The organism is Trinickia camelliae, from assembly GCF_053525655.1.
Map to the genome: position 1 here is coordinate 454,876 of NZ_JBCHAA010000002.1, position 115,343 is coordinate 570,218.

Genomic DNA, 115,343 nt, shown 5'->3' on the forward strand with positions numbered 1-115,343 from the left:
CGCAAATGAATCGATGCAGCCGAGACGCACGACGACGCGCTTGGCGCGTGTCACGTTGCGCACGCTCTCCACCATCTGGTGGGCGCCCTGCATGAGCACGTTGGCATGCTCGAAGAGCCGCTGGCCCGCGGCCGTGGGCCGCGCGGGACGCGTGGTGCGATCGAGCAGCGTCGTATCGAGCAGCGCCTCCAGCACCTTGATACGTTGCGACACGCCCGCCTGCGAAATGCCGAGCCGGCTCGCCGCTTCGGAAATCGAGCCGGTCTCTACGACGGCAACCCAGCTTGCCAGCAGGTCCCAGTCGGGAATCTGATCAGGTGCACTGTCTTTCATGTCGGCAAGGTTGAACAGCCGAAGCTGACACCGCAGCGCGGCGGAAAAGACCGTGCGCGGCCAATGGATCAAATTCTACGGGACGCGAACCCTTTCGTTCAAAGCGTTTCGGCTCGGGAAAGCTGCTTCAGCCGCAGTTCGAGCGCGCGTAACACGTCGAGCCACACGGCTTCGAGGCCGGCGCCGCCCGCGACTGCCTCGTCGACCTTGGCGGCGCAGTCGCTGCGCCACCGGCCGGCCACTTCCATTTCGATGGCGTGCACGCCGGCCGCGGGTTGGCCATAATGCTGCGCCGCAAAACAGTCGGCGATCCTGCCGTTGACGACCCACGACCGTCCGTGTGTCTGAACCGCCTCGGTAAGCGCGGACACCAGCCGGCGATCGCACGATTCGCCGCGATAAGTCCCGACGTTACAGTCCATCGCGCCCGGCTGGAGACGGTAAGGCGACAGCCAGAAGCTCGCATGCGAGACGAGCAGGAGAACATGTTCGTGCCTTGCCCGAAGACGGCTCAATTCGTCGGCGACGCACTGGTGGAACGGCCGCCAGTAGGCTTCGACGCGCAGCTCGACCTCGTCGGCCGAGAGTTCCGCGCCCGGTTCGTAAAGCGCTTCGCCTCGCGACGTATGCGTGCGGCAGAGTCCCAGGCGATTGAGGCTGGGTGTGAGCGAACGGTTGTCCGCCGCGACGTTGAAATCGATCACGCACGGATGGTAGTGCCCGGCAAGCAAGGAGGCGCCGGCCCGCCTCGCCGCCGACTGCAGCAGCGTCCCGGCCGGATCCGCGAGCCGCCCCTCGATCGGCACCCACGCGGGGTGTCGCAGCAGTTCGCTGGGTATCGCTGTGCCTGTGTGCGGCGTCACCACCAGTATCGGCAGATCGCCGCGGACTATCGGTTCATACCCGGAAGTTTGCATGTCGCGAGATCCTCGGTTCTCCTGCGGCGCGCAGCACGCGAGTGAGCACCCTACCCGCATTCAGGAAGGGCAAGACTCCAGCAAGCTAACGCGAAAACCCGTTCGCCGGCAGATGATCAGCTTCGGTTGAATTGATCATAAGCGCCGTTTAACCAGTCCCAGACAGCCATCACCCGTCCCCCTTATTCAGCCGAAAGCGGACCGACGTTCGCGCGATCGAGCAGCACCTTCAGTTGCGCGCGCAGATTCTCCTGCGCAGCCGCGATCGGTTCGCGCGGTTCGCCGAGCGGCAGGCCACGCAGGGCCGAGCCCGCCTTGGCCAGCGCCACGTAGCCGTTGAGAAGCATGAAATTGAGGATCGGCCAGAGTTTGTCCCAGATCGCGAGAGCGCCCGGCAAGTCCTTCCCGGCCGACACCGCTTCGTAGAGTTCGACGCACAGCTCCGGAACGAACGTCGAAGCGCCGATGATCGATCCCGGTGCGCCATGCGCGAGCACCGCAAGCAGCGCGGGATCGGAACCGGCGAGCACGGTCGGCGCCTCTGGGTTGCTCAGCATCCGCATCGTGCGCGTGAAACTGGCGGGACTGTCCTTGATATGCGAGACGAAACCTTCGCGGCGCAGCGTCACCATCTGCTCTTCGGTGATGTCGAGCCCCGTGATGCCTGGCGTGTCGTAATAGATGATCGGCCCGCCGGCAATCCGCACGACCTGTTCGAGAAAGCGCTGCACGTCGGCGAACTTGAGCCGGTCGAAATACGGCGTGACGACGAGCATCTGGTCGACGCCGAGTTCGCTGGCGTGCCGAGTCAGATCGAGCGTGTCGCGCACACTATTGGATCCAACGTGTGCGATCACGTCCGTCTTGCCTTTGCCCTCGCCTTTGCCCGGGCCTTTGCCTACTTCGCAGCCGATCTCGAAGAGACGCTTGCGCTCCGCGACCGTGAGCGCGGGATGCTCGCCCGTCGAGCCGCTCAGGACGATGCCGTGAACGCCGGCTGCGATCTGCGACCGGATCAGCCTGACATAAGCGGCCTCGTCGATCTTGCTTCCGTCCTGACTGAACGGGGTAAGGATGGCACTCAGAATGCCCTTCAATGCCTGCTTCATGCACGACTCCTGGTTTGCTGGTGAAATGGTTACGGCTGGATGTACGGGTCGCGTGACGGCCCGGCGCTTCGCACCTTCGCTTCGCTCGTCAGCTCATCACCCACTCCTTGAATCGCAGCGTGAGATCGTCGTAGTGATCAGCCCACCACGCGTCGTTGCTGAACACGCTCGCCTTGTTGTTCGGGTCGGGCAGCCATTGCCTCGCCTCGGGCGTCATCATCGGCAGCGCGGAGCGGCGCGCGGGTGTATTGAGCAAAATGTCCATCAACGCGGCCTGGCGGTCGGGGCGCAGCGCGAATTGCACGAACTTCATCGCGTTGGCCTTGTTGGGCGCATTCTTCAGAACCACCAGGTATTGCAGGCCGCGCATGTTCTGCTTGAACGAGAAGTGAATCGGTCTGCCCGCGTCCTGAGCCGCCTTCGCGCGCGTCGAATACGTGTAGCTGAAGTCCACCTGACCGGCTTCGACGAGCGCCACCGTTTGAGGCGTCTGCTCGATCCAATTCGTCACTGAGGGCTTGATGCGGTCGAGCGACCGGAATGCACGCTCGATGTCGATGGGATAGACCTTCTCCGGCGGCACGCCATCCGCGAGCAGCGCGATTTCGAGCGTTTCGCTGACGCGGTTGCGCAGGCCGCGATGGCCCGGAAACTTCCGCACGTCCCAGAGATCGGCGAAGGTCTCGGGATGCTTGCCGCCGGGGAATTTGCTGTCGTCCCAGCAGATCCCACCCGTGTAGCTGAAGAACGGCACCGCTTCCTTCGTCATCGGCGCAATCAGGTCCTTCGTATCGAAGAGCGCCGGATCCAGCGGCTCCCAGTAGCCGTTCTTCGCGCCGGTCATCGCCATCGGCCCGACCGCATCGAACACGTCCCACTGAACGTTGCCGGTCGCCACCTGCGCTTTCACCTTCGCCAGATCAGGCGTATCGACGATGGTGACGGGTACGCCGAACTCTTTCTCGAACGGTTTCGCGAGTTCCTTTTCGACGCCCTGATGGTAGGCGCCGCCCCAGCTCACCAGCACGAGATTGCCCGCTGCCCTCGCCTTGCGGGAAGTCAGGATCATGGGCGCGCCCAATGCGCCCGACAACAGCGTCGTACCCGCAGCCTGCAGGAATTTGCGGCGCGGCGCGACGCGCTTCGGAGTGCAAGACATTTCGGTCTCCTTGGTTGAGAGTCAGTGCTGCATCAGAAGCGATGACGCATGCCGACGATCGCGAGGACCTGGTTGGGCGTCGTCGATGCGGTCAAGCCGTTCAGGTTCGCCGCGGCGCTGCCGCCGGTCGAATCGGTTCCGGACGCGTGCTGGTAGATGGCGTCCGCGTAGACGTCCGTTCGCTTCGAAAGCAGGTAGATCGCACCGAGCACGCCCTGGTTGTAGGTCGCATCGTCGACGCCATAGCCTTTCGTGTAGTCGTACGCGGCTCCCAGCATGAATGTGGGCGTCAGCTGATACGTGAAGTTGACTTCCGCGTTATGGAACATCGCCGAGCGGCCGATGTTGGCTGTTGCAACGGGAATCCCGGCCACGGCGCCGAGATTGCGGAACTGCGTGTTGCTGTACGTGAGGCCCAGCTTGGCCGTTCCGAGCGTATAGGAGCCGCCCGCGACGATCATCTGCTGAGTCCCCGCGGATGCGTAGCCCGAGAAGATGCGGTTGGTGACGTTGGACCCCGTCGTGCTGGACAGGGCGTTGTTGCCGTACAGCGAGAAGTTCGGGTCCCGAACGTTCTCGTATGCGACGCCCAGCGCAACCGGTCCTTGCTGGTAGGCCGCGCCCGCCGCGTAGATCTGGTTGCGCGTGTACTGGCCGGCAAAGCCCCCGGGGCTGTACATGCCGCCGAACGAAAAGCCACCATACGTCACGCTCTTGAACTTGATGGTGTTATTGATCCGGTTCGTGCCGTTGAGGTTGTCGAGATCGCCCGGATGCGCGCCGAAATACGGCGACCAGACATTCGCCGCTTCGAACGGCCCGGCATAGTCGGCGATCGTGTCGTATTGGCGGCCGAACGTCAGCGTGCCGAACTTCGTCGACGCGAACCCGACGTAGGCCTGACGTCCGAACTCATCGCCGCCCTGGCCCAGCTTTCCGTTGTTGAGGCTGTAGCCGCTTTCGAGCACGAAAATCGACTGCAGTCCGCCGCCCAGGTCCTCGGCCCCCTTGAGTCCCCAACGGCTTCCGTTGATGTTGCCGCTCGACATTTGCACCTGACTGTGACCGCCCGCGTTGTTGGTGTACACCATCCCGACGTCGATCAAGCCATAGAGCGTCACCGTGCTTTGCGCATGCGCGAACCCCGACGTGCCGGCCAATGCGGCCAGAAGAATGAGCCTGTTTTTCATTTAGACGAACCTGTGCGAGAAATGACGGACCACGCCGCTCGACTTCGAACCGCCGCGGCGTTTCGACGGTATCCAGGTCCAGTCGCCCAGGCCTGACACTGAACGCAGCGTAGGCAACTCAAAATTGCATTCGTCGCAATTCGTTGTGCTTCTAACTTTCTGGATTAGAAAAACTTAAGCATGAGCGCGCAGGACGGCGCATCGCGCACCGGCCTCATGCCGCGCGGGTCTGCGACGAGGTTTAACGTGCCTAATGAAATGCATTAGCGCGGATGATGCTGCGCGGCCATCGCGTTTTGTTTCTCTAATGTCTGGCTCAGCGGGTTATCTCGTCAGCCCATTCCGGCAGCCCATCATTCGCGAGGCGTTCCATCCATGAGTAGCCGTCACCCATACGCAGGCATCCTGACTTCGGTCCCCACTCCGTTGAACCGGGAGGGGCAATTCAACGCACCCGTCCTGCGCAAGCTGATCGAGCGGCTGATCGAAGCCGATGCCGATGCGATCGTGCCCATCGGCGGAACCGGCGAATACGTATCGCTGAGCCTGCGCGAACGTTTGCGCGTCGTCGAGACCACGCTCGAGGCGGCGGACGGCCGGTGTCCTGTCATTCCGGGCATCATCTCGGCCGGCATCAACGACGCCATCGAGAATGCAAGGGCCTACGTGGCCGCCGGCGCGAAGGCAATCATGGTGGTGACGCCTTACTACTACCGCCCGACCCAGCAAGGCGTCATCGACTACTACGCGCATCTGTCCGACGCGGTCGATGCCGACATCATCCTCTACGAGATTCCTTATCGGACCGGTGTCTCGCTGCACTACGAGACGGTCAACCGGCTCGCCGACATGACACGCGTGGTCGGCATCAAAGCGTGCAATCCCGATCTTGCGCAACAGATGCGCGTCGCCGAGCAATCGGCCACGAAGATGGCGATTCTCAGCGGCGAGGAAGACGTGCTGCCGCTGCACGTCGCGATGGGCGCGGTGGGCGGCATCATCTCCAGTTCCAATCTGATTCCGCGTCAATGGAAACGTGTGCTGTCGCTTGCGATGGAGGGCCATCTGAAGGAAGCGGTCGCGCTGCATGCCACGTTTCGGCCGTTGATCGACGCGCTCTTCGCCGAGCCGAATCCCGCCCCGCTGAAGGCCGCGCTCGGACTGACGGGTCTCGATTTCGGCGGCGTGCTGGCGCCGCTGCATCCGGCCTCCGATGCATTGCAGCAGCGACTGGCTCGGGTGGTACCCGCGCTCGTCGCCAGAGAACCGGAATTCAACTGATCTATTCGTCAGACGGGAATCATCATGGCTTCGCTCAAAGAATCGCCGATGGACAGACGCCGTTTCCTGCAAATGACCGGCTCCGCGTTGGTGAGCAGCGCGCTCGCCGCACCGATGGTCATGACGCCGCGCAGGGGGATGGCCGCGGAAAATCTGACGGTCGTCAGCTGGGGCGGGAATTACCGCCAAGGGGTGGAGGAGGCGCTCGCGCGGCCGTTCGAAAAGGAATTCGGCATTCACGTCACGCTGGTCGACACGCCGGACCTCGCCAAGGTCAAAGCGCAGGTGATGACCAACAACGTGCAGTGGGACGTGTTCGATGCGCCCGGCTCGATGGCCACCACTGGCGTAAAGAACGGTTACTGGGAACCGCTCGATCCCGGTCTTTTCAACGCCTCGGATCTGATCGCTCCCGTCGGGAAGCAAATCGTGCCGTTCTACGGATTCACCGGCGGCATCTGCTGGGACGGCAAGAAGTTTCCCGATGGCAAGCATCCGCAAACCTTCGCAGAATACTTCGACTTCAAGCGTTTCCCCGGTCAGCGCACGCTGCGCAACCGTGCATTCGAAACGCTCGAAGTGGCGTTGCTCGCGGACGGCGTGCCGCCAGAGAAGGTCTATCCGCTCGACGTAGATCGCGCGTTCAAGTCGCTCGACCGGATCAAGCCGTATATCGCGAACTGGGTCGAGCAAACGCCCCAGACCGTCACGCTCGTCCAAACCGGTCAGGTCGACTACAGCTACACGTATGCGACGCGCGTGAAAGCGGCACAGGAAGCAAGCCAGCCTATCGACTTCTCGTTCTCGCAGACGTTGATCGGCCTCGAATATCTCGTCGTGCTGAAGAACTCGCCCAACCGGAAGAACGCGATGAAATTCCTGCAGTTCGCGTTGCGTCCGGACCGCCAGGCGGCGTTGATGAACCTGCATGGCAACACGCCTGCCAGCAGGAGCGCACGCACGATGATGAACCCCTCCGTGCAGAAGTGGCTTGCCGATCCGACCAACAAGAAGAATCTCTTCATCAACGATGCATGGTGGGCCGATCACTTCGACGAACTGACGCTTCGCTTCAAGGAATGGGCGCTGACATGAACACCGAAACAATCGTTGAAATGATGCGGTCGATCGTCGGCGCGGCGAGCTTGATGACCGCGCCGGACGACGTGGCGCCGCACCTGATCGATTGGCGCAAGCGCCATTCGGGCACCGCCGCATGCGTCGTGTTTCCGCGCGACACCGAACATGTCGCACGCGTGCTCTCGTTTTGCAACACACACGGCATCAAGGTCTTCCCGCAAGGCGGCAACACCAGCGTCTGCGGAGGATCGGTTCCCGACGCAAGCGGCAACAGCATCCTGATGAACCTCGGCCGGATGAACCGCATCATCGACGTGAATTCACAGAACAACTCGATCACCGTCGAAGCGGGTTGCATCCTCGCCGACATTCAAGCGGCGGCGGACAAGGCCGACCGGCTGTTCCCGCTCTCGCTCGGCGCGGAAGGCTCCTGCCAGATCGGCGGCAACATCAGCACCAACGCCGGCGGCACGAACGTGGTGCGCTTCGGCAATACGCGCGATCTCGTGCTCGGTCTGGAAGTGGTGCTCGCCGACGGACGCGTTTGGAATGGTCTGCGCACGCTGCGAAAGAACAATAGCGGCTACGACCTGAAGAACCTCTTTGTCGGCGCGGAAGGCACGCTGGGTATCGTCACAGCCGCCAGCCTGAAGCTGTATCCGCGCCCGTGCGCGCGCGCGACGGCGATGCTCGGCTTTGACAACGTACAGGCCGCCGTCGCCGAAGGCATCAAGCTGCAAGCCCATTTCACCGGCGAACTCGTGGGCCTCGAGCTGATCTCGCAGAGCGAATTCGATATCTCGTTGCGCCATGCAGCGAGAACGCGCAATCCGTTTAAAGCGACACCGAACTGGATTGTGCTGGTCGAGCTCGCAGCCACGTCCGGGTCGAGCGAACTCTGGACGGAGCGCCTGGCCGACTATCTGCGCGAAGCGTTCGAGGACGGCATCATTCGCGACGCCGTCGTGGCGACCAGCGAACAGCAGCGCGCCGACCTTTGGAAAATCCGTCATAGCGTGACGGAATCCAACGTAAAAGAAGGCATGGGCCTCACGCACGACATCGCGGTGCCGACCTACCGCATTCCGGACTTCATCGAACAAGCAGGCCATGCGCTCGAGCAGCACTACCCCGATGCGACGCCTGTCGTGGTGGGTCACATGGGCGACGGCAACCTGCACTACATCGCGATGTTCAGCCACGCATACTGGGCTCGCGTGGCGGACCGTCAGCGCACGCAGCTGCAATTGAGCCACCTCCTCTACGACATCGCTGCCGGCATGGGCGGCACGTTCAGCGCCGAGCACGGCATTGGCGCCCTGCACGTGCCTGAAATGTCGAAATACAAGGACCCCGTCGAAATCGCGTTGATGCAGTCGATCAAGACGCTGCTGGATCCGCTCGACACGCTGAATCCCCAGCGGGTCGTGCCGCGGCCCTGAGATGCAATCGCCAGAAACCGTAAACTGAATCAGAGAAATCATATGCGACTAGGATTTGTTGGAACCGGCGTCATCACGCAAGCCGTCGTGACCGGACTCGTGCGAGTCGGCGCACCGTTCGAAAGCATTGCGCTTTCGAACCGGAATGCGGCGACTGCCGCTGAGCTGGCTGCGCTCGATTCGCGCATCACCGTCTGCCAGACGAACCAGGCCGTGCTCGATGCGTCGGATGTCGTTTGCCTCGCCGTTCGTCCGCAAGATGCGCACGACGTGCTCGCGAAACTGGCGTTCTCGCCGTCACATCACGTCATCAGCTTTATCGCCGGCATGAAAATGACGGAATTGCGCGAGCGTATCCGCAACGTCGACAGCCTGGTGCGCGCCATTCCGCTTCCCGCAGTGGCGGATGCACTCGGCAGCACGACGCTGTATCCGCAGGATGACATCGCACGCATGCTGTTCAGCCGCGTCGGTGTGGCTGTCGAAGTCGAGAACGAACACCAGTTCGACTGCCTGTCTGCCGCAACGGCGACGATGGCGAGCTTCTATGCAGTACTGGAAAGCCAGGCCGCCTGGCTCGTCGAGCAGGGTCTCGCCTATGACAAGGCGCGCTCGTTCCTCGCAGCTTATTCGCTCGGCCTCGCGCATGGCGCGAAGAACAGCAGCGCAACGTTCGACGAACTCGTCCATCAATCGATGACGCCTGGCGGCATCAACGAGCAAGTGCATCGCGAACTGCTCGCCAAGGCGAACTATGAGCAGTACCGGCATGCGCTGACCCGCGTGCTGGACAGGATCGAAGGCAAAGGCTGATTCTTTGCGCGAGGTACGAGCGGCAGAACGTCGGACAACGCGTATCGGCCTCGCGATTTTAATTTTCTATCACTGCCACGTATCAAACTTTGATACGCTTTGCTCCATTCGATTGCGATCCACATCGCTCACTACCGGATCCAGCGCAGCATGGAACCACTATCGGCGGAACACTATCCAGACTGGGATCTTCTGCTTAGCTGGGTCTGCGTCGTTGAATCGGGTTCCATGTCCGATGCCGCAGACCGGCTCGGCATCTCGCAAGGCGGCGTATCGCAGCGGATCAAAGCGCTCGAAACTCTGCTCGACACCACTCTGCTCGATCGCGCCTCGCGTCCCGCGCGTCCCACGGCGGCAGGCAGGCGGCTTTTCGAACACGCGACCGAACTGCTGCGCAATGTCGATCAGATGGTTGAAAGCGTGCGCAATGTCACGCGTGCCAAACGTACGATTGTTCGACTCGGCGCCATCGATTCGTTCGCGGCCATGATCGCGCCGATTCTCACCAAGGCGTTGGCTGGTTCGGCGCATCAAATCCGCCTGTGGTCCGGCATCACGCCGAGTCTCGATGCGCAGCTGGAAGCGCGCCAACTCGACATCGCTGTGACCATGAACGGCTATTCGCCCGTGCCGGAAATCAAGCGTCTTCGGCTTTTTTCCGAGCCGTATTTCGTTGTACTGCCGAAGGCGTTCGAGGTCGATCGTTTCGGCACGCTCGCGGATCTCGGCAAGCATCTGCAATTCGTGCGATACAGCGCGCGTTCGATCAATGGTCAGCAGGTCGACGCGTATCTGCATTCGCAGGCGGAAAATCTCGAGCGCACCTGCGAATTCGACGCGACCGATCCACTGCTGAGTCTCGTCGCGGCGGGTCTCGGGTTCGCGCTCACTACGCCGCTCTGCCTCTGGCAGTCGCGGCAGTATCTGCCGAGCGTCCGCGTCGTGCCGCTCAGCGCGTTTTCCCACTTCGGTCGGCCATTGACGGAACTGCATCGGTCGTTTTACTTGGCTTTCCGCGAGAACGAACTAGGGAGCCTGCCTTCGAATCTGTTCGACCTGTTCCGTCACACCTTCGAGAGGCAGTTGGCGCACGATATCGGCGCAGCGCTTTCGCTGAATCCCCGTTCGATCTTCTTCCACGGCGATGGCGACACGGCTCTCTGAATAGGGCGAAGTGATGTTGACGAGAGGCTTCGAACGCGCTTAGCCGGATGCGGTGCGCCCCACGCCGACACGCCGCGTCGCGGCGCCCGGCGTGGTCGTCAAGCCGTCACTGGCCGCGGAAGACGCTGTTCTGGATCATCTGGAGCTGGCCCGACTTTTCGGAATGGATCAGATCCTGATAGACCTGTTGGCGCGTCACGCGCTGCGGCGCGCCTCCGCCGACGCCCGGTTCCACGCCGCCCACGTCCTGAGAAGCCGACTCGGTCGTACGGAACTGGGCCGCCTGAATCTGTGCCTGCTCCGGCGTCATTTCCTGTGCCCATGCGCCCGTCCCGATGAGCGCGATCGTTGCGACCGCGGCAAGTCTAAGTATGTTCATGGCAATACCTCCGCAAAAAAATGAAGAGCGCACCGGCCTTCACCGCAGCGCTTCCTCGCTCGAGCCCGCCAAAGCGGGCGCCGGCATCGCTGGTTCCGAAGGTAGACCGCCGACTCGTCCAGCGGGCCTCCCGGCTGGGTTCAAGAACTAGACCGTCGGATCATCCGTTTTATTCCTGCCTGCCCGACATCTCGAATGAGCCCGTGGGTTCGGTCGGCCTGGCTGGCAGCAGTTGCCGAGCAGCTGAGTCGCAAAGGTCCAGGCGTCAGGGCGACGTGATCAGAGATAGCCAGTCAGTGCCTCATGTTTTTGTACAGGCCCATTGAAGCTGGCGGAATAAGCGACGTCCGTCCCAGGTATACCTTCGCGTGAGCGGGCCTGGTGACGACTACAGCGTTTCGGACCACTCACATATCGGTTCGAAGCGAAGCCAACACTGGAGGTTCACCATGAAATCGCTCATTCAAGCCATTGCAGTTGCCGCGGTACTCAGCGTCCCGACCGTATCGTTTGCTCAGTCGGATGCCAGCGCCGCCAAGAACAACGCCGCAGTGTCAGCCTACGGTGGTGTGGTCGACAACACGTCGGCCTCGGGTTCACATCATCCGCTTCTAGCACTGGATCATTCGATTCACTCGATGGGACACGCGATTCGTTCGTCGATTCGCCCCGACCCCAATGACGGCACGAAGCCGATTTACTTTGGTAAGCGCTAACCCTTCCCAGTCATTGTCGGCCCGGCCGGCGAGCGCGCGTGCTGCCCAACATTGCATCGTCACAACACCGCATAAGGAGCGGACAACATGAAACTCTTCTGGAGCAAAACTGCGGTGGCGCTTTGCGTGCTGCTGGCAAGCGGTGTGGCGTCGGCAGCTAGCAAGCTGACGCCGGCCGAATGCAACGACTATCCGTTCAAGCCATTGAGCAAACCGGTCACGCATGCTCAACTGATGCAAGAGCTCAGAGAACTGGAATCGGTCGGTTACGATCCGTGGCCCGGCGACGAATACTTCTATCCATCGGACATCCAGTTGGCGCAAGCGCGGCTTCGGTTGAAATACCGTGCCGATTGTCTCGGAGAGAACGTGAAGGTGCCCACGGCACGGATTAATTCGAGTAGTGACTTCTATTAGTGCCGGCATGAGCGTGCTTGGATGTGACTAGATGCTCGCGATAGCAAACATATATCTGCGCTCGGACCCATCTCTCGACCATAGAGCAAGAACGCAAGCCGGGTCGTCACCGCATGGCGGATCGGCAGCATCGGGAGGCTGAGCCCGGCCCAGAGGCGGATCCAGTTCGAGCGACCAGATTCCGAGCGCGTGATTGACCAGATGCAGAGAACGAGGCCCGGCATGCCTCGGGTATTCCCTTACTCGACAGGACGCAGGTGAAGGCTGGGAGATGCGCCGGGCCCACGCACTTTCCACATTGCGGCAGGTGCGATTGGCAACCGGGAATAAAACGGATCCTTCCGCGGTATAGCTCCTGAAACCAACCCTCGGAGCCCCCCGGATTGAACCGCCGGTCTGCTTCCGAATCCCGTCGAGAGGACACCATGTCGTCAGATCATCCTTCCCAGCCGTCACGCCGCAGCGCCTTGAAATGCCTCGCCTTCGGTGGCGCAGGCACTCTGTTTGTTCTGGCCGGAGGCATCCTCACGCCCGTGGAACTGGCCCTTGCCGCCGATAGCAAGAGCCAGTCAGCGGCTTCGGGCCTTCCTCTGTTCCTGCAGATCAGTGACTCGCATATTGGCTTCAACAAGGAAGCCAATCCGGATGTCGCGGGCACGCTCAAACAGACGATTGATTTCGTCAATGCCATGCCGGTCAAGCCGGCCCTGACGATTCACACAGGCGATATCACCCATCTTTCCAAGCCGGAGGAATTCGATCTCGCGGCCCAATTGATGTCGGGGCTGAACATCACCGAGTTGCACACCGTGCCCGGCGAACATGACGTGACAGACGGCCCGCAGGGCGAATACTTCAAACGCTTTGGCCAAGCCTCCGACAACAAAGGCTATTACAGCTTCGACCACCAGGGCGTGCACTTCATCGGGCTCGTCAATGTGATGCATTTCAAGCCGAATGGGCTGGGGGGCCTGGGCGAGGATCAACTCGCCTGGCTGGAAAACGATCTGAAGGGGCGTTCGTCCAGCACGCCGATCGTCGTCTTTGCGCATATGCCGATGTGGACGATTTACGAACCGTGGGGTTGGGGTACCGGCGACGCCGGCCAGGCCATGGACTATCTAAAGCGGTTCGGCTCGGTCACCGTCCTGAATGGACATATCCACCAGATCGTTTCCAAGGTGGAAGGGAATATCACGTTCCATACCGCACGGTCGACCGCGTATCCGCAACCGACAGCCGGCGATGGCCCCGGACCCGGGCCGTTGAAGGTGGCGAGCGATCAGCTTCCGAAGATGCTTGGCGTGACCAGCATCAGGGTCTCGCGCCATCCGCTCGCGGCGACGCTTTCCGACGCGACCCTCGCCTGACTTGGCGCTCAGCTCACTCAACAAGGATCCAAGCCATGCTATCCACTTTCTTTCGTCGCGCGCTTGCCCTCTCCGCCGGGAGCGGGGTGCTCATGGCGGCATTGATCACCGGGTTGCCTGCCGCTCAAGCGCAGGAGCCCAACGAGATCGTGATCAAGAATTTCATGTTTTCGCCGATGGCCCTCACGGTCAAGGCTGGCACGACCGTGACCTGGAAAAACATGGACGGCGAGCCGCATTCGATCGTCAACGATGCGGGCATATTCCACTCCTCCGCGCTCGATGAGAACGATACCTATCAGTTCAAGTTCGACAAGCCGGGGGTGTACAAAGTGTTCTGCGGCATCCATCCGTATATGAAGGCGACTATCACTGTGGAGTAGATCGCTTCAGGCAAGTAACGCCACCACCGATACGGAACAGCCTTCCGGCTTCGAGGAGAGAACTTGGCGCGTAACGCTCAATTTCTGGCGTCACGGGTCAAGTTCCCGCGATGGAATTGCGATGGACTAGATTGCAGGCCTAGCTTCCTCCCATATTGCGGATGAGCCTAGTTCCTCGCCCGCACTGAGGCCGCCGGGGAGGTCCCGCTGCGGCTTGCCCGAAGCCTCCTTGTCCTTCTCCCCTCGTCGTCCTTCAGTTCGTCACCCCGCTTTCCTGGCGTCTTCGCGTCGCTCCGCTGACGTTGATCGTTGCCACCGTAACGCGCACCTGTAGTGAATGTGTGGCCAGGGATGGAGCGAGCTGATGCCGTTGACCTACCCCAGCAACTTGCCGGGTGACGCGATCGCCAACGCATCATGTTTTTCTGCACTCCTGGCAATCTTGGGAATAAGCGACGCCCGCCCCCGGTTTACCGCTGTGTGAGCACGCTGATGGCGTCGAGCCAATCTCCAACAGTAAGGCCTCGACGAAGCAGGTGGTCCGACGGACCCTGGTTGAGTTTTCCGCGCGCGTCACGGTGCAGAACCTGTACCCCCCATCATTTATATTGGAGTCCAAAGTGAATAAGAGAACCATGATATTCACCCTCATTCTCGCCGCCGGAACGAGCATTGCGCTCAACGCTCAGGCTCAAGAAAAGACCCGCGCACAGGTCCGCGCCGATCTCATCAGGCTCGAACAGGCCGGATACAATCCGGCGTCTGAAAACGAACAGAACTATCCTGTCGATATCCAGACTGCGCAGGCGAAGGTAACCGCCCAGGACGCTGAACAGCAAGCCGTCATGCCCCAGCAGCAAGAAGGCGACAGTGGCATGGGTGCCGAAACGAAAGGCACGAGCGATTCCAGCCACAAAAAACAGGAAACGCATCCCTCAAATCCGTCGACCTGCGTCGGACCTATCAGCTTCTGCACTCTTTATTTCGGCGGTTCGTGAACCACACGCCACCGTGCTTCGCTAGAAGTGGTCATATACACGCCCTGTGCCAACGTCTCGTGTGCCGTGTGGCCACCGATGAATGCCCCGCTGCGCAGCAAAGCGGGATTTTCCAACAGCATAGGCTCAGTCTTCGTGTTCGTTTCCCTCACGGCGTCGCCTCCGGAAAAACGACGGCATTGAGAATGCAGTTTTTTTGCTGCACCAGCAGCGCTCGCACGCTCTTTCTGAACTCCGCAAATCGCGCATCGGCCATGAGCGCCGCGCGACGCGTTTCGCGGTCAGCCATGCTCTCGTAGCGCCACAGGAAAATAAGCTGATTGAGCTCGCCCACTTCCGACTGAAAGCACCCCACCATCTTGCCGAGATGCCTTTCCTGCGATTCGCGCCCAAGTGCGCCGTACTGCGCGATGTATTGCGGAACACCACCCGGGACCAGGGTGTACCTGCGTTCTTCCAGTATCACAGCGTCTCCTCCAATTCATGACTTGTCGAGCGCACTTTCGCAGCGAACGCACGCGTGACTTCAGCAAACGACGCTCGATCGGCAAGGGCCGCAACATACCGATCCGGACGAATGACCGCGATCGTCCGCCCTTGTCGCCAAAACCAAGGCTCCAGCGCATTTTCGAGATCTTCGACACAAATCGTCGTCGCAGACCCACTGATCCGCTCGGCATGTGACGCACCGCTGCGCGACCGCTCAATTCGGATGAACACGGCCTGCATGGACGTCCAAAAAGCTCGCCCTTCGGCATCGAGTGCTTCATAGGGGTCGGTACGCCAGCCAACGATTGCGAACCACGGCCCTAAAACGTCGTCCAATTTCCGCTTTTCCCGGAAGCCGACTTCAACGTCCGGTTGAATGAACATGCGGCCGACCGCCGTATCCGGCGCGTCGCCCGCAGCTTCGACGACGAGTCCCCGGTCATAGCGAGGCATCGGCTTGAACTTCATCTGCAACACGTAGTCGCGCACGGCTCCAAGAGAACCGAACGACTTGAAAAACATGTCGCGAATCAATGCTTTGACGTTGCTCGTCGGCATCAGAATCCGGCCGAATGTATCCGCGAGATCGATCATCGCCTTGGCGTGATCGCGTCGCTCGACTTCGTAGCTCGTCAGAATCGACGGATCCATCCGCCCATTGACTACGGCAGCCAGCTTCCACGCAATGTTGCCGGCATCCCTCAGGCCGAGATTCAATCCCTGACCGATCCAAGGCGGGCTGAGGTGTGCCGCGTCGCCGGCGAATAACGTGCGCCCGACGATGAAGCGATCGGCCACTCGGGAGTGATGGGTATAGATTCGTGCGCGCACCACTTCGAGACGATCCGCATTCTCGACGTACGGTGCAATCAAGGATTTGACCGATGATTCTTCGACGAGGCGATCCGCATCTTCGTGCGGAAACACCATGAATTCCCAGCGGCGGTAGCCGAAGGGCAAATGAATGCATACGTTCGGCCGCCGCGGGTCGCAATGCAACGCCGTATAGGGGGCGTCCATCTCGGCGTTGCGCACGTCCACCACGAGCCATTTGATTGGATGAGTATTGCCGATCAATGTCACGCCGGCGAGATCTCGGACCGTACTGCGGCCGCCATCGGCGGCGACGCAATACTGCGCCTCGATTTCGCGCGCCACACCGTCGCGATCCGTCACGGTCAACGTCACGCTCTGCGCCCCCTGCCGAAGGGATGTGACCTCGGATCCGAGACGCATCTCGACGTGGGGATAGTTCGCCAGATGCTCACGCAGCGTTGCCTCGGCGAGCTGCTGCATGAAGATGTTGCGGCGATACCATCCGAACTCGCGCGTCCCAGGGCGAATATCGGCGAAAAGCTCGCCCTTCGCGGTAAACATTCGCAACGACACGTTCTGGATGAGGTCGTCGAGCAGAGCGTCGGCCACACCGGCGGTTTGGAAGACGCGTAACGCCTCGTCATCCATGCCTACCGCGCGAGGGTACGGAAGAATGTCCAAGCTGCGATCGATCAGTATCGTTTCGATGCCGTAGACGCCGAGCAAATTGGCAACCGTACAGCCAACCGGCCCAGCGCCGACGATTACCACGCTGGTGTGTATCTTTTCCATGATGTTCGAGCTCACGCTCCTCGCTCGGCTTTCCATTTTTCAAAGAAGTCATCGAGCGCGAGCAGAAAGCCAGTAGCGTTGTCATCGTGGACGTAGTGCCCCGCGTTCGAAACCTCGCACCACGCTATGTGTCGATTGCGCCGGCTCATCTCCTGCGCGGTCGATCTCGACAAGAAGTCCGAATGTTCACCGCGGATCACGAGCGTCGGGCAGCGGAGGCCGTCCACGACCGGCCACAAATCGACGCCCAACTCGGGCCGCCGCGCGAGCTCGATGCGCGCGCGCCCGATCCCGTTCGCGTCGTACTTCCACATCAAGCCGCCATCCTCACTGGGCTTCAACGTGTGTTCGAGCCGTGAGTTCAAGGCTTCCTCGGAGATGTGAGGCCTCTTGCTCCGCCAAAACCGCCGCGCGGCCTCCCAGTCCACGAAGCGGGACGGCGTGGACTCGAGTTCACGTACGATCCGTTTTGCGCCTACGGTCGAGCTTGACGAACCGGGCCCGATATCTTCCACGACAAGCGCTTTGACTTTCTCGGGGTGTCTCGCCGTATAGACGAGGGCATTCGTGCCCCCGAGCGAGTGCCCTACCAAGACGAACGTTTCAAGATCGAGATGGGCCACCATGGCTTCCAGATCCGCGACGTAAGCCGGCGTGTAGTAGTTGCACGCCGGGTCCCAGTCGCTATCGCCCCGTCCACGCTGATCGAGTGCGATCAGGCGTAAGCCAGTGGAAAAGAACCTGGCCGTCGGCTCCCACGTCATCGCGTAGCTGCGCAAACCATGCAGGAGAATGACGGGCAACGCGTCCTTCGGACCCCACTCGACATAACGCAAAGTCAGTTCGCCACTGCGGAATTCACCCCTGCTCGGCTGCAACTCGCTCATCCTATGCCTCCCCTATCTCAGGCCGTCAGTGCAGCCCATCCTGACCTTGGATCTCCGCAGCCTTGATGCCGCCGAGCCGCGCGTGCAGCCGGCCGCGTGAAGCAAACGCGAACGCGATGACGACTTCGTCCGGGTTGGGCGCGTCGGCGAACGTGACCGAGACGGTGTCATAGTGAGAGCGCACGTAAAGTGCGTCCTTATGGGCCAGCGGAATGTCGATCGCCGTATTGATGCCGCCGCGCTTGCCCGTCGACGGCACCCAGGCCTTCCCGCCGCCTACCGCATCGCGCACCGGATCGGCGAAGACGCTCGTCAGAAACGCGTTGCCGTGTTCGTATTCGCCATCCGCACCTACGACGCACGCTTTACCGTAGCTCTCGACCTTGTCGTCGCCGAGAAGCTGCTGGATGCGCCGCGCGAACTCATGGCCAAGCGCGGGCGAGGCGTTCACGACCTCGCTGAGATCCTCCACGCTGCGACCGGCAAAAGGGTTGAGGATCACCGCGGCGATCACGATTTTCCGCAACGGCTCGCCATCTGCGTGGCGGCCATTCTCGTTGGTGAGAGCGTCTTCTATGTGGGTGTACCACTTGCGAATTTGAAAGCCTTCGAAATTGGGAGTCGTCTTCATTTGCAGGTGCCGGTTAGTCGAACAGAGGTTTGAGATCGATGGGATCGCTAGGCGCGTGATACTCGTTCAGAAGCCGTTTTCCTTCTCCGTCGTCGAAGACGAGGTCGCAAAAGAACTCCAGGCGATTGCCGTCCGGATCGTTGAAGTACAGCCCGTAGCCGATCTTGTGGTCGGTCGTCTTCACGACCTCGACTTTCTTGCGCAACAGCATGCCGTACAGGCGCCGCAGGTACGTCACGTCCGCGCCGATCTCGAGGCCATAGTGCTGAAGGCCTCGCTTGATCGGCGGGCGCGCCTCGTCCGTCCGGATCAGCGCGATATCGTGGTGCTTCGTGCCGAAGGACATGAACACCCAGTTCTCCCCCCGCGCGGTTTCTTCCATGCCGAGCACTTCTTCGTACCACTTGCCGGATGCGATCGGATCGCGAACGTAAAGCGCGATATGCGTGCGTTTGACGTTGGGTTTTTCCATGTACTACCTCAATGATGTTGAGGAGGATTGTCTACGGTTAAAACCGGTGTCCACGTCACGTCGGTAATTTCGCTGAACTCGCGCCACTCCTTGAACCAGGTCTCGCCGCCGTCCTCGGTCCTGAACAGATGGCCGTATTTCGCGCCGGCAAACATGAGAAGCGGATCAGCGTCGTTGACTCCGACGGCCCAGAACGCCGAGTTGGGCGTCTGCGTCAGCGGCACCTCGATCCAAGATTCGCCGAGGTTCGTCGATTTGAGCACTTTGCTCGTGTGACCCGGCGTCGAATCCCCGATGACGAGAAACGCTTCGTTGGTGCCTGGCCGGACACGCACGGTGCGCGCATAGCGCAGCGTCCATTCCTGCTTTGCATTCAAGCCCTTCCACGTCTTCCCATCGTCCTTCGAGATATAGATCGCGTTGACCACGACAACGAGCAGTGTCTGCGGCGGACCCGGAATAAAGATGACGCAATGAATATCGGAATTGCTCACGCCGCCTCGTTGGCCATCGATGCGCTCCCAGGTTTCACCCGCATCCCGGCTACGAAACAGTCCACCCTCTTCGATGCCGAACCACAGATGGCTCGAGTTCGATGGGTCGATCGCGCAAGTCAGTACGCGAGGCTTGCTCACGCCCGCGCAACGCTCGGGGATTTCCGGCGGGAGCTTCGTCCAACTCTCGCCTCCGTCGGTCGAGCGGAAGAAGCCGGCGCGCGAAGGGGCACCCGTACCGCAAAGCATATGTTTCGGGTTGTTCGGATCGAAACAGATTGACCACACCATCTGACCGTTCAGGATCGAATCGATCCGCTTCCAATTCACGCCGCCATCGGTGCTCTTGCAAAGGCCGACATCGGCGCCGGCGAACACCAGGCGTGGGTCGTCCGGATGCACAGCCAGACTCCGAACGACGCCGTCGAATTCGATATCCTGGTCCAAGTCGAGCCGCTTCCAGGACTTCCCGTTATCCGAGCTCCGCAGGATTCCCTGGCCGGCGGTGGCTACAAGAATGGTTTTGTTCACTAGCTGCTCCTCGTTACAGAAAGATGCCTCGCGTGATTCCGCCATCCGCGCCGATCGATTCGCCCGTGATCGCGCCGGATTTCGGCGAGGCCATGAAAGTAGCGATCCATGCCATTTCCTCCGGTTGCAGCACCCGGCGAATGGGCGTGACCTTGATGTAGTTTTGCTCGACTTGCTCCGCCGTCAGCCCCTGCTTTGCGGCTTCCTTCTCGTAGAGCTCATGGATGTGCGGTGTTTCGACCACGCCGGGGTGAATCGTGTTGACCGTGATGTTGAAGGGCCCCAATTGATCGGACAGCACTTTCGTCATGTGGACGATGGCCACGTTGCGCATGCCCGACAGTTGCTTGCTCCCGCGCCCCGTTAGCCCGCCGATGTTGAGAATGCGGCCGTATCGCTGGCGTTTCATGATCGGCGCGACCGCCTTCGCACAGCGGAAATAGCCCACGACCTTGATGTCGATGTCTTTCAACAGGCCATCCGCGTCGGCCTCCTCGAGTTCCGAACGCACGAGTCCGCCCGGATGAGCCGCGCCGTTGATCAAAATGTCGATGCGGCCGAATCGCTTGGCAGCCTCGTCGACACCCGCCTGCACCGAGGCTGTGCTCGACGTGTCGACCGAAACGCAGGCGAGCTCGCCCGCTCCGGACGGCAGTCGCGAACGAATTTCCTCCGCGGCCTCTTCAAGGTGCTGCATCCGCCGTGCGGCAAGCACGACGTTCACGCCCTCGGCGGCCAGCTGCTCGGCGATGGCCTTGCCGATGCCCATGCTGCCCCCTGTGATGAATGCCGTCTGGCCTCTCAATCCCATATCCATTTCAAGCTCCGTTCTCAATCCACGTTGATCCAAACGCTCTTCGTTTCGAGGTAGTTTTCGATGCCTTTGCGGCCGAGCTCGCGTCCCCAGCCCGATTCTTTGAAGCCGCCGAACGGCGATGCCGGATCCGTGACGTTGTAGCAATTCACCCAGACAGTCCCCGCTTTGAGCCGGGCAGCGAGCCGGTGCGCCTCTTTCACGTCGCGCGTCCAGATGCCTGTGGCAAGACCGAACGGCGAATCGTTCGCGCGATTCACGAGATCATCGACATCGTCCCAAGGCATGGCAGTCAGTACGGGGCCGAATATCTCCTCCTTGACGATGCGAGCGCCGTCGCGGGTATCGACGAAGACAGTCGGTTCGAAGAAGTACCCATCGGGTCTGTCGTGCGGGCGGCCGCCGCCGGTAATCGTCGTGCCGCCTTCATTGCGACCGATGCTGACGTAGTCGCTCACACGTTGATGCTGGAGCGACGAGACGAGCGGCCCCATTTGCGTGCCGGCTTCCAGCCCCGGGCCGATCCGAATGGATCGGGCTTTGGAGGCGACATCGGCAACGACGCGATCGAAGTGCTTTTTGTGGATGTACAGCCGCGAGCCGGCCGTGCAGACCTGGCCCTGGTTATAGAAAATGGCAGCGGCAGCCGCTTCGGCCACCTCGGCAGGATCCGCATCCGGCAAAATGATGTTGGGTGATTTGCCGCCCAGTTCGAGCGTGACGCGTTTGAGCGAATCCGCACACTGCCGGGCAATGCTTTTGCCCACCTGAGTCGATCCCGTGAACGCGATCTTGTCGACTCCGGGATGCGCCACGAGTGCTGCGCCGGCCGTGGCGCCGCGCCCCGTCATGACGTTCACGATGCCTGCCGGGAATCCGGCCTCGTCGATCAGTTCAGCTAATCGCAATGCCGTAAGCGGTGTCTGCTCGGCAGGTTTCAAGATGCATGCGCAGCCCGCCGCCAATGCCGGCGCCAGCTTCCACGCGGCCATCGACAGCGGAAAATTCCACGGAACGATCAGCCCGCAAACCCCCACGGGTTCGCCGCGCGTATAGTTCAGGAACGTCCGCCCTCCGGTCGGCGAGACAGGAATCGTTGCTCCCTCGAGCTTGCTCGGCCAGCCGGCAAAGTAGCGAAACAGTTTCGCCGTGCCTGCAACGTCGCCGTTTAGCGCTGCCGAAAGCGGCTTGCCGTTGTCGAGCGATTCGAGCTCAGCCAACTCTTGCGCATTCGACTCGATCAGATCCGCCAAGCGATTGAGCAAACGCCCCCGGTCGATGGGCGTCATTTTTTTCCATGTGACCGCTTCCAACGCCGACCGCGCGGCACGGACCGCGGCATCGACGTCCGCCGGCCCTGCGTCGGCCACGCTCGTAACGACTGTCCCGCTCGCCGGATCGAGCGTCTCGAACGTCCCTCCGTCGGCGGCGTCGTGCCAAGCGCCGTTGATAAAGAGCCGATGCCGGCGCAATGCGAAGCGACGCGCCGCATCGCCGATCAGTTCACTCCAACCACTCACGTCGGTTGACATGTTTTGGAATCCAAAATTTGTTCTGACAGCAGTGCTCAGGCGAGCACCATTTCGATCAGGAAAGGGCCGCTCGTGTGAACGAGAGCGGCCGCAAGCGCTGCCTCGAGCTCACGCGTGGTCGATGCACGCAGGGCGGGCACGCCGTACCCCGACGCGAGTGCCAACCAATCGAATGCAGGGTTGTCGAGTTCCGTAAGCGCACGGGCTTGAGGACCGAACTCGGCGCTGCCTGCCCGGCGCAGCTCCGTCTGCAAAATTCCGTAGCGGCGATTGGACGTAATCAGCATGACGACGGGCAAGCGCTCACGTGCCATCGTCCACAGCGACTGGATCGTGTACTGCGCACTGCCATCGGACTGAAGCGCGAACACGCGACGCTCCGGGCAAGCGATGGCCGCACCGAGCGCGACAGGCAGCCCTTGCCCGATCGCGCCTCCCGTATTGGTGAGAATCGTGTGGCGGGCAGCCGATGCGGACGCGGTCACGAACGGATAGCCGCAGGTCCCCCCCTCCACCGATACGATGGCTTCATCGGGCAGCGCATTCGAAAGCACCTTGCCTACGAGCGCAGCATCGAGCGCGCACTCGGGAATCGCATAGCGCGACATCGGAACGCCGACCTCCGAAGTATCCGAGCCGACGAGTTCTGCGAGTCTTTCCAACGCAGCGTCGCCGCATTCGGCCACATCGGCTAGCGTCATCAAGCGCCGCTCGTCAACCAGCAGGCTCGGCAAACCTTCGTAGCCGAAGTAGGCAACCGGCGCGATCGTCTCCACCAGCACCACCACGTCCCCAGTCCCGAGTTGCTCGATCGCCTTTTCCGGGAAATACGGCAAACGGTCGATGTCGGGGAGGCGACCACCACGCTCCGTCCGCGCAGGAAATGTCTCACTGAAGAAGCGCGCGCCCGTGCTTGCGCCGATCCGACCGGCAGCACGCTGCCCACGTTCGGACAGTGCACCGCCACCCAACAGGAACACCACGCTCTTGCCCGCCTTCAGCTTCTGCGCGACGGCTTCAACGCGCGTTTCCTGGAAGCTGCGCCGGCATTGCACCGACGGCAGTTCGCCGTCTCGGCGCGGGGCGTGATGCTGCTGATAATCGACCGGAAAAACGAGTGTCGAAATGCTGCCGGGCGCCTTCAACGCTGACTGAAACGCATCGAGCGTATCGCTCTCGATGTCTCCCGTGGACCCAATGGTTCTCACCATGCCGCTCACGGGGCGGGCCAGCGAATGGATGTCGGACGTCAACGGCGCGTCGTATTGAACGTGCCAACTGGCGTGATCGCCAACGATATTGACGATCGGGGTGCGTGCACGCCTCGCGTTGTGCAAGTTGGCAATGCCGTTCGCAAAGCCCGGACCCAAATGCAGCAGCGTCAAAGCAGGCTTGCCCGTCATGCGGCCATATCCGTCGGCGGCCCCCGTGCACACGCCTTCGAACAAACCGAGTACAGCCCGAATTCCGGGCACGGCGTCCAAAGCGGCAACGAGCGGCATCTCCGTCGTGCCCGGATTGGCGAAACAGACCTCGGCGCCAGCGGCACGCGCAGCAAGCAGCATGCGCTCGGCCCCCGTTGCAACGGCATCGGCGACGCTTGTTTCCAAAACTGCGGGATTAGCGGTTTCCATCGATTTTTCCTGGGTTCGATACGGTGCGGCGCACCGCGCACCGAGATCAGTGGAAGCGATGCTAATCCCGCATTTCGAGACTGTCAATCGAGATGATCGAGATTTTTCCCCGAATGACTGAATCGAGAATCTCTGATTTCGGGATTCAATGTAAGACACGAAGACGCCAACGGTTTCATGCGGGCGCCTAGCGGCAGTGTGTCGAACGCGGAGCGCCGATCGGCGCTCCGCCATGGCGGGACTTTGCGCAACGGGACCAACGAGGCATCATTCGAGGCGGCGCCGTGAAGGCGGATCGCAGAATGACGGATTCTCGATCCCAGCGGCAAAACGAGCGCTCATGCACCGGCGACGCGCGGCATAGCGCGCCGGCCATTTACCAACCCGCAGATAGAAGCGATAAAAACGCTATGTCGAGTCTCACCCGCATGTTGTCCATCCTTGACCTGTTCTCCTCGACTGCCATGTCGATGACGGCAGAATCCATCGCCGAGCGCATGGGGTTCACGCGTACCACCTGCTATCGATACGTCAAAGAGCTCACCGAAGCGGGGTTGCTCAACAACGCGAACGGGGTCTATTCCCTTGGCGCGCGAATCATCAATCTCGATCACAAGATGCGCGAATCCGACCCGCTCCTGCAGGCCGGCATTCCTGAGCTGAAGAAACTCGTGCGGAGCACGGGGGGCGAGGGTCTCATCTCGACGATGTATGACGAGCAAATCATCAACATCCATCACGAGAGCGGGTCCGAGCGGCTCAACCTGGGATTCAGCCGCGGACAGGTCATGCCGCTGATGCGAGGCGCCTCCTCGAAAGTGATCATCGCAACGATGAGCCGATCGCGGCTCAAACGCCTATTCGATCGGCACTTGCTCGCGCAAGACCCTGCCCTCACCGAAGACTGGCCCACCCTGTGGCGGTATTGCCAGCAAATCACCCAGCAGGGCTATTGGGTCTCGCACGAAGAGCTTCACAAGGGTCACGTGGGGATCTCGGCGCCCATTCCCACAGGCGAAAGCAGCGAAGCCACTTCCAGCATGACCCTCGTCTTCAGGCGCGAGCACTACGCCCTGTTCAACGAGTCCGCCTTGGGCACCGCGCTCGCGGCTACCGCCCGGACCATCGGACGCAAGGCCTACCCGGCAATACCCACCCCGCCTGGAAGGTGAACGGCGGCTACGCGTGTTCGAGGCAGTCGGGGGCGCAGGCAAGGCACCCGATGAAAACACCTACGCACAAGGATGTTGACGATCCTTTATTGTGCGATTACGTTTCTAAAAAATGCGTAATCGTTCGGTGCGCACTTTTCTAAATCCCATATTACGGAATTGGTAGAAAGCCGACACAGCAATATCCTCTGACGAATCACTAGGAAGTGCGCATGGCTCACGCAACGAATGACAACCGAACGCGCCGCCGAATCGGTTGGTGCCGCGGGGCCGACCATGCCTTTGCGTGCTGAAACACGACGCTTTTCGGATGTATTTCTCCATTCGCAAGCCATCGCGAACTGGTCACAGCGTTACGATCAGATCAGTCCAGGTTCTGCGAGCACCACGCTGCGCCAAATCTCGGGCCAACGCTTTCACGTCTTTCATGAGCAGCTCAATCAACGTGTCCTGCAACAGGGCCGCGCGCCGCACAATCATCTGTGCTTCGCCTTGCCCGTCGTTCGCGCAGTCGCCCCGATCGTCCAAGGCCGCGCCGTCAATTTACCGAGCCTTCTGACGCTGCGAAGCGGTGAGGAGTTCGTCGTCCACTTGCCCGGTGATACGGACGTCATCGCGTTTACGATCGACCGCGCATTGACGGTGGAACCCGAGCATGCGGCACTTTCCGAACTGCCGGAGCGAACGCTGACGCAGCCGGTGTTGCCGGTGTCGCCGCTGCGGTACGAAGCGGCCGTCGACAACCTGCAAGACGTGCTGCGCTTGGCATTGGACAGCGAATCGCTCGTGAACCGGGGTGCGTTCAACGAGAAGGTGCTGACCGACAGCGTCATCGGCATCGTGCTCGGTCTAGTGCGAACCGGTGATGAGGGAAGCCCTACGCTGCCTCACATGTCGACCCAAAGCTACATCGTCCGCAAAAGCCAAGAAATAGCGCTCGACAGCAACGACGATCTTTTGACTGTGCTCGACCTGTGCCGTCAATTGAAGATCAGCCGCCGAACGCTGCAGTACAGTTTTCAGAACATCGCGGGCACGACGCCGACCGCTTATCTCCGATCGATCCGCTTGAATGCGGTTCGCCGGTTCCTGATGACGACATCCCCCACCGTCCGTATCGGCGACGTGGCGGCGCAGTTCGGGTTCTGTCACTTCGGGCGCTTTTCGTCCTACTACCACCAACATTTCCACGAACTGCCGTCGCAGACGCTGCGCGCCTAAGGCCGTGCAGCACGTCGACAAAGGTGCTCTAGGGTAAGCCCTAGCGTACATCGTGGAGATAGATTGCCGATAGCGGACAAAGCGAAGAACGCTCGCGCCGTAGAGTAGCCCTGCTCCTGCCGGAACCGGCGAACCGCTCCACGCGGGAGTCAAAGCGCGCCCCCGCACGACGGCAACGCCACACGATTCGTTATCGAATATTGGCGGCTCACATCGAATGCGGGCTACCCGTCAGGCATGCCGCGATCGATCACACGTGAACGACCCGGTCTCAAGGATCATCCATGAACCCAATTTCCAGTCAGCCCAGCGAGGGGCTCAGCAAAAACGCTGTCGGACTGCCTCAGATCGTCTTTTTCGTCGTGGCCGCCGCCGCGCCGCTGACTGCCATGGTAGGTGCAACACCGGCGGCGTTCTCATTGGGGAACGGTGCCGGCGTGCCTGGGGCCTTCGTGCTGGCCGGCGTGATGTACCTGCTCTTCAGCATCGGCTACGCCGCCATGAGCCGCCATATCTCCAATGCAGGAGCGTTCTACGCCTACATCGCCAATGGGCTCGGCGCTCCGCTCGGCGTGGGGGGCGCGTTCGTCGCGATCGTTGCATACAACGCCGTGCAGATCGCCATCTACAGCATGTTCGGCTTCTTTCTCAACGATGGCATCCACCAGCACTACGGGGTCGACATCCCATGGTGGGGATTCGCGCTCGCGTGCATTGCCATCGTCCACTTCTGCGGCGCACGTCACATCGAGTTCAGCGGCCGGCTTCTCGGGATACTGATGATCTGCGAGATTGCAATCGTGATGCTGCTCGACCTCGCGATCGTGGCGAAGGGAGGCGGCGCCGGCGGGTTCACCGCAAGGCCCTTCAGTCCTGCCGCCATATTCAGTCCTGGCTTGGGTATCGCACTCGTGTTCGTCCTCGGTTCCTACATGGGTTTCGAGGCAACGGCCATCTTCTCCGAAGAAGCACGCGATCCCAAAGTCACCATTCCACGCGCCACCTATGTGGCCGTGATGCTCATCATGGCGTTCTATGCGTTCTCCGCATGGGCGATTGTCGAGGCTTGGGGCGAGAATCAAATCGTTGCGCAAGCAACGAAGGATCCGGCAAACCTTTGGTTCGCAATGAGCAACCGGCTCCTCGGCAAGGTCGCCACCGACGCGATGAACATCCTGCTTGTGACGAGCCTTTTTGCAGCGATTCTTTCGTTCCATAACACCATCACGCGTTATTTCTATGCAATGGGCCGGGAAGGCGTGCTGTGGAGCAAGCTCGGCCATACGTGCCCCGTTTATCGCTGCCCCGACGTTGCCGGCAAGCTGCAAACGCTTATCGCGCTCGTGACGGTAGCGGGCTCCGCTTTGCTGCACCTCGATCCTTTCGCGATCGTCTTTTCGTGGATGAGCGCCCTCGCGACGATCGGCATCATTGCCGTGCAGATTCTCGTAGCGGCATCGGTCATCGTATTTTTCGCCCGGGATCACCGCGACGCCGGCATCGTTCATCGGCTGATCGCCCCGGCCATCAGCATGGTTGCGCTCAGCGCCTGCCTCGTGCTCGTCGTTCGCAACCTATCCGTCTTGAGCGGTTCCGATTCAAAGCTCGTCGCACTGTTTCCTTATCTCCTGCTCGCAATCGGCGCCTCGGGGGTCTGGGCTGCATTGCGGTTGAAAAGAAAAGATCCCGGGCTTTACCGCGGTCTGGGACGAGCCGTTCAATAGGCCGGCGCTCTCTCATTGCCGATCGTCGGGTGCGTTGCCGTTCCAAACCCAATCTCCATGGCCTATGTCTCTCGAAACTACGACCATGCTGTTGTACGCCGTCGCGGCGATACGCGTTGAGCCCGCCGGCGAAGCCGGTTGGTTCAACCGCTGCGCCGATGCTCATGCCGCGATCGTTTCAATATCCGAGGATGTGCTCGACATCGTCTTGCGGCTCCCGCAGGTCTGGAACGTCGTTGACAACGCTCGGTTACATGGCCTTCACGACGATTTAGACGTCATGGAAGGCGACGAGCGCTTCGCGAATGGCTTCGATGGCAGCGTGTTTGCGATTGTGGGTTGCGAGGGCCGAAATCGTTTCGCCGCCCTGATGCAGGTGAATGCGGCTGAATCGGCATTTTGCGCGCCGCGCCTCTTCACGCACGGCGCGGCTTTCGAGAGTTGTTTGATTTGACCGAAATCGGCATGTTGCCGGTCGAGCACCACGTTGCTTCGAGTCGGCTCGCCGATCTGCGAAATCGCCCGGTTGACCGTTGACGTCGCCCGCATTGCTTGAGCGTGGCAATGCGGTGCGCGCTTTGCTCGATGTCGAGCAAAGCGCGCAAACTTCTAAGCCGGCTGCTTCCGACTACTCCGGCTTTACGAAGCCATCCTTCGAAAGAAGGATCGCGCTACCGGAACCCGAAACGACGAGTCCGGTCAGCGCCGCCCTGTCAGGCCGCTGCCGCGCCGTGAATCGTTCGTCCGTGCTCGTGCCACTGATGATGAAGCCGTCCAACCCGACGCCCTTTATCCGGTCGCCTGATGCGACGAGATCCGTGATCGACCCCGTCGAGGCGGAATCGATTGCATCCCAGGTGTCGCCGCCGTCGCGGCTGCGATATAGATGGCCGAGCAAGCCGCCGACGAAGAGCGTGCCGTCAGCGCTTGCGGTGCCCGTCCATAAGCTGCCCTTATTGCCCGTCTGCCGGTACTCCCACGTCGCGCCGCCGTCGCGCGAGCGCAGCACCATGCCTTGCTCCGCCGCAATAAACAGCGTGCCGGAAGGACCCGCGAAGATGTGGAAGAGATTGCGATCCGCCTTGCCTCCGCCCGGCGGGGGCGGCAGCTTCGATACCTTCCATACGTGGCCGCCGTCCTCGGTGACAAGCAGCAGGGACCACAGCCCAACCGCCCAACCGTGCCGGGCATCTTTGAAGTAGACGGAAAACAGCGGCTGATCGATCGATGTATCCGATCGCTGGAGCGTCCAGGTTTCGCCGCCATCGCCGGTGGACAGTATCACGCCCCATTGCCCCACCGCCCACCCGTGATCCGCGTCCGTGAAATAGACAGCGGTCAGCGCCGACGATGCCGGCACCTGTTTCGCCTGCCGGTAGCTGCGCCCGCCATCGTCGGAAAGCAGCACAATGCCATGCTCCCCAACAGCAACGATACGCCCGCCGGCACGCGCTGCATCGAGCAGCATTGCGTGTGTCGGATCGGCCCACGCATGCGCAGATTCGATCTTGAGAAGGCTCGGCGCATCGCCGGCCGTTTGACCCGCGGCGATCGTGCAGAAGCAGGCAAACGCCGCACCCGCGAGAAGATTCCTGATCATTAGAAAAACCTCAAATGTCGAGACTGAGCAGTCAGTGGGTAAGCAGGCCGGGCGCGCGCACGGGCTTGCGGCGCGGGAACCAACGCTCCAGCACAACGGCAATCGCAGGCAGCGCCGTCATCGCCATCACGAGATTCACAATGAACATGAAGGCAAGCAGCTTCCCCATGTCAGCCTGGAACTTGAGGGCCGAGAAGCTCCACGTTGCGACACCGATCGCGAGCGTGATGGCAGTAAAGATCGTGGCCACACCCACCTCGAGCATCGCATGCTCAACCGCCTTGACGATCGTCTGGCCGCTCGCCATATGCAATTGCAGCCGGTTGTAGATGTAAAACGCGTAGTCCACACCGATCCCGACCGCAAGCACCATGACGGGCAGTGTCGCGACGGTCAGGCCGATCTGCAGCTCCTTCATGAACCAGTAACCGATGAAGGTCGCCACCGTCAGCGGCGCGCAACAGGCGATCATCGCGCGCACGTCGCGATAGGCAAGGAATACGAGAATCAGGATCGCTGCGTACACGTAAAGCATCATGGGCAACTCGCTCTGCGCGACTTCATCGTTGATCGCGGCAAGGACGCCCGCATTGCCCGCGGCAAGCCGAATCGACAAATCGTGGAGCGGATGGGCCGCACGATACTGCTTCACATCATCGAGAATCCGGTTGAGCGTCGCCGCCTTGTGATCGGTCAGGAACAGGTGAACCGCCGTCATGCTGCAGTCCTTGTTCATATAGCCTTTCACCCGTCCGATCTCGGCCGACAGCCCGCCGTAGTTGCCGGAATCGATCGGTATCACGTTCATCTTCGGGTTGCCCTCGTTATAACCTTCGTTATACGTGCGTAACATCCCGGGGTAGGACTGAACCGAGACCACACCCGGCTCGCTTCGCATCGTGGACGCAAACTCGTCCTCGGCCACACCGACAGCTGGGTTATCGCAAGCGGCTCCCTTCGACTCGAACACGACGGTCAGCCAGTCGAGCCCCACGTCGTAGTTCTTCGCGATCGATACGGCATCCTGATTGAAGCGGGCATCGACGCGCAATTCCGGCGCTCCGGGCTGCAGCGTGCCGATTACGCGGTCTCGGCTTTGCCATACGGCCGCCGCAAAAATCACCGCGGTAATCGCGACAACGACATAGGCGTTTCTGGGCTCAGCCACTCGTGCGAGACCGCGCAGCCAAACCGATCGACGTTCCCGCTTTGAAAGGGCACGGTCGGCATAGGCCTTGGTGAAATGGAAGCATGATGCGGCGACCGGCAGCATCACCAGGTTCGTGACGATCTTGTACGCAACGCCGAGCGAAGCAGTAATCGCGAGTTCACGCACCATTGGAATAGGAATCGAGAGCAGCGTGACGAACGACACGAACGCGGTGATCAGCGCGAGCGTGCCGGGCACCAGCAGCCCGCTGAAGCTCCGGCGCGCGGCTTCCAGCGAGCTGTAACCGTGGGAGAGTTCGCGAACGATATGGTTGACTTGCTGCACGCCATGCGACACGCCGATCGCGAATACGAGGAACGGCACGAGCACGGCCAGCGGATCGAGCCCGAAACCCAGCAGCTTCAGCGTGCCGAACTGCCAAACCAGCGAGGTCAGCGAGCATACGATCGGCAGCACAGTGAAGCGGACGGAATGGCTGTACCAATACACCGCGAGCGCCGTCAGTAAAAGCGCAATGCCGCAGAAGCCCAGCACGGCCGTGGCGCCGTCAGCGATATCGCCGATCTGCTTTGCAAAGCCGATGATCTGAATCTCATAGCCCGCGTCTTCGAACGGCTTGCGAATCTGCTTTTCGAGCAAGCGGTTGAACGCGACATAGTCGAGGACCTTTCCCGAACTGTCGCGTTCGGTGAGCTCGGCAGTGATCATCGCACTGTCTTCGCGATGCGACACGAGCGTGCCGATATAGTCGCCGTCGATCGCGGACTTTCGGATCTGCGCAACGATGGCTGGCGTCAACTGCGTCGGCGTGATGGTGCCGTCGATCACGGGGCTCGCCCGGAAACCGTCTTCGGTGATCTCGTTGACGAAGGCGTTCGGTGTCCACAGCGACTGGACACCTCCGCGGTCGACGTTCGGCAGGAAGATGACCGCTTGCGTCACCTGATAAAGCCGGGTGAGCCCCTGCGGCGTCCAGATGTTGCCGTTCCGAGCCCGCACGACTACCGTGATGCGGTTCGCGCCAAACAAATCGTTCCGATACTGCTTGAACGTCTTGATGTACTCGTGCCCGATCGGCATCTGCTTCTCAAAGCCGGCCTCCATGCGCAACTGCACGGCGAATACCGCCATCACGGCTGTAAAGATACCGATCGCCGCCAGCACGATCGCACGATGGCCGAAGAAGAATTTCTCGAGGCGGAGGACGAAGCGAGTTAGCACGGAATCTATCCTTCAAAAGTTTCGGCGCGCGCTCCCGCGCGCCGTTGCCGCCATCGCAGCATCAGAAGTTGCGTGTAGCGAACAGCCCAACGAAATTGCGGTCGGCGTACGGCTGCCCAACGCCACCGTGGCCGCCGAAGAAGGCCGTGAAGTTGATTCCGGCTTGCCACGTGGCTGGGTTCTGGTTGAACAACACGTATGCGTTTATCGACTTCGCACCTTGCAGATAGTTGGCCGTAAACGTCGGGGTGTAGCCGTACAGCGCATCCGTGAACGTCAACCCCGGCGTGACCTGCCAGCCGGGAATCAGACTGCCGTCATAGGTCCAGTTGAAATCGACTGTCGCGCCCACCGAACTCGATGTACCCGCCGCTGCAGTGATCGGATAGCCCAGGCTCGACCCATTGTTGAGCCACGTGAAGTAACCCGCCGCCGGCGCCTGCTGCACGCTGTGACCGTCGATCGTGCGCGTGACCCCGCTCGAGCTGAGCCCCGGGTAGTAGATCCAGGTCAACTCCGCAGTGAGCACCGCTTGGTCGGCACGAATGAGCTTCAGGAACGGATACTCGCTCTGAGTCAGACTGAGCTGGCCGTTGATGTCGTACTGAAACTTCTTCATGTCCATCCACTGCTGGCAATTGATGCCGGAGACGCCGTTCGTGTTCAGATCGAGCGGTCCATTCGCGCCGAAGCAGCTCGAGAGCGCAACGGCATCGTGCGGACGGTACGAAAGTTCGGTTCCGATTGCCCAATCGCCAAGACCAAAATTGGCGCTGACACCAAAGAGCTGCCGATTTTCAAGGTATGAAAACTGGCTCGTGCCATTGGATAGCCCGGTGAGAACCGGTGACTTGTCCGTGTAGTTTTCGTAGTAAAAACCGAAATTGACGTCGATCGTTTTGGGTTTGTAGTTGAGCCTGATGCCGTATTGTGGCTTGTATTCCGACGGCAAGACCGTGTTCACCAGGAATCCTACGGAATTGAAAGGCGGCCCGGCATACTGCCCGTTGAGCAGCCCTGTGTTGACCGACGACAGCGTCGCGGAATTGCCGCTGTTCGGGCCAGCAATGGTTCCGGCATCCACACCGTTCGCATTCGCGTTGACCGAACTGCCCGTCCCCGGGACGGCGCCTCGCCCGAAGCTGTTTCCAACCGACCAGTAAGTGCCGACGGGAGGATAGCGATTGCCGTTCCACTGGAACTGGTAATAGCCTTCGGTACTGAAACCATGCGACAAGCCGGTGGCAAAGCTCAGCATAGGCGCAGGCAATAGCGCCTGCTTCAGCTGCGTTCCGGGAATGAGAAGCTTCTGGATATCGAGCGAGTTCGTTTGGTTGATGCCGCCAGAAGCGAAATAGCTCTCGCCCCAGTTGACGACTTGATTGCCAAGGCGCACGTGGGCCTGCTGTCCATTGACCGCAAAATCCTTTTCAGCCCATAGATCGAGCAGCTGCACCGGGTATTCCACCTGCGACAGGGTGCTGCTCGTGAGCGGCGTTCGCGCGGTGTTGCCGACCAGAAAGTCGTACATCGCGGTACCCCGGATCATGAATTTGTAGCCTTCGTTCGGCATCGTCAGCAGCAGCTCGCTCGTTGCGCTGACATAGGAACTGAACGGCTGCCCCTTTCGATAGTTCAGGTCGCCATTGTCGCTGGAGCCCCATTGATTGACGTTAGCCGCGCTGCCGCAGCCATAGGCGTTCGGGTCGCCGGTGAGCGAACAGCTAGGGCTCTTTACACGAATGCCCGCGCCCGCCGTCAGGTTCGAGACCCACGAGCCGGACAAATCGCCGAGTCCGGTCGTAAAGTCGTAACCATACGAATTGACCGAGATAGTGCCGAGCCCCATCAGCGCAACGGACACCGATGCGCGAACCGCTTTTGTTTTCACGAAATTTCCCCTAGTCGTCGCGGCCTTTCGATCGCCGTGGATCGTCAGGCCGGCATCGCGTATCAACGCTCGCTGATGGCGCCGAGATTTTCAGGCGTGTAGTAGTCGGACCGGAACATCGGAGAGCTTGACGAATCGAGATACTGAACGTCTTGCCCATCACCCACGATGTTTTGATCGGTCACATAGCGGCTGGTGACCAAGTTGTATTGAGAAAACGGCTCTACGTCGCATGTGCCGCCAAGCTCCCAAATGGGAATTGGATAGCTTTCCTTAGTTTTCCAAAGCTTGCCTTGGGCGTCGTAATCCTCGCCCGCCAGCGCGAGATACGTATCCTCGTCGAGATATAAAACCTTTTTCTGCGAGATGTGCCGCATGTTCGGCTTGAGCGCCGCTTCAACCACATAAACGCGGTGCAGTTCATAGCGCCGTGCCGAGGGGTCGACCTGGTCAGTCTTGAAGACGTCACCGATGCTCTTGTTGAAGTCGTACATCGCGAAGTCGTTGTACGGCACGTAGATGTCCTTCTTTCCTACGATCTTCCAGTCGAAGCGATCGATACTGCCGTTGAAGAGCCAGGGCTCATCCACGGTGTACTGGCTTTCGAAACCGATCTGGGGCGCATCGTAGTTGTAGGACGGCATGCGGCGCACGCGCCGTTGTCCCGGAAAGTAGTAGAAAACGGGGCTGTCGTTGCTCGAAAAATTGTCGGTCTGCACGAGCGCCTGCCCTGCGAGTGCTGCCGGCGTTTCGTAGGCGACATAGATCGAATACAACCCCTCGTCCGCTCCCAGCGAATTCGCACCTTTCTTTCCCCAAGGCGTGTACACCAGTTGGCGGCCAGTCACTGCGATCCATTCGGAACTGCCGGGACGCGGAGAAACCATCGTGTTGACCTTGGCCCAATTGATGCCGACGCCGCGGTAGCGAGACAGATAATTCCAAATCGCTTCCTGCCCCGTCTTCGCCGCCGGGAACGGAAGACCCGGGAGCGTTGCGCTCACCAGATGGTCGCCGCTTGCGTCCAACTTCGCCGTGCCGGCGTTCTTTTTGGTGTTTTCCTGAACCCACTCGGGATAGCCGCAGTCGCGATGCGTGGGATAGACGTCCATCCGGTAGTCCTTGATCTGCTTGAACATCGCGATCTGGCCTGGCGTCAGGTTCGCTGCGTATTTATCGACGTTTGCCGCGGTGATGGAAAACAGCGGCTTTTCAGACTTGTACGGCGAATAGTCGCCTCTGACTTTGCCCGGCGACCACCCTGCGGGCGCCGACTGTGCGCCCGAATACGCAGTGATGCGGCCGTCTGAGCTTCCCGCCTTTTCCGCGCCGCTGACTGTCAGGTTTCCCGACGACTGTGCCCAAGCCATCGAGATCGCCAAGGAACATGCGGCGACAAGACCAGCCTTCAGATGCAACTGCATGAGAGATCTCCCGTAACCAAGAACGTAACGGCGATCGGATGGAAGCGACCGCCTCTTACCTACCGGCATCGGGATCGAGTGCGGCAGGCGCAGCCTTGCCCTGATGCGTTGCGCTCATTATTCCCAGAATAAAAGATTCGTCAACATGCAATATGCGTCATAGGCCGTATGTAAATACATCAATCCCTCATTCCGGCATTTGTGAAAACTCGGCGATGATGAAAGATGCAACCGGGCGATGAGCCGTTCGCGTCGGGCGTTAGAGGAAATGGCGCGCTCTCGGAAGTGCTTCGCGGCGGGGCCAAAGCGGCTCGACGATGCAGCCGGTGGTGTGAGAAAAGTTCGGGTATTCCCTATTCAGATGCTCAAGCAGCGATTGCCAAAAGCGGACAAGCCAGAGCACGTCGTCGACATAAAGTAGACCCGAACATGAGGCTCCACCCTTCGGCAATCGCGATGACCCATCACGTGTATCGAGGTGTGCGAACTGACCTGACACCCCACTTTGAGGATCAAGAAGGCGATGATGGAACTCGAAAACCTAATCGGCGGCCGGCGTTGCAAGCCTGCGTCCGCCAGCTTTTGCGACAAGCTCGCCCCGGCGACCGGCGAGCGCTTGGCCAGGGTGCCTGCGTCAAACAGCGAGGATGTCGATCGCGCAGTGAAAGCCGCGCACGCGGCCTTGCACGACGATTCGTGGGCCAATGCCGGCGGAGCGGCTCGGGCGCGCTGGCTGCATCGCCTTGCCGATCTGGTCGAGCGAGATAGCGACACGTTTCAAAGGTTGCTCGCCGAAGAACAAGGACGGCCGCCGATCGAAATGCGAATGATGGACGTGCCGATGAGCGTCGACGTCCTTCGCTACTTCGCAGGCTGGGCGGACAAGCTAGAGGGCCGCACGATCCCCACCGACGGGTTCATGGGCCGGCGCACGCTGAACTACACGAAGCGCATGCCGGTAGGCGTGGCGGCGCAAATCATTCCTTGGAACGCGCCGCTCATGATCGCCGTATGGAAGCTGGCGCCCGCGCTGGCGGCCGGCTGCACCGTCGTCATCAAACCCTCGGAAGATGCTCCCATTGCGGTGGCTCGGCTCGGCGAGCTTGCCTGCGAAGCGGGCATTCCAGATGGCGTAGTCAACATCGTCCACGGTATCGGCGCGCAGGTAGGTCCTGCGCTAGTCGCGCATCCTCTCGTCAGCAAGGTCAGCTTCACCGGCAGTACTGAAGTGGGGCGTTCGATCGCAAGTGAAGCAGCCAAAACCTTCAAGCGCGTCACCCTCGAGCTTGGCGGCAAAGCGGCACAGATCGTCTTTGCCGATGCCGATATAGAACAACTCATTCCCGCCTTGACGCTTGGGATGTTCGTCAATCAAGGGCAGACGTGCGCCGCGGGATCGAGGGTGCTCGTGCATCGCTCGCTCGCGCAAGCCGTGGAAACGCGGCTCGCCGATGCAGCGCGCAGCATGCGCGTTGGCCCGCCATCGGATCCATCGTCGCAGATGGGGGCGCTCATCAATGAACGTCATCTCGCTCGCGTGCGCGCGCATGTCCAAGGCGCCATCGCGGAAGGCGCGATCAGGCTGGCGGGCGACGAAGCGGTATCTGAGCACGGGTATTTCATGAGGCCGACCGTGCTTGGCGGCGTACATCCCCGCATGCGAATCGCAAGCGAGGAGGTGTTCGGGCCGGTCGGGATGGTCATTCCTTTCGACACCGAAGAGGAGGCGATCGACATCGCCAACGATACGCCGTATGGCTTGTCCGCTTCGCTGTGGACGCAAAACCTCGCCACAGCCCACCGCGTTGCCGACCGTCTCGATGTAGGCGCCGTGGCAATCAATTGCTGGAGCCCTCTCGATGCGCGCCTGCCGTGGGGAGGAATCAAGCACAGCGGCATTGGACGCGATCTGTCCCGGGCCGCGCTCGAATCCTACCTCGAGGAAAAAGTCGTCACCACGGCACTGTGACACGCGACATTCGTCGGCGCCCACACCTAAGCATTGGTTTTTTGCAGTTCCCTATAAGCACTTCTTGAGTGATACATCATGAACTATCAACAGCGTCAAAAGCGTTTCTGGCACCCGATGAGCTCGGCGGCCGCAGGCCACTCGACCCCAACCGTCGTCATTGCCAGAGGGGACGGAAACTACGTGTTCGACGTCGAAGGCAACCGCATGCTCGACGGGGTCGGCGGATTGTGGAACGTCAATGTCGGCCACAACAGGCCGGAAGTGAAAGCCGCGATCTCGCGTCAGATGGATGAGCTTTCTTACTATCAAACGTTCGACGGCGTTGCGCATCCGCGCGTGTATGACCTCGCCGATCGGCTCTGCGCGATGTTCGAGCAAGAGGACATGCAGCGCGTGATGTTTGGCAGCGGTGGGTCCGATGCGTGCGAAACCGCGCTGAAAATGGCTCGCCAATATTGGGTCGCCGCAGGCGAGCCCTCGCGAACGAAATTCCTCTCGCTGCGTAATGGCTACCACGGCGTACATATGGGCGGAACGTCGGTCGGAGGCAATGGTGTCTATCACTACAACCACGGTCCTCTATTGCCGGGTTGCGTTCTGCTCGATACGCCGTGGCTCTATCGCAACCCTTGGGGCTGTGAAGACGCGGAGGAACTCGTCGCGCATTGCATCCAACAGTTGGAAGAAACGATCGCATTTCATGGCGCACAAACCATTGCCGCATTCATCGCAGAGCCGGTGCAGGGTGCGGGCGGCCTGATCGTACCGCCGGCCACTTATTGGCGTCACGTCCGGGAAGTGTGCGATCGAAACGGCATCTTGCTGATCGCCGACGAGGTGGTCACTGGCTTCGGTCGCACCGGCAACATGCTCGGTAGCCGAGGTTGGGGCGTGGCACCAGACATTCTTTGCTTGGCTAAAGGAATCTCCGCGGGCTACGTGCCGCTGGGCGCAACGATGTACAACGGGCGTATCGCGCAAGCCATCGAAACCGGAAGCGGCTTCTCGCATATGGTGATGCATGGCTATACGTACAGCGGACATCCGCTCGCCTGTGCCGCGTCTCTCGCAGTGCTCGATATCGTGGAATCCGAGAAGCTGCCTGCGAATGCCGGCAGCGTCGGCCAGCATTTGCTAGAGCAGTTGCTTCCGCTGAAACGCGAATTCGAGACTGTGGGGGATGTACGCGGCAAAGGCCTCATGCTGGCCCTCGATCTCGTGACGGACAAGGCGAGCCGAACACCCCTCAATCCGATGGAGGGCTTCGCGGCGCGCGTCGCCGATGCCGCACGCAAGCGCGGCGTCTTGGTGCGAGCCATCGCCAATAAGGTTGTCATGTCCCCCCCGCTAACGCTGACGTTGGACGAGGCGGACCTGATTGCGCGCGCTTTGCACGAAGCGCTGCGTGAGTGCTGTTGACAGCGCTTTTTGCGTTAGGTACACACGAGCGTCGGAGCGAGTGTTCGCGTGCTACCTGCGGCGCACTCGCTCGTCTGCTTGCGGATTCTTCATCAGCGGTCCCCAGCCACGCAGTGCTTTTTGCCGGCATGGCGTGAGTTACCGGGATCGAAGGTTTTAAGAGTTCGCTTCGATCGTTGAGGATGGGAGTTGAGATGGAAATCCAAGTTGCAAAATTGGCGGAAGACAAGTATCCGCTTGTCGTTCGGCTTCTCCATTGGGCCAGAGCGTTCCTGATCTTCGGACAACTATGGATGGGATGGACAATGGTCAGACTAAGCGATGACCTTCCGGCCAAGTTCGACTGGTACTACCCGACTCATAAGCAGTTCGGAATTCTGACTCTTTTGCTCGTTCTGGTTCAACTCGCGATCCGTTCTCGGAAGACGCTGCCGCCTCCGCCGGCAGGGCATGCCGACTGGGAAAAGAAATGCGCCAAGGCAGCCCATTACCTACTGTACGCTTTGGCTATCGTGGTGCCGTTGATGGGTTACTCGATGTCGAGCACCTTTACTCAAAGCGACGGCGTACCGTTTTTCGGGGTGCAATTGCCTGAGCTCCTGCCTAAAAACGATAATTGGTTCAAGGTATTCCAGTGGTTGCATAGGACGTTAGCCTATACGTTGCTCGCGCTCGTCGCGTTTCACATCCTCGGTGCGTTGAAGCATCGCTTTTGGGACGCGGATCGCCGCAACGATGTCTTGCGGCGCATCTTGTAGGCCAAGTGCAGCATTTCGATAACGAGTGGGCACCTTGGGTCGGCGATCGATTCGGCCGCCGATCCCTACCGATATCGGATAATCCGCCTGAGACGCTGGCCGTCATTTAAGCGTATATGTCAACGTCCCATATCCCAGCTGATCGAAGCCACCGCTGTTGGGACCGTAGTCGCCACCGCCGCCTTCCGGCGCGACCTTGCGGGCAAAAGCCTCGACATCCGGCGCGGAGAGCCCTTTGAGCACAACGTAGTGGTTGTAGACGAGTGCCCATATCGGACGCCCGTCACCGCGCGAATTCGGCGAGATGACGGGTTGCGTGACGTCGCTGTTCGTGTATTGCGTGTAAGGCACGTCCTTCCCGAGGTTGTATCGGGCGGCGTACTCCGCTCCGCGCAGGAACCGGTTGTCGTCATATCCGTAAAGATCGTCCCCCTGGCTCCAGGCCATCTGGCAGAACGCCCCGAGCAGCGCGATATCGAGCATGGTATGCCCTTGGTCGCGCCCGCTTTCCTGCACCTGACCCAGCCCATCCGGATACAGCTTCCACACTACGTGTTCGATTGAACCGTTGCCGGCGCCATGCCTGAAATAGTCGACCGCTTCGGCATAGATGTCGTGACGGTCGGTCAGGACCCCGATTGCCAGCATGGATGCCATGTTTGCGAGATCCCAGTTGGCCCAATAGTGGTCGATCTTTGCGCCGTTGTGCCGCGCGAGGAAGTCGTGGTTCATGGGATAGAACACGCCTAGCATCATCGACTGGAAGCGCCGGAAATCGTCGGCGCGCCACAGTGGGGACGTGCGCAGGATTTCGCCGGCGTTCGCCAACTGGTAGCCGTAAATGCCGGAAGCCAGGAACTTGTCGGAACTGCCACCGATCATCGTCAACGTGCGCGACCACGCATTCAGGACTTCTATGGCGCGTTGCGCGTAGGTGTCGTCGCCGGTGATCTTCCACCGAAGTGCAAGCGCGTAGGCCGCAGCGGCATCGTTGAAGAGCGTGGCGTAATTCTCCGCGTGGTCGGGGTTGCGTCCGCGATAGATGGCCGGCTGCGGATTCGGCTTCCAGTCGAGCGACGCATGCCGGTTGGCAACCAGGCGTTGCCAGCCGTCGAACCACGGCTGCCGCCGCGCGGCGACGTTCTCGCGCATGCGCGAGAAATCGCTCTCCGTATGCAGCAGGCCGGGGTGAACAAAAGGTGCGCCGGCCATGCGAGCGCCGGGCGCAGGCTTCGGCTGCGCGTCGGCGTATGGCTGATATGAACCGGTCACGTCGGTAGGGTGCTGCGTCGCGGCGATGCACCCGCTAAGCATCACGATGCAAAGAACGGGAATCGTGGCTGCTGCTCGCAAGGAAAGACGAAATGCCATATGGCTCCGATATCAGGTCGACGAAGTACCGTAGAGAATGCCCCGGCCGCTGTTGGGCGCCACGTAGACGGTCCCGAACGTCCTGGGGTCCCCGACCACCAGCGAGTAACCGCCCCATTGATGCTGAGCGTCGTTGATCCGCAACCAGGTCGTGCCCTGGTCGATGGAGCGGAACAGGCCGATCACGCCATTGACCGTGCCCGCCAGATAGATGGCCGGATAGCTCGCGCCGGGCGCCGCCTTGCCGAAACCGACCGAGATCGCCGACGTGACGATGCCCGGCTGGAATGCGTCCCAGGTCCAGCCCGAGTTGCTGCTGCGATAGAGGCCGGACGACGTCGCGAGCCAGATCTGCCCCTGGATGCCGGTTACCGTCGAAGCTTGGCCGTTCGAGGGCAGGCCGCTGGCGGAAATCTGCCACGTCACGCCTTGATCGCCGCTACCGTAGAAGGCACCGTTGGCGGCATTCCATGCATAGAGCAGGTTGGCGTTGAGCCCGTCCGAAAGCACCTGGACACCGACTGGCAGCGGCGTTTGCGTCCACGCCCCCAAGCACGTGTTCCAACTCGCGCCATTGTTGGTGGAGTAGACCGGCGCCACATCGGACGGCGCCCACACGATCGTGCGGCCGTCCGCGGACAAGGCCACGCCACCAGAACCCTTGGACGAGCCGGCCTGATTGGCGAAGGCCGTCCACGTCGCGCCGCCGTCTTGCGAGACGGCGCCGAATGCACCAGTGCTGCCAATGCCGGTCCCGACCATGACCATCGTCGCAGGGACGTTCCTGGCGAAATCGACACCCGTGCCGTTTCCGTTGTGGATATTCGCGGCTGACTGCGTCGGCGCCGTGGTCAAATTGGTGTGGACGAACCCGCCCACGTCGCCGAGGCCGCTGATGAGCGGGGCGCCCGCCGTCGGCGAGGCCAGCGCGAGCACGGCGGTTTCTTCGATGCCGTTGGCGCCGATGCTCCAGTGGGTCGCCAGACCGCGGTCGGCATCGGTCAGGTTGGACGTGGTCCAGATGCCGCCGCCGGTCGTATAGAACGCGTGGTCGATGTTCGACGGATCGATCATGGCCTGGGCCCAATTACCGAACGAGGGCTCCGTTTGGCCTTCCGACATCCAGGGCGCCAGGCTCGCGTCCCGCACAGCGTTCGCGCCGACATCCGTCCACGTCGCGCCGCCATTGGTAGTGCGATACATCGTGTCTTGCGGCCACCAATGGTCCATCGTCATGACGATGGCGACACCGGGGTTCCACGGATCGAGCGCCAAGCCGCTGAAACCAGACGGGTAGTTGTCCAGACTATTCGGTGGCGAGATGTTCGTCCAGGCGCCGGTGTCGATAGCGTACTTCCACACCTGGCCGGCCGTCATGCCGTTGGGGCCTTTGTTATTGCCGTACGTGATGTACAGCTGACGGTCGGGTCCGATCAGGCCGCGCTGCGGCATCATGGGGCTCGTCGGGCCGCCCGCAACCGGGCTCCACGTCACGCCGCCGTCGCCGCTGCGATAAAGGGTCGACGCCGCCGTGCTGGTGGATACGCCGGCAAAGATGATCTGGCTCGGTGAACCATTGCCGCCGGATTTCGGATCGAACGCGATAAACGCCACGCCGGCCCCCGTGCTGTCGCTGGAAAGCGCATTGAAGCCGCCCACCATCGTCCACGTCTGGCCGCTGTTGGTGCTGGTCCACAGGCCGTTGGTGCTGGGCTGGGAGCTGTCGTTGGAGCTCCCGTAGAACAGCGTCGAGCCATGGTTCGGATCCACCTGCAACCGTTCGCCGACCTGACGTCCGTCCTCGTTGCCGCCAACCCGAAAGCTCAACGGAGACGAGGTGAAGGTCGCGCCCTGATCCGACGACACGAGTACGGCCCCATTCTGTGCCCACCAGCTCGTATAGAGGCCGACGACCATGTAAAGCATGTTCGGATTGCTCGGATCGACGGCAATGCTCTCAATCCCCATCCAGTGAGAGTCCGATGGCGGTGTCCAGTCGTTCAGCGGGATCCATGTGCTGGTCGCCGCGTTGTAACGATAGGCGCCGCCGATATCGGTGCGCGCATAGAAGAGCCCTTGTTTCCACGGATGCGCGACGAGGCCCGTGACATAGCCCCCGGCGACGACCCGCACGTTGCCCCAGGCATAGGCGGGCTGGGCAGCCGCGCCGCCGACTTTGGCGGCTGCGGCAATGGCCGTGGCCTTGACGGATGCCGAAGCCGGGCCGCCGCTGTCCGTTCCCCCGCAGGCGGAGAGCAGCGCTGCCGCGCCGAGGCTCGCCAGAAAGTGTCGTCGTGCGTTGCTTTCGATACTGCTGTCCGCCAGTTGATGCGCAGCAGGCTCGCATGCCGGCTTATCGGTTTGATCCATGAATGTTCTCCAACTGTCGTTGTTGATGAATGCAAGCCAGCGGCAAAAGAACGGCACTGCCCGCTTCCGCCGAAACCATCATGTCGTTGGCGATAGTGGGATTGGGGGACTGAGGGGTTATTTGGGGAGTAGCCGTTGCGCTGCAACTGTAGGAGTAGGCAGGCGCTGTTTGTTATATTCCAATGGCTATCATGTATAGGAATACTACGTAAAGTGTTGACAGTAGCCGCCTTGAAATTGTCATGAACTAACCCTCGGATTTAAGATCGGCGCCTTGCCTTCTTCGACGAAATGGCATCGAAGCACTCCCTGTCATTTTTCGTAAGGCAAAGCTGATTGACGTTGTTCGAATTAAGTGGGTTGGATTGTATCGGAAGCAATCTAGATAGTTAACTTCAAAAACCGAGGTGTTTTGTAGGGATATGCTGATTCTTTGGTCAGGCATTCGCATGGGCTCTGTCGCGATATGAATCGAAGGGCGAGCGGAGATGGATAGGGTGCGCGAACAGGCGTCATCTGCCCGTTCGCGATCATGTGCATCAACTCGACAGCCGGCAGCCGTCTAGGGCAGCGCCACACCCCAGGCTGCTGTGACGTTGCCGCCAAGGCGCCATTCGTCGAACGGTCGGCGCGGCGCGATGATGGCCGGTAGACGACTGTCCCTGAACCGCGCGTAGTAGGGTTCCACCCAACACAGTTCATCGTGGAAAGTCCACGGAAAAAGATCCTGCTTGATCGGGGTAATCTTCGTGAAGCTCGCGGGGTTTTCTACCGCGTCGATCACAAGATTGGCTAGACGGCCGATCGCGCCGCCGCTCTCCCGATACAGATCGATGTTGCGCCTTTGCACTAGTTCCGCTGCGAACACCAGCGGAATCAGAGCGAACGTGTGATAGTGCAGCGCGCGGTTGCCGCGCTTCACCTCCCGCGCCAATGCACCGTCGGGTCCGATGTCGCGGATGCCCTCGCGAATGCGCAAGAGCCCCGAGTCGATGAGGCTCGAGTTGCCGGTCACGGTGCCAATCGCAATTAGATCGAGGCCCGCCCAATAGACCAGGTTGTTGTGCAGATGGTTGATCGCTTCCGCGTCGCGCGTCGCGATGGCGATTCGCTCAAGCCATGGATCGATCACCTCGAAGCGCGCCCGGTTTTCTTCGCGGAGCTGTTGGGGCATACGCAGGATCACCATCGCGAAGTCCGTTCCTGCCCATGACCGCTCGTAATAGCCCTGATAGCCGGAAATGTGGCCCATCAATGCGTCGGCCTGCGCCCAGCTGTCCAGCAGGCTCAACGCACACGGCCAGTCGCCTTTGCCGGCCGCCGTGTTGAGCCGTGAAACGAAGTTGCGCATCGGCTTGACTGCGTCGGCGTATCCCGAGGCGTCGTCATAGTAGCCGGGGGGATCGATGGTGTTGACAGGAGCCGGTATTTCGCACGCGCGTGCAGAAGATGCGATGACGATTACCGCGATCGCGGCAAGCATGCGAGCGAGCAGCACTCGAACTGACATCCGGAGCATGCAGACCTCTACGGTGATGGTGGCGGTATTTGAAAACGTCAGTTATATCGCGCTGGGGGCGAATCTTGACCTCGCGATCCATGGCAGTCCGGCGCTCTCATGCCTGCTGCTGCAAGTCGAATATCCGGTTCATCGGCACCCACTTCTGCCCTGCCGGCGTCCAGGGTGTGGGAGCCTGAAAGCTCCACATCAGTTCTTCCCATTGTCGGACCGCAGCATTGCTCTCTGCGGCGCGTGCCATTCTGTCAGCGTCATATCTGCCGTCGTCCGTTTCCATGATCATGAATAACCGCGTTCCTAGGCGATAAATCTCCATAGTCGAGACTCCATGCTCGCGTATATGCCTGACGACATCAGGCCAGACCTCACGGTGAAGTTCTTCGTAACGCGCGATAAGATCCGGATCGTCTCTCAGATCCAGGGCAAAGCAGTAGCGCATAGCTGTTCCGTCTCAAGAAATAAGCAACCCAATCTGACCGTCACATGACCGCGCCCCGCAACCACGGCACGAACTCGCGTTCGCCGATCCCGTTTTCCTCGCTGCAGGTCCGCTCGCCCGACGCTACAGCCAGCATCAGTCGAAACAATCGTTCCCCCGTCTCTTCAACGCTGAGTGAGCCGTCGACGATCTCGCCGCAGTTGAAGTCCATATCAGCCCGCATGCGCTCGAAGAGCCCTGTGGTTGTCGCGAGCTTGATCGTCGGGACCGGCTTCGAACCGAATACCGAACCGCGTCCGGTTGTGAAGCAGATCAAATTCGCCCCTCCCGCGATTTGCCCGGTTGCGGACACCGGGTCGTAGCCTGGCGTATCCATGAACACGAGGCCGCAAACGGACACCGGGTCCGCGTAGTCGTACACGGCCTTGAGTGCGGTGCCCCCTCCTTTCGACACCGCACCCAGCGATTTTTCCAGAATCGTCGTGATGCCTCCGGCCTTGTTTCCAGGCGAGGGATTGTTGTTCATTTCTCCACCTGCATCGCCCGCATAGCGCTCCCACCATCGCAGCTTCTCGAGCAACCGATCCGCCACGCCGCGCGACGCGGCTCGCGCCGTCAGCAGGTGTTCGGCGCCGTAGATTTCCGGCGTCTCGGAGAGGATAGCGGTCCCGCCATTGCGTACGAGCAGGTCAACGGCTGCGCCAAGTGCGGGATTCGCCGTGATTCCGGAGTATCCGTCGGAGCCCCCGCACTGAAGCCCGACCTTCAATCGCGCTGCGGGCACTTCCGTGATGACGGCGGCCACGCTGGATCGTCTGCGCCGCACGATCGAGCGGATGCGCGGACTGGCGGCAGCGGGCAAATCGCCGGTCGAGGCAGACCGGCAATATTAGGGCTTCGGCGTCAGCCCCTGCGCGTATAGGCGTAACGGTGCGCGAGCCAGACCGTTCCGGCGCCGTCGGACAATACGAAGTGCTGGTTCTTGACGTCACGGTCCGGGCCGTCGCGGGTGATGACCGTGTTCATGCGCAGCATCTGCCCCGCCACTTCGGACCCGCCGCCCGTGATCGCGAACGGTTCGTGGACGAGCACGACGCCCGCCGCGTCGCCGCGGTCGAAACTGTAGGCGGGCATGATGCCCACCGGCGCTCGCATCTCTATCGACACGTATTTCCACCGGCCTTCCACACGTTGGAAGCTCAGGTAGTCAATGCGCTTGATGTCGTGGCTAGAAGTGTCTGAAGCCGGACGGATGAACTCCTGCAGGTAGGACCCGATCATGCGGCGTTCGGCGACGAGTCCGGTTGTCGTGACCGGAGTGCCGCCTGGCTTATCCCATACCGTCTCGGTGACGTCCCACAAGCCCGCGTATGCCGCCATGGCGGCATTTTCCGGACCCAGTTCATTCAGGCGCTCGGCGGCGGAGGTCGCGGCCAAGGGCATGAGCCCGAGCTGGCCAGAGCCTCCCGTCTTGGCTGCTTGTGTCTGCGCTGCCGCCAAACCGGGAATGAGGGCCGAGCCGAATGCTGCTCCAAGGAAATGACGACGTTTCAACATATTGACGTTCCCGCGCTTGCCCGTGGAGGATCGGCCTCGGGCGTACCGGCCGCTTGCTAAGCTCAGGCTGGCTGAGCCTCGTGACGGCCCCATGGGCCTATATGCACGATGCGTCGGACCGACAACATTCGAGCGAGCGGGTAACGCCACTGCCGACCAAATCCCGACGTGAATCAATTCAGGCTATACGCAGTCCGTGAGCGGGCAAAATCTCCTGCGTAACAACGAAGCGATGCTCCTTCACTGCGTCGTGGAAGCGTCGGTAGTCGCTTCTTTCAAAGGCCTCGCCCCATCGTGGACGGTCGCCATGGTCATCGTCTGACAGCAAACCTGTCGCTTCGAACTTCCAAGAGCCGAGTCCTTTTGCCACATAGTCCGGTATGCGCTCCTTCAGGCCAGGAATGGCTCCGGTCTGCACTGAATCGCAAATTGCCTGAAGTCGTTCCTGGTCGTTGTCGCTTCTGTTGTTAGCGAGTAAGTTGCGAAGCACCTCTTTCACGTTAGGCGGTATTCCTGGCTGAGACTCGAAACCGTCGGCTCCTGCGATAAATGCCTGAACGACACGGCAAGCCATATCGGCCGCGCAAACGAAGTCTTCCAGGTTGTGCCTTTCGACAGGTGTTCCTCTACCGTCGATGTAACTCCATTTCGCCCATGGCTGGTCTGGATAATGCAGCGCAGCACCGTGACCAACTGGCAGTGCCTTCGTCAGCACGTTGGACTCCAAGTCATCGACCAGGTGCTCAGTCGCATGGACCAGATGTGCCAGCCAGTGCTCCGTCGTGCAGTCCTCGGCCTCAAGTCGAAGAACGCGGTTGAACTCGCAGTCGATTCCCGCGAACCCCTGGTGCGCCCATGTATCCACGTAGGCATGGAGCGTCACGCCCAATCGATGCAGGGCGGTATCGGCGTCCCTTTGCCGAATCGCACGCCGAACGACATCTCGCGCAATCGCGCTATCCGCGCGACAAACGGCTTTCTCCTGCAGGGTTTCACCCTCGCCAGCGGGGAGGAAATGGAATGGCGTCCACACAAGCCGATTTTGGTCGTTTTCAGTGTTGGAATAATCGAACAGCCTGTGCGCAGTCGCGAAGCGCTCAAACGTCTCGCCTCCTGCAAACCGCAATATCCCCGCCGTCGTTGCGTCATCGACGTACTGGCAAGCGTGTGCCACCGTCAGCGCCTTGTCGGCCGGCATGCCGGCCACGCGCGCGACGATATACACAACGCCATAGTGAAAATCGATGTTCATTGACGACTCTCCTCAAACGCAACTCATTGGAGGAACAGCGAGTCGCGAGAATTGCGCGTACACGCCAACCCGGGTTGCCCCCGTCACAATGCGCCGCACGATTCGATTGCCCTGACTAAGACACGAGTCTTGCTCGGCTCTGCTCTTGTGCCGAGCCGCGGGTTTTCTGGGTTGATAGCGTGCCTTGGCGCGCCAGCCGAAGAATCCACGCAGGCGCCTGATTCCATGTGAGTGAAACGACCGAGAACGCCCAGACTTCAAAAAACACGCTCGATTCTCAGCAGGAAGTCGACGGGAACACAACGCCGCACAGACTCTGAATACATGTCCGCGTCACACCACTGCCTCATCCGGCTATCGGCCCCGGCCACGCAGGTCCGGTTCCGTCCCTGGCGTTTGGCGGCATAGAGCGCGCGGTCCGCGACTGCAACCAGGCCGCTTCCGTCGGCGTCATCTCCCGGTCGTGTTGAGAGCTAGGAAAGTGGCGTAGCCGTGTACGGCCGCGGTTCATGCCATGATTCGTGGACTGTGACCTTCACATCGACGCGATGAACGTACGCACCTCAGAACATTCTGCCCGTTTCGTTTCAGGCTCGACCATGCGTCATGTGGTTGTCATGGCGGGCACCGGCGCAATCGGCCTGATGGCGGTATTCGCGGTCGACCTTGCGAACCTTTTCTATATATCGCTTCTTGGCGATGCTTCGGTAGCGGCGGCTGTGGGCTTCGCGGGCACCGTCACCTTCTTTCATGTCGCCATCTCAATCGGCGCGACCATTGGAGTCAGTGCGACCGTCGCTCGCTTACTCGGCGCTGGTCAACATGCCAAAGCTCGACAGGTCGCTTCCGCCAGTCTCATTTGGATGAGTTTGGTGACCATCGTATTGAGCGCAGCAACGCTGGCGCTACTCGACCCAATCCTCAATGCGCTCGGTGCGAGAGGAGAAACGCGCGAGTTGGCGCGCACTTTCCTTTACATCACTGGCCCGACCTATCCGCTGCTTGCAATTGGGATGTGTACGGCGGCGATTATGCGCTCGGTTGGCGATGCACGACGAGCCATGATGGTGACTCTCACCGCGGCGGTCATTACGGCAGTTCTAGACCCAATTCTCATCTTCGGCCTGCACCTTGGATTGACTGGTGCGGCCGTTTCGAACGTCGTCGCACGCATAGCGTTGGCCGTTGTAGGTTTGTACGGAGTGGCTAGAGTCAATCACTTGGTCGGCCGCCCACGTATTGGGCGCTCGTGGCGGGATGTGAAGCCCGTGCTGAAGGTTGCCCTTCCGGCCGTCCTGACCAACCTGGCGACGCCGGTCGCCAGTGCGTACGTCACGCATGCAATGGCGCGTTTTGGTCCAGCGGCGGTCGCCGGACAGGCCACAATTGACCGCATCTCACCGGTCGCCTTCGCCTTGATATACGCGCTGACCGGTGCGGTCGGTCCCATCATCTCGCAGAACCTCGGTGCTGGCCGAGCGGACCGAATTCGGGAAACTGTACGAAACAGCCTCGCGTTCGTCCTGCTAACCGTTGCAGTGGCCTGGCTCGTGCTGGCGTTTGATCAGAACGGACTAATTCGCGCTTTCTCCGCCCACGGTGTTACCGCAACAATCCTCTCGACTTTTTGCTCGTGGCTGGTCGCAAGCTATGTCTTCGTTGGTTGTCTTTTCGTGGCGAACGCGACGTTCAACAATTTAGACCGTCCTCTTCTGTCAACGCTATTCAATTGGGGACGAGCAACGGTCGGGACAGTGCCGTTTGTAGCGGTCGGAATCCGACATGGTCCCATCGGTGTGTTGGTGGGCCAGGCAGCCGGCAGCGCGATTTTCGGAACGATGGCGATGCTGGTCGCCTTTCTTGTCGTCAGGCGCCTGCCGATGGGAGATTGCGCTCGCCTGGCACAGCGGCATGCCAACGAGCCGACGTCGTCGGCAGTCAGCGTCCCAGGCGCGGCGGCTGGCAATACCATCGGGCCTCGTGTGCAATGACGCTCCCTATCGTACCGGCCAGTTTGAGGAGGTTGCTGTGACAGTCTCTCGTCTGCGAGATATTCCCGGCATCGGTGTCGACAAAATGGGCGACGCCGCGGACTCATCGAAGAACCGCAACGTTCTACGGCTCGAGAATCTCGATACCGACCTAAGACCGCCCGCCGAGGCCATCCGTCGAACCCACGAGGCAGTCGACGATGACGACGCGAACAGCTATCTACCGTTCACCGGTCAGGTCGCACTGCGCGAGGCGGTCATCGCGCGCATGAAGCAATCGACCGGCATCGGCTACGACGCGAACAGCGAATGCATCATATCCGCGGGCGGGCTAGCCGGCATTCTCAACGTCCTCTTATCGATACTGGAACCCGGCGACGAGGTGGTGCTGACGGACCCGACCTACGCTGGGCTCATCAACCGCGTCAGTCTGGCCGGCGGCGTTCCGAAGTTCGCGCGCCTTATACCGGGTGCCGACGGTTGGCGGCTAGACCTCGACAGTCTTGCAGCAGCAATTGGACCACGGACGCGCGCGCTACTCGTCATGTCGCCCTCCATGCCGAGCGGGTTTGTTGCGACTGCAACCGAGTGGGCTGCCATCGCTTCGCATTGCAGGCAATCGAATGCCTGGCTCGTCTACGACGCTGCGATGGAGCGCATCCTGTTCGATGGTCGCCCGGTCATTCATCCAGCGTCGTTGCCGGACATGCGGCAGCGCACCATCACGGTTGGGTCCGTCTCCAAGGAGTTCAGAATGATTGGATGGCGCGTGGGCTGGATTGTCGGCCCCGAAGTCATCATGACCGACGTCCGGCTGACCAGTCTGACCAACGTCGTGTGCCAGGTTGGCATCGGCATGCCTGGAGCGACAGCCGCGCTCACTTGCTCGGACGATGGCGTGGCGCAAGCGGTAGCCGAGTGGCAGACGCGCCGTGATTTTCTGCTAGCCGAGCTCCACGACCTTCCTGTCATTCGCCCTGATGGAGGTTGGTCCATGCTAATCGACACGGAACAACTCAAACTGTCGTCTCCCGATGCGTCACGAATGCTGCTCGCGAAAGGTGAAGTGGCCGCTACTCCAATGGTTGGCTGGGGACCGGTTGCTAGCCGATATATTCGCTTCGTATTCGCTAACGAACCGGTCTCCCGGCTCGCGGATATCCGCAATCGTGTGCGAGCGGCATGGGGAATCTGAAAGGCGGGCACGATGTGAAGCGGCAGCATACAGAGCCACAGCCGGACATCACAGAGTGAACCGACCGCAGCTCTGTATGTTGGAGACGCTCCTGGTTCTGCTCATGCGCCAGCACCGCCCGTTGGGTCCGGACGGAGTGGCATCGGCAGGAGCGGCGACGGGCCCCAAACTTCGGCCTTGAAATTGGTCGCAAATGTTCGCAATTCCTGCTCCATCGTGCGCCACGGCCCGTCCGCGAACGCTGCCCAGTCAGTCATAGAGTTCCAGCAAGTGGTCGTTCGAATCTGCGGGCTGCCCAACATATTTCGGTTTGCCCGAAGCTCGAGCACGCCAGGCTGCTGCCGAATCGTTTCCGCAGTCTTCTTCGCCCATTCAGCGTAAGACGCGAGATTCACGCCCGGTTGCAGGTCATACGTATTGGTGACCTCAATCATTGCAGTCCCTTTACCAATGGAGTTAGTGCCCGCAGGTAGTCGCCCCCTGCCTATTCGCGGCATTGCAACGCGCCATTTCTCCGATTGCGGCTTATAGGATACGTCGCCGCTAATTTGCGTCAAGAAATTCGGATGACCGAGTAGCTCTGGCACTCACAGGATAAGCCGCCACGTCAAGCCAACTTTGGCGCCCCGCGTGTCAGACAGCGAGCAGCTCGACTGGAGGATGCACCTTCTTCAAGGTAAATGCGTTCGAGCGCGGGACGCCGCCCCCACGCACGACGTAACTACAAGGCAGGGGTCCGGCACGCGAGCCTCAGTGCAACGAACGCCCATTGCTGTACGTCGTCTCCGCGCCGCGATAAGCCAACGTTTAGTGGATGGCAATCAATACGGATGCCGTTGCCGCTATCGCGTTCACGCCCAGGAGTCGCGTCGCCGTTTGCCGAACAGTTCGGCGATACCATCCCGGCCCAAGCCCTTGAGGGCGGAGGTCAACGGGTTGTGGTCGACGCAGTATGAGCAACCATGCGAAGCGGATGCAGCCAATCGGGGCGGACGCGCCATTTCGTTTTCGGCGGATAAGTGACGGGCATCTTCGAGTCCGTCACTTATCCCCAGATTTTGTTGGCAAGGCTGTGAACAAGCTGCGGGCAGCTGTCGTAAGTGATTGATGCAACAAGCATTATTGTCACTGGCACAAGAGCCGGCAAAGACGCAAGCTCGTCTGCCTTCACAAAGCCCGGTGAAATGCTTGAGCCAATACGATGGCATGGCCCGGGTGGCTCACAGCCCACGCATCTCAGCTGTACGACTGAGTACGTGTTCAACGGGATTTGTCGAACTGTCAGTAGGAAGGAGATTTAGCGGAACAGGACACTTAGGGCCGAAGCGCACCAGTGACGGAAGGCTGTCGCCCGACCATAGTTGACCCGGTATCCGACCGCGACGACTGCTCTGTGACTCAGCAGGCATTTGCAGCGATCGGACGACCTGACGTCGTATGCAGGCTCAATGTCGCCGGTTGCGCACGCTTGCCGGAGTAACTTGGCTGCCTGTTCGAGATTCATGCCGAACAGATGGGCCACCTGACGGAATTCGAACCAGGCTGTGCTCTCGTCGAGCCTTCCATCGATTTTCCTGCTGCTCGACGCGCAAACATACTGTACGGACCTCATCGTGCACACTTCTCCTAGTCATCGCCGGAAAACCGTACCTCCATTCAATAGCAGTAGCTCTTCGCTTGATAGAACAGATGCGCCTCGGAGGGAGAATCGTTTCGTCAGGCGTGTAGCAATGAGACGATGCCTGTCGCGTTGCCTCCATTGAGCGAGCCCTCGCAGAACCGCGCTGTAAGAAGTGGCGCGGCCTCGATACGAACTGATTCCATTGGAGATATGTGGGGAGGCGGTGAACGATTGCGACACGGAAGTGAGTACCAGCCTTGGCTTTGTCAGCTCCGTTTGCGATGGTCAGACGAATCCCGCGCCAGCCCTTCGCCAATTTACTTGACACCTAAAATATCTACGACTAAATTAAATCCAACACCACGCGAGGAGCGAGCATGCGTATCGTCTGCATCGGGGGCGGTCCGGCCGGGCTGTATTTCGGGTTGTTGATGAAGCTGCAGAATCCGGCGCACGACATTTCGGTCATCGAGCGCAACCGCCCCTACGACACGTTCGGCTGGGGCGTCGTGTTTTCCGACCAGACGCTCGGCAACTTGCGCGCCGCCGACGAAAAAAGCGCCGACATGATCCTCGACGCGTTCAACCACTGGGACGACATCGAGATCAACTTCCGCGGCAGCAAGGTCCGCTCCTCCGGCCATGGGTTTTGCGGCATCGGCCGCAAGCGTCTCTTGAACATCCTGCAGGCGCGCTGCGAAGAACTCGGCGTGAAGCTCGTCTTCGAAACCAGCGTGTCGGACGACAACGCCTACGACGCCGATCTGATCATCGCCTGCGACGGCGCCAACAGCGCCATCCGCCAGAAATACGCGGCGACCTATCAGCCCGATATCGACCTGCGCGACTGCCGCTTCGTGTGGCTCGGCACGCACAAGCTGTTCGACGCGTTCACGTTCGCGTTCGAAAAGACCGAATGGGGCTGGTTTCAGGCACACACGTACCGCTTCGACGATCAAACGTCGACCTTCATCGTGGAAGCGCCCGAGCGCGTGTGGCGCGCCGCCGGCCTCGACACCATGAGCAAGGAAGACGGCATCGCGTTCTGCGAACGGCTCTTCGCGAAGTATCTCGACGGACATCCGCTCATCTCGAACGCCGCGCACCTGCGCGGCTCGTCGCAGTGGATTCGCTTTCCGCGCGTCGTCAACCGGCAATGGGTGCATCGCAAGCCACGCAACGGCGGCGGCACCACGCCCGTCGTGTTGATGGGCGACGCCGCGCACACGGCGCATTTCTCGATCGGCTCCGGCACCAAGCTCGCGCTCGAAGACGCGATCGAACTCGCCACCAGCATCGCCGCGCACCCTGGCCATCTCGACGCCGCGCTCGATCATTACACCGACGTGCGCAGCGTCGATGTGCTGCGCATCCAGAACGCCGCGCGCAATTCGACGGAGTGGTTCGAACACGTCGATCGCTATGCATCGTTCGAGCCCGAACAATTCGCGTATTCGCTGCTCACGCGCTCGCAGCGCATCTCGCACGAAAACCTGCGCACGCGCGACGCGCAGTACCTTTCGTCGTTCGAGAATTGGCTCGCGTCACACGCGGCCGGTACCAAGCACGACACCGGCACGCACAGCACCAACGCGCGTTCCATTCCGCCGATGTTCACGCCGTTCACGCTGCGCGGCGTGACGCTGAAAAACCGCGTGGTGGTGTCGCCGATGGCGCAATACTCCGCGGTCGACGGCATCGCGGGCGACTATCACTTGATGCACCTCGGCGCACGCGCCATGGGCGGCGCCGCGCTCGTGATGACGGAAATGACCTGCGTGTCGCCTGAGGCGCGCATCACGCCCGGATGCCCTGGCATGTACGCGCCGGAGCATCTAAAAGCATGGCGCCGTATCGTCGACTTCGTGCATGCGAACTCGGACGCGAAGATCGGCTTGCAACTCGGCCACGCAGGCGCGAAGGCATCGACGCGCGTGAGCTGGGAAGGCATCGATCTGCCGCTGCCCGAAGGCAACTGGCCGCTCGTATCGGCATCGCCGCAGCAATATCTGAAAGACGTCAGCCAATGGTCGCGCGAGGCAAGCCGCGAGGAACTGCGCGACATCACGCAGCAATTCGTGCGCGCGACGGAAATGGCCGAAGAAGCGGGCTTCGACTGGCTTGAATTGCACTGCGCGCACGGCTACTTCCTGTCGAGCTTCCTCTCGCCGCTCACGAATCATCGCACCGACGACTACGGTGGCTCGCTCGCGAATCGCCTGCGCTATCCACTCGAAGTCTTCACGGCGATCCGCAAAGTCTGGCCGCAGCACAAGCCGATTTCGGTGCGTATTTCGGCGCACGATTGGGTCGACGGCGGCAACACGCCCGACGACGCCGTCGAGATCGCGCGCGCATTCAAGGCAGCGGGCGCGGACATGATCGACGTGTCGTCGGGCCAGGTCAGCAAGGAAGAAAAGCCCGTGTTCGGCCGCATGTTCCAAACGCCGTTCTCGGACCGCATCCGCAACGAGGCGGGCATCGCGACGATCGCGGTCGGCGCGATCTCCGAAGCCGATCACGTCAACAGCATCATCGCGGCGGGCCGCGCCGACTTGTGCGCGGTAGCGCGGCCGCATCTCGCGAACCCGGCGTGGACGCTCACCGAAGCGGCCAAGATCGGCTATTTCGATGTGATGTGGCCGAAGCAATACGCGGCGGCGAAATCGCAGCTCGAACGCAATCTCGAACGCGAGCGCGCCATGGCCGAACAGAACGCCCGCGCGACGCCGCTCGAACGCGCGCAGCGTGCGGAGGAAATGGTATGAGCGTGCGAACGCTGACGGACAAACACGCCGTCGTCACAGGCGGCGGCAGCGGCATCGGTGCGGCGACGGCCGAAGCGCTCTTGCGTGCCGGCGCTCGCGTCACGCTGATGGGCCGCGATGCCGCGCGGCTCGACTGGCAACGCACACGCCTTGCGGAGTTTGGCGAGGTCGCGTGCGTGAGCGTCGATGTCACGCAAGCGGAGTCGGTTGCGGATGCATTCGCCACGGCGAGCGAAACGTTCGGCGTCGTCGACGTGCTCGTCAACAACGCCGGACAAGCCAAAGCCGCGCCATTCACGAAGACCGACATCGCGCTATGGCAGCGCATGCTCGACGTCAATCTCACCGGCGTGTTCCTCTGCACGCAAGCTGTGCTTCCGGCAATGATCGAGCAGCGTGCCGGCCGCATCATCAACGTCGCGAGCACGGCGGGACAGATCGGCTACCCATACGTCGCCGCCTACTGCGCGGCGAAGCACGGCGTGATCGGCCTCACGCGCTCGCTCGCACTCGAAGTCGCGGCCAAAGGCGTGACGGTCAACGCAGTCTGCCCCGGCTACACCGAAACCGATTTGCTGCGCGAATCGCTCGATCAAATCATCGCGAAGACGGGACGAAGCGAAGCGGAAGCGCGCGCGTCGCTCGTGCAAAACAACCCGCAACAGCGCTTCGTCACGCCCGGCGAAGTCGCGCACGCGGTGCTGTGGCTTTGTCAGCCCGAATCCGGCTCGATCACCGGCCAGTCGATATCTGTCTCAGGCGGAGAAGTCACGTGACGAATCGCACCAACGCGACTGCTAAAAAGAAAGCGGGCGCGCCGCTCAACGACGCCCCCCGCAAAGGCACGCCGAAGCCGGCCGACAACGTCGTCGATCTCGAGATGAGCACCGGCGCCGACAGTCACATGGGCCTGCGCCTCTGGCTGCGCATGCTGACGACGACCAATCTCGTGCAAGCCGAATTGCGCCGGCGTCTGCGCGCGGAATTCGATACCACGCTGCCGCGCTTCGATCTGATGGCGCAGCTCGAGCGTCATCCCGAGGGCCTGAAGATGAGCGAGATTTCGCGTCGTCTGATGGTGACGGGCGGCAACGTGACCGGCATTACCGATCAATTGGAAAAGGAAGGGCTCGTCGCGCGCGATGCCGATCCGAACGACCGCCGCGCGTTCAGCGTGCGCTTGACGCCCGCGGGCCGCGAGCTGTTCGACCGGATGGCGGTCGCGCACGAGCAATGGGTCGTCGAACTGTTCGGCGGCCTCGGCCTCGACGAGAAATCGAAGATGCATCAGCGCCTCGGCAAGCTGAAGAAGCATCTGGTCGAGAACATCAAGAGCTGATTGGCGCGGCGCGTTTCGTTGCGTGCACAACGAAGCCGCTTGACGCTTGGAGAGAGACACCTATGACAGCATCCACCGCAGACGGCCTCTTTGCAGGCAATCGCACGACGCTCGCTCAGTACGAAGCGCGTCACTTCGGCTGGTCGGTGCGCGACCGCGTCGCCACGATCACGCTCAATCGCCCCGAACGCAAGAACCCGCTCACGTTCGAATCGTATGCGGAGCTGCGCGATCTCTTTCGCCAGCTCGCGTACGCGACTGATATCAAAGCGGTCGTCATTCACGGTGCGGGCGAGAACTTCTGCTCGGGTGGCGACGTGCATGAAATCATCGGCCCGCTGATCGGCTTGCCGATGCCCGAGCTCTTGATATTCACGCGCATGACGGGGGACCTCGTCAAGGCAATGCGCCATTGTCCGCAGCCGATCATCGCGGCCGTCGATGGCGTCTGCGCCGGCGCTGGCGCGATCGTCGCGATGGCCTCCGACATGCGCTACGGCACCGCGCGCAGCAAGCTCGCGTTCCTATTTACGCGTGTCGGCCTCGCGGGCTGCGACATGGGCGCGTGCGCTATCCTGCCGCGCATCATCGGCCAAGGACGCGCATCCGAGCTGCTCTTCACGGGACGCTCGGCAAGCGGCGAAGAAGGCTACGCGTGGGGGTTCTACAACCGCTTGTGCGAACCGTCCGAATTGGTTGCGGACGCAACCAAACTCGCAACGGACATCGCTTCCGGCCCGACGTTCGGACACGGCATCACGAAGAAGATGCTGCATCAGGAATGGAACATGGGCGTCGACGAGGCGATCGAGGCCGAAGCGCAGGCGCAAGCGATCTGCATGGCGACGCACGATTTCGAGCGTGCCTATCGCGCGTTCGCCGCGAAAACGCGGCCCGTGTTCGAAGGAGACTGACTTGGGCACGTACGACCATTCCTCCAACGCGCTCGACTGGCCGTTCTTCGAAGCTCATCATCGCGCGCTCGCCGCGGATCTCGACGCTTGGGCCGTCAAGCATCTGTCGCACGTCCCGCACGATGCGGCATCGGTCGACGACACTTGCCGCCATCTCGTGCGCGAACTCGGCGCGGCCGGGTGGCTGCGCTACGGCGTGGGCGGCACAGCCTACGGCGGCCATGGCGACACGATCGATACGCGCGCCGTCTGCCTGCTGCGCGAGACGCTCGCCAAGCATTCGGGTCTCGCGGACTTCGCGCTCGCCATGCAAGGGCTCGGCTCGGGCGCGATCTCGCTCGCCGGCACCGACGAACAGAAGCAGCGCTATCTCCCGCGCGTCGCAAACGGCACCGCGATTGCGGCGTTCGCGCTCTCCGAACCCGAAGCAGGCTCGGATGTCGCCGCGATGGCGCTCGCCGCGCGCGATGTCGGCGACGCCTACGTGCTCGACGGCGAGAAGACTTGGATCTCGAACGGCGGCATCGCCGATTTCTACGTCGTCTTCGCACGCACCGGCGAAGCGCCCGGCGCACGCGGCATCACCGCGTTCATCGTCGACGCCGATACGCCGGGCCTCTCGATCGCCGAACGCATCGACGTGATCGCGCCGCATCCGCTGGCGCGCCTGAAGTTCGAAGGCGCCCGCGTGCCGAAAAGCCAAATGCTCGGCGCACCCGCCGAAGGCTTCAAGCTCGCCATGCGCACGCTCGATATTTTCCGCACGTCGGTCGCGGCGGCGTCGCTCGGCTTCGCGCGGCGCGCGATGCACGAAGCGCTCGCGCGCGCTTCCTCGCGCCGCGTGTTCGGCCAGGCGCTCGGCGACTTTCAATTGACACAGGCGAAGCTCGCGCAGATGGCGCTCACGATCGACAGCGCCGCGCTCCTCGTCTACCGCGCCGCCTGGCTGCGCGATCAAGGCAAGAGCGTGACGCGCGAAGCCGCGATGGCGAAGTGGCATGCGAGCGAAGGCGCGCAACAAGTCATCGATGCGGCCGTGCAGATCTGGGGTGGCAAGGGCGTGCAAAGCGACGTGACGGTCGAGCAGTTGTATCGCGAGATTCGCGCATTGCGCATTTACGAAGGCGCGACGGAGGTGCAGCAGTTGATCGTCGGACGCGATCTGCTGAAGACGTATCAAGCGTCCTTGCAGGAGTCTTCGCAATGAGCAGCGAAGCCTTCGTATTCGAACGGCCGGTACGCATCCGCTTCGCACACTGCGATCCGGCGGGCATCGTGTTCTTTCCGCAGTATCTGACGCTGACCAATGGCCTCGTCGAAGACTGGTTCACCGACGATCTCGGCATCGACTACGCGCACATGATTCGCGAACGCCGCGTCGGCCTGCCGATCGTCAAGCTCGATTGCGAGTTTTCCAGGCCGAGCCGCATGGGCGAGACGATCACGCTCGCGCTCAGCGTGAAGACCATCGGGCGACGCTCGATCGGCATCGAAATCGCCGGCCGGCTCGGCGACGAAATCCGCTTTCGCGCGACCCAGGTGCTCGTGACGACATCGCTTGAAACCGGCGTATCGATCGACATTCCCGGCGATATCCGCTTGGCGCTCACGCGCTTCGTGGCAGACGCACCGACTCTCTTGGCGGAGGAAAAGTCCTCATGAAAAAAGCGCTCTTACCGCAAGGCTGGATCAAGCCGCGCGGCTATGCCAACGGCGTCGCCGCACGCGGCACGCAGGTGTTCGTCGCGGGCCAGATCGGCTGGGACGAAACCGAGACGTTCCAGTCGGACGAGTTTGGCAGCCAAGCACGACAGGCGCTCGCGAACATCGTCGCCGTGCTGGGCGCGGCGGGCGGCCGCCCCGAGCACATCGTCCGCATGACCTGGTACGTGATCGACAAGCGCGAATACCTCGCGGCGCTCAAAGACGTCGGCCAGGCGTTTCGCGAACTGATCGGCGACTACGACATCGCGATGAGCGCGGTGCAAGTCGCGGCGCTCATCGAAGACCGAGCAAAAGTCGAAATCGAAGCCACTGCGGTGATCCCCGATTAAGTGTGCCGCTAACCCGGAGCCAGTCATGCAACCGTCAGCCCACGTCGATACGTTTGCTCGCGACAGCCTGCCGCCGCAGGACCAATGGCCGGAATTGCTGCTCGAGAACCCCGACGTCGCCTACCCCGCCCGCCTCAACTGCGCGACCGAACTGCTCGATCGCACGATCGAAGCGGGCCACGGCGAACGCGTTGCGATCTGGTCGGATGTAGACGGGAAACCGCATGCCACGACTTACGGTGAGCTGCTTGCACTCGTCAACCGCACCGCACACGTGCTCGTCGACGAGATGGGCCTCCAACCGGGCAACCGTGTGCTGCTGCGCGGCCCGAACACGCTGCAGATGGCGATCGCGTTTCTCGCGAGCCTGAAAGCGGGCCTCGTCGTCGTGCCCACGATGCCGCTTTTGCGCGCGAAGGAACTCAAGCAGATCGTCGACAAAGCGAAGATCAGCGCCGCCCTGTGCGACGCGCGCTTGATCGATGAGTTAGAGAAATGCCGCGAACCCGGCAACGAATTCTTTTGCGCCGATCTCGCGCAGGTCCGGCTATTTCATTGCGATACGCCTGATTCGCTCGATACTTTGGCCGCCGCCAAATCCGATGTTTTCAAAGCCTGCGACACGGCGGCCGACGACGTCTGCCTGATCGCGTTCACAAGCGGCACGACGGGTGCGCCGAAGGGCTGCATGCATTTCCATCGCGACGTGCTCGCGATGTGCGACCTGTTCCCGCGCCACGTGCTGAAGCCAACCGCCGACGACGTGTTCTGCGGCACGCCGCCGCTCGCGTTCACGTTCGGGCTCGGGGGCCTCTTGTGTTTCCCGCTGCGCGTGGGCGCATCGACCGTGCTGATCGAAAAGCTTACTCCGGAGACGCTGCTGCAGACGGTCGAGCGGTTTCGAGCGACGATCATGTTCACCGCGCCGACGTTCTACCGCCAAATGGCCCCGCTTGCCGCCCGTTTCGATATCTCGACGCTCGCGAAAACGGTATCGGCCGGCGAAGCGCTGCCCGATTCGACGCGCCAGCTCTGGCGCGACACGACCGGCATCGAGATGATCGACGGCATCGGCGGGACGGAATTGATCCACATCTTCATCTCGTCGGCAGGAGCGGACGTCCGCCGCGGCGCGATTGGACGCGCCGTGCCCGGTTATGTGATCCAGGCCGTCGATGACGCGATGCAGCCAGTGGCCGCTGGCACGGTCGGCAAGCTCGCGGTGCGCGGGCCGACGGGCTGCCGCTATCTCGCGGACGAGCGTCAGATGAAATTCGTGCGCGACGGCTGGAATCTCCCCGGCGACGCGGTTTATCTCGACGACGACGGCTACGTCTTCTATCAGGCGCGTGCCGACGACATGATCGTATCGGCCGGATACAACATCTCCGGGCCCGAAGTCGAAGGCGTGTTGATGAAGCACGAAGCGGTGGCGGAATGCGGCGTGATTGGCGCGCCGGACGAGGAGCGCGGGCAGATCGTGAAGGCGTTTGTCGTCGTCAAGCCGGGGTATGCGCCGAGCGACGAGCTTGTCGCCGAGTTGCAGGCGTTTGTGAAAAGCACAGTCGCGCCCTACAAGTACCCGCGCGTGATTCGTTTTCTCGATGCGTTGCCGCGAACCGAGACGGGGAAGTTGAAGCGCTTTGCGCTGCGGTCGATGTGAGGAGCGAACTGTCGATTCGTGCGATTTGGGCGCACTGTATCGGCAGAGCCGCCGACTGGGGGACCGCGCAACCTTTGTGCGCATAAAGTGTGCATACTCCCGGCCGCGCCATTCGACACCAGCACTGTGAGCGAGCACTAACTTTCGCGCCGAAGCCCCGCCCGCCTCGCGTTGCCTACATCTGCTTGAACAACCCCACATACGCCCGGCTCACCGGAAGCACGTCCGTGTGATTGCGCAAATGAATGCGCAACCGCCCGAGCAAATCGCGCTCGACTCGATCGATCGCCGAGTACGAAACGATAACGCTGCGGTGCACCTGCGCGAATTTGGCGGTATCGAGCCGCTGCAGCAACTCCTTGAGCGGCGTGCGGATGATGTGCCGGCGCTCGGCCGTGACGACTTCGGTGTATTTGTCGGTCGCCTGGAAATACAGCACGTCTTCGATCGACACCAGATGTGTCGTGTCCTTCAGGCCGACCGTCAGCCATTGGATCGGCGCGTGACCGTTCTCCGGCGACGCGCCTGCGCCCGAAACAGCCTGCGGCGCCGCCCCGCCGCGCTGCAGCTTGGCGATACAGCGCAGCAGACGCTCGTCGTTGAGCGGCTTGAGCAGGTAGTCGGCCGCGGAGGTATCGAACGCCTGCACCGCGTATTCGTCGTAGGCCGTCACGAACACCACGCGCACCGCAGGCAGCAGCCGCGCGATTTCCAAGCCGTCGACACCCGGCATCCGAATGTCGAGAAACGCGTAATCGGGCTGTTTGGCGTTCAATTCGGCGAGCGCTTCCACGCCGTTGCGCGGCATGGCGACGATCTCCAGCTCCGGCCAGTACTTCTCCAGGCGCGAAGCCAATTCGGCGGCCAGATTCGGTTCGTCGTCGGCGATCAGGGCGGTCGGCATGTCAGCGGATCGGAATACGCAAAGTCGCGGTGACGCCCCGCGCGGCGTTGAATGTCTTGATGCCGGCAGCCATGCTCGCGGCGGCGGCCGGAGCGTCGAGCAGCGCACCACCGTGCGGACCATTCAGACCATTCGGACCAGTCGCATCGCCGGCCAGCGAACTGCCGTCAGGACCGTAGACACCGCCCTTCGCGCCGGTATTGTTCACGATCGTCAATCGCCCCGCTTCGCCGTACAAGCTGTTGAGCCGCGCCCGAACGTTCGACAACCCGACCCCGCCGTGCAAATTCTTGCTATGGCCCAGCCCCATCCCCGTATCGATCACGCTCAGCTCGAGCATGTCGCCGTCACGCTTGGCCGTGACGAGGATCTCGCCGCCGTCGATGGCCGGCTCGATGCCGTGCAGCAGTGCATTCTCGACGAGCGGCTGCAGCAGCAACGGCGGCAAGGCGAGCCGGCGCAGCGCGTCGGGCACCGAAATTCTATAGCGCAGCCGGTCGCCGAGCCGCATCGACGCGATATGCAGCAGCGCGTCGACGAGTTCCAGTTCTTCGGCAAGCGCGGAAACGGGCTTGCGCGTGCGTCCGAGGCTCGCGCGCAAGTAGCGGTTCAGGCTGTCGAGCATCGCGGAAGCGCGCGTCGGGTCGCGTTCGATCAGGCTCTGCACGTTCGCGAGCGTGTTGAACAAAAAATGCGGCTCGATCTGCGCCTGCAGCAGCGCGAGGCGCGCGGCCGTCTCCGATTGGCGCAGTTCAGCGGCTTCGCGGCGTTCGGTTTCGAGCGTCGTGCGCATCTGCGCGGACTGGTAGAACAGCGCAAACAGCGAAACGCAGGCGGCGGCCACGAGAAACGAAGGCGCGAAGTTGATCCACGTCGCGAGCTTCGCATGCTCGATGAGGCTCGGAATATGGCCGACCGTCCTAGACGTGATTTCGACACCGATCACGACGGCCAACGGCGCAACGATCAGAACCCGCGGCACGACCCCGATCGGCCGCTTCGTGAACCGGTTCAACAGCCAGCTGATGAAACAGGCCGTCAGTCCGATTGCATTGCTGATCACGAAATACGGCAGCACGGGGTCATGCTGCGACTTCGTCCAGAAGGCGATGCCGATCAGGCTGTTGGCCAGCACGATCCCAACCCAGTACAGAACCTTGCTCCCGTACCCGGATTTGGCGAACAGCGTCGACGCGAGCTTGCTTTGCATGGTGTGAAGAAAGAACTGCCGATGACGCCACTGTAAATGCAGCTTGTCGCCAAGTGGGCGCCGAGCGACGAAACGCACGGCGTGCCGATCAGCGGTGCGACGGGGCGATGGGCGGCGGCCAGCCGGCGCGGCTCCTGCGGGCGGGCACGAACCACGGAGCGTCAAGCGCGCCAGCGAGACCCGCGTTGCCCAACTACAGTACGCCGTTTTGCCGTCATCCGCCCCTCAAAAACCCTCGCGCTCCATCAGCGAACTTGACCAATTATCGGCGTCCGGCGCGCTTCGTCGCAAACCTCAACGGCCCGGCCGCCGCGCGGCTAGAGTCACGCTCAACAAGTTCCGGCGACATCCCGCGCGGACGCTAACCGACTCGAGGTGTTTTCATGCGGCCCATCCCCACGTCCGCCATCGTCGCGCTGGCCATTGTGATTGTCATCGGCATCCAGCGCCTATATCCGCGCACCGTACGCCCTGAGCGCATGATCGTCTTTCCGCTTCTGATCGTGCTGTTCGGCGCCAACAGCCTTTACGCCCTGTTTCCCAACGCCGATCCGGCCTACGCGGCAGCGGCCGTGATGGCGTGCGGCGTGGGCATGCTGCTCGGTTGGGTCCACGCCGCGCGCTGGCAGGTGCAATTCGACGCGGTGAAGCGGCTCGTGCGCGTGCCCGGCGATCCGAGCCTGCTGGCGATTCTGCTGGTGACGTACGGCGCGCATTTCTTCCTGCACTTTGCGGTCGAGTCGCATCAGCCGTGGGCGGCGAGCGGCGTGTTCGAATTCTTGTCGTTTGCCGCGTGGGGGGTGCTTGCGGGCATGCCGCTTGGACGGTCGACGAATGTGCTGTTGCGCTACATACGGATCGAAAACGGGCGCGGCTCGGCGCCGACCCTCGAGTGATACGGCGTGGGCGCGTCCGCCTACAGCAAACTCGGCGTCCCCACCCACATCAACACCGCCTCCGCCTCGCCGTTGTTGTCCCAGCGATGCGGATCGGTCGACACGTAGTGCGCGGCATCCCCCGGACGAAACTCGAACGTCTTGCCATTGAGCGTCAGAGTCGGATCGCCGGAAATCACATACCAGAACTGCTCGCCTGCGATAGTCGCGACTTCGGCGAATTGCCGCCCCGCAGGAATGCGTACGATCAGCGCTTCGATGAGACCATCGTCGACGACACGCGTGAGCCGCGCAAACAGGTTGCCCGTGTCGGCGAAGCCGAAGTAGCGCATCTCGTCGCCGCGCAGGACGAAGCGCGTGTCGCGCGGCGCGTCGAAAAAATACTGCAACGACACGCCGAGCGCGCTTGCAATCCCAAGCAGTGTCGCCACCGACGGACGCGCAAGCCCGCGCTCGACTTGCGACAAAAACGGCTTCGAGATCCCCGCAAGCGCAGCGGTTTCGTCGAGCGTCAGCAGCAGATGTTTTCGCAGCGCGCGGATCTTGCCGCCGATCGCATCGAAGAGCCGCGCGTCGTCACGTTCGTTGCGCTCGTTGCGGTCTTTGCGCTTCGTAGCCGCGTTCGGGCTATCGGCATCGGGAAACGTCATTTCATTCACGAAGGCTCCGTTTCTCGATCACGTAAGGTCTGCTTGCCGCTCGCGCCGTCCTCGTCCTTGCCCGCAGGCGGCACGTGGCCCGGTTTCGTGAAGCGCGCGGTCGCCCGCATCACAAGATAGAACGCGACCGGCGTGAACACGAGTCCGAGCACGGTCGCCCCGATCACGCCGCCGAACACGCCGGTGCCGATCGAATGCCGGCTCTCCGAGCCGCCGCCGCTCGAGAACACGAGCGGCACCACGCCAAGCAGAAACGCCGCCGACGTCATCACGATCGGCCGGAAACGCATTGCGCACGCCGCCACGATTGCTCGCGCGAGCGGCTCGCCGCGCGCGTAGAGATCGCGCGCGAATTGCACGATCAGAATGGCGTTCTTGCCCGACAAACCGATCACCGTGACCATGCCGATCTTGAAGTAGACGTCGTTCGGCAAGCCGCGCACGAGCATCGCGCTAACCGCGCCGATCATGCCGAGCGGCACCACCGTCAGCACCGAGAGCGGAATCGTCCAGCTCTCGTAGAGCGCGGCAAGCGCCATGAACACGGCCAGGAGCGACAAGCCGATCAGCATCGGCGTCTGCTTCGCCGCCTCGGTTTCCGCGCGCGATTGATCGGTCCAGTCGTAGGCGACGCCCGCCGGCAGCTTCGCCGCGAGCCGTTCCATCTCGGCCATCGCCGCGCCCGAGCTGTTGCCGTGCGCCGCGTGGCCGCTCACGTCCAGCACCGGATAGCCGTTGTAGCGCGAGAGCATGGTCGGGCCGCGCGTCCAGTGCACGGCCGCGAATGCCGAGAACGGCACCATCGCGCCAAGCGAATTGCGCACCGACAGTTGCAGCAGATCGGCCTCGGTCATGCGCGACTGCGGCGTCCCCTCGACGAGCACGCGCTGCATCCGGCCGCCTGCGGGGAAGTCGTCGATATACGAATTGCCGAACGTGTTCGAGAGCACGTCGTCGATATCGTCGAACGACACGGCCATCGCGTAAGCCTTCGCACGATCGACATCGAGCACGACGCGCGGCGCGTCGGGCAGCGTTTCCGAATGGATGTCGGCGAGGATCGGGTCGTCCTTCGCCATCTCGAACAGTTGCTCGCGCGCTTTTTCGAGGGCCTCCATGCCGATGCCGCCGCGGTCTTCCAGATGGAACATGAAGCCCTCCGAGCGGCCCATGCCCGGCACGGCGGGCGGCAATTGCGCGACCACGTCGCCGTCGTCGATCTTGGCGAACGCGTCGTTCAATTTATCGCGCAGCGTCATCGCGTCGATGTTGCGCTTGGCCCAGTCCTTCAGCTCGATGAACGCCATGCCGACGCTCTGTCCACTGCCCTCGAAGCTCCAGCCGATCACGCTCGTCACGTTCGCGATCGCCGCCTGCTGGTGCAGCACCGCTTCGACTTGCTTGACCGCAGCGAACGTGCGCTGCTGCGTCGAGCCCGCCGGCATCTGCACCATCACCTGCAGCTGGCCGCTGTCCTCGGTCGGCAAGAAGCCGCTCGGCAGTTGCAGGTAGAGCAGCACCAGCGCGCCGACCAGCGCGAGGTGAACCGCGAACACGCGGCCCGAGCGGCGCAGCAAGCGAGCGATCAGATCGCGATAGCCGCCCGACGCGCGCTCGACGCCCTGCGTGAAGCGCTCGCCGAGACGCACGCCGAAGCCCGCGCTTTTCAGCTCGTCGTCGGTACGGCGCTCCGGCGCCTTCAGCAAGTTCGCGCACAGCGCGGGCGTCAGCGACAAGGCCATGAACGCCGACACGAGAATCGCCGCGATCATCGCGATCGAGAACTGCCGGTAGATCCCGCCGACGCTGCCGGTAAAGAACGCCATCGGCACGAACACCGCGGTCAGCACCGCCGTCACGCCGACGATCGCGCCGCCGATCTGCTTCATCGCCTTGCGCGTCGCGTCGCGCGGCGCGAGACCTTCCTCGTGCATGATGCGGTCGATGTTCTCGACGACCACGATCGCATCGTCGACGAGAATGCCGATCGCGAGCACGAGCCCGAACAGCGTGAACACGTTGATCGACAAGCCGGCCGCGTACATCGCGAGGAACGCGCCCATCAGCGCGACCGGGATCACGACCGTCGGCACGAGCGTGTAGCGCAAATCGCGCAGGAAGAGCCAGATCACGCAGAACACGAGCACGATCGCTTCGATGAGCGTGATGAGCACTTCGGTGATCGCGATACGCACGAAGTGCGCGCCGTCGAACGGGATCGAGACGGTGATGTCGGGCGGCAGCGTCTTCGACACCTCCGCGATCCGCTCGCGAATCGCCTTCGACGTTTCGAGCGCGTTGCCGTGCGGCGCGAGCTGGATGCCGACCGTCGCCGCCGATTTGCCGTTCAAGCGCGACCAGAACGAGTAACTATCGCTGCCCACTTCGACGCGCGCCACGTCGCGCAGCCTGACCGTCGAACCGTCGGGACGCGCCTTGAGCACGATCGCGCCGAATTCGTCCGGCGTGTGCAACTGCCCGCGCACGTTCACGGTCGCATTGAGCCCCTGCCCTTGCACGAACGGCGCGTCGCCAAGCGAGCCCGCCGTGACCGGCGAGTTCTGCGACTTGATCGCGGCGGTAACGTCGGCGGGCGCGAGGTTGTATTCGCGCAGCTTCATCGGATCGAGCCACACGCGCATCGCGGCATCGGCGTCCCACAGTTCCGCCGACCCGACACCCGGCGCGCGCTTGAGCTCACCGAGCAGATAGCGGTTCAGGTAATCGGACAGCTCGGTCGAATTGCGCTTGCCGTCGGCCGACGTCAGCGTGACCAGCATCAGGAACGTGTTCGCCGCCTTGAACACGCTGATGCCGTTCTGCACGACCTGCTGCGGCAGGCGCGATTCGATCTGCTTCATGCGATTCTGCACGTCGACCATCGCGATGTCCGGGTCCGTGCCTGGCGCGAAGGTCACGTCGATTTCGAGCTCGCCGAGGTTGTCGCTCGTCGTCTCGTAGTACTGGAGACCGTCGGCGCCGTCGAGGCTTTCTTCGATCAGGCTTGCGACGTTGTTGTCGACTTCCTCGACGGTCGCGCCCGGATACGTCGCGGTGATGATGACGCGCGGCGGCGCCAGGCGCGGATACTGCGCGACCGGCAATTGCGGCACGGCGAGCGCGCCCGCCACGATGATTGCGAGCGCAACGATCCAGGCGAAGACGGGGCGGTCGATGAAGAATGACGGCAAGCTCGGGCCCTCAGTGTTGAGCGAACGGCGGCGCAGCGCCGAGGCGCGCCATGTGCAGCGCGTCCACGAGCTTGCCCGCGCGCATCGCGAAGCCGCGCGAGCGGCCCTCTTCGACGAAGCCGAACTTGCGATAGAGCGCGATGGCCGGCGTGTTGTCGGCGAACACGGTCAGCCCGATGCGGCGCAGGCCGAGCAATTGGTCCGCGCATTCGATCGCCGCCGCCACGAGCGCCGTGCCGACGCCGCGCCCCACGTAGTCGTCGTGAACCATGATGCCGAGCATCGCGCAGTGCGAGCGGCGCGGCTTCTTTTGCACCATGAGGCCCAATTGGCCGACGAGGCGTCCCTCGACCGTCGCACACATCCGCACGTCGCTATCGCTCTTCTTGCTGAAGCGCTCGGCCGTCACCACGGGCGAGATGTACGGCGGCAGCAGCGTGCCGTGCCGCACGCCGGGCAGCGTCGCCAGCTCGGCGATCGCCTCCATATCGGCCGGCTCGAACGCGCGCACGACGACGCCGCGCGCCGCCATCGAGGCACGCATCACAGTGGCAGCCGACTTCGATTCGTTGCGTTGAGTCATGTGGGGTCCGCGGCTAAAGGCATCGCATCGATCACGCGCGCCATCAGATAGGAGTCGGCCAGCTCGCCCTCGCGCAGCACGTCGCCGCGAAAGCGCGCTTCGATTTCGAAGCCGAACTTGCGATAGAGCGCGAGCGCGGGCTCGTTGTCGGTGAACACGTGCAGATCGAGGCGGCGCAGACCCATCCAGTTGTCCGCGGCATCGATCAGCTCGGCCAGCAGCATCGAGCCGATGCCACACCCTTGCCAGTCGTCGTGCACGCCGATGCCGATCGACGCGGAATGCGCGCGGCGGCCGCTGTTCGGGTAGATCTCGGCATGACCAAGGAGCCTCCCGTCGAGTTCCGCGACGATCGCGACCGTCGCGGGCGCAAGCTTCGCGATCCACTCGCGCGTGCTGTCGAGCGAATCGTAAGGCATGCCTACGTTCGCTTGACGAAAGACTCCGGGCAGCAGCTGCAGCGCGTGAAAAGCCTCCGCGTCAGCGGCGCGAAGCGGCCGCAGCAGCACGTTGCCCAGATCTCCAGTTACCTCCGGCCGCGCCAATTGATTCGGCAGCGTCGTTATTATTTTTTCCATCTGCTCGTCCGGTGAATTCGAATGAACTCGCGGGCACGACTACTCACTTAGGGCCCGCTCAGGCATACTCCTCGCGGGCATCGGGCGCCGGCGCCTGCATCGATGCTGCGAGCAGCGCCTGCGTGTACGGATGCGCGGGGGCGCGCAGCACGTCGAGCGTGTCGCCCGCTTCGACGATGCGCCCCGACTTCATGACGATCACCCGATGGGCCATCGCCCGCATCACCGCGAGGTCGTGGGTAATGAACAAGTAGCTCAGCCCGTACTTCTTCTGCAAGCGCGTCAGCAAGTTCAGCACCTGCTGCTGGACAGACACGTCCAACGCACTGGTCGGTTCGTCGAGCACGAGCAATTCCGGCTCCACCGCGAGCGCACGCGCAATCGCGATACGTTGACGCTGGCCGCCGGAGAATTCGTGAGGGTAACGCAGCAATGCGTCGGCCGGCAAACCCACCTCGTCCAACAGCGCCGCCGCGCGATCGCGCCGCGCTTTCGGATCGACATCCCTTCGATGCACGCGCATCCCTTCGCAGACGATTTGCTCGACCGTCATGCGCGGCGACAGCGAACCGAACGGGTCCTGAAACACCACTTGCATCTGCGCGCACAAATCGCGCCGCGCGCTCGCGGTGCGCAGGCTCGACAACGGCCTGCCGTCGATCGCGATCTCGCCAAGCGCCGCGCGCTGCAAACCGAGCACGGTCGATGCGAGCGTCGATTTCCCCGACCCCGATTCACCGACGATGCCGAGCGTCTCGCCCCGCCGCAGCGTGAGATCGACGTCTTGCAGAGCGCGGAACTTCGCGCTGCCGAAGAGCGATTTCCAGCCCTTCGCACTCGTCCGGTAGTCGACCGCGAGGCCCTTGATGTCGAGCACGTTTTCGGAATCGGACGGCACCGCGTCGACGCAGCGGCGCGGCTCGCTATCGAGCAGGCGCTTCGTGTACGGGTGCTGCGGATTCGAAAACAGCGCTTCGGTCGTGTTCGTTTCGACGAGCACGCCCTTCTCCATCACGGCCACGCGCTGCGCAAACCGCTTCACGAGGTTCAAGTCGTGCGTGATCAACAGCACGGCCATCCCGCGCTCCGCCGCTTCCTGCTCCTGCAAGCCAATCAGCAAATCGACGATCTGCTGGCGCACGGTCACGTCGAGCGCCGTTGTCGGCTCGTCGGCGAGCAACAGGCGCGGGCGGCATGCGAGCGCCATCGCGATCATCGCGCGCTGACGCTGGCCGCCCGAGAGCTGGTGCGGAAAGCTGTCGATGCGGCGCTCCGGCTCGGGAATGCCCGTGCGGCGCAGAAGTTCGATGCCGCGCTCGCGCGCCGCGTTCGGGCGCAGGCCCTCATGCAAGCGCAGGCTCTCGGCAATCTGCTTGCCCACCGTGTAGAGCGGATTGAGCGCCGTCATCGGCTCCTGAAACACCATCGCCACATCGGCGCCGCGAATGCCGCGCATCTGCTGCTCGGTTTTAGCCAGCAGATCTTCGCCGTCGAGCAACATGCGTCCGGCGATCGTCGCATTCGGCACGAGTCCGAGAATCGACAGCGCGGTGAGGCTCTTGCCCGAACCCGATTCGCCGACGAGCGCCACACGCTCGCCACGCCCAATCGCGAGGTTCAAATCGCGCACGCACGCCTTGTCGCCGAACGCGATCGAGAAATTCTGAATATCCAGCAACGGCTTCGTCATCACTTGGCCCCTCCGAATGCCGAGCCGCGCGAACGCATGTCGAGCGCGTTACGCAAAGCGTCGCCCATGAAGGTCAACAACAACAGCGTCACGACGAGCGCCGCGAACGCCGCAATTGAAATCCACCAGGCGTCGAGGTTGTTCTTGCCCTCCTGCAGCAGCTCGCCCAGGCTCGGCGTCGGCGCCGGCACACCGAGCCCGAGGAAGTCGAGACTCGTGAGCGACAAAATCGCCGCGCTCATGCGGAACGGCAGGAACGTGATCACGGGCGTCAAGCTGTTGGGCAGCACGTGGCGGCAGATGATCTCCCAGTTCGAGAGGCCCATCGTGCGCGCGGCCTTCACGTAGTCGAGCGAGCGGTTGCGCAGAAACTCGGCGCGCACGTAGTCCGAGAGCACGAGCCAGCCGAACATCGACAGCAGAATGAACAGCAGCCACAGCGTCGGCTCGAAGATCGACGCGAAGATGATCAGCAGATACAGGTCCGGCATCGAGCTCCAGATTTCGATGAGGCGCTGGCCGATCAAGTCGGTGCGTCCGCCGTAGAAGCCTTGCAATGCGCCCGTGAGCACGCCGAAGAAGACGCCCGAAAACGTCAGCGCAAGCGCCATCAGCACCGATACGCGGAAGCCGTACAGCAGCCGCGACAGCACATCGCGACCGAACTGATCCGTGCCGAGCCAGTTCTGCGACGACGGCGACGCCGGAAACGGCCGCGACGCGAAGTAGTCGATCGTGTCGTAGTAGTTGTGGTTCGGCGGATAGATCGCGAAGTTGCCGTTCGTCGTGATGCGCGAGCGGATAAACGGGTCGAGATAGTTCGCCTTCGCCGGGAAGTCCCCGCCGAAAGTCGCCTCGGGGTACTCCTTCACGATCGGAAAGTAGTAGTGGCCTTCGTAGCGCACGACGAGCGGCTTGTCGTTGCAGATCAGCTCGCCAAACATGCTGATCACGAACAGCGTGACGAAGATCACGAGGCTCCAGTAGCCGAGCCGCTGCGCCTTGAAGCGCAGCCACGTGCGCCGCCACGGCGAGATCGACGCCACGGGCGCGGCCACAGCCGAATTAACGGCCCATGCGGTCGAATTGGATGCGGGGGTCGACGAGGACATAGCAGACGTCAGCAATGAGTTTGGTTACGAGACCGATCAGGGTGAACAGGAACAGCGAACCGAGCACGACGGGGTAATCGCGGCGGATCACCGAGTCGTACGAGAGCTGGCCCATCCCGTCGAGCGAAAACAGCGTTTCGATCAGCAGATTGCCGTTCAGGAATGCGCCGACGAACGCGGCGGGCAAGCCCGTGAGCAGCGGAATCGCGGCGTTGCGCAGCACGTGCTTCCAGAGCACGTCGCGCTCGGGCGCGCCCTTGGCGCGCGCGGTCAGCACGTATTGGCGGCCGATCTCTTCGAGGAACGTGTTCTTCGTGAGGATCGTGACGATCGCGAAGTTGCCGACCACCGACGCCGTCACCGGCAGCACCATGTGCCACAGGTAGTCGAGCATCTTGCCGATCGCGGAGAGATCGTCGAAGTTGTCCGACGTGATGCCGCGCATCGGAAACACCTGCCAGAACGTGCCGCCGCCGAACAGCATCAGGAGCAGCACGCCGAGCACGAAGCCGGGAATCGCGTAGCCGACGAGCACGAGCACGCTCGTCGCCGTATCGAAACGCGAGCCGTTGCGCACGGCCTTCGCGATGCCGAGCGGCACCGATACCGCGTAAGTGAGGAACACCGTCCACAGCCCGAGCGAGATCGACACCGGCAGCTTCGCCTTGATCACGCCCCACACGCTTTCATGCTGGAAGTACGACTGTCCGAGATCGAACGTCGCGTAGCTCTTCAGCATCATGAAGTAGCGCGTGAGCGGCGGCTTGTCGAAGCCGAACTGCTTCTTGATCTGCTCGATCTGCTGCGGATCGACGCCCTGGCTGCCGTGGTAACCACCACCGCCGCCACCGCCGCCGTCCGGGCCGCCGCGCGCGGCGCCGTGGCGCAGCTGCGTCACCATCTGCTCGACCGGGCCGCCCGGCACGAATTGCGTGACGACGAAGGTCAGCGTGACGACGCCGATCACGGTCGGCACCATCAACAGCAGACGTCTGAGAATGTAGGCAAGCATGGGGTTCCTCAGTGGGCTGCGCTTTGGGCAGTGGCTGCAGTGGTTGCAGCAGCTACAGGGACGGCAAGCGATACGGACTGCACGCCCAGCGGCTTGCGATACCAGTAGTCGATCACCCAGTCCTCGTATTGGTACGAGTCCGGCACGACCTTCGGGAAGCCGAGCGTCGTCTTGTAGCCGATGCGCGCGTGCGGCATGTTGTACTGCGGCACGACGTAGTACTCGTTGATCAGCACGCGATCGAGCGCGCGAGTCGCGGCTTCGAGGTCGTCGAGCGTGGTCGCGTTGACCGCGGCATGCACGAGCGCATCGACAGCCGGCGATTTGATGCCGGGGTAGTTTTCCGAGCCGACCTGGTCCGCCGCCTGGCTGGTGAAACGGCGCTGGAGTTCGACGCCCGGAATCGTCACCGGCGGGTAGATGTAAGTCGTCAGGTCGTACTGGAAGCTGTCGAGCCGCTTCTGATAGAGCGCGCTGTCGATCTCGCGCATATGCGCGTCGATGCCGAGCGTTTGCAGCGCCTGACAGTAAGGAATCAAGAGACGATCGAAGCCCGGCTCGTCGTCCATGATCTCGATCGTCATCGGGTTGCCGTTCGCGTCGCGCAGCGCGCCGTCGCGATAGTGCCACCCTGCTTCCGCGAGCAGCTCACGCGCCTCGCGCAGATTGCCGCGCAACGAGTTCGGCGGCAGCGTGTTCGGCTGCTGCGTCATCGGGCCGAACACCTCGGGCGGAAGCGATTTCTTGAAAGGCTCGAGCAGCGCCAGTTCCTTTTCGTTCGGCATGCCGGTCGCGCCGAACGGGCTGTCTTGCCAGAAGCTGTTCAAGCGCTCGTACTGACCGTAGAACATCATCCGGTTCATCCAGTCGTAGTCGAACGCGAGCGCGAGCGCGTGGCGAACGCGCGGGTCCTTGAACTTGTCCTTGCGCGTGTTGACCATGAAGCCCTGCATCTGCGCCGGGCCGTCGACGAACCAGCCCTTGGCGAGCATGCCGTTATTGAAGTTCTTGCCGACGTACTTGCGCGCCCATTGCGTCGCGCTGTATTCGACGTCGATGTCGTCGTTGCCGGCCTTGAACGCTTCGAGCTTCGTGTACTGGTCGAGATACAGGCGGAACGTGATGCGCTTGAAGCGGAACATGCCGCGCCGCGACGGCAGGTTCGCCGCCCAGTAATCGTCGCGGCGGCGGTACGTGATGCCCTTGTCGTTCTTGCGCGACTCGACCATGTAGGGCCCGCTCGCGATCGGCGGCTGCGTGGCGATCTGATCGAACGGTACGCGCTTGCCATCCGGCAGCCGCCCCCACTTCGGCGAAAACACCGGCAGATCGCCCGCGATCAGCGGCGAGCCGCGGCCGGGATCGTTGAAGTCGAAGCGCACCGTCAAGCGGTCGATCACGGTGGCGTCCTTGATCACCGCGAATTGCGACGACAGCATCGGCGACGCCTGCTGGCTCTTGAGCGTATCGAGCGAGTACTTGACGTCGGCGGCCGTGACCGGGTCGCCGTTCGAAAAGCGCGCGGCGGGATTGATATGGAACGTCGCCGAGCGGCCGTCGGGGGCCACTTCGACGTCGTCCGCGATCAGCGGATATTCGGAAGCGAGCTCGTCCCAGCTGCGTTGCATCAGCGTGTCGAACATCAGGTTCCGAATGTCCGGCGCGGGCTGGCCGCGCACGATGAACGGGTTCAGCGAGTCGTAGCTTTGCGACTGGTCGTAGTTCTGGAAATTGAGCTCGCCGTTCGATGGCGCGTTCGGGTCCGCGTAATCGAAGTGCGTGAAAGTCGACGGATATTTGGGGTCGCCGAACTGCGCGATCCCGGGCTTGGCATCGGCCGGCAAAACATAGGCCGTGCCGAGCGCGGCGAGGAGCAGCGCCCCGAACGCTGGCCGCAACGACCCGTGCCGTCGCGCCAAACCGCGCGGCCGCCGAAATTTCACTAAGTTGGTCATTTAAGTTCGAGAAAACGCGTGCCGGAGAGTCACCGGCACGCTGTTCATCGGATTGACGCCAGGACGGCGGTCTCCCGTCCTTTACATCGCGTCGTTACTTCGATGCGACCAGCACCCACAGACGCGCGAGGTCCGCCGAGCCGTCGGTCCCCTTGACGGTCTTGAAGGCCTGCACGGCTTTCGCCTTTTCGCCCGCGACGTAGTACGCCACGCCCAGGTGCAGCTGCACTTCGTCCGGATGCTCGAGGCCGCCCTTGGCAACGAGTGCTTCCATCGCCGCGATCCCGTCCTTGGCCTTGCCCGCGTAGACCTGATTGAACGCGGCGTCGATTGGCGGGAACGGGGTGCCGTTCTGGTCGACGCTCGATTGCGCGCGCTTGGTCGCGAGCGCTTGCAGGCGCTTCTCGCGATCGGCGCCCGCATCGTGGCCCAGCACGCCGCTCGAGAAGCCTTGATCGATGATCTGCTTCGCTTCGGCCGTGCTGTTTGCGACGAGCGCGAGCTGCGTCATTTCCATGTAGTCATCGGGCGTCGTCAGTGCGCCCGTTGCGCGGCGCAAGCGATACGTGTCGATGTCCAGACGCGACGAGTAGCCCGGCTTGCTCTTGATCGCCGCGAACAGATCGTCCCAGTACGACTGCTTCGGGTGATACGCGACGAGCTTTTCAAGCGCGCCGCGATACGTGGCGTTGTCGTTCACCTTCTGCGAGCAGGTGCCGAGCAGCTGCAACTGCGACTCGTCGGGGGCGCGTCCGGCTTTCGCCTGCGCATCGGTGCTCGCCTTCAACAGCGTGACCACGTTGGCGCAATCGTTCGACAAGTAGTACGACTGCACGAGCAGCGTACGCATGTCGGGATCGCCGCCGCCCGCTTTCAGGTAGCGCTGCGCGACGGTGATCGCCTTCGCGTAGTTCTTTTCCTGGAAGTAGATGCCGGCGAGCGCCGCCGTCGTGCTCTGCTCATCGGCGCCCTTCAGCTGGCCGGAGTTCAGCAGCGTTTCATAGGCTTGCGCGGCGGTGCCCACATCGCCCGCCGCCATCGCCGCGGCGCCGCGCATTTCCTCGACCATGTAGTTCTCGTACGGGGTCTTGTTCGGCACGGCCGCAGCCTGCGCGATCTTGCCGAGCGCATCCTTGTACTTGTGCGCGCGGTACAGCGTTTGCGCGTCGTTCAGCGGCTTGGCGACGTCCGGGCGCAGCGTGTCCGCGTACGACGTGGACGGCAGCAACGCCGCCGCCATGAGCCCCCCGAAAGCGGCCGCAATGGCGGCGCGCTTCATCCGATGCTGGATCTTTCGCATTGCGACTTCCTTATTGCATGTACTGCTCATTGCCGATCAAGCCGATCTTCGTCGCGCCTTCGCGCTGCGCGGCGGCCATCACCGCGGCCACGTCCTTGTACGGCACCAGCTTGTTCGGACGCAGATGGATCTCGGCCTGATCCGGCTCGGCCGCCACCTGCTGGAACTTCGATTCGAGCATGGTCGAGCTCGTGATCGGCGTGCCGTTCCACGTCATCGTGCCGTCGAAGTCGATATCGATCTGCACCACCTCCGGCTGCACCGGAGGCGGCGGCGGATTGCCGACCGGCAGGTTCATCTTCACTGCGTGCATCTGAATCGGGATCGTGATGATCAGCATGATCAACAGCACCAGCATCACGTCGATCAGCGGCGTGGTGTTGATGTCGACCATCACGTCCGGTTCGCCGCTGCCCCCACTCGAGCCTACGTTCATTCCCATATTTAACCTCCGCGCGCGGGCGGCTCTGTGATGAACGAAACCTTCGCGATGCCGGCGCGCTCGCACGCGGTGATCACACGGCCGATGAATTCATAGCGCGTGGTTTGATCGCCGCGCACGTGTACTTCCGGCTGCGGCGTCTGCACCGAAACGGTCTTCAGTTTCGTCAACAGCGTCTGCGCATCCACGTGCGATTCGTTCCAGAAGAAATCGCCATCCTTGTTCACGGCGATCTCGATGCTCTTGGGTGTCGTCTGCAGCGGCTGAATCGTTTCCTTCGGCAACTGCAGCGGCACCGTGTGGGTTACGACGGGAATCGTGATCAGGAAGATGATCAGCAACACCAGCATCACGTCGACGAGCGGCGTGGTGTTGATGTTGGACATGACTTCGTCTTCATCCCCGTCTTGTCCAACGCTCATTGCCATGGCCGATTACCCCGCGTGCGTGGCTGCTGCCAGCGGCTTCGCAACCGCGGCGTGACCGTTGCGCACCGAACGCTTGCCGCCTGCGAGCAGCACCGTGTGCAGCTGTGCGCCGAACGAGCGGACACGTTCCATCACCGACTTGTTGCGGCGAACCAGGAAGTTGTAGCCGAGCACCGCCGGAACCGCGACCGCCAGACCGATGGCCGTCATGATCAGCGCTTCACCCACCGGGCCCGCGACCTTGTCGATCGATGCCTGGCCGGCGATGCCGATTGCCGTCAGTGCGTGATAGATGCCCCACACCGTACCGAACAGGCCGACGAACGGCGCCGTCGAGCCGACCGTTCCGAGGAACGCGAGGCCGTCTTGCAGGCGGTTCGACACGCTGGTGATCGCGCGATCGACCGAAGCGTCGATCCAGGTGTTGCGGTCGACCGATTCGAGGAGGACGTCGTCGTGGTGCTCGCCGGCTTCGATCGCGGTTTCGGCGATGAAGCGGAACGGCGAGTTTTCGTCGAGCTGCTTGGCGCCTTCGGCGAGCGACGGCGCGGTCCACAGTTTTGCGTCGGCGTTCTTCGCACGGGCGTTGGCGCGCATTTGTTCGAAGAACTTGGTGATCATGATGTACCAGCTGCCCATCGACATGATGACCAGCAGAATCAGCACGAAGCGAGCGACGAAGTCGCCGTTCTTCCAGAGGGCGCCGAGACCGTACGGGTTGTTGACGGTTTCCGACGTGGCGGGCGCGGGCGGCGGCGCCGGCTGGTCGGCCGACGGCGTAGCCGTTTGCGCGGTCGCGGTGGCCGGCGCCGAAGCGGCGGCAGCCGTTGCATCGCTGGCTTGTGCGTAAGCCATTTGCGGCACAGCGATGGAACCCACCGCCGATACGCCGATCACCATGCTTGCCGTCAGAGCGGCGAGAGTACGCTTATTCATGTCTGCTCCAGTTCATCCGTGAACTTTTAAAACAACAACAATCGATCAAAAAAGCGGTGCGTTCAATTCAAGTTGAATGAGAACGGAACCTGTACGCGGACAGCTTGCCCCTGGGAAATACAATTGAACTGCTTGACCGCATTGAACGCCGCGCGATCGAGATCGGAATCGGCGGACTGTGCAACGCGTTCGTTCGTAATGTGGCCTTGCGGGTCGACTACGAATTCGATCAGGACATCACCCGTGATGTTGTTTTCCTGCGCTTCCTTCGGATACTTCACCGAGGCGCGAACTTGATCTGAATTCGGGCACACCACGCCGACAGCCGTGCTCACGGGCTTGGGCGCCGGCGGCGCTTGAACCGGAGGCGCGACCATGGGCGCCGACTGAACCGGCGCGGACTGGTGCGTGATCGTCGGTTGCGGCGGAGCCTGCACCTGCACTTCCGGCGGCGGCACGAACGGCGGCGGCGGCGGCGCGAACTTCGGCGGCGGCAGCTGCACGGTCGGCAGCGGCGGCGGAGGCGGCGGCTTCACCGGCTCGATGATCTTGGTTTCGATGGGGTGTTGAATGACCTGCACCACCTTGGTGGCGAGGCCGTTGAGCAGTGCGTAGACCAGCACTATGTGCAGAACGATGACGACTGCGATACCACCAAAGCGGCGTACCGGGTTTTGCTGCTTCTTCCCGAATTCGCGAGGGCGTCCTAGCGTTGCCACTCGCTCATTTGCCGCCGGAAAATGTCCTTCCACTTTCGTACCCAACTTTTACTCCTCCCGGCGTGAACTGCCGATTTCCCTTCTTGCGGCACCTCTAGGACAAAGGCCGCCGCTCCCGCTTTGACTCCGACCAAGGAGTGAGAGCGGCGGACCCAACTGCTTACTGCCGTACTGCTAACTTCTTTCTTTTAACAACTCACTACCACCACCTGCCTTAGAACTTGTACGTCGCGCCGATCTGAGCGAAGCGGCCGATGTACGAGTAGAGCGATTCGTCGTAGCCAACCTGATTCAGCGTGCCCTGCGCGAAGATCGGGTCGTACGGCGGCGTGCGGTTGAAGATGTTGTCGATGCCGCCGTAGATGGTCCAGTGCTTGAAGCCCGTGTACGTGACCATCAGGTTGAACTGGCTATACGAACCCACCTTCGACGGAGCCGGCTGCGGCAGAAGGTTCTGCGCGTACGGACCCGTGAACTGCCACGTCAGAGCCGCATCCCACTTGTGGTAGGCCCAGTCCAGCGTGGTGTTGCCGCGCCAGCGCGGGAAGCTGCCGCCGAACGGCTGCGTGATCGTGTAGTTGTTGCCTGCACCGTTGACAGGAGCCGCACCCGGCGCGCCGAGCTTGTAGTCCAGGATGTAGGCCCAGTCGCCCGACAGCGTGAACGTACCCAGCTTCGTCGGCAGTGCTTGACGGAGCGTGCCTTCGAAACCATCCGTGTCGAGATAGCCCAGGTTCTGGTAAGGAATGACCGTGTACGCGAGCGAACCGTCCGGATTGAGCACCGTCGACGAAGGCGCGCCCTGGCCAATCACGTTGTCGATCCAGATCTTGTAGTAATCCAAACCGACATCGGTCGTACGCGTCGGCGACAACTGGAAGCCGATGTTCAAATTACGCGTATGTTCCGGCTGCAGATTGTGGTTGCCCTCGGTGACCGTCTGGTAGTTCAGGCCGGTCTGCGGATTGACCTGCTGCCCGATCGCCACCGAATTGCTGTCTTCGACGAACGTCGGTGCGCGGAAGCCGCGGTCATACGACGTGTACATCGTCAGCGCCTGGACCGGCTGATAGCGCAACGCGAAGCGCGGCGAGAAGGCGCCACCGACGTCCGTGTAGTGGTCGTAGCGGCCCGACTGGCTGAACGTCAAGTTGTGGATGATTGGAATGTCGAACTGGTAGTAGACCGCCGCGACGTTACGCGAGCCGCTCACCGTCTGAATGTTCGGCGAAACCACGAGACCTTCCGCGAACTCGGCGCCCGGCGTCAGCGATTCGCTCTGGTGCGTGAACTGCGCGCCGAAGCCCAGGCCCACATCGCCTGCCGGCAGATGGAAGAGCGTCGGCGTCGAAATCGTCGCGTCGACAGTGTCGAGCTTCGAAATACCCAGGTTGTTCGCGTTGATGTAGGCGGCATTGAGCGCGCCGGGGGTGGCGGACGGGTTCGCGAAGTTCAGCGCGCCGTTGTAGGCGGCGGTCACGCCGGCGACGCTCAGCAGGTTCGACCATTCGTTCGAAACCGTGCTTTGCGAATGGCTGACCGAAGTCGCCCAATCCCAGTCATTGCCGATCGGCAAGCCGACCGTGCCCTTGATACCCGCGGCCACGCGATAGTAGGAGGCATCCGTCTTTTCCGACACCGTGTTCGGGAACGTGTACGTGAGCGGAGTCGCCACGCCGAACGGGTTGTACGGGTTGCCTGCCGGCACGACAAAGCTCATCGGTCCCGGCGTTTGCGTCGCCGGATTCCAGACCAGCGGAGCCGACTGCGGGTTGCCGAACACGTTCACACCCTGGTTCTGGGTGGTCGTGTTGTAGCTGCCGAGCACGTCCGCCCAAGCGGTCGTGGTGTCGTTGATCTTGAAGTCGGCGTGAACCTTCGCGTTCCAGCGCTCGGTGAACGGCAGGATCGACATCTGATTTGCCGTGCCCAAGCCGCAAATCGTGCCGGCCTGGCCCGCCGTAATCGAATTGGTTCCTGCAGGCCTCACGCTGCTGCCGAACGGGCAGTTGCTCAACGCTTGCGGGCCGTTAGCCGTCTGCCAATACGTCGGCGAGGCCAGCGAGTAGCCACCCGGCTTGCCCGTGAAGTCCTGGTATTGCGTCGAGTCGCGGTCCGCGAGCGAGAAGCCGTTCGACTTGTAGTAGCTCGCTGCTGCCGTGACGTTGAAGCGATCCGAGTTGAGATCGCCGAAGCCGCCGAGCACGCCGAACTTGGTCGTGCCTTGACCGCCGCCGCCATTGGTCGCGGTGCCGAGGCCGCCGTCGAGCTGGAGACCCTGGAAGTCGTGCTTCGTGATGATGTTGACCACGCCGCCGATAGCATCCGAGCCGTATTGCGACACGGCGCCGGTCTTCACGATTTCGATGCGCTCGATGTCATTGAGCGGCAGCGTATTCAAGTCGAAGAACGAGTCGACGCTGTTCGAGTAGAACGCGAACGGCGCGACGCGCTGGCCGTCAACCAGCACCAGCGTGTACTTTTCGGACAGGCCGCGCAGCGCCATACCCGCGGCGCCCGGTGCGAAGTTGGCCGATTGGCCTTCGCCCCAGCTGTTCGCCGAGTTGGCTGCGGTGTCGCGCAGGAAGTCGGCGACCGTGGCCGAACCGCTGTTCTGGATTTCCTTGGCCGTGACGGTCTGAACCTGGTTGAAACCGACCTTGTCGGCTTGGCGGATCAGCGAACCCGTCACCTCGAAGCGCTTGAGCTGGGTGACGCCGTTGTTGGTCGTCGTTCCAGAGGACGGAGACGTGGCGTTGTTTTGCGCGGTCGTCGTCGGCGCGGCGGCCGTCGCCGAACTCGCAGCCGCGGCCGGCGCTGCGGCTGTCGGTGCCGGAGCGGCGGGCGTCGCCGCAGCCGGCGCTGCATTTTCTGCCGGAGCCGGCTGGCTCTGCGCAAACGCAGTCGTGCCGATTGCCGCCGTCAACGCAATTTCAGCCCAGAGTATCTTTCTTATGGCTGAGGTCAAAGTCCTCTGTTTCATCATTCCCCTTCTATCTTGTCAGTAAGCCAAACCCGTTGCGCGACGAGACGTGTTGCGCCTGCGCGCTTCTTTTTTGCGACGTTAGGCGTCGCGCGATTTTTTCGATTGCCCCGCACTTGTAGTGCGACACAAAAGAAACAACAACGACTCTTATGCAACTCGCTTAGACGAAACGCTCGAACTTAAAATAGGAATACTAAAAAGTTACAAAACGTTTAGATTCGCCCTAAAACCAGTTTCTAAGTGTTTTCCCTCAGTCGGCTATCGGATGGCTGAACAAGGTCCTGCGATCGACTATCCGCATTTCGGGCACTGCTGTTTCGGAATCCTTACTGCTAGACACAGACGCGCTTCGCGAAAAACGCGCTGACTACCTCTACCACTCAAAACAACCGCGGAGTGCCGACCCAAACCACCAAGCTTTCTTCGTTTGCGGCATTCACCCAGCCATGCGGGACCGTGGACTCGTAATGCGCACTGTCACCGGCATGCAACACAAACGACGTACCTTCTAGCGTCAGGGATACTTTGCCGCGCAGCACATACAAGAACTCCTCTCCTGCATGCGTCGTCATTTCCGACGGCGGCTGCCCTACCGGCATCCTGACCAGGATCGCCTCCAGCTGCCTGTCGCCCGATAGGTTGGTCAACCGGGCAAACAGATTCGCCGAATCGGCAAATCCAAAGAACTTCAACTCGTCGCCTCGGCAAACCGACTTTGCTTCGGTTGGCGTATCGACGAAGTACTGCACCGTTACCCCCAGCGCTCTTGCAATACCCGCCAGCGATGTGATGGACGGTGTTGCAAGACCGCGTTCAACTTGCGACAGAAACGGCTTTGAGATTCCAGCGGCCGTTGCTGCTTCGTCGAGCGTGCGTTGAAGCCTCTTACGCAGCGCCCGGATTTTGCCGCCTAACACCAGTGTGGCAGTGGCCTTTTCATCAGGTTGCGGAACCATATCAGGACAGAATCCGGCAGTCAAAATTTGTTTGATATAAGTAAATTAAGTTTCCTAAGCCGATTCTTGTACACACCGAGCGGGTGCCGACCGTGGGTTGTCCTCCGTTTTGAAAGTGCAACCGATGCTTAATTAACTGGTGCATTTCGCACCAAAACGGCACATCGTTTGCATTGCAGCAAGACCTTCTTTATTCATTAGCGCCGCTAAAGGCTTGGTTTGGCGCTCATGCATCAAACAAGGTTTGCTGCGGGTTCGATGCACCGCACCAGTGCAACCGCCGGCGCGCGCCGCTCCAGGCAAGCCCGTGAAGCGGCCTCCTCCCTGTCTCTGGGACGTGACAATAGCAGGTCAAAAATCGGCGTCAAACTTTGTTTGATGGTTTTTAGGGCTTTCACTGGGGCCTATAGTTAGAGTGATTATTCGAATTACAAATTAATATCGCCGCCTTTCAATTTACATACGTTGCTAATTAGACTCAGCGATAAATGCCAATAGCGCTGCATATGTTTTTAGGCTATGCGAGCGCTACGGCGCGATGCTAAATCGGTGCTTTGCGATGTTTAGATTGTCTTAGCGGCGTTTAACGTCCGGCTAAAGCGGCATGGGTTCGACGCTAATTACGTCAAGGCAAGCCGGCGCTTGCGCGATGGCGAGCGAACCTCGTCGAGCAAGTAGGCAAGCGCTTCGCCAAGCGGCAACGAGTGCGTATCGCCGCTGCGCATTCTCAACGCAAGCGCACGCGTCTCGACTTCGCGTGCGCCGACCGTCGCGAAGACCGGCACGCGTTGGCTTCTTGCATCGACGATCTTTCTGGGCAAGCGCTCATAGCGGAAATCACGCAACACGCGACAGCCGTGCTCCTCTAGAGCATCCGCGACTTCGTTGGCAAAGGCGAGCGCGTCTTGACCAACATTGGCGACGGCGATCTGGTCCGGCGCCAGCCACGCCGGCAGCCATCCTTCATAGTGCTCGAGCAGCATGCCGATGAAGCGTTCGATGCTGCCCAGCACCGCGTGGTGAATCATCACGGGATGCCGTCTTTCGCCTTGCTCGTTCACGTACATCGCATTCAATCGTTCGGGCAGCACGTAGTCGAGCTGCACCGTGCCGCATTGCCATTTGCGTTGCTGCCGGTCTATCAGATGAAATTCGAGCTTCGGCCCATAAAACGCGCCCTCGCCGCTTTGCACCGTAAAGCGCAAGCCCGCCGCGCTCGCCGCCGATGCGAGCATCGCCTCGGCACGATCCCATAGCAAATCGCTGCCGGCCCGCACAGCCGGCCTCGTCGACAGCGCGACATCGAACGCATCGAAACCAAAGTCCGCGTAGACGACGCGCAGCAAATCGCAGAAACGTGCGACCTCGCGTTCGACCTGATCTTCCGCGCATAAAACGTGCGCGTCGTCCTGCGTGAATGCGCGTGCCCGCATCAATCCGTGCAGCGAGCCGGACGGCTCCGCGCGATGGACGGCGCCAAACTCCGCATAGCGAATCGGCAAGTCGCGATAGGAACGCACGCGCTTGTTGAATAGCTGCACGTGGCAAGGGCAGCTCATTGGCTTTAGACATGACGGGTTGTCCGCATTGCCGACCACGAACATGTGCTTGCCAAACTTCTCCCAATGGCCGCTTTGCTCCCAAAGCGAATTCGCGAGCAGTTGCGGCGTGCGGACTTCGAGGAATCCCGCCTGCCGCATACGGTCGCGAACATAGTCTTCCACGACGCGAAACAGCGCCGTGCCGCGCGGATGCCAGAAGATCATCCCTGGCCCCTCTTCCTGCTGATGAAACAAGTCCAGCTGGTTGCCCAACTGGCGGTGATCGAAATCGTCCATGGCGTACTCCTTCTGTCAATTGAAAAGGCCGGACAGACAGAGCACGCATGAAAAAAGCCCCATCCGTTTCCGGCGGGGCTTTCGGGGAAATCGTCGCAGCGACTATCAGCTAGTTCAGAGCGCGCAACCTCCCGTCGACCCGCCGCTGGCGGTCGTGGTGGTGGTTGCGGTGGTGGTCAGGAAGAATGCGCTCATGGGAGCGAATGTAGCGTTCCTTCGATTTATCCGTCAACGCCGATTTTTTCGAAATGCAGCAGGCTTCATTCAAGCGCCGCCGCAATACGCCTCGAGCCGATAACCGTCCGGGTCGATCACGAACGCGGCGTAGTACGTCGCGTCGTATTCCGGGCGCACACCCGGCTTTCCGTTATCACGCCCGCCCGCGCGCAACGCCTGCGCATGAAACTCGTCGACGCTCTTACGGCTCGTCGCGGCAAAACAAAAGTGCAGGCCCGAGCTCATGTCGGCAGGCACCGGATGCTCGGAGGGCGAGATCCAGAGCCCGACTTCGTCGCGCCCGTAGCCGAGCATCTCGGGCGTGTCGCGCAGGCACCGGTAGCCGAGCGGCGCGAGCGCGGCGTCGTAGAACGCCTTGGTTTTCGTCAGATTGCTAACGCCAATGGAAATGTGGTCGAACATGTTCGCTGTCTCCTTGGGGTCAATAAGGGCGTGTGTCCGCAAGCCGCGCGAACCGCTTAGCCGCACCGTGATGCACGCCGGACAACGATTCAATTATCGGCGCCGTGCGACATCGATGCTTGGGGAAAATTGCGCACGCGAAGCTATACTTTCGCCCCCTCCCCAACCTCGTTTGTCATGAAGAAGTTTCTCGCCAGTCTGCTCGTCGCCTTCGCTGCACACGCCGTCGCCGCCCCGCCCGCTTGTACGCAATTCGTCCCGAACGCGCAATTCCCGGTCCTGACCAACGCCAAGCTCGCGCCGAAGACGCGCGTGCTGTGCTATTCGGATTTCGCCGTGCTGCACTCGGGCATTTCGCACGGCCCGTTGTGGTCGGCCGAGCATCTGACGCGCGCGAATCTCGACGCCGCGAAAGATCAGGTCCGCACCAACAAGTTCTATGAAGAGCCCGCGCTGCCGCCCGGCGAAGGCGCGACGCTCGCCGACTACAAAAGAAGCGGCTACGACCGCGGGCACATGAGCCCCGCCGGAGACCGCTGGAACGAGCGCGCGATGGCCGAGTCCTTTACGCTCGCAAACGTCGTGCCGCAAAATCGCATCAACAACCAGCGGCTGTGGGCGCGCATCGAAACAGCCGTGCGCAAGATCGCGGTGAAATACGGCGAGGCGTACGTCGTGACCGGGCCGCTCTTCGCCGGCGGTCAATTGCAGACTATCGGCGCGACACGCGTGTTCGTGCCGACACAGTTGTTCAAGGTCGTCTATGTGCCGTCGAAGAACATGGCGTTCGCGGTGGTGACGGAAAACGTCGATACCAACCGGTACGATGTGAAAACGGTCCATGAGCTGGAAGCGATGAGCGGCCTGCGCTTCCCCGGCATTCCCGAGTCTTTGAAAGACCAACGCATTGGAGGACTGAAAGGTGTTTGACGCTTACGCAAACGACGACGACGTGCTGAACATCCAAGGCGACGCGCTGACAATCTCGAACGGCACGTCGCGCATCACGATCTCGGGCACGCTCGACATCGCCAAAGACAAGCGCGGGCTCAAGGCGGCGCTCGCTTTGCAGCAAGCGATCGGCAGCGTGGTGGCCGCGCTGCAGGCGCAAGCGGCATTGCCCGAGAAGCTCGACGACGAGCCCCCCGCTCCCACCGGAAAAACGGACAACCCGTTCGTGTGAGGTCACAGCCGGTATCGACGAGACGGAGACGGCGGACTACGCGCCCGCCCACTCCGCAAGCGTCGCCACGGTGTTGATGTTGCGCGCGGTCCCGGCCTTGGCGGCCGGGATTTTCAATTTCGACGCCCCGATTCCGTCCGGGTAATGCACGTAGATCTCGTGCTCGCCGAGCGCCATTTCCTCCGTTTGCTGGCCGCTCGCATTGGCTAACGCATCGGCCAGCGGCGGCCCATCGAGGAAGATGACGACCGCCCGGTTCGGCGCCGCCGACTTGAACGGATTCGCGGCGAGAACGGCGGCCATTTCCTTTGCTGTACGAATCACTACACCGACCGGCTTGCCTGCATAGTCCGCGAGACATTGCTCGAGCTTGGCCTTGACCGCCGTCTTCGAAAGCGCGCTTTTGAAGACCACGTTGCCGCTGGCGATATACGTGCGCACGTCGGCGAATCCCGCCGATTCGCACAGGCTGCGCAGCTCCGACATCGGGAGCTTGCCTGTGCCGCCGACGTTCACTGCACGCAGAAGGGCAACATAGACGCTCATGCGTTCGCGCCCGTCACCTCGACACGGCCTTGGAGTCGACGCTCAGGCTCGGTTCTGTGGAGATGCTCGGCATCGAGTCCCGTCGCTGCTCCCAGGATCTCGTCATGCGCCCACGCCTGATAGCGGAGCATCCGGGACAGCAGTTCGTTTGCGCTCATGCGGGCAATCTCCTCGTTTCTCGGTTCAACTCATCGGTGAGTTCCTTCGACATTATTTTCGGATGAGGGCCGTGTGTCTACTCGCACGCGTGAGCGCATCAGCCTGCTACGCCGCTACCTCGAGCCTGACCTGTCTGCCCCGCCTCCCACCCGCCGCCGAGCGAGCGGTAAAGCGCGACCGCCGCGAGCGCGTGCTCGCGCTTGGCCTGATTGAGCGACTCCGAATCCCGCAGATACGCTTCCTGCGCCGTCAGCACGTCGAGAAAGTTCGCCGCGCCGCCGCGATACAGCTCATCGGAAAGCCGCAACGCCTGATTCGACGCATCGAGCGCGCCGCCCAGCCTAACCACTTGATCCGAACTGCTCACGATATCGCTGCGCGTGTCTTCGACCTCTTTGAGCGCTTGCAGCATCGTCTGCCGCAACGCGAGTTGCGACTCGCGCATCTTGCTCTCGCTCTCGTTGATGTTCGCGGTGATCCTTCCGGCGTTGAAGATCGGGCTCGTTGCGCTCAGCGCCGCGCTGAACAGGTTGTCGGTCAGCGTGGGCAGGCCGAGATACGACGCCGCGAGCAAGCCATCCGCGAGATTCAACTGGAATTGCGGATAACGTTGCGCACGCGACACGCCCACTTCATCGGCACGCTGCTCGACGAGCGCATAGGCTTCACGCACGTCCGGGCGGCGTAGCAGCGCCTCGGAAGGCAGCACCTGCGGCACGGCTTGCGCCGGCACCGGAATCGGCTGTGCGTCGCCTTGCAGCAGACTGTCGACGCTCTCCGGCGTGCGGCCCGAATAGACCGCGATCAAGCTCAATTGATGCTCGACGTTGGACCGCACGCGCGGAATCTGCGCTTGCAAATCGCTCAACTGGTTCTGCGCACGCGCGACGTCGAGTTGCGTCGACAGACCATAGTGCAAGCGCTCCTGCGTCAGCTTGAGCGCGCGAGCGCGGATCTGCTCGTTGTCGTCGAGGATCTGCAGTTCGGCCTGCGCCCAGCGCAGATCGATATACGCGGCGGCCGTGTTGGCCGCGAGCGCGAGCCGCAACGCGTTCAGCGCTTCTTCGCGACCGGTCGTTTGCGCCTCGGCCGCCAGGACCGAGAGCCGTTGGCCGCCGAACACGTCCGGCGTCCAGCTCGCCGCGAGGCCAAAGCCCCCTTCTTTGACGTAGCCAAGCGGTGGGGGCGTGTTGATGCGCTCATACGAAGCGTTACCCGTCGCGTCGAGTTCGGGCAGCAGCACTGCATGACGCTGCGCGGTGACTTCCTGCGCCTGCTTCACGCGCTCCACGGCCGCCTGCACGTCGAGGTTGTCCTTGAGCACTGACGACACGAGCCGATGCATGACGGGGTCGCCAAACTGCTCCCACCATTGATCCGCATTCGATGCGTCCTGAGGTGCCGCGACATCCCACGCGGCCGGCGCTACCGTATGGACGGTTTGGGAGAGAGTGTCGTGCGCCGCAGGCGGCACGGCGCACGCGGCGAGACTCAAAGCGGCCAGCACAGCGGCAAGCGCTTTTGCAAGGTTCGAATTCATATCGGAGACTTAATGGGCATCAGTCGGCGCAGCGCTATGGATGCTGAACGGGCGCATGAAGATCACGCTCACGAGCGCCGCCACGAAACACAGCGCCAGCGCGAAAAACGTGTCGGAAAACGTCAGGACCAGCGCTTCGCGGACCAATAGCGCATGCAGCTCGCCGAGCCCGGCGTTCGCGGCATTGAGCGCGTCGCCGCCCACCGCGGCCAGATGCGCCGTCTGCGTTTGCAGGATCGATTCGACGGCGGGCCGCCCCGCATTCAGGTGCTCGTCGAGCCGCTCGTAGTGCAGGTTCAGCCGGTCGTTGAGCATCGTGCTCGCGACCGCAATGCCGATCGCGCCGCCGAGATTGCGCATCAGATTGAACAAGCCGCTCGCTGATTTGAGCCGCGACGGTGGCAGCGAGCCCAGCGCCATCGTGACGATCGGCGGAATGCAGAACTGCTGCCCGAAACCGCGCAGCGCCTGCGGAATCAGCAATTGCTCCCAGCCCCATTGGTTCGTGAGCGGCACGTACAGATAGCAGCCGACGCCGAACAGAACGAGTCCAATCGTCAGCAGCCAGCGCATGTTGAGCACGCGCGTCAGCAACGAATACGCAACGAGCCCAAGCAACTGAAAGCAGCCGACCGACAGCAACGCCATGCCGATCTGAAACGAATCGAAGCCGCGCACGCGTGCGAGAAACTGCGGCGTGAGAAACACCGTGCAGAAAATGCCGATGCCGGTGATGAACGACAGCAAGCTGCCGATGCCGAAGTTGCGAAGCGCAAGCGCCTTCAGATCGACGATCGGCTCTTTGGCGGTCAGCGCGTGAACCAGGAACAGAAAGCCGCAAATCGCCGAGATCCATGCGCAGGCGAGAATCAAGTTGTCGCTGAACCAGTTCTTGCGCGGCCCCTCTTCGAGCAGGTACTCGAGGCAACCCAGAAAGCCGCACATCAGTACGATGCCGAGGTAGTCGCCTTTCTTCAGCAGCGAAATGTCGGCCCGGTCGAAATCGACATAGCGCGGCACCATGAACGTCACCACCAAGCCCGGCGCGAGATTCAGATAAAACAGCCAATGCCACGACCATGCCGACGTGATCCAGCCGCCGATCACGGGCCCGATCGTGGGCGCGAGCGTCGCGAGCGCGCTGATCGTGGTCGATGCAATCAAGCGCTGCTTGGGCGGAAACAGCACGAACGCAGTCGTGAACACGGTCGGAATCATCGCCGCGCCGAGCGCGCCTTGCAGGCCGCGAAAGATGATCATCGAATTGATGTCCCAGGCGAGGCCGCACAGCATGCTCGTCACCGTAAAGCCGAATGCCGAGACTGCGAAGACCCAGCGCGTCGAGAACACGCGCGTGAGCCAGCCGGACATCGGGATCACCAGGATCTCGGCGATCAGGTATGAGGTCTGCACCCACGACAGCTCGTCTTGACTCGCGGACAAGCCGCCGCCGATGTCGCGCAGCGAGGAAGCGACGATCTGGATATCGAGCGTCGCCATGAAGAACCCGAGGCACATCAGCGTGAACGCGAAGATTTTGGTGCGCGTCGGCAGATCGGCCGGGTTCATATGCGCGGGTTGCGGCGCGCTCTTGGTCGTCATGTTGGGAGATGCCGCTGCGCTCATGACGCACGCTCCTGCGCGCCGCCGGCATCGACGTGCACCTTCACCGTCGCCGACAGCCCAGGGCGCAGCACGCCTTGCATCGTCTTCGGCACGTCGAGACGAATCCGCACCGGCACGCGCTGCACGATCTTCGTGAAGTTGCCGGTGGCGTTTTCGGCGGGCAGCACGCTGAAGGTGGCGCCCGTCGCCGGTGCGAGACTTTCGACGACACCGCGGATCGTGCTGCTCGACGCGTCGAGCGAGACCTCGGCCTCGTCGCCCACGCGCATCTTCTTCAACTGGTCTTCTTTGAAGTTCGCGTCGATCCACAATCCATTCGACGGCACCACGGTCAAGAGCGACGCCCCCGTATTCGCGAGCAGCCCGACGCGTGCCGTGCGGTTGCCGACGTAACCGTCGACCGGCGAGCGGATCGTCGTGTATTCGACGTTCAATTCGGCGACACGCTCGGCGGCCTGCGCCGTGGCGACCCGCGCCTGCGCATCGTTGATCTGCGCATCGAGCACTTCGAGCTGGCGCTGGGCCGCGATGAGCGCGGCGTTGCTGCCGTCGACGGAGGCGCGCGCTTTACCGAGATCGGCGTCCGCGCGCTCGACGACTTGGTTCGACACGGCCTGATCCTTCACGAGCTCGCGATAGCGCTGCGCATCGGAGACGCTGCGCGTGAGCTCCGCCTGCGACGAACGCACGTCGGCGGCCTGGACGTTGATCGTCGCCAATTGCAGCGCCTTCTTCGCCTGCAACTCGACGACCGCCGCCTTCGCGCCGGCAACGTCCGCTTGCGCCTGCGCGAGTCGCGCGTCGTAGTCGCGCGCATCGAGGCGGATCAGCACTTGATTGGCGCTCACGTGCTGGTTGTCCTTCACGAGCACGTCCGTCACGAAGCCGCTCACGCGCGGCGCCATGACCGTGACGTCGCCGCCGACATACGCATCGTCAGTCGATTCGATGAAGCGGCCGATCGCGAACCAATACGACGCCGCTGCCGCCAGCACGACGACCACCGACATCAGAGCAAGCAGCATCCAGGGAATCCGGCGCGGCGCTTTGCTGACATGGGCGGCGCCTGCGGGCGCAATGGTGGATGGGGTTGTCGACATGATTGATGTGCGTATGCACTCCGTTAGATTGAAATAAAGCGCGACCTGGCGCGCCTATCCGAATAGCGCTGCGTTGAAGCCAATGCGCTATTCCTGCGATCCCCGCGTCAACGCGAACAACTCCTGCCGCAACGACGCCGCACGCTGCGTGCCGAAACGCTGCTCGAACTCTTCTTGCGCCGTTTGCCAGGGAATCGCCGCGCTCGCGAGCTTTTGCACGCCGAGTTCAGTCAACCGGATCGACAGCGCACGCCGGTCGGACTCGGACGGTGCGCTCGCCACCAGACCATCGCGATTGAGCGGCTGAATCGCGCGCACCATCGTGGTTCGCTCCATCACCATCGCCTCGGCCAGTTGCGACGCCGTCAACGGCCCGAGGCGCTTGAGCCTCCCCAAGATCGAGAATTGCGTCGTGGTCAAACCGACGCGCGCCAAATGCTTGTCGTAGATATGGGAGACGTATCGCGCCGCTTGCCGGATCGCGAAACAGTCGTCTTCGATGGAGATCGCCATGTGATGGAAAGCAGTGTATTAGTGCATACGCACATAATCAAGGAAAAAGACGGCGGCCCGACGTCAAAGTCATCGGCCGCCTCGATCCGTGCGCGGCTTGTTAAACCGTCATGCTGAACAGCTCCGCGCGCAGCGCCTTCGCGCGCGCACGGCCGAATTTCTTCTCGAACTCGTCTTGCGCCGCGCGCCACGCGATCACAGCCTGATCGAAGATCTTTTCGCCGGCTGCAGACAAGCTCAGCAAAAACATGCGGCTATCCTGCTCCGACGGCTTCGTCACAACCAGCCCGTCGCGCTGCATCGGCTTCAGTGCGCGCACGAGCGTGGTGCGGTCCATCACCATCTGCTCCGACAGCTCCAGCATCGTCGACTCCGGCTGGCGAGCGAGCTTGGCCATGATCGTGAATTGCGCCGCCGTCATGCCGACCTGCGCCAGATGCCGCTCGTAGATCTGCGTGACATAGCGCGCCGCTTGACGCAGCGCGAAGCAGTTGCATTCGTCGTAAGAGAGAGGTCTGTTCATGAAGTGAAGTTTATATGTGCGTACGCACATAGTCAAGGAAGAGCGCGGAGAGAAAACCGAAGGCCGTGCTTACCGGTGAGACCGCGTGATCGCGTCGGGCATCGCCAGCGCGGTCAGCAACACCGGATCGACGATCTCGATCTCCGCATAGCGCAGTGTCAGCGCGCCCTGCGTTTCGAATTGCTTGAGGATTTGATTGATCGTCTGACGCGACAGCGCGAGCATCATCGCGAGGTCTTCCTGCGGCACCTTGAGCACGCGCCGCGCGGCGCTCGCGTCGCCGTATCCGCCCGCCATCAGCAAAAGCCGCCGCGCCACGCGTTGCGACGCGGGAAGCAGCGCCGTTTCCTCGATCAAGTCGAACATGAGGCGCACTTTCTGCGTCAGCAGCAGGCCGAACGCGTGCCAATATTGCGGCGCGCGTTCGAGCAGCGCGGCGAGCGCCGCACGCGGCACATGAAACAGCGCCGTATCGCGTTCGGCGTAGGCGTCATGCGTGCGCGGCCGCCCGTCGAACAGCGCGATTTCGCCGAACCAATTCCCGGGCTCGATGAGCGCGAGGAGCGCCTCCTTGCCCGCGAAGCTCGCCGCACCGATCCGGATGGCGCCTTCCAGCACGCAATAGATGCCGTCGTCAGCGTCGCCGCGGATAAAAAGCCGCGCGCCGCCGGCCAGTCGCTCGACGCGCCCCAGCTCGACGAGCGCCGCGCGCAAGTCCTCGGGGTTCGCGCGGAACCAGGCGCTCGCCGACAGCGCGGCGGCAAGCGCTTCGCGATAGGCAGGCGTACTGGTGGAGTGCGATGTCATAGCATGGAGGTGCATGGAGGCGCGGATTGTCGGCTAGCCGAAAGTGTCGACAGACGATTGAGCGCGATTATGAGCACTTTCGAGGCACGGAGACATCCATGAGAACGCTGACAGACCAGCTCGCCCAATACGCGGCCTACCATCGCGACCGGCGCAATATCGCCACGCATTTCGTCGGCATTCCGATGATCGTCGCTGCGCTCGCCGTGCTGTTGAGCCGGCCGGCTTCGAACTTCGGCGTATTGCCAGTCGCGTTATCGCCGGCCTGGGCGCTGTTCGTAGCGGCGACCGTCTACTACCTCGTGCTCGACGTGCCGCTCGGATTGATGATGGCCGTTGTTTCCGCGCTGTGCCTATGGCTCGGCCATTGGCTCGCGCAAGCGCCGCTCGGCACCAGGCTTGGCGCGGGCATCGGGCTCTTTGTCGTCGGCTGGGTGTTTCAATTCGTCGGCCACGCGGCGTACGAGCATCGCAAGCCCGCCTTCGTCGACGATGTGGTCGGCCTCTTGATCGGTCCGCTATTCGTGCTCGCCGAAGCGCTGTTCGGATTCGGCTGGCGACCGGCGCTGCGCGAGGCGATCGAAAGTCAGGCGGGTCCGACGCGCATCAACGCGCCGCATGCGAACCCGCGTCATCAGGGTTGAACCTGAGCGTAGCGCCCGGATGAGACCCGGTGCACGCTCCCGCTAGCGTGAGCGGAACGTGATCGGCTGCCCATCCGGATGATCGGCCGCGCGCTGCGGCGTGTCGCAGCTGCCGCAGGCTCCGCAGCCGTCGCCGCAATTGCCGGTCGCACCGGCGGGGCTCAGCCAGCGACCCAGCGCAAGCGCCGCACGCGAGCGCCCGGGCCGTGTCAGCGCGATCGACGCCGCGGCTTGCCAGCGGGCCGCCAGCTTCGGCGCCACTTTGCGAAACGTGTAAAGCACGCTCGCCACGACGAGCAGCGCGATCACCGCGTACTGCCACCACAGACTGAAACTCACGTGAGCCACCTCGCAATCTGATATGTCAAGAACGATGCGGCGTACGCCATGACGAACATATAGCCGAACGAGAGCGCCACGATGCGCGCCGAGCGGGTCTCGCGGCGAATCACGGCGAGAGTCGACATGCACTGCGGCGCGAACGCGAACCAGACCAGCAGCGACAGCGCGCTTGCCAGCGAAAAATTGGCGGCGAGCGCGTGCCCGAGACTCACGATGTCGCCGTCGCCGCCGCTCACTGCGTAGACCGTGGCCAGCGCCGCAACAGCCGTTTCGCGTGCGGCGAACGCCGGAATCAGCGAAAGGCTGATTTGCCAGTTGAAGCCCAGCGGAGCAAAGAGGTATTGCAGGCCCCGGCCGATGTAGCCCGCGAATGTGTAATCGATGGCCGGCCCCGTGGCGCCCGCAGGCGGCGACGGAAACGTCGACAGAAACCACATCAGCACGGTCAGCGCGAGAATCACGCCGGTCAGCCGCTTGAGAAAGATCGAGCCGCGCTCCCACAGGCCGATCGCGATGTCGCGCAGCTTCGGCAATCGATACGACGGCAACTCCATCAGCAGCGCGTGTTCGACGTGATCGCGGCGCAGGCGCTTCAAGATCCAACCGACCAGCATCGCGCCGCAAATTCCGGCCGCGTAAAGCGCGAACAGCACGAGACCCTGCAGATTGAATACCCCGAACACGTGATGGATGGGAATGAACGCGCCGATCAGCAGCGCGTAGACCGGCAGGCGCGCCGAGCAAGTCATGAGCGGCGCGACGAGGATGGTCGCGAGCCTGTCGCGCGGGTCCGTGATGCTGCGCGTGCCCATCACGCCGGGAATCGCGCACGCGAAGCTCGACAGCAACGGAATGAACGAGCGCCCCGTGAGCCCCACCGAAACCATCACGCGGTCGAGCAGAAACGCCGCGCGCGGCAAGTAGCCCGATTCCTCCAACAGCAGAATGAAGAGGAACAGCACGAGAATTTCCGGCAAAAATCCGAGCACAGTGCCAAGACCGCCGATCACGCCATCGGTCAGCAGACTGCGCAGCGGCCCGTCCGGCAACCACGTGCCGACCTGCGTGCCAAGCCACCCGAAGCCGTCGCCGATCGCGTCGGTCATCGGCTTGCCCACCGAATAGACCGCCTGGAACACGAGAAACATCACGATCGCCAGGATCATCAGCCCGAACACAGGATGCAGAGCGAAGCGATCGATCGCGTCGTCGCGCGCATCGGTCGCGCGCGGCATCGTGACGGTCGCAGCCAGAAGCGCCCGGACTTCGGCGTGCAAATCGGCCGCGTCTTGCTGACCGCTCGAGGCCGTTGCGGGCGACGGCTTCTCGAGCGGCCCCATCCGATCCATCAAATCGATCAGCGCGCGAGCGCCGCCGCGCCGCACGGCCACCGTCTCCACGATCTGCACGCCGAGCCGGCGTTGCAGTTCGGGCACGTCGATGACGATCCCGCGCCGGGTGGCGGCGTCCATCATGTTCAGCGCCAGCAGCACAGGCAGCCCGAGCCGTTTGACTTCGAGCACGAAACGCAGATGAAGACGCAGATTGGTCGCATCGGCGACACAGACGATCAGATCCGGCACCGCCTCGCCCGGATAGCGTCCGAGCAGGACGTCGCGGGTGATGCGCTCGTCGGGGCTGGTGGAGTCGAAACTATAGGCGCCCGGCAGATCGAGCACCTGAACGTGACGGCCGGAAGGCGTGGTGAACCGCCCTTCCTTGCGCTCCACGGTGACACCGGCATAGTTCGCGACCTTCTGGCGCCCGCCGGTAAGTTGATTGAACAGCGCGGTTTTGCCGCAGTTCGGATTGCCGACGAGGGCGATACGCAGGTTGGCCGCGCTCATAGGCTCGATGCCTCCCGAACGCTCACGCGGCTGGCTTCGGCACGACGCAGCGCGAACCGCGTGGAGCCGATCTGGATCAGGATCGGATCAGCGCCCCACGGCCCGCGCGCGACCACCCGCACCGGCTCGCCCGAAACGAATCCGAGATCGCGCAAGCGCTGCGCAATCGAATCGGACTCGTGGACATCCTGAACGTGCTCCACTACGGCGGGAGCACCCTTTGGCAGGTCGGATAGGCGCATGGGGTTTTCGATATGGAAATAAGAACCGTTCTCATTATATAGAGTGATCGGTCCCTGTGCATCCTAAATGTAAGGTTAAAGGCCGCGAGACAACCTGCTGACCGACAGCGTCGTCAATGTTGCTCGAAGCGTTCGTAACGCTTGTCGGTGTAGCGCTCCTCGCCCGCGAGATCGGTCACGCGGGCGGCCGGTGGGCCGCGCCGCAACCATTCGAGCATCAGGTCGACCTGATTGGCCGGACCTTGCAGCATCGCTTCAACCGAACCGTCCTCGAGGTTCGCGACCCAGCCGGTGATGCCGAGCGAATGCGCTTTACGCACCGTCGCGTGCCGAAAACCCACACCCTGAACGATGCCGCGCACACGGACATAATAAGTTTCAATTCTTGTGTTTAAATCGGGCCCAGTCATACACGAATCTCCTACGTATTCATTCCGCCCGCATTTTAGTCGTGACGCAGCGACCATGCCGGAGGATGAAATAAAGCGAACGGCGCTATCAATGACGGGGGCGCCGTTGAAACAGTCAGAGCAATTAATACAAAGAAAGCAGCCGCATCAATCTAATCAAGAAAGACGCAAACGTAAAAGCAAAAGTAATCTCGGCTAGCACTTAAGTAAATCAAAGCGGCGGTCGTAAACAGTTTACGCATCTTGTTATCGATCGCGCGGGGGGACTTCACGGTGGCTGCACAAGACCACGCGGTAGGTGTCAACCGCATCCGGATGGTCAAAAGCTGGTTCGAAGAACACAACACGACCATTCTGACGGTCGCGTTGTGCGCTTTTGCCGTTGGCATGGTCGCGTTTTCCGCAAGCCAGATCTTCGCCGCGCGCGAAGTGGCGGACGCGCAGCTGACGCAGGTGCTGCACGTGCGCGACGACGTCGAGGGACTCGAATCGCTTTACGCCGAAGCAGATGCCGACTTTCTGCGCTTGCTCGACAACCCCGCTTCGCACGCCGTGCCGTGGACAGTCCAGCGGCTCGAACGCGCCACGCGCTATTTCAGCGATCTTTCCGACGCTTTCGCCAAAGACCCGCAACGCGCGCGCGATATCGACGCGTTGCGCGAAGCGACCAACCAATGGCAACGCCAGCTCGCCCAGACGACGCTCACCGCGAGCACCCAGGGCGACACCGTCTTCCTCGAGCGGCAGGCGCTCGGCGAAGTCAACGAGACGCGGCACCGCCTCGCCATCGGCGTCGCCTCGCTCGACCCGGCCAGCCAACTCTCCACCAGCGCCCGCGCAAGTCTTGCCGCGCGCCGCCTCACCTCCGAGCGCATCGCGTTCGCGGCAGCCGCCGCGGCGGCGTTCGTGCTGCTCGTCTACGGTTTTCTTGCGAATCACCGTCTCGGGCTCGAGCGCGCGCGCGTGCGCATCGTCGCCGAGGAAGGCGAGGCGCGCTTTCGCGAGTATTTCGAAGAGCATCCGCTGCCGATGCTGATCTACGACGTCGACACGGCGACGGTCGCGGCCGCCAATGATGCCGCCGTGCGCCTCTACGGCTATTCGCGCGACGAATTCGAGGGCCTCAGCATCGCCAAGCTGCGGCCCGCCGGAGACGTCGACGAATTTCTCGCACGCTTTGCGACGTTCGTGGCGTCGCCCGAAGCGGTCAGCGGCACGACCGGCGTGCGCCGCCACGTGAAGAAGAACGGCACGCGCTTTTTCGTCGAACCGACCTTCCACTTTCTGCATCACGCGAATCGCCACGCGTGCTTCGTCGTCGCGGTCGACGTCACCGAAAAGGAACAGGCCAAGGAAGCGCTTCAGCAATCGAAGCAGATGCTCGAAGCGGTGATCGACAGCGTGCCGCAACGCATTTTCTGGAAGGACACGCGCTCTCACTACCTCGGCTGCAACCGCGCGTTCGCGGACGACGTCGGCATCGCCGACGCCTCGAAGATCACCGGCCTCACCGACTACGATCTGCCCTGGCACAACTTCGCGTCGGTGGCGCGCATGCGCGACAGCGAAGTGATCGCGAGCGGCAAGCCGTTGCATGCGTACGAAGAATTCGCGCCGGCGGCGGGCGACAACTGGCGCTGGTATCGAAAGACCAAGGTGCCGCTCAAGAACGTGCGCAACGATGTCATCGGCCTGCTCGCGACTTACGAAGACATCACCGAGCGCAAGGACGTCGAACTGGCGCTGCGCCTGCGCAGCCGCGCGCTCGACGCGATCGTCAACGCCGTGCTGATCACGCGCGCGACCGACAAGGGTAATCTGATCGAATACGCGAACCCCGCATTCGAGCGCATCACGGGCTACCGGACCGATGCGGTCATCGGCTCCGATTGCCGCTTCCTGCAAGGCAACGATCGCGACCAGCCGGGCATCGAATCGATCCGCCGCGCGCTCGCCGACGAGCGCGAAGTGACGACGCTCGTGCGCAATTACCGGCGCGACGGCACGCTGTTCTGGAATCAGCTCTATATCGCGCCGGTGCGCGACGAAAACGGACAGATCACGCATCACATCAGCGTCGTCAACGACGTCACCGAACTCGTGCAATCGCGCGACATGCTGCGCCATCAGGCGAATTTCGATGCGCTCACCGCGCTGCCGAACCGCTCGCTCCTGAACGAGCGGCTCGCTCACGCGATCAAGCACGGTGGCTTGCGCGGCACGCGCGTGTCGCTGATCTTCATGGACGTCGATCATTTCAAGGACGTCAACGACAGCCTCGGCCACGGCATCGGCGACCGGCTGCTGCGCGAGATCGCGCAACGCCTGGCCGATTGCGTCGGCACGTCGGATACCGTGGCGCGCTACGGCGGCGACGAGTTCGTGATGGTGATCGTCGAGCAAGAAGCGACCGACCGCCTGACCGACGTGCTCGCGCGCGTCTCGCACGCATTCTCGCGGCCGGTGTGGATCGACGACACCGAGTTCTACGTCGAGACGAGCGTCGGCATCGCGAGCTTTCCGTCCGACGGCGCCGATGGCGAAACGCTGTTGCGCCGCGCGGACCTCGCGATGTACCGCGCGAAATCGAACGGCCGCAACGCAGTGCTGAAGTTCGAGCCGGAACTCGGCCGCGTCGCCGACGAACGGCTCGCGCTGTCGCGCCGCATGCGCGCCGCGCTTGCAAACGGCGAATTCCGGCTCGACTATCAGCCGCAAGTCGATTTGCAATCGAACCGCGTGACGGGCGTCGAAGCGCTCTTGCGCTGGCGCGACGCGGAACTCGGCCCGGTGAGCCCCGCCACCTTCATTCCGATCGCCGAGGAAAACGGCCTGATCGTGCCGATCGGCGAATGGGTGATGCAGCAGGCGTGCTACCAGGCGCAGGCGTGGCAGTCGACGCTGCCGGGGTTGCGGATGTCGGTGAACATCTCGCCGCGGCAATTTGCGCGCGGCGACATCCTGCGCGTGATCGAGCGCGCGTTGACGCGTGCGGACTTGTCGCCGTCGCTGCTCGAAGTCGAGATCACCGAGGGCGCGCTGATGGCCTACGGGTCGATCGAAATGCTGCGCGCGATCCGCGCGACCGGCGTCGATATCGCCATCGACGATTTCGGCACCGGCTACTCGAGCCTTTCCTATATCCGCACGTTCCATGCGGACCGTCTGAAGCTCGACATGTCGTTCGTGCGCGGCATCGGCGTGCACCGCGAGGACGAAGTGATCACGCGCGCGATTCTGTCGCTTGGCCGCGCGCTTGGATTCAAGGTCGTGGCCGAAGGCGTCGAGACCGACGACCAACTCGCGTTCCTGCGCCGCCATGGATGCGGCTTCGTGCAGGGATATCGCTTCGCGCGGCCGATGGGCGCGGCGGATGCGCATGCGTTTATTCAGAGCTTCAATGAAGGGGTGCTGGAGTACAGCTGAGGCCGTTTTGATTGCGGTGTCGTTCGCTGACCCTATCCCGCGCCCTCGCATTCCTCGGGGCAAGTAAAATCGCGCAACATTCAAAACGGCGCACGCGGCCCACACCGCGTACGCCGTCGTCAGTCGCAATTCCGAGGAACCCATGGCAGATCAATCGCGAGACCTCGTTCTCGTCACCGGCGCGTCCGGCTTTGTCGGCTCGGCCGTCGCGCGCATCGCGCAACAAAAGGGCTTCGCCGTCCGCGTGCTGGTGCGCGCGACGAGCCCGCGCAAGAACCTCGAAGACCTCGACGCGGAAATCGCCGTCGGCGACATGCGCGACGAAGCGTCGATGCGCGCCGCCCTGCGCGGCGTGCGCTATCTGCTTCACGTCGCCGCCGACTATCGCCTGTGGGCCCCCGACCCCGCCGAGATCGAACGCGCGAACCTCGAAGGCACCGAAGCGACGATGCGCGCGGCGCTCGCCGAGGGCGTCGAGCGCATCGTCTACACGAGCAGCGTCGCGACACTCAAGGTCACGAGCTCCGGAAATTCCGCCGATGAAACCGCGCCGCTCACAGCCGAGAACGCGATCGGCGTCTACAAGCGCAGCAAGGTGCTCGCCGAGCGCGCGGTCGAACGGATGATCGAGCGCGACCGCCTGCCCGCCGTGATCGTCAATCCGTCGACGCCGATCGGCCCGCGCGACGTGAAACCGACGCCAACCGGCCGCATCATCGTCGAGGCCGCGCTCGGCAAGATTCCGGCGTTCGTCGATACGGGGCTGAACCTCGTGCACGTCGACGACGTCGCCGCCGGCCACTTCCTCGCGCTCGAACACGGACGCATCGGCGAGCGCTACATCCTCGGCGGCGAGAACCTGCCGCTGCAACAGATGCTCGCCGACATCGCCACGCTCACGGGCCGCAAGCCGCCGACGATCAGCCTGCCGCGCTGGCCGCTCTATCCGCTCGCGGTAGGTGCGGAAGCGGTCGCGAAGATCACGAAGCGCGAGCCGTTCGTGACCGTCGACGGACTCAAGATGTCGAAGAACAAAATGTACTTCACGTCGGCGAAGGCGGAACGCGAGCTGGGCTATCGCGCGCGGCCGTATCGCGAGGGCTTGCGCGATGCGCTCGACTGGTTCCGGCAAGCGGGGTACTTGAAGAAGTGAAGATTTGTTACAACCTGTGAACGCGCCGGTTCGGTCACAGCTCGCGCGCAGCGAGTAAAATCGCGAGTCTTACGTAGAGAAGCCTCGCATGAACCTCCAAGAACAGATCGGCGCGCTCGAAACGGGTGTCGATCAGCTCACCCAGCTCATTCAAGCCGCACTCGCTCAACACGCGGCGCACGAAGCCTCGGCTGAACGCGCGTCCGCGGACGCGCCGGTCACAAGCGCCGACTCCAGCGAAACGATGCAAGCTGCAGCGGCATCCGCTCAACCGGCTGCTGATAATGCGGCCGCTCCCGTCGCCGATGCACCCGTTAGCGAAACGGCGAATGCCGTCGAAACCGTCGACGAAAAACCCGCGCTGCATGTCGCGCGCCCGGCGCAAAACGAGATCGTGCTGACTATCGGCGGGAAGTCGGTTTCGTTGCATCCGGAACAGGTGGGGCAACTGATCGAAGAACTGGCGAACGCGCGCGCGTCGATGCTCCCGGAACCCCCGACGGGCCTGCCGCCTGGCTGGCGTTTCGTGTCGACGAAGAATCCGATGATGGCCGTGCAGAAGCAATCGAACGGCGATCGTCTCTTGGTGCTGCGCCACACGGGCCACGGCTGGGTGCCCTTTACGTTCTCGCCGGATATGGCGATTCAGCTCTATATGATGCTGACGCAGCGTTGATGTTTTTGAAACGGCGGCAGCGCATTGCGCGCCGCCGCTTGATCGGCCGCAAAACGTCTGCGGCGCTTGCGGCTTACCCCTCGGCTTACCGTTCCTGCACCGGCGCCTGCACACGCGCCTTCCACTGACCGCCCTTGCCGCGCCAATAGCGCACCGCGGACCCCACCGTCGCACCGACATAGAACAACGCGATCAGCGGCAGCACCGGCGCCCACAGCGGCGAGCGGCCGTAGTAGCGCAGCATCGGCGCATACGCGCAGCACATCGCGGCCCATGCGAGCCACGCCGGCCATCCGTACGGACCGAGCGCGAGCGCAACGACCGGCGGCACCAGATAAATCAGCGTCATGCCGATCAGCGTGCCCAGCAGCAGCCACGGCGAGTAGCGCAGCTGCGTGAACGCGGTGCGCGCGATCATGTTCCAGATCTCGCGCCAGTTGTCATACGGACGCAGCGACACGCTCTGCGCAGCGACATCGAGCCGGATCGGATGACGCCCCTCACCGCGATGCTTGATCCGGTTCGCCAGGCTGCAATCGTCGATCAATTCGCCGCGGATCGATTCGATGCCGCCCGCTTCTTCGAGCGCCGTACGCTTCACGAGCATGCAGCCGCCGGCCGCAGCGGCAGTCTTGTTGCGCGGATTGTTGACCCACGAGAACGGATACAGCTTCGCGAAGAAGAACACGAACGCCGGGATCAGCGCCTTCTCCCAGAACGAATCGCAGCGCAACCGCACCATCAGCGAGACCAGATCGCGCTTCTCTTCGGTTGCGCGCGCAACGAGTTGCGTGACGGCGTCGGCGGGGTGTCCGATGTCGGCGTCGGTAAGCAGCAGGTAATCGGCCGGCAGACCGAGCGACTTCACCGCTTCGATACCTTGCGACTGTGCCCAAACCTTGCCCGACCAGCCGGCGGGCAGCGGCTTCGCGGTCAGCACCGTCAGCCGCTCGGGCCGCTGCAGCGACAGCGCGGCGGCACGCGCGGCATCGGCGGTGCCGTCGGTGCTGTGATCGTCGACGACGATCACATGGAACGCGCCCGGATAGTTCTGCGAGATCAGCGTCGAGACGGCCTTGCCGATCACGTCCGCTTCGTTGCGCGCGGGCACGACGGCGGCGACAGCCGGCCACGCGTCGCGCGACCCGATCGGCAGCGGCGGCGCCGGACGCGTACGCCAGAAACCGCCGCGGGCAAACAACAGCACACACCAGATCAGAAGCGATATGGCGGACAACAAAAATAGAATTGCGACGGTCATGCGTGGCCCTCGAACGAAAGTGCGCTTACGCCGACGCTGCCAAACAGACGCATTTTCGCCGTGCGCGCCGCGATGATGCACCAATCGAGCGTTTCCAGCACGGGGCGATGGCGAAACACGTCGTAGTCGGCCTGCTCGATGCGCTCGAGGACACGCAGGCCGCCTTGCACGACGCTGCACAACTCGAGGCCGAAGCGCCCCGGCAGGCGCCGTGCGAGCGGCGCGCCGCGCACCATCAGGGAACGCGCGTAAGCAACCTCATGAGCCATCAGCGCACGCCACGCGTCGTTGCACGTGCCGCGCGCGATCTGCGACTCGGTCACGCCAAAGCGCCCGAGATCGGCGAGCGGCAAATATAGATGCCCGTTTTTCCAGTCGAGCGCCACGTCCTGCCACAAATTGATGAGTTGCAGCGACGTGCAGATCGCGTCGGAATCGGCGAGGTTGGCGGGGGTGGCGGCGCCGATCAGGTGCAGCAGCAGATGCCCGATCGGGTTCGCCGAGCGGTTGCAGTATTCGGCGAGCGCGGCGCGGTTGCCGTAGCGGGTGGTGTCGATGTCCTGTTCGAACGACGCGACAAGGTCGTAGAACGGCGCCAGCGGCAAACCATGTTGCGCGGACACGACAGCCACTTTTTCGAACAAGAGCGGGTGAACGGCGGCGGGACGGCCATTCGCGGCCGCATCCAGCCCGGCGCGGAAGTCGGCCAGACGGGCGTGCCGCCCGGCGGGACTGCCGCTGCCTTCGCCGGCAATTTCGGCAGCGGTGCGCACAAAGTGGTAAATCACGGCGGCCGGCGCGCGCAGCGCCTTCGGCAGCAAAAAGCGCGCGACCGGATCGTTTTCGTAGGGATCGACTTCCATACTGCAAATTCCGTAATGCAAGCGAAAGATTCGCTTTCGGCCCAGTAGTTTACTGGGTTCCAGGCCGTCGTTGCACGTGAGGAAACGACTGCTTGCAAATGGCCGACGACCCCATTAAAGCGCGCGAGACCCGATAGCGGTAGAATGCGCGTTTGGATTCGGTTTACGGGATTGCGCCCCGCTTTCTACATACCTGGATTCGGGGCGATACAGTCGTGGCAACCGGCTTGTTTTCGAGACCCCGCGTCAGTCGGAGTTCCCAAACATATGCGAGTCATCCTTGCTCAGCCCCGCGGCTTTTGTGCGGGGGTCGTCCGCGCGATCGAGATCGTGGATCGTGCGCTGCAACGACACGGTGCACCCGTTTATGTGCGCCATGAAATTGTTCACAACCGGCACGTCGTCGAAAACCTGCGCAGCAAAGGCGCCCGCTTTGTCGAAGAACTCGACGAGGTGCCGCATGGCGCCGTGGCGATTTTCAGCGCGCATGGCGTGGCGCAAAGCGTCGAGCGCGATGCCGAACAACGCGGTCTCGACGTGCTCGACGCCACCTGCCCGCTCGTGACGAAAGTGCACGTGCAAGGCCGCCAGTACGTCGCAGCCGGCCGCACGCTGATCCTGATCGGCCACGCGGGGCACCCGGAAGTCGAAGGCACGATCGGCCAGATTCCCGGCCAAGTGCTGCTCGTGCAAAGCGAGGCGGAAGTGGCGACGCTGCCCCTCGCCGACGATACGCCGCTCGCGTACGTGACGCAGACCACGCTGTCGGTCGACGATACGCGCGGCATCATCGAAGCGCTGATGCGCCGCTTCACGGATATCGTCGGCCCGGATACGCGCGACATCTGCTACGCGACGCAAAACCGCCAAGCCGCGGTGCGCGAACTCTCGAAGCAGGTCGACGTGCTGCTGGTGGTTGGCGCGACCAACAGCTCGAACTCGAATCGCCTGCGCGAGATCGGCACCGAAAGCGGCGTGCCGAGCTACCTCGTCGCGGACGGCTCGGAAGTGAAGCCGGAATGGTTTGCCGCGGCGCAGACGGTCGGCATCACGGCCGGTGCGTCGGCGCCGGAGGAAATGGTCGAACACGTCATCAATGCGCTGCGCGCCTTGGGGTCCGTCGAAGTCACGACGATGTCGGGCCGTGAAGAAAAAGTTGAATTCAAGCTGCCGTCGAAGCTGGCCGAGCCAGCCGTCGCGCGCGAAGTCTAAGGAGCACACCTTGTCTATTCCGCTTCTACAAAAAGTTCGTGTTGGCTCCTATATCTTTCGCCAGCACTTCTCCGGCAATAAGCGCTACCCGCTCGCGCTCATGCTCGAGCCGCTCTTCCGCTGCAATCTCGCCTGCAATGGCTGCGGCAAGATCGATTACCCGGACCCCATCCTGAACCAGCGCCTGTCGCTCGAAGAGTGCCTGGGCGCGGTCGATGAGTGCGGCGCGCCGGTCGTTTCGATCGCCGGCGGCGAACCGCTCTTGCACAAGGAAATGCCGCAGATCGTCAAGGGCATCATCAAGCGCAAGAAGTTCGTCTACCTGTGCACGAACGCGCTCCTGATGGAAAAGAAGATGGACGACTACGAGCCGAGCCCGTATTTCGTCTGGTCAGTGCACCTCGATGGCGATCAGCAGATGCACGATCACTCGGTGTCGCAGGAAGGCGTCTACGACAAGGCGGTCGCCGCGATCCGCGAAGCGAAGCGCCGCGGTTTCCGCGTCAACATCAACTGCACCCTGTTCAACGATGCCATTCCCGAACGCGTCGCCGCGTTCTTCGATACGTTGAAGCCGATCGGCGTCGACGGCATCACGGTGTCGCCGGGCTATGCCTATGAACGCGCACCGGATCAGCAGCACTTCCTGAATCGCGACAAGACCAAGCAACTGTTCCGCGAGATCTTCAAGCGCGGCAACAACGGCAAGAACTGGTCGTTCAGCCAGTCGGGCCTGTTCCTCGACTTCCTCGCGGGCAACCAGACTTACGAATGCACGCCGTGGGGCAACCCGGCGCGCACGGTGTTCGGCTGGCAAAAGCCGTGCTATCTGGTCGGCGAAGGCTATGTGAAGACCTTCAAGGAACTGATGGAGACGACCGACTGGGACAAGTACGGCACCGGCAACTACGAGAAGTGCGCGGACTGCATGGTCCACTGCGGCTTCGAGGCGACGGCGGTGATGGATACCGTCGCGCATCCGCTGAAGGCGCTGGGTGTCGCGCTGCGCGGTCCGAAGACCGAAGGCGAATTCGTAAAGGACATCCCGCTCGACAAGCAGCGTCCTGCTGAATACGTGTTCTCGCGGCACGTCGAGATCAAGCTCGAGGAAATCGGGCGCTCCAAGGGCGCGAAGAAAGCGCAGACGGTCGCAGCACATTGAGCAGTTGAAGCGCTCGCTTCGTTTCGAGCGCAATGAGATAAGGGGCGCAACAGGTCATACTGTTGCGCCCCTTTTTTATATTTGAGCGGCTCGCCTTTTTGGGATAAATGCCGCGCACACAAGCAATTTTCCGGATCTCATTCGCAGATCCAATATCCACGGGGCATAGCAATCTGGCCCTTTGATGTACCCCGCAGCGCTCCCGAATCTCCTCACTTTTCCCTTCCCGGTTGCACCGAGTTAACCCTAATAGCTTGCTTTATGTCAGAGCATTCACACTTGCCCCTCACTTAATATTAGAGACACTGTCTCCCATATCGAGACAGACTCAAAACAGCACGTAGCCATGCTCAAAAGCCTAAGCGGCGCCCTTCAACTGATGACGTACTTCACCGCGCGCCAGCCCGTCTGGGGCGTGCGGGAGCTCGCAAAGGCGTCCGGCGTGCACCATGCCGTCGTGCATCGCGTTCTCGCGACCTTCGCGGAAAGCGGCTTCCTCGTGCAGGACGAGATAGGCCGCTATTCGCTCGGCCTGCGCTGGTTCGAAATGGGCGAGGTGGCCCGCAAGGCGTTCTCTCCGTCCGAAGTGGTCCAGCCCGCGCTCGACCGGCTCGCGCAGCAAAGCGGCGAAACCGTGTTCCTCTCGTGGCTCGACGGGCATGACGGCTTGTGCGTGGACATCGTCCAGAGTCAGCACGAACTGCGCTTTTCGATCGAACTCGGCCAGCGTTTCGCGCTGGTCGCGGGCTCGCACGGCAAGGCCATCCTCGCGTTTCAGCCGGAGGCGTTCCGTCAACAGGTGTACGCGGCGGCCGGCCAGGACGGCGCCTCGATCGAAGCGCACCTCGCGCGAATTCGGGACGACGGCTGGGCGCACACCCAAGGCGAAACCGCGACCGGCGTCGCCGGTCTGGCCGTCCCGCTGTGGTCGAAGGACCGCACGACAGTCGTCGGTTCGCTCGCCATTTCGGGACCGCAGCAACGGCTCGGCGAAGACGCCATTCCGCGCCTGCTCGACGCGCTGCGCACCGCTCAGAACACTATCGAGGGCGTAGTCGGCCTCATTCGACAAACGCGTTTTTAATTTGGTACCTCGCCCATAGCCATCATTTCGAGATAACACTGAGGAGTCCCCACAAAATGCACCCCGTCAACGAACGGCCGCAACAGACGGTCGTCGCCAACCCAGGCGAGCCCTGCGCCACGCCGCCTCGCTTTCTCGAACCGCTGCTCTTGATCGTGTCGATCGGGCTCGCGGTGTTCGGGGCGATGATCGGCATGCAGCTGATCGTGTCGCTCGGCATTTCGGCCAATACGTCGATCATCGGCGCGCTGATCGCGATCGTGTTTTCGCGCATTCCGATGGAAATCGCACGGCGCTTTCGCGTGCTGGAGCGTCAGAACCTCGTGCAGACGGCGATCTCGTCGGCGACGTTCGGCGCAGCCAACTCGCTGATGATTCCGATCGGCGTGCCTTACGCGATGGGGATGCCGGAATTGGCGATGCCGATGCTGATCGGTGCGCTAATCGCGATGTTCGTCGACGGCGCGATGCTCTATTTCCTGTTCGGCAGCCGCGTGTTTCCTTCCACGGGAAGCTGGCCTGCGGGCGTCGCCACCGCCGAAGCCATTTGGGCCGGCGATCAGGGCGGCCGAAAGGCGGCGTTCCTCGGCTTCGGCATCGCCGCGGGCGTAGCAGGCGCGTGGATCGGCATTCCGATGTCGGCGTTCGGCGCGGCCTTCCTCGGCAACCTCGCGGCGTTGACCGCGTTCGGCATCGGCCTTTTGATCCGCGGCTACTCGACGGCCTTGACCGGCATCGATATCGCCAAGGCCTACGTGCCGCACGGGCTCATGATCGGCGCGGGCGTCGTCGCGATGTTCCAGGTCGCGCGGGAAATCCGCGCGGCGCGCCAGCGCGGCGTCTCCGAAGCGGGCACGAACGAAGTGTCACCGGCGCGCGCCGGCCGCGTGCTGAAAAGCGGCTTCGTGATCTACATGGCGATCGCTCTCCTGCTGTCGCTCATGACCGGAGCATTCGAGCAAATGTCGCCGGGCATGGTGATCGTGTTCATTCTCTATGCCGCGTTCGCCGCGTACGTCCACGAGCTGATCGTCGGCATCGCCGCAATGCACTCGGGCTGGTTCCCGGCCTTCGCGGTCGCGCTCATCACGTTGACGATCGGCATCCTGATCGGCTTTCCGCCGATGGCGCTCGCGGTGCTGGTCGGCTTCTCCGCCGCGACGGGCCCCGCCTTCGCCGACATGGGCTATGACCTCAAGACCGGCTATTTGCTGCGCGGCGAAGGCCGCAACCCGGCGCTCGAATTGGCCGGCCGCAGGCAGCAGTTCCTGTCCGCGATGATCGGCTTTGCCGTCGCCGGGGTCGTCGTCGTGCTGTTCCATCAGCACTTCTTTTCGCAGAACCTGCTGCCGCCGGTGGACCGCGTCTACGCCGCTTCGATCAAAGCGGGCTCGTCGCCTGAGATCGCCCGCAACCTCGCGCTCTGGGCCATCCCCGGCGCGCTGCTGCAGTTGATCGGCGGCTCCAAGCGCCAGCTCGGCATCCTGCTCTCGACGGGGATGCTGATCGCCTCGCCACTCGCCGGCTGGGCTGTGCTCATCGGCCTCGCGATCCGCTTCATCGTGCTGCGCACGACCGGCACGCGCCACGTCGCCGCCATGAGCGCCTTCGCGGGCGGCGTGATCGCCGGCGACGCCCTCTTCAGCTTCTTCGGCTCCGTCACGAAGATGAACAAGTAACGCTTACTGAACGCTCAATACGCTATGGATATTCAAGCTATTCGCGCCGATACGCCGCTCACCGCGACGACGATCTACCTCGACACCGCAGCCGCTTCGCTGCCGCCCGAAACGGTGCTCAACGAAGTCCGCTCGTACTTGCTCGATACGGGCCATGTCGGCATCTATCTGCCGGCGTTTCGCAAAGCCACCTACGCGCGCGTCGAAGCGGTGCGCGCGCAGCTCGCGGCCTTCCTGAACGCCGCGCCCGACGAAATCGCGTTCACTAAAAACGCGACGGAAAGCATCTCGCTCGTCGCGCGCGGCATCGACTGGAAAGCCGGCGATGAAATCCTCGTCGCCGATACCGAAATGCTTTCCAACCTGCTGCCGTGGCGGCGGCTCGAAGCGACGCACGGCGTCGTCGTGAAGATGGTCGCAGCCGACGCGCAAGGGCTCCTCTCGCCAGCGTCGTTTGCCTCGGCGATCACGCCGCGCACGCGGCTCGTCACGTTCTCGCACATCCCGAACTCCACGGGCGCCGTGCAGGCGGCCGCGGAAATTTGCGCCGTCGCGCGGCGCTTTCGCGTGCTGTCGCTCGTCAACGGCTCGCAAAGCGTCGGCATGGTGCGCACGGACGTCGCCGCGCTCGACTGCGACTTTCTGGCCGGCTGCGGCCGCAAAGCACTGCGCGCCACCGAAGGCAGCGGCTTCCTCTTCGTGCGGAGCAAGCATATCGAGCAACTCGAACCCGCACTCGCAGGCTGGTGGAACGGCGCCTATGATCGGGCGAGCGGCGAGCTGTCGTTCGTCGCCGGCGCGAAGCGCTTCGAGGCAGGCTGCCCGATCGTGCCGGCCATCCTTGGCCTCGGCGCGGCACTTACCTACGCCGAAAGGGTCGGCATCGTCGCCATCGAAGCGCGCGTGCACAAGCTGACCGCCTATGCCGTCGAGTGTTTGTCGAGCCTGCCGGGCTTCGAGCTCTACGGCCCGCAGGACGCCGCGCGTCGCCTCGGAATCGTGCCGTTCAACCTGCGAGGCGTCGATCCTGCGAAGATCGTTGCCGCGCTGGAGGCCGAGAATTGCATCATCGAGGCCGGCAACTTCATGGCCGATGCGATCCTCGCCCGCTATGGCGTCTCGACGATGGCGCGCGTCTCGCTGCACTATTTCAATACGCACGCGGAAATCGACCGCGTCGCCGAACTGATTCGCAAGACGATCGCTTGAGGCTTTGCCGGAATCCGGCAGACCGAACTCACTTAACGGATTAGAGGACACCATGACACAACGCATCCTGCTGATGAGCAGCTCCCGCAAAGACAGCCTCGGCTATCTGGAGCACGCCACCGAACAAATCCATACGCTGCTGAAACACGAAGCGCGCAAGATCGTCTTCGTGCCGTTCGCGGGCGTCACGTTCAGCTTCGACACCTACGAGGGCATCGTGAAGCCCGTGTTCGAAAAGCTCGGCTACGCGCTCGAATCGATCCATCACAGCGCGAATCCGCGCAAGACGATCGAAGAGGCCGAAGCGATCGCCGTGGGCGGCGGCAATACGTTCGCGCTGCTCAAGCGCATGTACGAGGCCGATATCGTCGATGCGATCCGCGCGAAGGTGCGCGTAGGCACACCGTACGTGGGCTGGAGCGCCGGCAGCAACGTTGCGTGCCCGACGGTCCGCACGACCAACGACATGCCGATCGTCCAGCCACCGACGCTGCGCGCAATCGGCCTCGTGCCGTTCCAGATCAATCCGCATTTCATCAGCGGCAAGCCCGTTGGGCACAACGGCGAGAGCCGCGAGGAGCGGCTTGCCGAGTTCCTCGAGATCAACGCGCCCGAGCAGGTGTTCGCCTTGCCGGAAGGCTCCGCGCTCTATTCGGATGGCATGAACGGCACGGTGCTGGGCGAACGCGGCGCATTGCATTTCACGGGCAAGGACGCCGTCTCCAAGATCGCCGAGGGTGAGACGTTCCCGCTTTCGCGCATCACGGGCCCCGCGGACTTCGCGAACTGGCCGGACTTCCGCGTCTAAACCGCCGGGGCGGTCTGTCTGTCGGTAGAGGGCTCGCGACCGCCTGCCTGCTGTAAATCCCGCTGATGAATTGGCTTGGGAGCGTGCGTCAAGCACGCCCCCAAGCCCTTCCTTTGCCGCAACGGACAGCAGCACTAACACTAAACCAAATACATCGCATACCTAACAACCTGTCTACGTTGCTGGGAATATCACAAAGGGAGATCATCATGAAAAAGTTCTACGCGGGATTGGCATTGCTGATGAGCGTGCCTGGCGCGTCGTTTGCGCAATCGAGCGTCACGCTTTATGGCTTCATCGATACCGCGCTCAGCTATCAAACTCACACCAACCCTAACGGCGATTCCACATTCGGCATGCAACAGGGTAACGAAGGCTTTCTCTCGGGTAGCCGGTTCGGCTTCAAGGGCAACGAAGACCTGGGCAACGGATGGCGCGCCGGCTTTACGCTCGAAAACGGTTTCCTGGCGAACAACGGCCGCCTCGATCAGCAAGGCCAGCTATTCGGCCGTCAGGCCTTCGTGAAGCTCGGTCACCAGCAGTACGGCGATCTCGCACTCGGCCGTCAATACACGACAGCCAATACGATGCTGTACTACGTCGATCCGCTCGGCGTCGGTGCGGCGCCGACAAACTCGTGGATGGTCTATCTCACAGGCCAGCGCTACGACAACTCGATCAGCTATACAGGCGGGTACGGCCCGGTGCAGGTCATCGCTCAATACGCGATGGGCGGCTTTGCGGGCGATTCTCGCGCGCGTTCGTCCGCATCGCTGGGCGTGAAGTATGCGTCGGGGCCTATCACAGTGGTGGGTGACGCTCAGCAGACGCGTGACACGCAAAGCCGCCGCGCGCGCATCTATATGGCAGGCTTGAAAGCGACGGCAGGGCCCGTCAACCTGTTCGCGAATTACCTGCACAGCGACCGCGATGCGGGCTTCGACGTGACGAACGGCGGACAGGATTTCGGTTCGATCACCAGCATGTCGACTCCATTGGACAGGTCGGTCTCAATGGGCATCGTATTCAACACCCCTCGCCGCGACGACTTCTTCACCGTCGGCGCCTCGTATCGGGTCACGCCGCCCTTCTCGCTGACGGCCAGCGTAATGAGCAACCGCACCCACGCCGACAACTTCAACGGCACGCGCACCACCGCCTACGGCGTGGCCGACTACAACCTCAGCAAGCGTACCGATATCTACCTCGCCGCAGCCTACGACTGGGTCGGCGGCAGCTGGTCGGGGCTGTTCGGCAATTCGACGACCGGCGCGAGCGCAGCAAGCGGACAACCGCTCAACGGCGGCAACAGCCAGGTTTCGGCGCTGCTCGGTCTGCGTCACTCGTTCTGATCCATTGCCGGCGCGGCGTCGCGCCGGCCAAGCTTATTTGAGCCGCACCCGCTTGGCGCTCCGCACTACTCTGCACCAAGCGGTTTCCCAACCAGAAAAAGGAGCTTTGCATGGCACTCTCTCAAACGCTCAAAGTCTACGAAGCGCTGGATAGCGCAAAGGTCAACGGAGCGACGATCGTCAATATGTTCGCCCCGTATAAGGAGCTTGGCGTGACGGTCACGGTCACGACGGTCAACGACGAACCGCCGGAAGACACGAACAAGAAGACCGACTTCGTTTCGATTCTGATCCCCGGCACGAGCGGCAAGACGAAGCGCGGCGCATCGCCGACGCTCGGCGTGATCGGGCGCAACGGCGCGATCGGCGGACGCCCGGCGATCATCGGGATGGTGTCGGACGCCGACGGTCCGATCGCTTCGATCGCCACCGCGCTCAAGCTCGCGGATATGAAGAAGAACGGCGATGATCTGCCCGGCGACGTGATCGTCACCACGCATATTTCGACGGACGTGTCGGTGTCGGAAAACAACGGCGTTGCGTTCATGGGTATGCCGGTTTCGTCCGAAACGATGAACAAGTACGAAGTGTCGGCCGACATGGACGCGATACTTTCGATTGACGCTTCCAAGGGCAATCGCATCATCAAGCATCGCGGCTTCGCGATCTCGCCGACGGCGATGCAGGGCTACATCCTGCCTGTGTCGGCTGACCTCGTCGCGATCATGGAATCGACGACCGGCGAACCCGCTGTGACGTTCCCGATTTCGCAGACGGACATCACGCCGTATCTCAACGGCCTCGATCACTTCAACAGCATCATGCAGCCGCATATCGCGACGAAAGCGCCGGTGGTGGGTGTTGCGATCACGGCGCGGTCGGTGGTCGGCGGCAGTGATTCGAGCGCCAATCACGAGATCGATCTGGCCGAAGCGGTCCGGTTTTCGGTGGAAGTGGCGAAGCGGTTTACCACTGGCAAATGTGCGTTCTATAAGACCGCGCAGTGGGACATGATCGGCAAGATGTATCCGGATCTTTCCGTGTTCCAGACTAACGGCACGCCAGTCAAACGGTAAAGCGATGTAACTCGCGCTGAGCGGAAAACAAAAAGGGCGGCCAATTCATGCGAATGGCCGCCCTTCCTGCGTCAGGTCACTTCAACAGCACTTCCCCGCCCCCGCCCCATACCGCGCATTCTGCCGCTCGCGGAAGAACTCCTCGTAGGTCATCACAACCCGATCCGGATGCGTAGCACGCATATGCGCGACATACGTCTCGTAGTCAGGCACCCCGACCATCAGCCGCAGCGCCTGCCCGAGATAACGGCCCGCGTTCCTTACTTCGCTAAGATTGGAAAACATCGCGGGCCTCTCATCAGTGAACCGTAACCGCAGCCGCCTGATCCGCCGGCATCGCTTCAAACGGCGTCTCGCTCGAAGTCGGCCGATCGGCACGGCGCGCGCGCATCACCGCAATCACGCCATACACCACCATGCTCAACACGACGAAAATGAACAGTCCCGCAAGCGCCGCATCGATATAGTCGTTGAAAATCACACGCTGCATCTGCTCGATCGACTTGGCGGGCCCCACAACCGTCCCAGCCTCAGCCGCGGCCGAAAGCTTCGCCGCATGGGCAAGGAAGCCCACCTTCGGATTCGCGTCGAAAATCTTCTGCCAGCCGGCCGTCAGCGTACAGATCAGCAGCCACACCGTCGGCACCAGCGTGACCCAGGCGAACCGGTCGCGCTTCATCTTGAAGAGCACCACCGTCCCAAGCGTCAGCGCAATCGCCGCGAGCATCTGGTTCGAGATGCCGAACAGCGGCCACAGCGTGTTGATGCCGCCGAGCGGATCGACCACACCTTGATACAGGAAGTAACCCCACGCCGCCACGCACAGCGCCGTCGCCGCGAGGTTCGCCGGCAACGAGTCCGTGCGCTTCAACGCCGGATGGAACGTACCGAGCAGGTCTTGCAGCATGAAGCGGCCTGCACGCGTACCGGCATCGACCGCCGTCAGAATGAACAGCGCTTCGAACAGGATTGCGAAGTGATACCAGAACGCCATCATCGCTTCGCCGCCGATCACTTGGTGCAGGATGTGCGCCATGCCGACCGCGAGCGTCGGCGCGCCGCCGGCGCGCGCGATGATCGTCGTTTCGCCGACGGCCTTCGCGGTCGAAGTCAGCATGTCGGGCGTCAGCATGAAGCCCCAGCTCGAGACGGTATGCGCGACCGCTTCCGGCGTCGTGCCGAGCACGGCGGCGGGCGCATTCATCGCGAAGTAGATACCCGGCTCGATCACGCAAGCGGCCACAAGCGCCATGATCGCGACGAACGATTCCATCAGCATCGCGCCGTAGCCGATGAAGCGCGCGTTGGTTTCGTTGTCGAGCATCTTGGGTGTCGTGCCCGATGAGATCAGCGCATGGAAGCCCGACACGGCGCCGCACGCAATCGTGATGAACAAG

Annotated in this window: 103 protein-coding genes and 2 pseudogenes (2 of these 105 only partly in view); 43 read left to right on the plus strand and 62 right to left on the minus strand. The window is 62.3% G+C overall.

The window, feature by feature from the left end:
- The 5 genes from AAHK20_RS05565 to AAHK20_RS05585 form a co-directional block, all read right to left on the minus strand.
- Positions 1-333, minus strand: partial view of a LysR family transcriptional regulator gene (locus AAHK20_RS05565; protein ID WP_449180440.1) — the 5' portion only. It extends 669 nt beyond the left edge of the window; the window shows 333 of its 1,002 coding nt (coding positions 1-333); the start codon lies at positions 331-333; its stop codon lies beyond the left edge, outside the window.
- Between the two features lie 98 nt (positions 334-431).
- Positions 432-1,250: an N-formylglutamate amidohydrolase gene (locus tag AAHK20_RS05570; protein ID WP_449180441.1), complete on the minus strand. Its 819-nt coding sequence runs from the start codon at positions 1,248-1,250 to the stop codon at positions 432-434.
- A gap of 182 nt (positions 1,251-1,432) precedes the next feature.
- Complete coding sequence (locus AAHK20_RS05575) at positions 1,433-2,359, minus strand: dihydrodipicolinate synthase family protein (RefSeq protein ID WP_449180442.1); 927 nt, start codon at positions 2,357-2,359, stop codon at positions 1,433-1,435.
- An 88-nt stretch (positions 2,360-2,447) separates the two neighbouring features.
- On the minus strand, positions 2,448-3,518 hold the full coding sequence (locus AAHK20_RS05580) for an ABC transporter substrate-binding protein (protein ID WP_449180443.1): 1,071 nt from the start codon (positions 3,516-3,518) through the stop codon (positions 2,448-2,450).
- Positions 3,519-3,550: 32 nt separating this feature from the next.
- Positions 3,551-4,708, minus strand: a complete 1,158-nt coding sequence (locus tag AAHK20_RS05585) for a porin (RefSeq protein ID WP_449180444.1) — start codon at positions 4,706-4,708, stop codon at positions 3,551-3,553.
- Between the two features lie 375 nt (positions 4,709-5,083).
- On the opposite strand from AAHK20_RS05585, the gene dapA reads away from it, so the two are divergent.
- The 5 genes from dapA to AAHK20_RS05610 all read left to right on the plus strand — a co-directional run bounded on the left by dapA (position 5,084) and on the right by AAHK20_RS05610 (position 10,488).
- Positions 5,084-5,989 carry a 4-hydroxy-tetrahydrodipicolinate synthase gene (gene dapA / locus AAHK20_RS05590; protein ID WP_449180445.1) on the plus strand — a complete coding sequence of 302 codons (906 nt, stop codon included), beginning with the start codon at positions 5,084-5,086 and terminating at the stop codon, positions 5,987-5,989.
- Between the two features lie 24 nt (positions 5,990-6,013).
- On the plus strand, positions 6,014-7,084 hold the full coding sequence (locus tag AAHK20_RS05595) for an ABC transporter substrate-binding protein (RefSeq protein ID WP_449180446.1): 1,071 nt from the start codon (positions 6,014-6,016) through the stop codon (positions 7,082-7,084).
- Positions 7,081-8,511: an FAD-binding oxidoreductase gene (locus tag AAHK20_RS05600; protein WP_449180447.1), complete on the plus strand. Its 1,431-nt coding sequence runs from the start codon at positions 7,081-7,083 to the stop codon at positions 8,509-8,511. Before AAHK20_RS05595 ends, AAHK20_RS05600 begins: the two co-directional genes overlap by 4 nt.
- A gap of 42 nt (positions 8,512-8,553) precedes the next feature.
- Positions 8,554-9,324 (plus strand): pyrroline-5-carboxylate reductase, encoded by a 771-nt coding sequence (locus tag AAHK20_RS05605; protein WP_449180448.1) that lies wholly within the window; start codon positions 8,554-8,556, stop codon positions 9,322-9,324.
- Between the two features lie 150 nt (positions 9,325-9,474).
- A complete protein-coding gene (locus AAHK20_RS05610; protein WP_449180449.1) occupies positions 9,475-10,488 on the plus strand; it encodes a LysR family transcriptional regulator in 1,014 nt (337 codons plus the stop codon).
- A 106-nt stretch (positions 10,489-10,594) separates the two neighbouring features.
- Here the strand turns inward: AAHK20_RS05610 and AAHK20_RS05615 are convergent, their stop codons facing one another.
- Positions 10,595-10,867, minus strand: a complete 273-nt coding sequence (locus tag AAHK20_RS05615; RefSeq protein WP_449180450.1) for a hypothetical protein — start codon at positions 10,865-10,867, stop codon at positions 10,595-10,597.
- Between the two features lie 449 nt (positions 10,868-11,316).
- Between AAHK20_RS05615 and AAHK20_RS05620 the strand changes: the two genes are divergently transcribed.
- The 5 genes from AAHK20_RS05620 (at position 11,317) to AAHK20_RS05640 (ending at position 14,751) form a co-directional block, all read left to right on the plus strand.
- Positions 11,317-11,583, plus strand: coding sequence for a hypothetical protein (locus tag AAHK20_RS05620; protein ID WP_449180451.1), 267 nt, complete (start codon positions 11,317-11,319; stop codon positions 11,581-11,583).
- An 87-nt stretch (positions 11,584-11,670) separates the two neighbouring features.
- Positions 11,671-12,000: a DUF4148 domain-containing protein gene (locus AAHK20_RS05625; protein ID WP_449180452.1), complete on the plus strand. Its 330-nt coding sequence runs from the start codon at positions 11,671-11,673 to the stop codon at positions 11,998-12,000.
- A 425-nt stretch (positions 12,001-12,425) separates the two neighbouring features.
- Positions 12,426-13,370 (plus strand): metallophosphoesterase family protein, encoded by a 945-nt coding sequence (locus AAHK20_RS05630; RefSeq protein WP_449180453.1) that lies wholly within the window; start codon positions 12,426-12,428, stop codon positions 13,368-13,370.
- 35 nt (positions 13,371-13,405) lie between these two features.
- Positions 13,406-13,753, plus strand: coding sequence for a cupredoxin domain-containing protein (locus AAHK20_RS05635; RefSeq protein WP_449180454.1), 348 nt, complete (start codon positions 13,406-13,408; stop codon positions 13,751-13,753).
- A 620-nt stretch (positions 13,754-14,373) separates the two neighbouring features.
- Positions 14,374-14,751, plus strand: a complete 378-nt coding sequence (locus tag AAHK20_RS05640) for a DUF4148 domain-containing protein (RefSeq protein ID WP_449180455.1) — start codon at positions 14,374-14,376, stop codon at positions 14,749-14,751.
- 148 nt (positions 14,752-14,899) lie between these two features.
- On the opposite strand, the gene AAHK20_RS05645 is transcribed toward AAHK20_RS05640, so the two are convergent.
- Genes AAHK20_RS05645 through AAHK20_RS05685 form a run of 9 tightly spaced genes read right to left on the minus strand, consistent with a single transcriptional unit; the run spans position 14,900 to position 23,843 of the window.
- Positions 14,900-15,217, minus strand: a complete 318-nt coding sequence (locus AAHK20_RS05645) for an NIPSNAP family protein (RefSeq protein ID WP_449180456.1) — start codon at positions 15,215-15,217, stop codon at positions 14,900-14,902.
- Complete coding sequence (locus AAHK20_RS05650) at positions 15,214-16,848, minus strand: bifunctional 3-(3-hydroxy-phenyl)propionate/3-hydroxycinnamic acid hydroxylase (RefSeq protein WP_449180597.1); 1,635 nt, start codon at positions 16,846-16,848, stop codon at positions 15,214-15,216. The genes AAHK20_RS05645 and AAHK20_RS05650 overlap by 4 nt, the downstream gene beginning before the upstream one ends.
- An 11-nt stretch (positions 16,849-16,859) precedes the next feature.
- Complete coding sequence (locus tag AAHK20_RS05655; RefSeq protein ID WP_449180457.1) at positions 16,860-17,735, minus strand: alpha/beta fold hydrolase; 876 nt, start codon at positions 17,733-17,735, stop codon at positions 16,860-16,862.
- A gap of 25 nt (positions 17,736-17,760) precedes the next feature.
- Positions 17,761-18,366, minus strand: a complete 606-nt coding sequence (locus AAHK20_RS05660; protein ID WP_449180458.1) for an amino acid synthesis family protein — start codon at positions 18,364-18,366, stop codon at positions 17,761-17,763.
- Positions 18,367-18,379: 13 nt separating this feature from the next.
- Positions 18,380-18,838, minus strand: a complete 459-nt coding sequence (locus AAHK20_RS05665; protein ID WP_449180459.1) for a VOC family protein — start codon at positions 18,836-18,838, stop codon at positions 18,380-18,382.
- An 8-nt stretch (positions 18,839-18,846) separates the two neighbouring features.
- Positions 18,847-19,908: a WD40/YVTN/BNR-like repeat-containing protein gene (locus tag AAHK20_RS05670; RefSeq protein ID WP_449180460.1), complete on the minus strand. Its 1,062-nt coding sequence runs from the start codon at positions 19,906-19,908 to the stop codon at positions 18,847-18,849.
- A complete protein-coding gene (locus AAHK20_RS05675; RefSeq protein ID WP_449180461.1) occupies positions 19,877-20,680 on the minus strand; it encodes an SDR family NAD(P)-dependent oxidoreductase in 804 nt (267 codons plus the stop codon). Before AAHK20_RS05675 ends, AAHK20_RS05670 begins: the two co-directional genes overlap by 32 nt.
- A 14-nt stretch (positions 20,681-20,694) precedes the next feature.
- Positions 20,695-22,209, minus strand: a complete 1,515-nt coding sequence (locus AAHK20_RS05680; protein ID WP_449180462.1) for an aldehyde dehydrogenase family protein — start codon at positions 22,207-22,209, stop codon at positions 20,695-20,697.
- Positions 22,210-22,244: 35 nt separating this feature from the next.
- Complete coding sequence (locus tag AAHK20_RS05685) at positions 22,245-23,843, minus strand: acetolactate synthase large subunit (protein ID WP_449180463.1); 1,599 nt, start codon at positions 23,841-23,843, stop codon at positions 22,245-22,247.
- A 410-nt stretch (positions 23,844-24,253) separates the two neighbouring features.
- Here AAHK20_RS05685 and AAHK20_RS05690 point away from each other — a divergent pair, with 410 nt between their 5' ends.
- From AAHK20_RS05690 to AAHK20_RS05705, 4 genes are all read left to right on the plus strand, one after another.
- Positions 24,254-25,015, plus strand: coding sequence for an IclR family transcriptional regulator (locus AAHK20_RS05690; RefSeq protein ID WP_449180464.1), 762 nt, complete (start codon positions 24,254-24,256; stop codon positions 25,013-25,015).
- A 276-nt stretch (positions 25,016-25,291) separates the two neighbouring features.
- The gene (locus AAHK20_RS05695) at positions 25,292-26,236 is read left to right on the plus strand and encodes a helix-turn-helix domain-containing protein (protein ID WP_449180465.1); all 945 of its coding nucleotides are present in this window, start codon (positions 25,292-25,294) and stop codon (positions 26,234-26,236) included.
- A gap of 284 nt (positions 26,237-26,520) precedes the next feature.
- Complete coding sequence (locus tag AAHK20_RS05700; protein WP_449180466.1) at positions 26,521-27,960, plus strand: APC family permease; 1,440 nt, start codon at positions 26,521-26,523, stop codon at positions 27,958-27,960.
- Between the two features lie 85 nt (positions 27,961-28,045).
- Positions 28,046-28,414: a hypothetical protein gene (locus tag AAHK20_RS05705; RefSeq protein WP_449180467.1), complete on the plus strand. Its 369-nt coding sequence runs from the start codon at positions 28,046-28,048 to the stop codon at positions 28,412-28,414.
- 174 nt (positions 28,415-28,588) lie between these two features.
- Here AAHK20_RS05705 and AAHK20_RS05710 read toward each other — a convergent pair whose 3' ends face one another.
- From AAHK20_RS05710 to AAHK20_RS05725, 4 genes are all read right to left on the minus strand, one after another.
- Positions 28,589-29,560: a WD40/YVTN/BNR-like repeat-containing protein gene (locus AAHK20_RS05710; protein WP_449180468.1), complete on the minus strand. Its 972-nt coding sequence runs from the start codon at positions 29,558-29,560 to the stop codon at positions 28,589-28,591.
- A gap of 31 nt (positions 29,561-29,591) precedes the next feature.
- Entirely contained in the window at positions 29,592-31,952 is a 2,361-nt protein-coding gene (locus AAHK20_RS05715; protein ID WP_449180469.1) for an efflux RND transporter permease subunit, read from the minus strand.
- A 61-nt stretch (positions 31,953-32,013) separates the two neighbouring features.
- Positions 32,014-33,843 (minus strand): DUF1302 domain-containing protein, encoded by a 1,830-nt coding sequence (locus tag AAHK20_RS05720; RefSeq protein ID WP_449180470.1) that lies wholly within the window; start codon positions 33,841-33,843, stop codon positions 32,014-32,016.
- 62 nt (positions 33,844-33,905) lie between these two features.
- The gene (locus AAHK20_RS05725) at positions 33,906-35,267 is read right to left on the minus strand and encodes a DUF1329 domain-containing protein (RefSeq protein ID WP_449180471.1); all 1,362 of its coding nucleotides are present in this window, start codon (positions 35,265-35,267) and stop codon (positions 33,906-33,908) included.
- Between the two features lie 523 nt (positions 35,268-35,790).
- Here AAHK20_RS05725 and AAHK20_RS05730 point away from each other — a divergent pair.
- The 3 genes from AAHK20_RS05730 (at position 35,791) to AAHK20_RS05740 (ending at position 39,416) form a co-directional block, all read left to right on the plus strand.
- Positions 35,791-37,236 (plus strand): aldehyde dehydrogenase family protein, encoded by a 1,446-nt coding sequence (locus AAHK20_RS05730; protein ID WP_449180472.1) that lies wholly within the window; start codon positions 35,791-35,793, stop codon positions 37,234-37,236.
- A gap of 78 nt (positions 37,237-37,314) precedes the next feature.
- Entirely contained in the window at positions 37,315-38,658 is a 1,344-nt protein-coding gene (locus tag AAHK20_RS05735; RefSeq protein WP_449180473.1) for an aspartate aminotransferase family protein, read from the plus strand.
- A gap of 194 nt (positions 38,659-38,852) precedes the next feature.
- Positions 38,853-39,416, plus strand: coding sequence for a cytochrome b (locus tag AAHK20_RS05740; protein ID WP_449180474.1), 564 nt, complete (start codon positions 38,853-38,855; stop codon positions 39,414-39,416).
- A gap of 102 nt (positions 39,417-39,518) precedes the next feature.
- Here AAHK20_RS05740 and AAHK20_RS05745 read toward each other — a convergent pair whose 3' ends face one another.
- From AAHK20_RS05745 to AAHK20_RS05765, 5 genes and pseudogenes are all read right to left on the minus strand, one after another.
- Positions 39,519-40,787, minus strand: a complete 1,269-nt coding sequence (locus AAHK20_RS05745) for an alginate lyase family protein (RefSeq protein ID WP_449180475.1) — start codon at positions 40,785-40,787, stop codon at positions 39,519-39,521.
- A 12-nt stretch (positions 40,788-40,799) separates the two neighbouring features.
- Entirely contained in the window at positions 40,800-43,157 is a 2,358-nt protein-coding gene (locus AAHK20_RS05750) for a sialidase family protein (protein ID WP_449180476.1), read from the minus strand.
- A gap of 562 nt (positions 43,158-43,719) precedes the next feature.
- On the minus strand, positions 43,720-44,676 hold the full coding sequence (locus AAHK20_RS05755; protein ID WP_449180477.1) for a mannuronate-specific alginate lyase: 957 nt from the start codon (positions 44,674-44,676) through the stop codon (positions 43,720-43,722).
- A gap of 97 nt (positions 44,677-44,773) precedes the next feature.
- Positions 44,774-45,115, minus strand: coding sequence for an L-rhamnose mutarotase (locus AAHK20_RS05760; protein WP_449180478.1), 342 nt, complete (start codon positions 45,113-45,115; stop codon positions 44,774-44,776).
- A gap of 40 nt (positions 45,116-45,155) precedes the next feature.
- Positions 45,156-45,905, minus strand: a pseudogene (locus tag AAHK20_RS05765) (altronate dehydratase); the annotation flags it as partial.
- Between AAHK20_RS05765 and AAHK20_RS05770 the strand changes: the two are divergent.
- Positions 45,898-46,005, plus strand: a pseudogene (locus tag AAHK20_RS05770) (GntR family transcriptional regulator); the annotation flags it as partial. The pseudogenes AAHK20_RS05765 and AAHK20_RS05770 overlap by 8 nt on opposite strands.
- Before the next feature lie 13 nt (positions 46,006-46,018).
- Here the strand turns inward: AAHK20_RS05770 and AAHK20_RS05775 are convergent.
- Positions 46,019-46,672, minus strand: a complete 654-nt coding sequence (locus tag AAHK20_RS05775; protein ID WP_449180479.1) for a hypothetical protein — start codon at positions 46,670-46,672, stop codon at positions 46,019-46,021.
- Between the two features lie 178 nt (positions 46,673-46,850).
- Positions 46,851-47,924: a DUF6765 family protein gene (locus AAHK20_RS05780; RefSeq protein WP_449180480.1), complete on the minus strand. Its 1,074-nt coding sequence runs from the start codon at positions 47,922-47,924 to the stop codon at positions 46,851-46,853.
- A gap of 548 nt (positions 47,925-48,472) precedes the next feature.
- On the opposite strand from AAHK20_RS05780, the gene AAHK20_RS05785 reads away from it, so the two are divergent.
- Together AAHK20_RS05785 and AAHK20_RS05790 are read left to right on the plus strand one after the other, a co-directional pair.
- Positions 48,473-49,915, plus strand: a complete 1,443-nt coding sequence (locus tag AAHK20_RS05785) for an MATE family efflux transporter (RefSeq protein ID WP_449180481.1) — start codon at positions 48,473-48,475, stop codon at positions 49,913-49,915.
- Between the two features lie 37 nt (positions 49,916-49,952).
- Positions 49,953-51,110: a pyridoxal phosphate-dependent aminotransferase gene (locus tag AAHK20_RS05790; protein WP_449180482.1), complete on the plus strand. Its 1,158-nt coding sequence runs from the start codon at positions 49,953-49,955 to the stop codon at positions 51,108-51,110.
- 101 nt (positions 51,111-51,211) lie between these two features.
- On the opposite strand, the gene AAHK20_RS05795 is transcribed toward AAHK20_RS05790, so the two are convergent.
- A complete protein-coding gene (locus AAHK20_RS05795) occupies positions 51,212-51,544 on the minus strand; it encodes an antibiotic biosynthesis monooxygenase family protein (RefSeq protein WP_449180483.1) in 333 nt (110 codons plus the stop codon).
- 1,564 nt (positions 51,545-53,108) lie between these two features.
- Here AAHK20_RS05795 and AAHK20_RS05800 point away from each other — a divergent pair.
- From AAHK20_RS05800 to AAHK20_RS05835, 8 genes are all read left to right on the plus strand, one after another.
- Positions 53,109-55,499 carry a bifunctional salicylyl-CoA 5-hydroxylase/oxidoreductase gene (locus AAHK20_RS05800; protein WP_449180484.1) on the plus strand — a complete coding sequence of 797 codons (2,391 nt, stop codon included), beginning with the start codon at positions 53,109-53,111 and terminating at the stop codon, positions 55,497-55,499.
- On the plus strand, positions 55,496-56,275 hold the full coding sequence (locus AAHK20_RS05805; RefSeq protein ID WP_449180485.1) for an SDR family NAD(P)-dependent oxidoreductase: 780 nt from the start codon (positions 55,496-55,498) through the stop codon (positions 56,273-56,275). Before AAHK20_RS05800 ends, AAHK20_RS05805 begins: the two co-directional genes overlap by 4 nt.
- Positions 56,272-56,838 carry a MarR family winged helix-turn-helix transcriptional regulator gene (locus AAHK20_RS05810; RefSeq protein ID WP_449180486.1) on the plus strand — a complete coding sequence of 189 codons (567 nt, stop codon included), beginning with the start codon at positions 56,272-56,274 and terminating at the stop codon, positions 56,836-56,838. Before AAHK20_RS05805 ends, AAHK20_RS05810 begins: the two co-directional genes overlap by 4 nt.
- A 62-nt stretch (positions 56,839-56,900) precedes the next feature.
- The gene (locus tag AAHK20_RS05815; protein ID WP_449180487.1) at positions 56,901-57,752 is read left to right on the plus strand and encodes an enoyl-CoA hydratase family protein; all 852 of its coding nucleotides are present in this window, start codon (positions 56,901-56,903) and stop codon (positions 57,750-57,752) included.
- Position 57,753: 1 nt separating this feature from the next.
- Positions 57,754-58,959: an acyl-CoA dehydrogenase family protein gene (locus AAHK20_RS05820; RefSeq protein WP_449180488.1), complete on the plus strand. Its 1,206-nt coding sequence runs from the start codon at positions 57,754-57,756 to the stop codon at positions 58,957-58,959.
- On the plus strand, positions 58,956-59,414 hold the full coding sequence (locus tag AAHK20_RS05825) for an acyl-CoA thioesterase (protein WP_449180489.1): 459 nt from the start codon (positions 58,956-58,958) through the stop codon (positions 59,412-59,414). Before AAHK20_RS05820 ends, AAHK20_RS05825 begins: the two co-directional genes overlap by 4 nt.
- Positions 59,411-59,806 (plus strand): RidA family protein, encoded by a 396-nt coding sequence (locus AAHK20_RS05830; RefSeq protein ID WP_449180490.1) that lies wholly within the window; start codon positions 59,411-59,413, stop codon positions 59,804-59,806. Before AAHK20_RS05825 ends, AAHK20_RS05830 begins: the two co-directional genes overlap by 4 nt.
- Positions 59,807-59,831: 25 nt before the next feature.
- A complete protein-coding gene (locus tag AAHK20_RS05835; RefSeq protein WP_449180491.1) occupies positions 59,832-61,469 on the plus strand; it encodes an AMP-binding protein in 1,638 nt (545 codons plus the stop codon).
- A 175-nt stretch (positions 61,470-61,644) separates the two neighbouring features.
- Here the strand turns inward: AAHK20_RS05835 and AAHK20_RS05840 are convergent, their stop codons facing one another.
- Complete coding sequence (locus tag AAHK20_RS05840) at positions 61,645-62,373, minus strand: LytR/AlgR family response regulator transcription factor (RefSeq protein WP_449180492.1); 729 nt, start codon at positions 62,371-62,373, stop codon at positions 61,645-61,647.
- A 1-nt stretch (position 62,374) separates the two neighbouring features.
- The gene (locus tag AAHK20_RS05845) at positions 62,375-63,583 is read right to left on the minus strand and encodes a sensor histidine kinase (RefSeq protein ID WP_449180493.1); all 1,209 of its coding nucleotides are present in this window, start codon (positions 63,581-63,583) and stop codon (positions 62,375-62,377) included.
- A 383-nt stretch (positions 63,584-63,966) separates the two neighbouring features.
- Between AAHK20_RS05845 and AAHK20_RS05850 the strand changes: the two genes are divergently transcribed.
- A complete protein-coding gene (locus AAHK20_RS05850; RefSeq protein WP_449180494.1) occupies positions 63,967-64,479 on the plus strand; it encodes a hypothetical protein in 513 nt (170 codons plus the stop codon).
- Positions 64,480-64,499: 20 nt separating this feature from the next.
- Here the strand turns inward: AAHK20_RS05850 and AAHK20_RS05855 are convergent, their stop codons facing one another.
- The 17 genes from AAHK20_RS05855 to AAHK20_RS05935 form a co-directional block, all read right to left on the minus strand.
- A complete protein-coding gene (locus tag AAHK20_RS05855) occupies positions 64,500-65,138 on the minus strand; it encodes a helix-turn-helix domain-containing protein (RefSeq protein ID WP_449180495.1) in 639 nt (212 codons plus the stop codon).
- Positions 65,135-68,329, minus strand: coding sequence for a multidrug efflux RND transporter permease subunit (locus AAHK20_RS05860; protein ID WP_449180496.1), 3,195 nt, complete (start codon positions 68,327-68,329; stop codon positions 65,135-65,137). Before AAHK20_RS05860 ends, AAHK20_RS05855 begins: the two co-directional genes overlap by 4 nt.
- A gap of 10 nt (positions 68,330-68,339) precedes the next feature.
- Positions 68,340-68,912 carry a GNAT family N-acetyltransferase gene (locus tag AAHK20_RS05865; protein ID WP_449180497.1) on the minus strand — a complete coding sequence of 191 codons (573 nt, stop codon included), beginning with the start codon at positions 68,910-68,912 and terminating at the stop codon, positions 68,340-68,342.
- Positions 68,909-69,490: a GNAT family N-acetyltransferase gene (locus AAHK20_RS05870; RefSeq protein ID WP_449180498.1), complete on the minus strand. Its 582-nt coding sequence runs from the start codon at positions 69,488-69,490 to the stop codon at positions 68,909-68,911. Before AAHK20_RS05870 ends, AAHK20_RS05865 begins: the two co-directional genes overlap by 4 nt.
- Before the next feature lie 58 nt (positions 69,491-69,548).
- Positions 69,549-71,180, minus strand: coding sequence for an ABC transporter ATP-binding protein (locus AAHK20_RS05875; RefSeq protein WP_449180499.1), 1,632 nt, complete (start codon positions 71,178-71,180; stop codon positions 69,549-69,551).
- Positions 71,180-72,292 carry an ABC transporter permease gene (locus tag AAHK20_RS05880; protein ID WP_449180500.1) on the minus strand — a complete coding sequence of 371 codons (1,113 nt, stop codon included), beginning with the start codon at positions 72,290-72,292 and terminating at the stop codon, positions 71,180-71,182. Before AAHK20_RS05880 ends, AAHK20_RS05875 begins: the two co-directional genes overlap by 1 nt.
- Positions 72,246-73,304 carry a microcin C ABC transporter permease YejB gene (locus AAHK20_RS05885; RefSeq protein ID WP_449180501.1) on the minus strand — a complete coding sequence of 353 codons (1,059 nt, stop codon included), beginning with the start codon at positions 73,302-73,304 and terminating at the stop codon, positions 72,246-72,248. Before AAHK20_RS05885 ends, AAHK20_RS05880 begins: the two co-directional genes overlap by 47 nt.
- Positions 73,305-73,312: 8 nt before the next feature.
- Positions 73,313-75,259: an extracellular solute-binding protein gene (locus tag AAHK20_RS05890; RefSeq protein ID WP_449180502.1), complete on the minus strand. Its 1,947-nt coding sequence runs from the start codon at positions 75,257-75,259 to the stop codon at positions 73,313-73,315.
- 94 nt (positions 75,260-75,353) lie between these two features.
- Positions 75,354-76,559: a tetratricopeptide repeat protein gene (locus AAHK20_RS05895; protein ID WP_449180503.1), complete on the minus strand. Its 1,206-nt coding sequence runs from the start codon at positions 76,557-76,559 to the stop codon at positions 75,354-75,356.
- 10 nt (positions 76,560-76,569) lie between these two features.
- Positions 76,570-77,001, minus strand: coding sequence for an ExbD/TolR family protein (locus AAHK20_RS05900; protein ID WP_449180504.1), 432 nt, complete (start codon positions 76,999-77,001; stop codon positions 76,570-76,572).
- A 2-nt stretch (positions 77,002-77,003) separates the two neighbouring features.
- Positions 77,004-77,429, minus strand: coding sequence for an ExbD/TolR family protein (locus AAHK20_RS05905; protein ID WP_449180505.1), 426 nt, complete (start codon positions 77,427-77,429; stop codon positions 77,004-77,006).
- 6 nt (positions 77,430-77,435) lie between these two features.
- Positions 77,436-78,365: a MotA/TolQ/ExbB proton channel family protein gene (locus AAHK20_RS05910; RefSeq protein WP_449180506.1), complete on the minus strand. Its 930-nt coding sequence runs from the start codon at positions 78,363-78,365 to the stop codon at positions 77,436-77,438.
- 62 nt (positions 78,366-78,427) lie between these two features.
- A complete protein-coding gene (locus tag AAHK20_RS05915; RefSeq protein WP_449180507.1) occupies positions 78,428-79,129 on the minus strand; it encodes an energy transducer TonB in 702 nt (233 codons plus the stop codon).
- Positions 79,130-79,298: 169 nt separating this feature from the next.
- The gene (locus tag AAHK20_RS05920; RefSeq protein ID WP_449180508.1) at positions 79,299-82,067 is read right to left on the minus strand and encodes a TonB-dependent receptor; all 2,769 of its coding nucleotides are present in this window, start codon (positions 82,065-82,067) and stop codon (positions 79,299-79,301) included.
- A gap of 383 nt (positions 82,068-82,450) precedes the next feature.
- Positions 82,451-83,026 carry a helix-turn-helix domain-containing protein gene (locus AAHK20_RS05925; RefSeq protein WP_137334952.1) on the minus strand — a complete coding sequence of 192 codons (576 nt, stop codon included), beginning with the start codon at positions 83,024-83,026 and terminating at the stop codon, positions 82,451-82,453.
- Between the two features lie 620 nt (positions 83,027-83,646).
- Positions 83,647-84,864 (minus strand): threonine--tRNA ligase, encoded by a 1,218-nt coding sequence (gene thrS, locus AAHK20_RS05930; RefSeq protein WP_449180509.1) that lies wholly within the window; start codon positions 84,862-84,864, stop codon positions 83,647-83,649.
- A 264-nt stretch (positions 84,865-85,128) separates the two neighbouring features.
- Complete coding sequence (locus tag AAHK20_RS05935; protein WP_449180510.1) at positions 85,129-85,503, minus strand: VOC family protein; 375 nt, start codon at positions 85,501-85,503, stop codon at positions 85,129-85,131.
- 177 nt (positions 85,504-85,680) lie between these two features.
- On the opposite strand from AAHK20_RS05935, the gene AAHK20_RS05940 reads away from it, so the two are divergent.
- Both AAHK20_RS05940 and AAHK20_RS05945 read left to right on the plus strand, forming a co-directional pair.
- Positions 85,681-86,433, plus strand: a complete 753-nt coding sequence (locus AAHK20_RS05940) for a DNA/RNA non-specific endonuclease (RefSeq protein WP_449180511.1) — start codon at positions 85,681-85,683, stop codon at positions 86,431-86,433.
- Complete coding sequence (locus tag AAHK20_RS05945) at positions 86,426-86,686, plus strand: hypothetical protein (protein WP_449180512.1); 261 nt, start codon at positions 86,426-86,428, stop codon at positions 86,684-86,686. The genes AAHK20_RS05940 and AAHK20_RS05945 overlap by 8 nt, the downstream gene beginning before the upstream one ends.
- Before the next feature lie 36 nt (positions 86,687-86,722).
- Here the strand turns inward: AAHK20_RS05945 and AAHK20_RS05950 are convergent, their stop codons facing one another.
- From AAHK20_RS05950 to AAHK20_RS05985, 8 genes are all read right to left on the minus strand, one after another.
- A complete protein-coding gene (locus AAHK20_RS05950; protein WP_449180513.1) occupies positions 86,723-87,232 on the minus strand; it encodes a DUF1697 domain-containing protein in 510 nt (169 codons plus the stop codon).
- Positions 87,229-87,390, minus strand: coding sequence for a hypothetical protein (locus tag AAHK20_RS05955; protein ID WP_449180514.1), 162 nt, complete (start codon positions 87,388-87,390; stop codon positions 87,229-87,231). The genes AAHK20_RS05950 and AAHK20_RS05955 overlap by 4 nt, the downstream gene beginning before the upstream one ends.
- 98 nt (positions 87,391-87,488) lie before the next feature.
- On the minus strand, positions 87,489-88,931 hold the full coding sequence (locus tag AAHK20_RS05960; protein ID WP_449180515.1) for an efflux transporter outer membrane subunit: 1,443 nt from the start codon (positions 88,929-88,931) through the stop codon (positions 87,489-87,491).
- A 9-nt stretch (positions 88,932-88,940) separates the two neighbouring features.
- On the minus strand, positions 88,941-90,557 hold the full coding sequence (locus AAHK20_RS05965; protein WP_449180516.1) for a DHA2 family efflux MFS transporter permease subunit: 1,617 nt from the start codon (positions 90,555-90,557) through the stop codon (positions 88,941-88,943).
- The gene (locus AAHK20_RS05970; RefSeq protein ID WP_449180517.1) at positions 90,554-91,657 is read right to left on the minus strand and encodes an HlyD family secretion protein; all 1,104 of its coding nucleotides are present in this window, start codon (positions 91,655-91,657) and stop codon (positions 90,554-90,556) included. Before AAHK20_RS05970 ends, AAHK20_RS05965 begins: the two co-directional genes overlap by 4 nt.
- Before the next feature lie 87 nt (positions 91,658-91,744).
- Positions 91,745-92,170, minus strand: a complete 426-nt coding sequence (locus tag AAHK20_RS05975; RefSeq protein WP_449180518.1) for a MarR family winged helix-turn-helix transcriptional regulator — start codon at positions 92,168-92,170, stop codon at positions 91,745-91,747.
- 100 nt (positions 92,171-92,270) lie between these two features.
- On the minus strand, positions 92,271-92,693 hold the full coding sequence (locus tag AAHK20_RS05980; protein WP_449180519.1) for a MarR family winged helix-turn-helix transcriptional regulator: 423 nt from the start codon (positions 92,691-92,693) through the stop codon (positions 92,271-92,273).
- A gap of 69 nt (positions 92,694-92,762) precedes the next feature.
- Positions 92,763-93,500, minus strand: a complete 738-nt coding sequence (locus AAHK20_RS05985; protein ID WP_449180520.1) for a Crp/Fnr family transcriptional regulator — start codon at positions 93,498-93,500, stop codon at positions 92,763-92,765.
- A gap of 98 nt (positions 93,501-93,598) precedes the next feature.
- Here AAHK20_RS05985 and AAHK20_RS05990 point away from each other — a divergent pair, with 98 nt between their 5' ends.
- Positions 93,599-94,144: an Mpo1 family 2-hydroxy fatty acid dioxygenase gene (locus AAHK20_RS05990; RefSeq protein ID WP_449180521.1), complete on the plus strand. Its 546-nt coding sequence runs from the start codon at positions 93,599-93,601 to the stop codon at positions 94,142-94,144.
- Between the two features lie 42 nt (positions 94,145-94,186).
- Here AAHK20_RS05990 and AAHK20_RS05995 read toward each other — a convergent pair whose 3' ends face one another.
- The 4 genes from AAHK20_RS05995 to AAHK20_RS06010 form a co-directional block, all read right to left on the minus strand.
- Positions 94,187-94,483, minus strand: coding sequence for a DUF6587 family protein (locus AAHK20_RS05995; protein WP_449180522.1), 297 nt, complete (start codon positions 94,481-94,483; stop codon positions 94,187-94,189).
- Positions 94,480-96,333, minus strand: coding sequence for a ferrous iron transporter B (gene feoB / locus AAHK20_RS06000; RefSeq protein WP_449180523.1), 1,854 nt, complete (start codon positions 96,331-96,333; stop codon positions 94,480-94,482). The genes AAHK20_RS05995 and feoB overlap by 4 nt, the downstream gene beginning before the upstream one ends.
- Positions 96,330-96,575, minus strand: a complete 246-nt coding sequence (locus AAHK20_RS06005) for a FeoA family protein (RefSeq protein WP_449180524.1) — start codon at positions 96,573-96,575, stop codon at positions 96,330-96,332. The genes feoB and AAHK20_RS06005 overlap by 4 nt, the downstream gene beginning before the upstream one ends.
- A gap of 113 nt (positions 96,576-96,688) precedes the next feature.
- Complete coding sequence (locus tag AAHK20_RS06010; RefSeq protein WP_449180525.1) at positions 96,689-96,985, minus strand: acylphosphatase; 297 nt, start codon at positions 96,983-96,985, stop codon at positions 96,689-96,691.
- Between the two features lie 273 nt (positions 96,986-97,258).
- Between AAHK20_RS06010 and AAHK20_RS06015 the strand changes: the two genes are divergently transcribed.
- From AAHK20_RS06015 to AAHK20_RS06025, 3 genes are all read left to right on the plus strand, one after another.
- Entirely contained in the window at positions 97,259-100,411 is a 3,153-nt protein-coding gene (locus tag AAHK20_RS06015) for a sensor domain-containing protein (RefSeq protein ID WP_449180526.1), read from the plus strand.
- A gap of 142 nt (positions 100,412-100,553) precedes the next feature.
- Positions 100,554-101,564, plus strand: a complete 1,011-nt coding sequence (gene hpnA, locus AAHK20_RS06020) for a hopanoid-associated sugar epimerase (RefSeq protein WP_449180527.1) — start codon at positions 100,554-100,556, stop codon at positions 101,562-101,564.
- Positions 101,565-101,652: 88 nt separating this feature from the next.
- On the plus strand, positions 101,653-102,240 hold the full coding sequence (locus tag AAHK20_RS06025; RefSeq protein ID WP_449180528.1) for a hypothetical protein: 588 nt from the start codon (positions 101,653-101,655) through the stop codon (positions 102,238-102,240).
- An 85-nt stretch (positions 102,241-102,325) separates the two neighbouring features.
- Here AAHK20_RS06025 and AAHK20_RS06030 read toward each other — a convergent pair whose 3' ends face one another.
- Together AAHK20_RS06030 and hpnC are read right to left on the minus strand one after the other, a co-directional pair.
- Complete coding sequence (locus tag AAHK20_RS06030) at positions 102,326-103,501, minus strand: glycosyltransferase (RefSeq protein WP_449180529.1); 1,176 nt, start codon at positions 103,499-103,501, stop codon at positions 102,326-102,328.
- Positions 103,498-104,364, minus strand: a complete 867-nt coding sequence (gene hpnC / locus AAHK20_RS06035; RefSeq protein ID WP_449180530.1) for a squalene synthase HpnC — start codon at positions 104,362-104,364, stop codon at positions 103,498-103,500. Before hpnC ends, AAHK20_RS06030 begins: the two co-directional genes overlap by 4 nt.
- Before the next feature lie 267 nt (positions 104,365-104,631).
- Here hpnC and ispH point away from each other — a divergent pair, with 267 nt between their 5' ends.
- From ispH to AAHK20_RS06075, 8 genes are all read left to right on the plus strand, one after another.
- A complete protein-coding gene (ispH, locus tag AAHK20_RS06040) occupies positions 104,632-105,576 on the plus strand; it encodes a 4-hydroxy-3-methylbut-2-enyl diphosphate reductase (protein WP_449180531.1) in 945 nt (314 codons plus the stop codon).
- Between the two features lie 10 nt (positions 105,577-105,586).
- Positions 105,587-106,738 (plus strand): adenosyl-hopene transferase HpnH, encoded by a 1,152-nt coding sequence (gene hpnH / locus AAHK20_RS06045; protein ID WP_449180532.1) that lies wholly within the window; start codon positions 105,587-105,589, stop codon positions 106,736-106,738.
- Positions 106,739-107,084: 346 nt separating this feature from the next.
- The gene (locus AAHK20_RS06050) at positions 107,085-107,822 is read left to right on the plus strand and encodes an IclR family transcriptional regulator (protein ID WP_449180533.1); all 738 of its coding nucleotides are present in this window, start codon (positions 107,085-107,087) and stop codon (positions 107,820-107,822) included.
- A gap of 56 nt (positions 107,823-107,878) precedes the next feature.
- A complete protein-coding gene (locus tag AAHK20_RS06055) occupies positions 107,879-109,501 on the plus strand; it encodes an OPT/YSL family transporter (RefSeq protein WP_449180534.1) in 1,623 nt (540 codons plus the stop codon).
- Between the two features lie 24 nt (positions 109,502-109,525).
- Complete coding sequence (locus AAHK20_RS06060; RefSeq protein WP_449180535.1) at positions 109,526-110,710, plus strand: aminotransferase class V-fold PLP-dependent enzyme; 1,185 nt, start codon at positions 109,526-109,528, stop codon at positions 110,708-110,710.
- A gap of 52 nt (positions 110,711-110,762) precedes the next feature.
- Entirely contained in the window at positions 110,763-111,518 is a 756-nt protein-coding gene (pepE, locus tag AAHK20_RS06065) for a dipeptidase PepE (RefSeq protein ID WP_449180536.1), read from the plus strand.
- A gap of 209 nt (positions 111,519-111,727) precedes the next feature.
- Positions 111,728-112,870 (plus strand): porin, encoded by a 1,143-nt coding sequence (locus AAHK20_RS06070; RefSeq protein WP_449180537.1) that lies wholly within the window; start codon positions 111,728-111,730, stop codon positions 112,868-112,870.
- Between the two features lie 110 nt (positions 112,871-112,980).
- A complete protein-coding gene (locus AAHK20_RS06075; protein WP_449180538.1) occupies positions 112,981-113,946 on the plus strand; it encodes a DUF1177 domain-containing protein in 966 nt (321 codons plus the stop codon).
- Between the two features lie 81 nt (positions 113,947-114,027).
- On the opposite strand, the gene AAHK20_RS06080 is transcribed toward AAHK20_RS06075, so the two are convergent.
- Together AAHK20_RS06080 and AAHK20_RS06085 are read right to left on the minus strand one after the other, a co-directional pair.
- Positions 114,028-114,231, minus strand: a complete 204-nt coding sequence (locus AAHK20_RS06080) for a YbdD/YjiX family protein (protein ID WP_449180539.1) — start codon at positions 114,229-114,231, stop codon at positions 114,028-114,030.
- 13 nt (positions 114,232-114,244) lie between these two features.
- Positions 114,245-115,343, minus strand: partial view of a carbon starvation CstA family protein gene (locus AAHK20_RS06085; RefSeq protein WP_449180540.1) — the 3' portion only. Its footprint extends 983 nt past the window's final position; only the last 1,099 of its 2,082 coding nucleotides appear in the window; the start codon falls outside the window, past its right edge; the stop codon is at positions 114,245-114,247.

Excerpts from the sequence above, each read along its gene's own strand:
- feoB (WP_449180523.1), bottom strand. The coding sequence starts at position 96,333 with ATGAGCGCGGCCAACCTGCGTATCGCCCTCGTCGGCAATCCGAACTGC.
- AAHK20_RS05620 (WP_449180451.1), top strand. The coding sequence starts at position 11,317 with ATGAAATCGCTCATTCAAGCCATTGCAGTTGCCGCGGTACTCAGCGTC.
- AAHK20_RS05940 (WP_449180511.1), top strand. The coding sequence starts at position 85,681 with ATGAAGAAGTTTCTCGCCAGTCTGCTCGTCGCCTTCGCTGCACACGCC.
- AAHK20_RS05710 (WP_449180468.1), bottom strand. The coding sequence starts at position 29,560 with ATGATCAGGAATCTTCTCGCGGGTGCGGCGTTTGCCTGCTTCTGCACG.
- AAHK20_RS06050 (WP_449180533.1), top strand. The coding sequence starts at position 107,085 with ATGCTCAAAAGCCTAAGCGGCGCCCTTCAACTGATGACGTACTTCACC.
- AAHK20_RS05800 (WP_449180484.1), top strand. The coding sequence starts at position 53,109 with ATGCGTATCGTCTGCATCGGGGGCGGTCCGGCCGGGCTGTATTTCGGG.
- AAHK20_RS05680 (WP_449180462.1), bottom strand. The coding sequence starts at position 22,209 with ATGTCAACCGACGTGAGTGGTTGGAGTGAACTGATCGGCGATGCGGCG.
- AAHK20_RS06080 (WP_449180539.1), bottom strand. The coding sequence starts at position 114,231 with ATGTTTTCCAATCTTAGCGAAGTAAGGAACGCGGGCCGTTATCTCGGG.
- AAHK20_RS05735 (WP_449180473.1), top strand. The coding sequence starts at position 37,315 with ATGAACTATCAACAGCGTCAAAAGCGTTTCTGGCACCCGATGAGCTCG.
- AAHK20_RS05795 (WP_449180483.1), bottom strand. The coding sequence starts at position 51,544 with ATGATTGAGGTCACCAATACGTATGACCTGCAACCGGGCGTGAATCTC.
- AAHK20_RS05815 (WP_449180487.1), top strand. The coding sequence starts at position 56,901 with ATGACAGCATCCACCGCAGACGGCCTCTTTGCAGGCAATCGCACGACG.
- AAHK20_RS05835 (WP_449180491.1), top strand. The coding sequence starts at position 59,832 with ATGCAACCGTCAGCCCACGTCGATACGTTTGCTCGCGACAGCCTGCCG.
- AAHK20_RS05725 (WP_449180471.1), bottom strand. The coding sequence starts at position 35,267 with ATGCAGTTGCATCTGAAGGCTGGTCTTGTCGCCGCATGTTCCTTGGCG.
- AAHK20_RS05910 (WP_449180506.1), bottom strand. The coding sequence starts at position 78,365 with ATGAATAAGCGTACTCTCGCCGCTCTGACGGCAAGCATGGTGATCGGC.
- AAHK20_RS05660 (WP_449180458.1), bottom strand. The coding sequence starts at position 18,366 with ATGAAGACGACTCCCAATTTCGAAGGCTTTCAAATTCGCAAGTGGTAC.
- AAHK20_RS05905 (WP_449180505.1), bottom strand. The coding sequence starts at position 77,429 with ATGGCAATGAGCGTTGGACAAGACGGGGATGAAGACGAAGTCATGTCC.
- ispH (WP_449180531.1), top strand. The coding sequence starts at position 104,632 with ATGCGAGTCATCCTTGCTCAGCCCCGCGGCTTTTGTGCGGGGGTCGTC.
- hpnC (WP_449180530.1), bottom strand. The coding sequence starts at position 104,364 with ATGGAAGTCGATCCCTACGAAAACGATCCGGTCGCGCGCTTTTTGCTG.
- AAHK20_RS06060 (WP_449180535.1), top strand. The coding sequence starts at position 109,526 with ATGGATATTCAAGCTATTCGCGCCGATACGCCGCTCACCGCGACGACG.
- thrS (WP_449180509.1), bottom strand. The coding sequence starts at position 84,864 with ATGGACGATTTCGATCACCGCCAGTTGGGCAACCAGCTGGACTTGTTT.
- AAHK20_RS05900 (WP_449180504.1), bottom strand. The coding sequence starts at position 77,001 with ATGGGAATGAACGTAGGCTCGAGTGGGGGCAGCGGCGAACCGGACGTG.
- AAHK20_RS05575 (WP_449180442.1), bottom strand. The coding sequence starts at position 2,359 with ATGAAGCAGGCATTGAAGGGCATTCTGAGTGCCATCCTTACCCCGTTC.
- AAHK20_RS05605 (WP_449180448.1), top strand. The coding sequence starts at position 8,554 with ATGCGACTAGGATTTGTTGGAACCGGCGTCATCACGCAAGCCGTCGTG.
- AAHK20_RS05955 (WP_449180514.1), bottom strand. The coding sequence starts at position 87,390 with ATGAGCGCAAACGAACTGCTGTCCCGGATGCTCCGCTATCAGGCGTGG.
- AAHK20_RS05840 (WP_449180492.1), bottom strand. The coding sequence starts at position 62,373 with ATGCCGACCGCCCTGATCGCCGACGACGAACCGAATCTGGCCGCCGAA.
- AAHK20_RS05705 (WP_449180467.1), top strand. The coding sequence starts at position 28,046 with ATGCTGTTGTACGCCGTCGCGGCGATACGCGTTGAGCCCGCCGGCGAA.
- AAHK20_RS06005 (WP_449180524.1), bottom strand. The coding sequence starts at position 96,575 with ATGCGCCTATCCGACCTGCCAAAGGGTGCTCCCGCCGTAGTGGAGCAC.
- AAHK20_RS05845 (WP_449180493.1), bottom strand. The coding sequence starts at position 63,583 with ATGCAAAGCAAGCTCGCGTCGACGCTGTTCGCCAAATCCGGGTACGGG.
- AAHK20_RS05965 (WP_449180516.1), bottom strand. The coding sequence starts at position 90,557 with ATGAGCGCAGCGGCATCTCCCAACATGACGACCAAGAGCGCGCCGCAA.
- AAHK20_RS05740 (WP_449180474.1), top strand. The coding sequence starts at position 38,853 with ATGGAAATCCAAGTTGCAAAATTGGCGGAAGACAAGTATCCGCTTGTC.
- AAHK20_RS05865 (WP_449180497.1), bottom strand. The coding sequence starts at position 68,912 with ATGACTCAACGCAACGAATCGAAGTCGGCTGCCACTGTGATGCGTGCC.
- AAHK20_RS05885 (WP_449180501.1), bottom strand. The coding sequence starts at position 73,304 with ATGCTTGCCTACATTCTCAGACGTCTGCTGTTGATGGTGCCGACCGTG.
- AAHK20_RS05950 (WP_449180513.1), bottom strand. The coding sequence starts at position 87,232 with ATGAGCGTCTATGTTGCCCTTCTGCGTGCAGTGAACGTCGGCGGCACA.
- AAHK20_RS05880 (WP_449180500.1), bottom strand. The coding sequence starts at position 72,292 with ATGTCCTCGTCGACCCCCGCATCCAATTCGACCGCATGGGCCGTTAAT.
- AAHK20_RS05580 (WP_449180443.1), bottom strand. The coding sequence starts at position 3,518 with ATGTCTTGCACTCCGAAGCGCGTCGCGCCGCGCCGCAAATTCCTGCAG.
- AAHK20_RS05610 (WP_449180449.1), top strand. The coding sequence starts at position 9,475 with ATGGAACCACTATCGGCGGAACACTATCCAGACTGGGATCTTCTGCTT.
- AAHK20_RS06055 (WP_449180534.1), top strand. The coding sequence starts at position 107,879 with ATGCACCCCGTCAACGAACGGCCGCAACAGACGGTCGTCGCCAACCCA.
- AAHK20_RS05670 (WP_449180460.1), bottom strand. The coding sequence starts at position 19,908 with ATGGCGGAATCACGCGAGGCATCTTTCTGTAACGAGGAGCAGCTAGTG.
- AAHK20_RS05805 (WP_449180485.1), top strand. The coding sequence starts at position 55,496 with ATGAGCGTGCGAACGCTGACGGACAAACACGCCGTCGTCACAGGCGGC.
- AAHK20_RS05570 (WP_449180441.1), bottom strand. The coding sequence starts at position 1,250 with ATGCAAACTTCCGGGTATGAACCGATAGTCCGCGGCGATCTGCCGATA.
- AAHK20_RS05585 (WP_449180444.1), bottom strand. The coding sequence starts at position 4,708 with ATGAAAAACAGGCTCATTCTTCTGGCCGCATTGGCCGGCACGTCGGGG.
- AAHK20_RS05780 (WP_449180480.1), bottom strand. The coding sequence starts at position 47,924 with ATGAACATCGATTTTCACTATGGCGTTGTGTATATCGTCGCGCGCGTG.
- AAHK20_RS05825 (WP_449180489.1), top strand. The coding sequence starts at position 58,956 with ATGAGCAGCGAAGCCTTCGTATTCGAACGGCCGGTACGCATCCGCTTC.
- pepE (WP_449180536.1), top strand. The coding sequence starts at position 110,763 with ATGACACAACGCATCCTGCTGATGAGCAGCTCCCGCAAAGACAGCCTC.
- AAHK20_RS05700 (WP_449180466.1), top strand. The coding sequence starts at position 26,521 with ATGAACCCAATTTCCAGTCAGCCCAGCGAGGGGCTCAGCAAAAACGCT.
- hpnA (WP_449180527.1), top strand. The coding sequence starts at position 100,554 with ATGGCAGATCAATCGCGAGACCTCGTTCTCGTCACCGGCGCGTCCGGC.
- AAHK20_RS05960 (WP_449180515.1), bottom strand. The coding sequence starts at position 88,931 with ATGAATTCGAACCTTGCAAAAGCGCTTGCCGCTGTGCTGGCCGCTTTG.
- AAHK20_RS05990 (WP_449180521.1), top strand. The coding sequence starts at position 93,599 with ATGAGAACGCTGACAGACCAGCTCGCCCAATACGCGGCCTACCATCGC.
- AAHK20_RS05775 (WP_449180479.1), bottom strand. The coding sequence starts at position 46,672 with ATGTTGAAACGTCGTCATTTCCTTGGAGCAGCATTCGGCTCGGCCCTC.
- AAHK20_RS05650 (WP_449180597.1), bottom strand. The coding sequence starts at position 16,848 with ATGGAAAAGATACACACCAGCGTGGTAATCGTCGGCGCTGGGCCGGTT.
- AAHK20_RS06075 (WP_449180538.1), top strand. The coding sequence starts at position 112,981 with ATGGCACTCTCTCAAACGCTCAAAGTCTACGAAGCGCTGGATAGCGCA.
- AAHK20_RS05830 (WP_449180490.1), top strand. The coding sequence starts at position 59,411 with ATGAAAAAAGCGCTCTTACCGCAAGGCTGGATCAAGCCGCGCGGCTAT.
- AAHK20_RS05755 (WP_449180477.1), bottom strand. The coding sequence starts at position 44,676 with ATGCTCCGGATGTCAGTTCGAGTGCTGCTCGCTCGCATGCTTGCCGCG.
- AAHK20_RS05975 (WP_449180518.1), bottom strand. The coding sequence starts at position 92,170 with ATGGCGATCTCCATCGAAGACGACTGTTTCGCGATCCGGCAAGCGGCG.
- AAHK20_RS05655 (WP_449180457.1), bottom strand. The coding sequence starts at position 17,735 with ATGAGCGAGTTGCAGCCGAGCAGGGGTGAATTCCGCAGTGGCGAACTG.
- AAHK20_RS05685 (WP_449180463.1), bottom strand. The coding sequence starts at position 23,843 with ATGGAAACCGCTAATCCCGCAGTTTTGGAAACAAGCGTCGCCGATGCC.
- AAHK20_RS05875 (WP_449180499.1), bottom strand. The coding sequence starts at position 71,180 with ATGACGAAGCCGTTGCTGGATATTCAGAATTTCTCGATCGCGTTCGGC.
- AAHK20_RS05745 (WP_449180475.1), bottom strand. The coding sequence starts at position 40,787 with ATGGCATTTCGTCTTTCCTTGCGAGCAGCAGCCACGATTCCCGTTCTT.
- AAHK20_RS05870 (WP_449180498.1), bottom strand. The coding sequence starts at position 69,490 with ATGGAAAAAATAATAACGACGCTGCCGAATCAATTGGCGCGGCCGGAG.
- AAHK20_RS05630 (WP_449180453.1), top strand. The coding sequence starts at position 12,426 with ATGTCGTCAGATCATCCTTCCCAGCCGTCACGCCGCAGCGCCTTGAAA.
- AAHK20_RS05665 (WP_449180459.1), bottom strand. The coding sequence starts at position 18,838 with ATGGAAAAACCCAACGTCAAACGCACGCATATCGCGCTTTACGTTCGC.
- AAHK20_RS06030 (WP_449180529.1), bottom strand. The coding sequence starts at position 103,501 with ATGACCGTCGCAATTCTATTTTTGTTGTCCGCCATATCGCTTCTGATC.
- AAHK20_RS05925 (WP_137334952.1), bottom strand. The coding sequence starts at position 83,026 with ATGGTTCCGCAACCTGATGAAAAGGCCACTGCCACACTGGTGTTAGGC.
- dapA (WP_449180445.1), top strand. The coding sequence starts at position 5,084 with ATGAGTAGCCGTCACCCATACGCAGGCATCCTGACTTCGGTCCCCACT.
- AAHK20_RS05690 (WP_449180464.1), top strand. The coding sequence starts at position 24,254 with ATGTCGAGTCTCACCCGCATGTTGTCCATCCTTGACCTGTTCTCCTCG.
- AAHK20_RS05615 (WP_449180450.1), bottom strand. The coding sequence starts at position 10,867 with ATGAACATACTTAGACTTGCCGCGGTCGCAACGATCGCGCTCATCGGG.
- AAHK20_RS05600 (WP_449180447.1), top strand. The coding sequence starts at position 7,081 with ATGAACACCGAAACAATCGTTGAAATGATGCGGTCGATCGTCGGCGCG.
- AAHK20_RS05970 (WP_449180517.1), bottom strand. The coding sequence starts at position 91,657 with ATGTCGACAACCCCATCCACCATTGCGCCCGCAGGCGCCGCCCATGTC.
- AAHK20_RS05980 (WP_449180519.1), bottom strand. The coding sequence starts at position 92,693 with ATGAACAGACCTCTCTCTTACGACGAATGCAACTGCTTCGCGCTGCGT.
- AAHK20_RS05625 (WP_449180452.1), top strand. The coding sequence starts at position 11,671 with ATGAAACTCTTCTGGAGCAAAACTGCGGTGGCGCTTTGCGTGCTGCTG.
- AAHK20_RS05730 (WP_449180472.1), top strand. The coding sequence starts at position 35,791 with ATGATGGAACTCGAAAACCTAATCGGCGGCCGGCGTTGCAAGCCTGCG.
- AAHK20_RS06070 (WP_449180537.1), top strand. The coding sequence starts at position 111,728 with ATGAAAAAGTTCTACGCGGGATTGGCATTGCTGATGAGCGTGCCTGGC.
- AAHK20_RS05760 (WP_449180478.1), bottom strand. The coding sequence starts at position 45,115 with ATGCGCTACTGCTTTGCCCTGGATCTGAGAGACGATCCGGATCTTATC.
- AAHK20_RS05635 (WP_449180454.1), top strand. The coding sequence starts at position 13,406 with ATGCTATCCACTTTCTTTCGTCGCGCGCTTGCCCTCTCCGCCGGGAGC.
- AAHK20_RS05675 (WP_449180461.1), bottom strand. The coding sequence starts at position 20,680 with ATGGATATGGGATTGAGAGGCCAGACGGCATTCATCACAGGGGGCAGC.
- AAHK20_RS05595 (WP_449180446.1), top strand. The coding sequence starts at position 6,014 with ATGGCTTCGCTCAAAGAATCGCCGATGGACAGACGCCGTTTCCTGCAA.
- AAHK20_RS05890 (WP_449180502.1), bottom strand. The coding sequence starts at position 75,259 with ATGACCAACTTAGTGAAATTTCGGCGGCCGCGCGGTTTGGCGCGACGG.
- AAHK20_RS05935 (WP_449180510.1), bottom strand. The coding sequence starts at position 85,503 with ATGTTCGACCACATTTCCATTGGCGTTAGCAATCTGACGAAAACCAAG.
- AAHK20_RS05785 (WP_449180481.1), top strand. The coding sequence starts at position 48,473 with ATGAACGTACGCACCTCAGAACATTCTGCCCGTTTCGTTTCAGGCTCG.
- AAHK20_RS05895 (WP_449180503.1), bottom strand. The coding sequence starts at position 76,559 with ATGCGAAAGATCCAGCATCGGATGAAGCGCGCCGCCATTGCGGCCGCT.
- AAHK20_RS05985 (WP_449180520.1), bottom strand. The coding sequence starts at position 93,500 with ATGACATCGCACTCCACCAGTACGCCTGCCTATCGCGAAGCGCTTGCC.
- AAHK20_RS05920 (WP_449180508.1), bottom strand. The coding sequence starts at position 82,067 with ATGAAACAGAGGACTTTGACCTCAGCCATAAGAAAGATACTCTGGGCT.
- AAHK20_RS05850 (WP_449180494.1), top strand. The coding sequence starts at position 63,967 with ATGCGGCCCATCCCCACGTCCGCCATCGTCGCGCTGGCCATTGTGATT.
- AAHK20_RS05750 (WP_449180476.1), bottom strand. The coding sequence starts at position 43,157 with ATGGATCAAACCGATAAGCCGGCATGCGAGCCTGCTGCGCATCAACTG.
- AAHK20_RS06025 (WP_449180528.1), top strand. The coding sequence starts at position 101,653 with ATGAACCTCCAAGAACAGATCGGCGCGCTCGAAACGGGTGTCGATCAG.
- AAHK20_RS06010 (WP_449180525.1), bottom strand. The coding sequence starts at position 96,985 with ATGACTGGGCCCGATTTAAACACAAGAATTGAAACTTATTATGTCCGT.
- AAHK20_RS05695 (WP_449180465.1), top strand. The coding sequence starts at position 25,292 with ATGCCTTTGCGTGCTGAAACACGACGCTTTTCGGATGTATTTCTCCAT.